This is a genomic window from Pseudomonas sp. FA-1 (genome assembly GCF_056856075.1).
Genome location: NZ_JBWXTH010000004.1, coordinates 283,006 through 394,373 on the forward strand (window position 1 = coordinate 283,006; position 111,368 = coordinate 394,373).

Annotated in this window: 104 protein-coding genes, 4 tRNA genes and 1 pseudogene (2 of these 109 only partly in view); 50 read left to right on the forward strand and 59 right to left on the reverse strand. The window is 63.5% G+C overall.

The window, feature by feature from the left end; translation table 11 throughout:
* Positions 1 to 179: the 3' portion of a GlxA family transcriptional regulator gene (locus AC1MHZ_RS10085; protein WP_172403018.1), read on the forward strand. 718 nt of this gene lie to the left of the window's left edge; the window shows 179 of its 897 coding nt (coding positions 719–897); its start codon lies beyond the left edge, outside the window; it ends in the stop codon at positions 177 to 179.
* A 119-nt stretch (positions 180 to 298) separates the two neighbouring features.
* Here AC1MHZ_RS10085 and zapE read toward each other — a convergent pair whose 3' ends face one another.
* The 3 genes from zapE to AC1MHZ_RS10100 form a co-directional block, all read right to left on the reverse strand.
* Positions 299 to 1,393, reverse strand: a complete 1,095-nt coding sequence (gene zapE / locus AC1MHZ_RS10090) for a cell division protein ZapE (RefSeq protein WP_084857244.1) — start codon at positions 1,391 to 1,393, stop codon at positions 299 to 301.
* An 84-nt stretch (positions 1,394 to 1,477) separates the two neighbouring features.
* The gene (locus AC1MHZ_RS10095) at positions 1,478 to 2,827 is read right to left on the reverse strand and encodes a tryptophan--tRNA ligase (protein ID WP_084857242.1); all 1,350 of its coding nucleotides are present in this window, start codon (positions 2,825 to 2,827) and stop codon (positions 1,478 to 1,480) included.
* 25 nt (positions 2,828 to 2,852) lie between these two features.
* Positions 2,853 to 3,488: an alpha/beta hydrolase gene (locus AC1MHZ_RS10100; protein ID WP_084857239.1), complete on the reverse strand. Its 636-nt coding sequence runs from the start codon at positions 3,486 to 3,488 to the stop codon at positions 2,853 to 2,855.
* A 135-nt stretch (positions 3,489 to 3,623) separates the two neighbouring features.
* On the opposite strand from AC1MHZ_RS10100, the gene AC1MHZ_RS10105 reads away from it, so the two are divergent.
* Positions 3,624 to 4,061 (forward strand): Z-ring associated ZapG family protein, encoded by a 438-nt coding sequence (locus AC1MHZ_RS10105; RefSeq protein WP_084857237.1) that lies wholly within the window; start codon positions 3,624 to 3,626, stop codon positions 4,059 to 4,061.
* Positions 4,062 to 4,125: 64 nt separating this feature from the next.
* Here the strand turns inward: AC1MHZ_RS10105 and mdeB are convergent, their stop codons facing one another.
* Together mdeB and AC1MHZ_RS10115 are read right to left on the reverse strand one after the other, a co-directional pair.
* Positions 4,126 to 6,822: an alpha-ketoglutarate dehydrogenase gene (gene mdeB, locus AC1MHZ_RS10110; protein ID WP_482966309.1), complete on the reverse strand. Its 2,697-nt coding sequence runs from the start codon at positions 6,820 to 6,822 to the stop codon at positions 4,126 to 4,128.
* A 58-nt stretch (positions 6,823 to 6,880) separates the two neighbouring features.
* Positions 6,881 to 8,092, reverse strand: a complete 1,212-nt coding sequence (locus tag AC1MHZ_RS10115; RefSeq protein ID WP_084857233.1) for a methionine gamma-lyase — start codon at positions 8,090 to 8,092, stop codon at positions 6,881 to 6,883.
* Between the two features lie 127 nt (positions 8,093 to 8,219).
* On the opposite strand from AC1MHZ_RS10115, the gene AC1MHZ_RS10120 reads away from it, so the two are divergent.
* Positions 8,220 to 8,699, forward strand: coding sequence for an Lrp/AsnC family transcriptional regulator (locus AC1MHZ_RS10120; RefSeq protein ID WP_465001743.1), 480 nt, complete (start codon positions 8,220 to 8,222; stop codon positions 8,697 to 8,699).
* A gap of 820 nt (positions 8,700 to 9,519) precedes the next feature.
* Here AC1MHZ_RS10120 and AC1MHZ_RS10125 read toward each other — a convergent pair.
* The 4 genes from AC1MHZ_RS10125 to AC1MHZ_RS10140 form a co-directional block, all read right to left on the reverse strand.
* Entirely contained in the window at positions 9,520 to 9,897 is a 378-nt protein-coding gene (locus AC1MHZ_RS10125; RefSeq protein WP_084857229.1) for a tail fiber domain-containing protein, read from the reverse strand.
* Between the two features lie 154 nt (positions 9,898 to 10,051).
* Positions 10,052 to 11,953: a sulfate adenylyltransferase subunit CysN gene (cysN, locus tag AC1MHZ_RS10130; protein ID WP_480462297.1), complete on the reverse strand. Its 1,902-nt coding sequence runs from the start codon at positions 11,951 to 11,953 to the stop codon at positions 10,052 to 10,054.
* A gap of 16 nt (positions 11,954 to 11,969) precedes the next feature.
* Positions 11,970 to 12,887: a sulfate adenylyltransferase subunit CysD gene (gene cysD / locus AC1MHZ_RS10135; protein ID WP_084857225.1), complete on the reverse strand. Its 918-nt coding sequence runs from the start codon at positions 12,885 to 12,887 to the stop codon at positions 11,970 to 11,972.
* Positions 12,888 to 13,134: 247 nt separating this feature from the next.
* A complete protein-coding gene (locus AC1MHZ_RS10140) occupies positions 13,135 to 13,893 on the reverse strand; it encodes a Nif3-like dinuclear metal center hexameric protein (protein ID WP_084857223.1) in 759 nt (252 codons plus the stop codon).
* Positions 13,894 to 14,150: 257 nt separating this feature from the next.
* On the opposite strand from AC1MHZ_RS10140, the gene algW reads away from it, so the two are divergent.
* Complete coding sequence (algW, locus tag AC1MHZ_RS10145; RefSeq protein ID WP_482966310.1) at positions 14,151 to 15,311, forward strand: Do family serine endopeptidase AlgW; 1,161 nt, start codon at positions 14,151 to 14,153, stop codon at positions 15,309 to 15,311.
* Between the two features lie 115 nt (positions 15,312 to 15,426).
* Here algW and AC1MHZ_RS10150 read toward each other — a convergent pair whose 3' ends face one another.
* The 4 genes from AC1MHZ_RS10150 to AC1MHZ_RS10165 all read right to left on the reverse strand — a co-directional run bounded on the left by AC1MHZ_RS10150 (position 15,427) and on the right by AC1MHZ_RS10165 (position 19,583).
* Positions 15,427 to 16,191 (reverse strand): amino acid ABC transporter ATP-binding protein, encoded by a 765-nt coding sequence (locus tag AC1MHZ_RS10150; protein ID WP_084857219.1) that lies wholly within the window; start codon positions 16,189 to 16,191, stop codon positions 15,427 to 15,429.
* Positions 16,192 to 16,201: 10 nt separating this feature from the next.
* The gene (locus AC1MHZ_RS10155) at positions 16,202 to 17,299 is read right to left on the reverse strand and encodes an amino acid ABC transporter permease (protein WP_084857217.1); all 1,098 of its coding nucleotides are present in this window, start codon (positions 17,297 to 17,299) and stop codon (positions 16,202 to 16,204) included.
* A 10-nt stretch (positions 17,300 to 17,309) separates the two neighbouring features.
* Complete coding sequence (locus AC1MHZ_RS10160; RefSeq protein ID WP_368829348.1) at positions 17,310 to 18,488, reverse strand: amino acid ABC transporter permease; 1,179 nt, start codon at positions 18,486 to 18,488, stop codon at positions 17,310 to 17,312.
* 66 nt (positions 18,489 to 18,554) lie between these two features.
* Entirely contained in the window at positions 18,555 to 19,583 is a 1,029-nt protein-coding gene (locus AC1MHZ_RS10165) for an amino acid ABC transporter substrate-binding protein (RefSeq protein ID WP_084857213.1), read from the reverse strand.
* A gap of 336 nt (positions 19,584 to 19,919) precedes the next feature.
* Here AC1MHZ_RS10165 and AC1MHZ_RS10170 point away from each other — a divergent pair, with 336 nt between their 5' ends.
* From AC1MHZ_RS10170 to AC1MHZ_RS10190, 5 genes are all read left to right on the forward strand, one after another.
* A complete protein-coding gene (locus AC1MHZ_RS10170) occupies positions 19,920 to 20,576 on the forward strand; it encodes an alpha/beta hydrolase (RefSeq protein WP_084857211.1) in 657 nt (218 codons plus the stop codon).
* A gap of 101 nt (positions 20,577 to 20,677) precedes the next feature.
* Positions 20,678 to 22,114, forward strand: coding sequence for an ATP-dependent RNA helicase RhlB (gene rhlB / locus AC1MHZ_RS10175; protein WP_084857210.1), 1,437 nt, complete (start codon positions 20,678 to 20,680; stop codon positions 22,112 to 22,114).
* A gap of 234 nt (positions 22,115 to 22,348) precedes the next feature.
* On the forward strand, positions 22,349 to 23,299 hold the full coding sequence (locus AC1MHZ_RS10180) for an ornithine cyclodeaminase family protein (protein WP_482966311.1): 951 nt from the start codon (positions 22,349 to 22,351) through the stop codon (positions 23,297 to 23,299).
* A 10-nt stretch (positions 23,300 to 23,309) separates the two neighbouring features.
* Complete coding sequence (locus tag AC1MHZ_RS10185; protein ID WP_482966312.1) at positions 23,310 to 24,440, forward strand: NAD(P)/FAD-dependent oxidoreductase; 1,131 nt, start codon at positions 23,310 to 23,312, stop codon at positions 24,438 to 24,440.
* Positions 24,441 to 24,513: 73 nt separating this feature from the next.
* Positions 24,514 to 25,140 carry a helix-turn-helix transcriptional regulator gene (locus AC1MHZ_RS10190; RefSeq protein WP_084857203.1) on the forward strand — a complete coding sequence of 209 codons (627 nt, stop codon included), beginning with the start codon at positions 24,514 to 24,516 and terminating at the stop codon, positions 25,138 to 25,140.
* Between the two features lie 115 nt (positions 25,141 to 25,255).
* On the opposite strand, the gene AC1MHZ_RS10195 is transcribed toward AC1MHZ_RS10190, so the two are convergent.
* From AC1MHZ_RS10195 to AC1MHZ_RS10220, 6 genes are all read right to left on the reverse strand, one after another.
* Positions 25,256 to 26,032, reverse strand: coding sequence for an ABC transporter substrate-binding protein (locus tag AC1MHZ_RS10195; RefSeq protein ID WP_084857201.1), 777 nt, complete (start codon positions 26,030 to 26,032; stop codon positions 25,256 to 25,258).
* Between the two features lie 185 nt (positions 26,033 to 26,217).
* Positions 26,218 to 26,664 (reverse strand): molybdopterin synthase catalytic subunit MoaE, encoded by a 447-nt coding sequence (moaE, locus tag AC1MHZ_RS10200; RefSeq protein WP_084857199.1) that lies wholly within the window; start codon positions 26,662 to 26,664, stop codon positions 26,218 to 26,220.
* Positions 26,665 to 26,666: 2 nt separating this feature from the next.
* Complete coding sequence (locus AC1MHZ_RS10205; RefSeq protein ID WP_368829392.1) at positions 26,667 to 26,912, reverse strand: MoaD/ThiS family protein; 246 nt, start codon at positions 26,910 to 26,912, stop codon at positions 26,667 to 26,669.
* Positions 26,912 to 27,382, reverse strand: a complete 471-nt coding sequence (moaC, locus tag AC1MHZ_RS10210; protein WP_084857194.1) for a cyclic pyranopterin monophosphate synthase MoaC — start codon at positions 27,380 to 27,382, stop codon at positions 26,912 to 26,914. The genes AC1MHZ_RS10205 and moaC overlap by 1 nt, the downstream gene beginning before the upstream one ends.
* A 145-nt stretch (positions 27,383 to 27,527) precedes the next feature.
* Positions 27,528 to 28,922: a PhoH family protein gene (locus AC1MHZ_RS10215; RefSeq protein ID WP_084857192.1), complete on the reverse strand. Its 1,395-nt coding sequence runs from the start codon at positions 28,920 to 28,922 to the stop codon at positions 27,528 to 27,530.
* 321 nt (positions 28,923 to 29,243) lie between these two features.
* Positions 29,244 to 30,371, reverse strand: coding sequence for a polysaccharide deacetylase family protein (locus AC1MHZ_RS10220; protein WP_324816695.1), 1,128 nt, complete (start codon positions 30,369 to 30,371; stop codon positions 29,244 to 29,246).
* 137 nt (positions 30,372 to 30,508) lie between these two features.
* Here AC1MHZ_RS10220 and yaaA point away from each other — a divergent pair, with 137 nt between their 5' ends.
* Positions 30,509 to 31,288, forward strand: a complete 780-nt coding sequence (yaaA, locus tag AC1MHZ_RS10225; RefSeq protein ID WP_084857188.1) for a peroxide stress protein YaaA — start codon at positions 30,509 to 30,511, stop codon at positions 31,286 to 31,288.
* 51 nt (positions 31,289 to 31,339) lie between these two features.
* Here the strand turns inward: yaaA and AC1MHZ_RS10230 are convergent, their stop codons facing one another.
* Entirely contained in the window at positions 31,340 to 34,189 is a 2,850-nt protein-coding gene (locus tag AC1MHZ_RS10230) for an RHS repeat-associated core domain-containing protein (RefSeq protein WP_482966313.1), read from the reverse strand.
* An 851-nt stretch (positions 34,190 to 35,040) separates the two neighbouring features.
* On the opposite strand from AC1MHZ_RS10230, the gene AC1MHZ_RS10235 reads away from it, so the two are divergent.
* The 14 genes from AC1MHZ_RS10235 (at position 35,041) to AC1MHZ_RS10300 (ending at position 52,739) form a co-directional block, all read left to right on the forward strand.
* Positions 35,041 to 36,357, forward strand: a complete 1,317-nt coding sequence (locus AC1MHZ_RS10235) for a nucleotide sugar dehydrogenase (RefSeq protein ID WP_084857183.1) — start codon at positions 35,041 to 35,043, stop codon at positions 36,355 to 36,357.
* A 59-nt stretch (positions 36,358 to 36,416) separates the two neighbouring features.
* The gene (alg8, locus tag AC1MHZ_RS10240) at positions 36,417 to 37,898 is read left to right on the forward strand and encodes a mannuronan synthase (RefSeq protein ID WP_216356236.1); all 1,482 of its coding nucleotides are present in this window, start codon (positions 36,417 to 36,419) and stop codon (positions 37,896 to 37,898) included.
* Between the two features lie 37 nt (positions 37,899 to 37,935).
* Positions 37,936 to 39,099 (forward strand): alginate biosynthesis protein Alg44, encoded by a 1,164-nt coding sequence (locus AC1MHZ_RS10245; RefSeq protein ID WP_084857172.1) that lies wholly within the window; start codon positions 37,936 to 37,938, stop codon positions 39,097 to 39,099.
* 13 nt (positions 39,100 to 39,112) lie between these two features.
* Entirely contained in the window at positions 39,113 to 40,636 is a 1,524-nt protein-coding gene (gene algK, locus AC1MHZ_RS10250) for an alginate biosynthesis TPR repeat lipoprotein AlgK (protein WP_482966314.1), read from the forward strand.
* A complete protein-coding gene (locus AC1MHZ_RS10255) occupies positions 40,633 to 42,111 on the forward strand; it encodes an alginate export family protein (protein WP_084857168.1) in 1,479 nt (492 codons plus the stop codon). The genes algK and AC1MHZ_RS10255 overlap by 4 nt, the downstream gene beginning before the upstream one ends.
* A gap of 19 nt (positions 42,112 to 42,130) precedes the next feature.
* Entirely contained in the window at positions 42,131 to 43,693 is a 1,563-nt protein-coding gene (algG, locus tag AC1MHZ_RS10260) for a mannuronan 5-epimerase AlgG (protein WP_084857166.1), read from the forward strand.
* Between the two features lie 13 nt (positions 43,694 to 43,706).
* Entirely contained in the window at positions 43,707 to 45,152 is a 1,446-nt protein-coding gene (locus AC1MHZ_RS10265) for an alginate O-acetyltransferase (RefSeq protein WP_084857164.1), read from the forward strand.
* 7 nt (positions 45,153 to 45,159) lie between these two features.
* On the forward strand, positions 45,160 to 46,266 hold the full coding sequence (locus AC1MHZ_RS10270) for a mannuronate-specific alginate lyase (RefSeq protein WP_482966315.1): 1,107 nt from the start codon (positions 45,160 to 45,162) through the stop codon (positions 46,264 to 46,266).
* A 189-nt stretch (positions 46,267 to 46,455) separates the two neighbouring features.
* Positions 46,456 to 47,913, forward strand: coding sequence for an MBOAT family O-acyltransferase (locus tag AC1MHZ_RS10275; protein WP_084857160.1), 1,458 nt, complete (start codon positions 46,456 to 46,458; stop codon positions 47,911 to 47,913).
* Positions 47,914 to 47,923: 10 nt separating this feature from the next.
* Positions 47,924 to 49,081, forward strand: a complete 1,158-nt coding sequence (locus AC1MHZ_RS10280; RefSeq protein ID WP_482966316.1) for an alginate O-acetyltransferase — start codon at positions 47,924 to 47,926, stop codon at positions 49,079 to 49,081.
* A gap of 7 nt (positions 49,082 to 49,088) precedes the next feature.
* A complete protein-coding gene (locus AC1MHZ_RS10285; protein ID WP_253249338.1) occupies positions 49,089 to 49,742 on the forward strand; it encodes an alginate O-acetyltransferase AlgF in 654 nt (217 codons plus the stop codon).
* A 33-nt stretch (positions 49,743 to 49,775) separates the two neighbouring features.
* Positions 49,776 to 51,230: a mannose-1-phosphate guanylyltransferase/mannose-6-phosphate isomerase gene (locus AC1MHZ_RS10290; protein WP_084857154.1), complete on the forward strand. Its 1,455-nt coding sequence runs from the start codon at positions 49,776 to 49,778 to the stop codon at positions 51,228 to 51,230.
* Between the two features lie 177 nt (positions 51,231 to 51,407).
* Positions 51,408 to 51,872 carry a multidrug transporter gene (locus AC1MHZ_RS10295; protein ID WP_368829358.1) on the forward strand — a complete coding sequence of 155 codons (465 nt, stop codon included), beginning with the start codon at positions 51,408 to 51,410 and terminating at the stop codon, positions 51,870 to 51,872.
* Positions 51,873 to 51,914: 42 nt separating this feature from the next.
* Complete coding sequence (locus AC1MHZ_RS10300; RefSeq protein WP_482966317.1) at positions 51,915 to 52,739, forward strand: SDR family oxidoreductase; 825 nt, start codon at positions 51,915 to 51,917, stop codon at positions 52,737 to 52,739.
* Positions 52,740 to 52,832: 93 nt separating this feature from the next.
* Here the strand turns inward: AC1MHZ_RS10300 and AC1MHZ_RS10305 are convergent, their stop codons facing one another.
* The 4 genes from AC1MHZ_RS10305 to AC1MHZ_RS10320 form a co-directional block, all read right to left on the reverse strand.
* The gene (locus AC1MHZ_RS10305) at positions 52,833 to 54,272 is read right to left on the reverse strand and encodes an efflux transporter outer membrane subunit (protein ID WP_465001733.1); all 1,440 of its coding nucleotides are present in this window, start codon (positions 54,270 to 54,272) and stop codon (positions 52,833 to 52,835) included.
* Positions 54,269 to 55,330, reverse strand: a complete 1,062-nt coding sequence (locus tag AC1MHZ_RS10310; RefSeq protein WP_482966318.1) for an HlyD family secretion protein — start codon at positions 55,328 to 55,330, stop codon at positions 54,269 to 54,271. The genes AC1MHZ_RS10305 and AC1MHZ_RS10310 overlap by 4 nt, the downstream gene beginning before the upstream one ends.
* Before the next feature lie 28 nt (positions 55,331 to 55,358).
* Positions 55,359 to 56,900: an MFS transporter gene (locus tag AC1MHZ_RS10315; protein WP_084857147.1), complete on the reverse strand. Its 1,542-nt coding sequence runs from the start codon at positions 56,898 to 56,900 to the stop codon at positions 55,359 to 55,361.
* 232 nt (positions 56,901 to 57,132) lie between these two features.
* Positions 57,133 to 58,041 carry a LysR family transcriptional regulator gene (locus AC1MHZ_RS10320; RefSeq protein WP_084857144.1) on the reverse strand — a complete coding sequence of 303 codons (909 nt, stop codon included), beginning with the start codon at positions 58,039 to 58,041 and terminating at the stop codon, positions 57,133 to 57,135.
* A gap of 248 nt (positions 58,042 to 58,289) precedes the next feature.
* Here AC1MHZ_RS10320 and AC1MHZ_RS10325 point away from each other — a divergent pair, with 248 nt between their 5' ends.
* Positions 58,290 to 58,736, forward strand: coding sequence for a universal stress protein (locus tag AC1MHZ_RS10325; protein ID WP_084857142.1), 447 nt, complete (start codon positions 58,290 to 58,292; stop codon positions 58,734 to 58,736).
* A 44-nt stretch (positions 58,737 to 58,780) separates the two neighbouring features.
* Here AC1MHZ_RS10325 and AC1MHZ_RS10330 read toward each other — a convergent pair whose 3' ends face one another.
* From AC1MHZ_RS10330 to AC1MHZ_RS10345, 4 genes are read right to left on the reverse strand one after another with little or no spacing between them, the layout of a single operon-like run.
* Positions 58,781 to 59,641, reverse strand: a complete 861-nt coding sequence (locus AC1MHZ_RS10330; RefSeq protein ID WP_084857140.1) for an efflux RND transporter periplasmic adaptor subunit — start codon at positions 59,639 to 59,641, stop codon at positions 58,781 to 58,783.
* Between the two features lie 10 nt (positions 59,642 to 59,651).
* The gene (locus AC1MHZ_RS10335; RefSeq protein ID WP_084857307.1) at positions 59,652 to 59,852 is read right to left on the reverse strand and encodes a DUF1656 domain-containing protein; all 201 of its coding nucleotides are present in this window, start codon (positions 59,850 to 59,852) and stop codon (positions 59,652 to 59,654) included.
* 4 nt (positions 59,853 to 59,856) lie between these two features.
* Positions 59,857 to 62,034: an FUSC family protein gene (locus tag AC1MHZ_RS10340; RefSeq protein WP_482966319.1), complete on the reverse strand. Its 2,178-nt coding sequence runs from the start codon at positions 62,032 to 62,034 to the stop codon at positions 59,857 to 59,859.
* Complete coding sequence (locus AC1MHZ_RS10345; RefSeq protein WP_482966320.1) at positions 62,031 to 63,557, reverse strand: efflux transporter outer membrane subunit; 1,527 nt, start codon at positions 63,555 to 63,557, stop codon at positions 62,031 to 62,033. The genes AC1MHZ_RS10340 and AC1MHZ_RS10345 overlap by 4 nt, the downstream gene beginning before the upstream one ends.
* A gap of 181 nt (positions 63,558 to 63,738) precedes the next feature.
* Between AC1MHZ_RS10345 and AC1MHZ_RS10350 the strand changes: the two genes are divergently transcribed.
* Both AC1MHZ_RS10350 and AC1MHZ_RS10355 read left to right on the forward strand, forming a co-directional pair.
* The gene (locus AC1MHZ_RS10350; protein WP_084857133.1) at positions 63,739 to 64,686 is read left to right on the forward strand and encodes a LysR family transcriptional regulator; all 948 of its coding nucleotides are present in this window, start codon (positions 63,739 to 63,741) and stop codon (positions 64,684 to 64,686) included.
* Between the two features lie 215 nt (positions 64,687 to 64,901).
* Entirely contained in the window at positions 64,902 to 65,876 is a 975-nt protein-coding gene (locus tag AC1MHZ_RS10355) for a 2-hydroxyacid dehydrogenase (RefSeq protein WP_368829361.1), read from the forward strand.
* Between the two features lie 132 nt (positions 65,877 to 66,008).
* Here the strand turns inward: AC1MHZ_RS10355 and AC1MHZ_RS10360 are convergent, their stop codons facing one another.
* Complete coding sequence (locus tag AC1MHZ_RS10360; protein WP_084857130.1) at positions 66,009 to 66,911, reverse strand: DMT family transporter; 903 nt, start codon at positions 66,909 to 66,911, stop codon at positions 66,009 to 66,011.
* 164 nt (positions 66,912 to 67,075) lie between these two features.
* On the opposite strand from AC1MHZ_RS10360, the gene AC1MHZ_RS10365 reads away from it, so the two are divergent.
* The 3 genes from AC1MHZ_RS10365 (at position 67,076) to AC1MHZ_RS10375 (ending at position 68,925) form a co-directional block, all read left to right on the forward strand.
* Positions 67,076 to 67,951 (forward strand): helix-turn-helix domain-containing protein, encoded by an 876-nt coding sequence (locus AC1MHZ_RS10365; protein WP_084857128.1) that lies wholly within the window; start codon positions 67,076 to 67,078, stop codon positions 67,949 to 67,951.
* Positions 67,952 to 68,163: 212 nt separating this feature from the next.
* Positions 68,164 to 68,511, forward strand: a complete 348-nt coding sequence (locus AC1MHZ_RS10370; protein WP_084857125.1) for an HPF/RaiA family ribosome-associated protein — start codon at positions 68,164 to 68,166, stop codon at positions 68,509 to 68,511.
* A 126-nt stretch (positions 68,512 to 68,637) separates the two neighbouring features.
* On the forward strand, positions 68,638 to 68,925 hold the full coding sequence (locus AC1MHZ_RS10375) for a DUF3509 domain-containing protein (RefSeq protein ID WP_084857123.1): 288 nt from the start codon (positions 68,638 to 68,640) through the stop codon (positions 68,923 to 68,925).
* Here the strand turns inward: AC1MHZ_RS10375 and AC1MHZ_RS10380 are convergent.
* The gene (locus tag AC1MHZ_RS10380; RefSeq protein WP_143515213.1) at positions 68,914 to 69,228 is read right to left on the reverse strand and encodes a hypothetical protein; all 315 of its coding nucleotides are present in this window, start codon (positions 69,226 to 69,228) and stop codon (positions 68,914 to 68,916) included. The genes AC1MHZ_RS10375 and AC1MHZ_RS10380 overlap by 12 nt on opposite strands.
* Before the next feature lie 117 nt (positions 69,229 to 69,345).
* Positions 69,346 to 69,816 carry a phosphate-starvation-inducible protein PsiE gene (locus AC1MHZ_RS10385; RefSeq protein ID WP_084857119.1) on the reverse strand — a complete coding sequence of 157 codons (471 nt, stop codon included), beginning with the start codon at positions 69,814 to 69,816 and terminating at the stop codon, positions 69,346 to 69,348.
* Between the two features lie 223 nt (positions 69,817 to 70,039).
* On the opposite strand from AC1MHZ_RS10385, the gene AC1MHZ_RS10390 reads away from it, so the two are divergent.
* Positions 70,040 to 70,300 (forward strand): YebG family protein, encoded by a 261-nt coding sequence (locus AC1MHZ_RS10390; RefSeq protein ID WP_224457978.1) that lies wholly within the window; start codon positions 70,040 to 70,042, stop codon positions 70,298 to 70,300.
* Between the two features lie 41 nt (positions 70,301 to 70,341).
* Here AC1MHZ_RS10390 and AC1MHZ_RS10395 read toward each other — a convergent pair whose 3' ends face one another.
* Positions 70,342 to 71,361, reverse strand: a complete 1,020-nt coding sequence (locus AC1MHZ_RS10395) for a Leu/Phe/Val dehydrogenase (protein ID WP_084857114.1) — start codon at positions 71,359 to 71,361, stop codon at positions 70,342 to 70,344.
* A gap of 123 nt (positions 71,362 to 71,484) precedes the next feature.
* On the opposite strand from AC1MHZ_RS10395, the gene AC1MHZ_RS10400 reads away from it, so the two are divergent.
* Complete coding sequence (locus AC1MHZ_RS10400) at positions 71,485 to 72,291, forward strand: SirB1 family protein (protein ID WP_084857113.1); 807 nt, start codon at positions 71,485 to 71,487, stop codon at positions 72,289 to 72,291.
* On the opposite strand, the gene maiA is transcribed toward AC1MHZ_RS10400, so the two are convergent.
* The 3 genes from maiA to hmgA are packed head-to-tail and all read right to left on the reverse strand — an operon-like array spanning position 72,285 to position 75,527.
* Positions 72,285 to 72,917 (reverse strand): maleylacetoacetate isomerase, encoded by a 633-nt coding sequence (gene maiA / locus AC1MHZ_RS10405; RefSeq protein WP_482966321.1) that lies wholly within the window; start codon positions 72,915 to 72,917, stop codon positions 72,285 to 72,287. The two genes, AC1MHZ_RS10400 and maiA, sit on opposite strands and share 7 nt — an antisense overlap.
* Positions 72,918 to 72,929: 12 nt before the next feature.
* Complete coding sequence (gene fahA, locus AC1MHZ_RS10410; RefSeq protein WP_324816119.1) at positions 72,930 to 74,222, reverse strand: fumarylacetoacetase; 1,293 nt, start codon at positions 74,220 to 74,222, stop codon at positions 72,930 to 72,932.
* 3 nt (positions 74,223 to 74,225) lie between these two features.
* On the reverse strand, positions 74,226 to 75,527 hold the full coding sequence (gene hmgA / locus AC1MHZ_RS10415) for a homogentisate 1,2-dioxygenase (RefSeq protein WP_324816122.1): 1,302 nt from the start codon (positions 75,525 to 75,527) through the stop codon (positions 74,226 to 74,228).
* Positions 75,528 to 75,721: 194 nt separating this feature from the next.
* Here hmgA and AC1MHZ_RS10420 point away from each other — a divergent pair, with 194 nt between their 5' ends.
* Entirely contained in the window at positions 75,722 to 76,531 is an 810-nt protein-coding gene (locus AC1MHZ_RS10420; RefSeq protein ID WP_084857105.1) for an IclR family transcriptional regulator, read from the forward strand.
* A 350-nt stretch (positions 76,532 to 76,881) separates the two neighbouring features.
* On the opposite strand, the gene AC1MHZ_RS10425 is transcribed toward AC1MHZ_RS10420, so the two are convergent.
* The 3 genes from AC1MHZ_RS10425 to AC1MHZ_RS10435 form a co-directional block, all read right to left on the reverse strand.
* Positions 76,882 to 77,787, reverse strand: a complete 906-nt coding sequence (locus AC1MHZ_RS10425; protein WP_084857103.1) for an alpha/beta fold hydrolase — start codon at positions 77,785 to 77,787, stop codon at positions 76,882 to 76,884.
* Between the two features lie 172 nt (positions 77,788 to 77,959).
* Complete coding sequence (locus tag AC1MHZ_RS10430; protein WP_480462256.1) at positions 77,960 to 78,646, reverse strand: LrgB family protein; 687 nt, start codon at positions 78,644 to 78,646, stop codon at positions 77,960 to 77,962.
* The gene (locus tag AC1MHZ_RS10435; RefSeq protein WP_084857097.1) at positions 78,636 to 79,022 is read right to left on the reverse strand and encodes a CidA/LrgA family protein; all 387 of its coding nucleotides are present in this window, start codon (positions 79,020 to 79,022) and stop codon (positions 78,636 to 78,638) included. The genes AC1MHZ_RS10430 and AC1MHZ_RS10435 overlap by 11 nt, the downstream gene beginning before the upstream one ends.
* A 96-nt stretch (positions 79,023 to 79,118) precedes the next feature.
* Between AC1MHZ_RS10435 and AC1MHZ_RS10440 the strand changes: the two genes are divergently transcribed.
* Positions 79,119 to 80,009 (forward strand): LysR family transcriptional regulator, encoded by an 891-nt coding sequence (locus tag AC1MHZ_RS10440; RefSeq protein ID WP_084857094.1) that lies wholly within the window; start codon positions 79,119 to 79,121, stop codon positions 80,007 to 80,009.
* A 67-nt stretch (positions 80,010 to 80,076) separates the two neighbouring features.
* On the opposite strand, the gene AC1MHZ_RS10445 is transcribed toward AC1MHZ_RS10440, so the two are convergent.
* On the reverse strand, positions 80,077 to 80,532 hold the full coding sequence (locus AC1MHZ_RS10445) for a flavodoxin (protein ID WP_084857092.1): 456 nt from the start codon (positions 80,530 to 80,532) through the stop codon (positions 80,077 to 80,079).
* Between the two features lie 103 nt (positions 80,533 to 80,635).
* On the opposite strand from AC1MHZ_RS10445, the gene AC1MHZ_RS10450 reads away from it, so the two are divergent.
* Both AC1MHZ_RS10450 and AC1MHZ_RS10455 read left to right on the forward strand, forming a co-directional pair.
* Complete coding sequence (locus AC1MHZ_RS10450; RefSeq protein ID WP_482966322.1) at positions 80,636 to 81,073, forward strand: PAS domain S-box protein; 438 nt, start codon at positions 80,636 to 80,638, stop codon at positions 81,071 to 81,073.
* A gap of 59 nt (positions 81,074 to 81,132) precedes the next feature.
* Entirely contained in the window at positions 81,133 to 81,750 is a 618-nt protein-coding gene (locus tag AC1MHZ_RS10455; protein WP_084857088.1) for a hypothetical protein, read from the forward strand.
* Here AC1MHZ_RS10455 and AC1MHZ_RS10460 read toward each other — a convergent pair.
* Positions 81,735 to 82,676, reverse strand: a complete 942-nt coding sequence (locus tag AC1MHZ_RS10460; RefSeq protein ID WP_084857085.1) for a MerR family transcriptional regulator — start codon at positions 82,674 to 82,676, stop codon at positions 81,735 to 81,737. The two genes, AC1MHZ_RS10455 and AC1MHZ_RS10460, sit on opposite strands and share 16 nt — an antisense overlap.
* A 251-nt stretch (positions 82,677 to 82,927) precedes the next feature.
* On the opposite strand from AC1MHZ_RS10460, the gene folM reads away from it, so the two are divergent.
* The 4 genes from folM (at position 82,928) to chrA (ending at position 85,687) form a co-directional block, all read left to right on the forward strand.
* Positions 82,928 to 83,620 (forward strand): dihydromonapterin reductase, encoded by a 693-nt coding sequence (gene folM, locus AC1MHZ_RS10465; RefSeq protein ID WP_084857082.1) that lies wholly within the window; start codon positions 82,928 to 82,930, stop codon positions 83,618 to 83,620.
* A 10-nt stretch (positions 83,621 to 83,630) separates the two neighbouring features.
* Complete coding sequence (locus tag AC1MHZ_RS10470) at positions 83,631 to 83,927, forward strand: DUF1244 domain-containing protein (RefSeq protein WP_084857080.1); 297 nt, start codon at positions 83,631 to 83,633, stop codon at positions 83,925 to 83,927.
* Complete coding sequence (locus AC1MHZ_RS10475; RefSeq protein ID WP_084857078.1) at positions 83,920 to 84,261, forward strand: HopJ type III effector protein; 342 nt, start codon at positions 83,920 to 83,922, stop codon at positions 84,259 to 84,261. The genes AC1MHZ_RS10470 and AC1MHZ_RS10475 overlap by 8 nt, the downstream gene beginning before the upstream one ends.
* Before the next feature lie 106 nt (positions 84,262 to 84,367).
* On the forward strand, positions 84,368 to 85,687 hold the full coding sequence (chrA, locus tag AC1MHZ_RS10480) for a chromate efflux transporter (protein WP_482966323.1): 1,320 nt from the start codon (positions 84,368 to 84,370) through the stop codon (positions 85,685 to 85,687).
* Between the two features lie 151 nt (positions 85,688 to 85,838).
* On the opposite strand, the gene AC1MHZ_RS10485 is transcribed toward chrA, so the two are convergent.
* The 4 genes from AC1MHZ_RS10485 to AC1MHZ_RS10500 form a co-directional block, all read right to left on the reverse strand.
* Complete coding sequence (locus tag AC1MHZ_RS10485; protein ID WP_324816144.1) at positions 85,839 to 86,747, reverse strand: alpha/beta hydrolase family protein; 909 nt, start codon at positions 86,745 to 86,747, stop codon at positions 85,839 to 85,841.
* A gap of 218 nt (positions 86,748 to 86,965) precedes the next feature.
* Complete coding sequence (gene fabV, locus AC1MHZ_RS10490) at positions 86,966 to 88,177, reverse strand: enoyl-ACP reductase FabV (RefSeq protein WP_084857073.1); 1,212 nt, start codon at positions 88,175 to 88,177, stop codon at positions 86,966 to 86,968.
* 139 nt (positions 88,178 to 88,316) lie between these two features.
* On the reverse strand, positions 88,317 to 88,850 hold the full coding sequence (locus AC1MHZ_RS10495; protein WP_465001724.1) for a cytochrome b/b6 domain-containing protein: 534 nt from the start codon (positions 88,848 to 88,850) through the stop codon (positions 88,317 to 88,319).
* The gene (locus AC1MHZ_RS10500; RefSeq protein WP_324816153.1) at positions 88,850 to 89,116 is read right to left on the reverse strand and encodes a PepSY domain-containing protein; all 267 of its coding nucleotides are present in this window, start codon (positions 89,114 to 89,116) and stop codon (positions 88,850 to 88,852) included. The genes AC1MHZ_RS10495 and AC1MHZ_RS10500 overlap by 1 nt, the downstream gene beginning before the upstream one ends.
* Positions 89,117 to 89,330: 214 nt before the next feature.
* On the opposite strand from AC1MHZ_RS10500, the gene AC1MHZ_RS10505 reads away from it, so the two are divergent.
* Positions 89,331 to 90,509: an acetyl-CoA C-acetyltransferase gene (locus tag AC1MHZ_RS10505; protein WP_482966324.1), complete on the forward strand. Its 1,179-nt coding sequence runs from the start codon at positions 89,331 to 89,333 to the stop codon at positions 90,507 to 90,509.
* Between the two features lie 71 nt (positions 90,510 to 90,580).
* Here AC1MHZ_RS10505 and metE read toward each other — a convergent pair whose 3' ends face one another.
* Positions 90,581 to 92,887, reverse strand: a complete 2,307-nt coding sequence (gene metE / locus AC1MHZ_RS10510) for a 5-methyltetrahydropteroyltriglutamate--homocysteine S-methyltransferase (RefSeq protein ID WP_482966325.1) — start codon at positions 92,885 to 92,887, stop codon at positions 90,581 to 90,583.
* A gap of 262 nt (positions 92,888 to 93,149) precedes the next feature.
* Here metE and AC1MHZ_RS10515 point away from each other — a divergent pair.
* Positions 93,150 to 94,637: pseudogene (locus AC1MHZ_RS10515) on the forward strand (methylenetetrahydrofolate reductase C-terminal domain-containing protein); the annotation flags it as partial.
* A 153-nt stretch (positions 94,638 to 94,790) separates the two neighbouring features.
* On the opposite strand, the gene AC1MHZ_RS10520 reads toward AC1MHZ_RS10515, so the two are convergent.
* The gene (locus tag AC1MHZ_RS10520; protein WP_482966326.1) at positions 94,791 to 95,015 is read right to left on the reverse strand and encodes a hypothetical protein; all 225 of its coding nucleotides are present in this window, start codon (positions 95,013 to 95,015) and stop codon (positions 94,791 to 94,793) included.
* A 1,204-nt stretch (positions 95,016 to 96,219) separates the two neighbouring features.
* Here AC1MHZ_RS10520 and AC1MHZ_RS10525 point away from each other — a divergent pair.
* Positions 96,220 to 96,456 (forward strand): type II toxin-antitoxin system RelB/DinJ family antitoxin, encoded by a 237-nt coding sequence (locus tag AC1MHZ_RS10525; protein ID WP_084857060.1) that lies wholly within the window; start codon positions 96,220 to 96,222, stop codon positions 96,454 to 96,456.
* A gap of 100 nt (positions 96,457 to 96,556) precedes the next feature.
* Here AC1MHZ_RS10525 and AC1MHZ_RS10530 read toward each other — a convergent pair.
* A tRNA-Thr gene (locus AC1MHZ_RS10530) sits at positions 96,557 to 96,632 on the reverse strand.
* Between the two features lie 82 nt (positions 96,633 to 96,714).
* Complete coding sequence (locus tag AC1MHZ_RS10535) at positions 96,715 to 97,125, reverse strand: pilin (protein ID WP_224457936.1); 411 nt, start codon at positions 97,123 to 97,125, stop codon at positions 96,715 to 96,717.
* A gap of 220 nt (positions 97,126 to 97,345) precedes the next feature.
* On the opposite strand from AC1MHZ_RS10535, the gene AC1MHZ_RS10540 reads away from it, so the two are divergent.
* The 4 genes from AC1MHZ_RS10540 to yacG are packed head-to-tail and all read left to right on the forward strand — an operon-like array spanning position 97,346 to position 100,242.
* Positions 97,346 to 98,554 (forward strand): type II secretion system F family protein, encoded by a 1,209-nt coding sequence (locus AC1MHZ_RS10540; RefSeq protein ID WP_480462200.1) that lies wholly within the window; start codon positions 97,346 to 97,348, stop codon positions 98,552 to 98,554.
* A gap of 1 nt (position 98,555) precedes the next feature.
* On the forward strand, positions 98,556 to 99,422 hold the full coding sequence (locus AC1MHZ_RS10545; RefSeq protein WP_324817631.1) for a prepilin peptidase: 867 nt from the start codon (positions 98,556 to 98,558) through the stop codon (positions 99,420 to 99,422).
* A complete protein-coding gene (coaE, locus tag AC1MHZ_RS10550; RefSeq protein WP_084857051.1) occupies positions 99,422 to 100,045 on the forward strand; it encodes a dephospho-CoA kinase in 624 nt (207 codons plus the stop codon). Before AC1MHZ_RS10545 ends, coaE begins: the two co-directional genes overlap by 1 nt.
* Complete coding sequence (gene yacG / locus AC1MHZ_RS10555) at positions 100,042 to 100,242, forward strand: DNA gyrase inhibitor YacG (protein WP_084857049.1); 201 nt, start codon at positions 100,042 to 100,044, stop codon at positions 100,240 to 100,242. The genes coaE and yacG overlap by 4 nt, the downstream gene beginning before the upstream one ends.
* A gap of 576 nt (positions 100,243 to 100,818) precedes the next feature.
* Here yacG and AC1MHZ_RS10560 read toward each other — a convergent pair.
* From AC1MHZ_RS10560 to AC1MHZ_RS10585, 6 genes are all read right to left on the reverse strand, one after another.
* Entirely contained in the window at positions 100,819 to 101,211 is a 393-nt protein-coding gene (locus AC1MHZ_RS10560) for a hypothetical protein (protein WP_482966327.1), read from the reverse strand.
* 167 nt (positions 101,212 to 101,378) lie between these two features.
* Positions 101,379 to 101,738 carry a hypothetical protein gene (locus AC1MHZ_RS10565; protein WP_482966328.1) on the reverse strand — a complete coding sequence of 120 codons (360 nt, stop codon included), beginning with the start codon at positions 101,736 to 101,738 and terminating at the stop codon, positions 101,379 to 101,381.
* A 112-nt stretch (positions 101,739 to 101,850) separates the two neighbouring features.
* Positions 101,851 to 102,216 (reverse strand): hypothetical protein, encoded by a 366-nt coding sequence (locus AC1MHZ_RS10570; protein ID WP_482966329.1) that lies wholly within the window; start codon positions 102,214 to 102,216, stop codon positions 101,851 to 101,853.
* A complete protein-coding gene (locus AC1MHZ_RS10575; RefSeq protein ID WP_480462194.1) occupies positions 102,216 to 103,190 on the reverse strand; it encodes a hypothetical protein in 975 nt (324 codons plus the stop codon). The genes AC1MHZ_RS10570 and AC1MHZ_RS10575 overlap by 1 nt, the downstream gene beginning before the upstream one ends.
* A 9-nt stretch (positions 103,191 to 103,199) precedes the next feature.
* Entirely contained in the window at positions 103,200 to 103,688 is a 489-nt protein-coding gene (locus AC1MHZ_RS10580) for an Hcp family type VI secretion system effector (protein WP_084857041.1), read from the reverse strand.
* Positions 103,689 to 104,083: 395 nt separating this feature from the next.
* Complete coding sequence (locus AC1MHZ_RS10585) at positions 104,084 to 104,764, reverse strand: energy-coupling factor ABC transporter permease (RefSeq protein WP_084857039.1); 681 nt, start codon at positions 104,762 to 104,764, stop codon at positions 104,084 to 104,086.
* Positions 104,765 to 104,905: 141 nt separating this feature from the next.
* Here AC1MHZ_RS10585 and AC1MHZ_RS10590 point away from each other — a divergent pair, with 141 nt between their 5' ends.
* The 3 genes from AC1MHZ_RS10590 (at position 104,906) to AC1MHZ_RS10600 (ending at position 107,221) form a co-directional block, all read left to right on the forward strand.
* Positions 104,906 to 105,535 (forward strand): DUF1780 domain-containing protein, encoded by a 630-nt coding sequence (locus tag AC1MHZ_RS10590; protein ID WP_084857037.1) that lies wholly within the window; start codon positions 104,906 to 104,908, stop codon positions 105,533 to 105,535.
* Positions 105,536 to 105,667: 132 nt separating this feature from the next.
* Entirely contained in the window at positions 105,668 to 105,841 is a 174-nt protein-coding gene (locus tag AC1MHZ_RS10595; RefSeq protein WP_084857035.1) for a DUF3094 family protein, read from the forward strand.
* Between the two features lie 84 nt (positions 105,842 to 105,925).
* Positions 105,926 to 107,221 carry an NAD(P)/FAD-dependent oxidoreductase gene (locus tag AC1MHZ_RS10600; RefSeq protein ID WP_482966330.1) on the forward strand — a complete coding sequence of 432 codons (1,296 nt, stop codon included), beginning with the start codon at positions 105,926 to 105,928 and terminating at the stop codon, positions 107,219 to 107,221.
* Positions 107,222 to 107,400: 179 nt separating this feature from the next.
* Here the strand turns inward: AC1MHZ_RS10600 and AC1MHZ_RS10605 are convergent.
* The 5 genes from AC1MHZ_RS10605 to pgeF form a co-directional block, all read right to left on the reverse strand.
* Positions 107,401 to 107,476: transfer RNA gene (locus AC1MHZ_RS10605), tRNA-Lys, on the reverse strand.
* Positions 107,477 to 107,482: 6 nt separating this feature from the next.
* Positions 107,483 to 107,559: transfer RNA gene (locus tag AC1MHZ_RS10610), tRNA-Pro, on the reverse strand.
* A gap of 4 nt (positions 107,560 to 107,563) precedes the next feature.
* Positions 107,564 to 107,639 (reverse strand) — tRNA-Asn (locus tag AC1MHZ_RS10615).
* A gap of 368 nt (positions 107,640 to 108,007) precedes the next feature.
* Entirely contained in the window at positions 108,008 to 110,572 is a 2,565-nt protein-coding gene (gene clpB, locus AC1MHZ_RS10620) for an ATP-dependent chaperone ClpB (protein ID WP_084857031.1), read from the reverse strand.
* 256 nt (positions 110,573 to 110,828) lie between these two features.
* Positions 110,829 to 111,368: the 3' portion of a peptidoglycan editing factor PgeF gene (gene pgeF / locus AC1MHZ_RS10625; protein WP_482966331.1), read on the reverse strand. Its footprint extends 198 nt past the window's final position; only the last 540 of its 738 coding nucleotides appear in the window; its start codon lies off the right edge, out of view; the stop codon is at positions 110,829 to 110,831.

Below are 111,368 nucleotides of genomic sequence, written 5' to 3' on the forward strand. Positions count from 1 at the left end.
ACCTGCAGCGCCTGCGCATCGAGACGGCCAAGGGCTTGCTCTCGAGCACCCGCAAGAGCATCAAGACCATCAGCTACGAAGTGGGCTATGACGATGCCAGCTTCTTTGCGCGGTTGTTCCGCCAGCATACCGAACTGTCGCCGAACCAGTATCGGCAGCAGTTCATGCAGGAAGCCTGAAACAAAAAAGGCCGCTTCGCCCCCCAATCGCCGGCCAGCCGGCTCGCACAAGTCCAGCGCAGAACTTGTGGGAGCCGGCTTGCCGGCGATTGGCCGCGAAGCGACCCCTTTTCACCCAATCAAGGCTTGTGCGCGCGGGACAGGAACTCGTGGGACTGCATCTCCAGCAGGCGGCTCAAGGTGCGCTGGAACTCGAAGCTCAGACGCCCGCCCGTGTACAGGTCCTTGAGCTCCACCTCTGCCGAGATGATCAGCTTCACGTTCCGGTCGTAGAACTCGTCGACCATGTTGATGAAACGGCGGGCGATATCGTCGGTGGTCACCCCCATCTGCTCGACATTGCTCAGCAGCACGGCATGGAAGATCTTGCCCAGCTCGATGTAGTCGTTCTGGCTGCGCGGGCCGTCGCACAGGGCGCGGAAGTCGAACCAGGCAACGTCGTCGCAGGTGCGGATGGCCTGGATCTCGCGGTTCTCGATCACCAGCACGTCGTTCTCGACCGCCTGGGTGCACTCGGGTGTCAATGCCCGGAAGCTCTGGCGCAGGCTCTCGTGAGCGGCATCGTCGAGCGGGTAGTGATACAGCTCGGCCTGCTCCAGGTGGCGCAAGCGATAGTCGACGCCGCTGTCGACGTTGACAACTTCGGTGTTCTGCTTGATCAGGGCGATGGCCGGCAGGAAGCGCGCGCGTTGCAGGCCGTCCTTGTACAGGCCATCGGGGACGATGTTGGACGTCGCCACCAGGGTCACGCCGTTCTTGAACAGCTCTTCCATCAAGGTGCCGAGGATCATGGCATCGGTGATGTCGGAAACGAAGAACTCGTCGAAGCAGATCACCTTGGCTTCCTCGGAGAAGCGCTTGGCGATAATGGTCAGCGGGTTCTTCTCGCCCTTGAGGGTCTTCATTTCTTCGTGCACACGCTTCATGAAGCGGTGGAAGTGCGTACGCATCTTCTGCTTGAAGGGCAACGCCTCGAAGAAGGTGTCGACCAGGTAGGTCTTGCCTCGCCCTACCCCACCCCAGAAGTACAGGCCCTTGACCGGCGCCTGTTCCTTCCTGCCGAACAGCTTGCCGAACACGCCCGGCTTGTTGTTCTGCGCCGCCAGCAGGTCGTCGTACAGGCGCTGCAGATGACGCACCGCAGTTTCCTGCGCCGCATCATGGAAGAAGTCGGGACGTTTCAGATCTGCTTGATATCGTTCGAGGGGCGTCATGATTCGTTAGCGAGGCAACAAAAAACGGGCCGTCACTGTAGCGACAGGCCCGCATAATGGCAATTGGCGTTGCGGCGAATTGCCTCAGCCCTGCTGCGGCGCCAAGGCCTCGTGCAGGCTCTGGATGGCCGAATCACGGGCCTCGACGCTATCGAACTGCGGCCCGTCGGCAACCTGCTCGCCGTTCAGCCAGAGCGAGAAACCCAGGCCTTCGACGCGCACATCGGCGTCACCGCCCTGCTGCAGCTGCTTGCTCACGGCGCCGGCGCTCTTGCCATCGGCGAAGCGGCGCGAAAGCAGCAATTGCTCGCCATCGGCGGCCAGCAGGCGGAAGCGGAAGCTGCCGTCTTCATCACGGAAGCTGACGAAGCGGGCGCTCTTGGCAGCCTTCTTCTTCACTTCGGTGGACACCTGCACGGCGGTGCGGAAGGAACGCAGGCCAACAGCTTCGCGCAGCTGCTCGAGGAACGGCGTGGCGATCTTGCGGGCCTTGGCGGCACCAGCCAGGAGAATGTCTTCCAGGTCCGAAGGGCGAGCGATCAGCTGGTGGTACTGCTCGCGAGGCCCGGCCAGCTGGCCGTCGAGCAACTGGAACAGGCGCTGCTTGGCCTCGCCCCAACCCAGGCCCTGCAGCAGCTCTTCGCGGAACTCGGCCGACTGCGCCGGGGTGGAGAAGGCCTGGAATAGGGTGAACAGGTGGGAGGTGTCCGGATCCTTCGGCTCGCCCGGGGCACGGGAATCGGTGACGATGCGCGAGATCGCATCCTTCATGTCCTTGGCGCTGGTGAACAACGGGATGGTGTTGTCATAGCTTTTGGACATCTTGCGGCCATCCAGGCCCGGCAGGGTGGCCACGCTTTCCTCGATCACAGCCTCCGGCAGGGCGAAGAAGTCCTTGCCCTGGCCGAACAGGTGGTTGAAGCGCTGGCCGATGTCGCGGGCCATCTCCACGTGCTGAATCTGGTCGCGGCCAACCGGCACCTTGTGGGCATTGAACATCAGGATGTCGGCGGCCATCAGCACCGGGTAGCTGAACAGCCCCATGGTCACGCCGGCGTCCGGGTCTTCGCCGGCCTCGACGTTCTTGTCCACGGAGGCCTTGTAGGCATGGGCGCGGTTGAGCAGGCCCTTGGCGGCCACGCAGGTCAGGAGCCAGGTCAGCTCGGGGATCTCGGGGATATCGGACTGGCGGTAGAAGGTGACCTTGGCTGGGTCCAGGCCGCCGGCCAGCCAGGTGGCGGCGATTTCCAGGCGCGAGCGCTGGATACGCAGCGGGTCGTCGCACTTGATCAGGGCGTGGTAGTCGGCCAGGAAGTAGAACGAGTCGGCGCCGGGCTGCTGGCTGGCGAGGATCGCCGGGCGGATGGCGCCGGCGTAGTTGCCCAGGTGCGGGGTGCCGGTGGTGGTGATACCGGTGAGGATGCGCGTAGTCATGGGTTATCGCTTGATCAGGCTTGGCTCAGTTCGAAAGACGCGGCAGCACCAGATCCTTCAGATCGGTCAGCTTGCCATGGAAGAAGTGTCCGCATTCTGCCACTTTCAGCAGCTCATGGGGGCGCGGCAGCTTGTCGGACCAGTCGTATACCAGCTGTGGGTCGACGACTTCGTCGGTTTCCGGCTGCACCACGGTCAGCGGGCAACGCTGGGGCAGCGGGAACTGCTCGCTCAGGCGCATCACGGCCGGGGCAATCATGAACAGATGCTGCAGCTCGACGGCATCGACCTCCAGGCGACCGGCCAGGCTGGCGGCGACGAAACCGCCGAACGAGAAGCCCATCAGCACCAGCGGCAGGCCAGGATGCTTGGCACGCAACCAGGTGGCGGCGGCCTCGGCATCGGCGACTTCGCCGGCGCCCATGTCATGGCTGCCAGCACTCTGGCCCACGCCACGGTAGTTGAAGCGCAAGGTGATGTAGCCGGCATCGCGGGCAGTGCGCTGCAGGGTCGAGACCACCTTGTTGAGCATGGTACCGCCCTGCACCGGGTTCGGGTGGCAGATCAGCACCGCACCGCGGGCATCGGCCACATCCAGGTACAAGGCTTCCAGCTGGCCGCAGGGACCATCGATGAACAAGGGGGTTTCGCGGATAAGCAAGGCACAACTCCGTGACCTCGGGAAGGGTCGACTCGTCTAGCTGAAGAATTCTGTTCTGATTTGCGATCGCTCGCGGTATACAGCGCAGGTCTGAGCCGTTAACGTAAAGCAAAGCCGTTTATAGAGGAAGGACTCGTGGAACTCTCGCTCCTTGTTTGGTTGTTGCCGACCCTGGCCCTCGTCGTCGGCGTGGTGGTCGGCTTCGTCGTGGCCCGCCTGCTGCCCAACGCAGCGCCCAGCAATACCCAGCGCCAGCTGGATGATATCCAGCAGCGTTTCGACAATTACCAGAATGAAGTGGTCACCCACTTCAACAGCACTGCAGCCCTGGTCAAGAAACTGACCCAGAGCTACCAGGACGTACAGGACCACCTGGCCGACGGTGCCAACCGCCTGGCCCTGGATGACCTGACCCGCCAGCGCCTGCTGGCCGCGCTGCACTCTGAAGCCGCGCAGGGCCCACGTGACCGCCTGACCCCGCCGAAGGACACCGCCGAGGTACCACGCGACTACGCGCCCAAGGCACCGAACTCGCCGGGCATGCTCGACGAGAGCTACGGGCTCAAGCGCTGAACATCGAAAAGGCCTCGCAAGAGGCCTTTTTCATTGATGCCGCCGGGCGGGCTACGCCCTCGCCTCAGCAATACCAGGGCGCCATACGCTCGCCCACTCCATACCGCTCCCTCGCCTGCGCCAGCACCTCCTCACTCAACCGCCCCTGCCCGACCAGGCTGTACAACGCTCCCATCACCACGCTGTACCGGTCCACCTCAAAGAAGCGCCGCAATTGCGGGCGGGTGTCGCTACGCCCGAAGCCGTCGGTGCCGAGGGTCATATAGGGCGCCTGTACATATTCGGCAATCAACTGCGGCCAGGCCCGCGCATAGTCGCTGGCCGCGACCACGGGCGCATCACCGGCCAGGCAACGGCTTACATGGCTTTCCTGCCCACCGCCGTGCCCACGTACCGACGCACGCTGCGCATCCCGCGCCTCGCGGGCCAGTTCGCTGTAGCTGGTCACGCTGAACACCTCGCTGTCGACCTGCCATTCGGTGGCCAACAGCTCACTGGCGGCGACGACCTCGCGCAGGATTGCACCCGAGCCCAGCAGCCGCACCGTGCCACGCGACTGCAGCGCGTGCTGGCTGGCGAACAGGTACATGCCGCGCAACACATCCGCATGCTTGCCCTCGGGGAGCGAAGGCTGTGGGTAGTTTTCGTTCATCACCGCCACGTAATGGAACTCGTCCTGCTGTTCCACCAGCATGCGCCGGGCGGCATGGTCGAGGATCACCGCCAGCTCACCGGCAAAGCAGGGGTCCCAGGCTCTGCAATTGGGGACCAGCGCCGCCATCACCAGGCTCGAACCGTCTTGGTGCTGCAGCCCTTCGCCACCCAAGGTGGTACGCCCGGCCGTGGCGCCCAGCAACAGGCCGCGAGCACGCTGGTCCGCGGCCGCCCAGATCAGGTCGCCGACCCGCTGGAAGCCGAACATCGAATAGTAGATGTACACCGGCAGCATGGGCTCACCATGCACCGCATAGGACGTTGCCGCAGCCACCCACGAGGAAATCGCCCCAGCTTCGGTGATGCCCTCCTCCAACAACTGACCGTCCCTGGCTTCCCGGTAGGTCAGCAGAGAACCTGCATCCTCCGGCTCATAACGTTGCCCGCAGGACGAGTAGATGCCGATCTGCCGGAACAGGCTGGCCATGCCGAAGGTACGCGCCTCGTCCGCGACGATGGGCACTACCCGCGGCCCCAACCCTGGCGCCTTCAGCCAATGCCCAAGCAGGCGCACCGCCGCCATGGTGGTGGACATCTCCTTGCCCTGGGCCTGCAGGGCGAAGTCGCCGAAGGTTGCCAGGTCAGGCACCGGCAGTCGGGGGCAATCGCTGCGCCGTACAGGCAAAGGCCCACCGAGAGCCGCACGGCGCTGGTGCAGGTACAGCATTTCCGGGCTGTCGTCTGCCGGGCGATAGAAGCGCAACTGCGCCACCGCTTCGTCCGATAACGGCAGGTGGAAGCGATCACGAAACGCCAGCAGCGCCTGGACATCCAGCTTCTTGGCCTGGTGCGCGGTCATCCTTGATTCGCCGGCACTGCTCATGCCGTAGCCCTTCTTGGTCTTGGCCAGGATCACCGTTGGCCGGCCCTTGCAGGCCTTGGCCGCAGCGTAGGCCGCATGCAACTTGCGAAAATCGTGGCCACCCCGTTTGAGGGCGTTGATCTGCTCGGCGCTCATGTGCGCCACCAGCCGCTGCAGGGCCGGGTGCTGGTTGAAGAAGTGCTCGAGGTTGTAGGTGCCGTCCTTGGCGCCGAGGGTCTGATACTGCCCATCCGGCGTCGCGGCCAGCTGGCGCAGCAGCACGTGCTCATGGTCGCGGGCGAACAGCGGGTCCCATTCCGAGCCCCAGAGCACCTTGATCACATTCCAGCCGGCGCCACTGAACAGTGCCTCGAGTTCCTGGATGATCTGGCCGTTGCCGCGTACCGGGCCATCCAGCCGCTGCAGGTTGCAGTTGACGATGAAGGTCAGGTTGTCCAGCCCCTCACGCACCGCCAGGGTCAAGCCGGCGATGGATTCCGGCTCGTCCATCTCGCCGTCTCCGAACACGCCCCAGACATGCCGCGAGTCTGTGTCGGCCAGGCCGCGATGCTGCAGGTAGCGCATGAAGCGCGCCTGGTAGATTGCATTGAGCGGGCCGATGCCCATGGAGCCGGTGGGAAATTGCCAGAAATCGGGCATCAGCCAGGGGTGTGGATAGGAGCACAGGCCATTGCCAGTGACCTCCTGGCGATAGTTGGCCAGTTGCGCCTCGCTCAGGCGCCCTTCGAGAAAGGCACGCGCATAGATGCCCGGTGCCGAATGGGGCTGGAAGAACACCAGATCGCCGGTGCGCTGTTCTCCACCGCCTTCGCCGCGGAAGAAATGCTGGAAGCCGACCTCGAAGATCTCCGCAGCCGAAGCGTAGCTGGCGATATGCCCACCCAGGTCCCCATAGGCGTGATTGGCTCGCACCACCATGGCCAGGGCGTTCCAGCGCAGGATGCCGGTGATGCGTTCGTCCAGTTCCAGATCACCGGGATAGGCGCCCTGCTGCTCCACCGGCAAGGTGTTGCGGTAGGCGGAAAACGGCAGGGCATCGCGCGCCAGGCCCAGCGCCAGGGCATGGCTCTGCAGGCGCTGCAACAGGTAGCGTGCCCGCGCCGGGCCGCAATGGGCCAGCGTGGATTCGAGTGCATCGCACCATTCAGCCGTTTCGGCCGGGTCGCTGTCCAGGTCGACATCTTGAGCCGAGGATGGCTCGTTCGGGTTGATCATTGCCACCATCGGGTGTCCCCTTCGCAGAACAAACGCATCACTGTCTGATTTCGCGGTCCCACAGCGTTCAGCGTTGCCCCGAGAAAGCACAGGCCTTCAACGCCTGGGCGATATCGGCGACCAGGTCCTCGATGTCCTCCAGGCCCACCGACAGGCGCACCAGGCCCTCGGAAATGCCATGGTGGGCACGCTCCTGCGGCGTATAGCTGGAATGGGTCATGCTCGCCGGGTGCTGGGCCAACGACTCGGCGTCGCCCAGGCTCACGGCGCGGCTGAACAGTTGCAGCGCATTCATGAACCGCCGCCCCGCCTCGATGCCGCCTTTGAGTTCGAAGGCGATCATCCCACCGGGCAGGCGCATCTGCCGCTGGGCCAGCGCATGCTGAGGGAAGCTAGGCAAGCCTGGATAGTGGATCAGTTCCACCTGGGGCTGGCGCGCCAGGTACTCGGCCAGTTGCTGGGCATTGCTGCAATGGCGCTCCATGCGCAGGGTCAGGGTCTTCATGCCACGCATCAGCAGCGAGGCATCATGGGGTGAGAGCACCGCACCGGTCATGTCCTTGAGCCCTTCCAGCCGGATTCGGTCGATCAACGCCTTGCGCCCCACCACCAGGCCTGCCGTGATATCGCCATGGCCGCTCAGGTACTTGGTGGCCGAATGCACCACCAGATCGGCGCCGAGCTCCAGCGGGCGCTGCAGGTAGGGCGTGCAATAGGTGTTGTCGACCACGATAGGGATGTCATGCCCGCGCACCGCGTCGGCCACGGCTGCGATATCGACCAACTGCATGTTGGGGTTGGCCGGGCTTTCGAAATAGATCATCCGTGTTTTCGCCGTGATGGCCGCCTTCAGGGCGCTTTCGTCGTTGAGGTCGATGTGGCGGATCTTCACGCCGAACTCGCCGATGCCGTGGTGCAGGTAGGCGAAGGTGCAGCCATACAAGGTGCGCCCGACAATCAGCTCGTCGCCCGGGCGCAGCAAGGTCCATAGGGTCGAGGTGATGGCGCCCATCCCCGACGCCAGCGCCAAGCCCGCCTCGCCGCCCTCCAACGACGCCATGCGCTGCTCGAGCAGGGCCAGGGTCGGGTTGGAGATGCGGCTGTAGAAATGCCCGCTCTCCTCCCCGGCGAAACAGGCAGCACCGTATTCGACGGTCGGGAAGGCGTAGGTCGCGGTCTGGTATACCGGCGGCACCAGTGCGCCGCCATGGGACAACGGGTCGTAACCATGGTGGATGGCCCGCGTGGAAAAACCGGTCTTGTTATCGCAGTCGCGCATGGCAACAGCCTCTGGTGGTTTGTTATAAGCTTATGCCACCAGGCGGCGGGTATTTTTCCAAAATCGCCCACGCACCCACAGGTTTTTTGGAATAAAAACAACAATCACAACAATAGGAGGGCAAGACATGCCTTCGACCCTGGACCGCACCGACCGCGCCCTGCTCGCGGCCCTGCAAGACAACGCCCGCCTCACCGTCGCCGAACTGGCCGACCAGGTTTCCCTGACCACCTCGCCCTGCTGGCGGCGCGTCAAGTTGCTTGAGGACAACGGCTATATCACCGGCTACCAGGCCATCCTTTCGCCCAAGTCACTGGGCTTCGGCGTCACGGCCTTCGTCAGCATCATGATGGATTCGCACACCAAGGAAATGGCCCTGGCATTCGAAAAGCGATTGCTGGAGATCCCGGAGATCGTGTCTTGCCACAACATTTCTGGGCGGTATGACTTTCTCCTGGAGATATTGGCGCGGGACTTGGAGTCGTTTGGGGAGTTCACCCGGGAAGTCTTGCAGCGGTTGCCGGGTGTGAAGGAGATCTATTCGAGTTTTTCGTACAAGGCGGTGAAGGAAAAGCGGGTCATACCGGTGACGGAAGCCCATATCTAATCCCCTATAACGACCGCCAAGCTACAAAGAACTTATAGCTTGGGGGCTACGCCACATGGCCATCATTTGTTGGTCATGGAAAGTCATGCGGTATATTAATGAGCGGCTTAGGGACAGGAGGGTAAATTTCTGGGTATATCTTTATCCTTCTACATCTCTTACATGCCTCACCCTCCTGAAAACCGAGTCAATTTCCGCCCTAATCAATGAAAAACGTCCTACATCACAGAAGGATTTTTCCCACATAGAATAATCAGATCTGGGCGCCCTTAATCGACAATAATTCATCGAGCACAAACGGCCAGTCAAAAAAAATAGATTACGGGCTCCCCATGAAGCAATTAGCAGTGATGACCATGTTCTTGTTATGTGGATGCAGCGCGAAATGCCCATGATTCTCCCAGACAAGCAAGATATCCATTTCCAGTGCAATATGGACCCCTACAAGCAAGGCTGCGAGCGGCAGATGGATTATCAAGAGCATTTTCGATGGATCAAAGACCCTACAGCTTGAAGCGGGTAACACGGCCTGGAAAGCAGAAAGGTGGCTGAAATTCAGCCCATAAGAAAAGAACACCCGCCTTGGCTCAAGGGCGCACATTCAAGCAGTTGGCCCGCTACGCCTCCCATCGCGGGACAAGCCCGCTCCTACAAGGAGCTCGCTCACCTTGAGGGTTGTGTGATCCTGTCGATGGGCTGCATAGCAGCCCCTTGGCGGGGTGCTATGCATGAGCGGAACAACAGGATCATTGCCCGCCCCCACAAGATCGGCGCTACGCGCCTGCTCTCGCTCTAACAGCGCAGCCCGGCTCGCGGGACGTCAATGATGAGCGGCCTGGGCCTTTTCCAGCACTTCGATACGCTGGTTCAGCTCACGTACCGACTCGATCAGCGGGCCCACCAGCTTCTCGTAATCGACCGTCAGCAGGCCATCCTTCTCATGCACCAGCTCGGGGTATACCTCTTTCACATTCTGCGCAACGACACCGATGTCCTCGCGCCCCGACGCCTTCCACTTGAAGCGCACACCATGGATCTTGGTCAAGGTGTTGGTCGAGTCCAGCAGGGTCTCGACATTGGTCTTCAAGCGCTCATCGCTGAACGGGCAGCACTTGGCGCCGAGGTCGGCGTAGGCAGTGCTTGCAACGGTACCGGAAAGAGCGAGTAGCGCAATGGAGACGACTTTCTTGAGGGACATGAATTTTCCTACACGGATTGTTTATTTGCCGCGCAACGATGTCGCAGCGAGGCAACGCGCAAAAGCTGGCTTTTCAACAGCACCCTGGGGAAAACAGCCAAATGCAAAAAAGAAAACCCCGCCGAAGCGGGGTTTTCCATTGACGCATCGCAGATCAGATCGCGCCGCGTTTGCGCAGCACATCCAGCACCTGCTTGACGCCTTCTTCGACGCTGGTGACCTGGGTGTCGATCACCAGGTCCGCGTCCAGCGGCACATCGTACGGGAAGCTTTCGCCCGGGATGTTGTCGCCACCAGCAGCATAGAGGCCTTGCGGGTCGCGCTCACGGCAGGCGATCGGCGATGCCTGCACGTAGACGGTGACCAGGCGCTCCTTGCCGATCAGTGCCTTGGCCTGCTCGCGGCCTTCGGCGTCCGGCGCCACGAAGGCGGCCAGGGTCAGCATGCCGGCTTCGTTGAACTGGCGTGCCACATGGGCGGCACGACGCCAGTTCTCGGTACGACCGGCGCGGTCCTGCGGCAGGCCCTTGTTCAGGTCATGGCGCAGGTTCTGGCCGTCGAGCACGTATACCGCACGGCCCATGTCGAACAACTTGCGTTCGACGGCATAGGCCAGGGTGCTCTTGCCCGCGCCGGACAGGCCGCTGAACAGCACGGTGGCCGGCTGCTGGCCGAAGCGCAGGGCACGTTCCTCGGTGGAGACGTGAGCCAGCTTGCCATGGTGGCCGGTGCTGCCGTGCGGCAATACGGGCGGCGCGATGATCATGCCGGCGCCGACGGTGCCGTTGGTCAGGCGGTCGATGACGATAAACGCGCCGGTGGTGCGGTTGCTGTCGTAACCGTCCAGGGCGATCGCGGCGTCCAGGCTGACCTTGACGCGGCCGATCTCGTTCAGTTGCAGCGCACTGGCAGCGCCCTGCTCCAGGGTATTCACATCCACCTTGTGGGTGATGCTGGCGATAGAGCCCGGCACGTAGCTGGTGGCGCGCTTGATGTCGTACTTCTTGCCCGGCAGCATCGGCTCCTCGGCCATCCACACCAGCATGGCGTCGAACTGGTCGGTCACCGGTGGGACGTTGTCAGCATGCACCAGCAGGTCGCCACGGGAAATGTCGATCTCGTCTTCCATGGTCAGGGTCACGGCCTGGCCTGGCCCTGCGTTTTCCAGCTCGCCTTCGAAGGTAACGATGGACTTGACCCGGCTGCTCTTGCCCGACGGCAGCACGACCACTTCGTCACCCTTGTGCACGATGCCGCTGGCGATGGTGCCGGCGAAACCGCGGAAGTTCAGGTTCGGGCGGTTGACGTACTGCACCGGGAAGCGCAGGTCGGTGAAGTTGCGATCGGCCGCCACTTCCACGGTCTCGAGGATTTCCATCAGCGCAGGGCCGGTGTACCACGGCGAACGCTCGCTGCGGTTGACCACGTTGTCACCCTTGAGCGCCGACATCGGCACGAAGTGCAGGCTCGATGGCTTGAGGTTGATGCCCTCGGCGAACTTCAGGTAGTCGGCCTTGATCGACTCGAAGACCTGCTCGTCGAAGTTCTTCAGGTCCATCTTGTTGACCGCGACCACGATGTGCTTGATGCCCAGCAACGAGGCGATGAAGCTGTGCCGGCGGGTCTGGGTCTGCACGCCGTAGCGGGCATCGACCAGGATGATCGCCAGGTCGCAGGTCGATGCACCGGTGGCCATGTTGCGGGTGTACTGCTCATGGCCTGGGGTGTCGGCGATGATGAACTTGCGCTTGGCGGTGGAGAAATAGCGGTAGGCGACATCGATGGTGATGCCCTGCTCGCGCTCTGCCTGAAGGCCATCGACCAGCAGCGCCAGGTCCACGTCCTCGCCGGTGGTGCCGACTTTCTTGGAGTCGCGGGTGATGGCCTCGAGGTGGTCCTCGTAGATCATCTTGGAGTCGTGCAGCAGGCGCCCGATCAGGGTGCTCTTACCGTCATCCACGTTGCCGCAGGTGAGGAACCGCAGCAGTTCTTTGCGCTCGTGCTGAGCCAGATAAGCGACGATGTCTTCGCTGATCAAATCGGATTGGTGCGACATGGAGTAACCCTGAGAATTAGAAATAGCCCTGACGTTTCTTGTCTTCCATGGAGCCTGCGCCATCGTGGTCGATGACACGGCCCTGGCGCTCGGAAGTGCGCGTCAGGAGCATTTCCTGAATGATGTCGGTGAGGCTGTCGGCCTCCGACTCCACCGCGCCCGTCAACGGGTAGCAGCCGAGGGTACGGAAACGCACCTTCTTCTTGACGATACGTGCCTTCTCCTCATCGGTAAGGTGCTCGAGGATGCGCTCGTCGTCGATCATGATCAGGGTGCCGTTCTTCTCGATGACCTCGCGCTCGGCGGCGAAGTACAGCGGCACGATCGGGATGCCTTCGAGATAGATGTACTGCCAGATGTCCAGCTCGGTCCAGTTCGACAGCGGGAAGACGCGGATCGACTCGCCCTTGTTGACCTTGCCGTTGTAGATGTTCCACAGCTCCGGGCGCTGGTTCTTCGGGTCCCAGCGGTGCTTGCTGTCGCGGAAGGAGTACACGCGCTCCTTGGCCCGGGACTTCTCCTCGTCGCGGCGGGCGCCGCCGAACGCGGCATCGAAGCCGTACTTGTCCAGCGCCTGCTTCAGGCCCTGGGTCTTCATGATGTCGGTGTGCTTGGAGCTGCCATGAGTGAACGGGTTGATGCCCTGGGCCACGCCTTCGGGGTTGACGTGAGTGATCAGTTCCAGGCCCATCTCCTCGACCATCTTGTCGCGGAAGCGGTACATCTCCTGGAATTTCCACTGGGTGTCGACGTGCATCACCGGGAACGGCAGCTTGCCCGGGAAGAAGGCCTTGCGCGCCAGGTGCAGCATCACGGCGGAGTCCTTGCCGATCGAGTACAGCATCACCGGGTTGTCGAACTCGGCGGCCACCTCGCGGATGATGTGGATGCTCTCCGCCTCCAGCTGTTTCAAGTGCGTCAGTTTGTCGACCATGGCTACTCACGAAAAACGATCTTATGGACGGCCAGCGGGCCGTGTTCGAGGCTGGCACTGTATCACAGCACTTGATTCTATTTAGGAGGCTGGATAGACCGAAAGAATCTAACGATATGACTGGGGGTTTGGGGGGGAATCGAGGCCCGCCAATCGCCGGCAAGCCGGCTCCCACCGGTCCTGCGCTGGTTTCAGCGGCACCGCCGTATCTGTGGGAGCCGGCTTGCCGGCGATTGGGCCGATGAAATCAGATCGGGTTCGGGCAGTCGATGAACAGGTGCTCCAGCGCAAAGCGCCGAGCCAGGTAGTCGCCCAGCGCCTGGACGCCATAACGCTCGGTCGCGTGGTGGCCAGCGGCGATGAAGCTGATGCCGTTCTCGCGGGCGCTGTGGAAGGTCTGCTCGGACGCCTCGCCGCTCAAGAACAGGTCGACCCCTGCAGCAATGGCGGTGTCGATGTACCCCTGCCCACCGCCGGTGCACCAGCCCACCCGACGGATCATCTGCTCGCCCTCGATCACCAGCGGTTCGCGCCCCATGACCTCCTGCACCCGCCGAGCGAAATCACGCGCCGACACCGGCTCGGCGAGCGACCCCACCAGGCCGACCACCTTGGGGTTGTCCGGGTCCAGCAGCCCCTCGACAGTGATATCCAGCTGGCGAGCCAGCTGCACGTTGTTGCCCACCTCCGGGTGCAGGTCCAGCGGCAGGTGATAAGCCAGCAGGCTGATGTCATGCTTGAGCAGGGTCTTGAGGCGGCGCTGCTTCATGCCGGTGATGCAGGGATTCTCGCCTTTCCAGAAGTAACCGTGATGCACCAGCACCAGGTCGGCCTCGGCCTCGACCGCGGCGTCGAGCAAGGCCTGGCTGGCGGTGACACCACTGACGATGCGGCTGACCTGCGGCCGGCCCTCGACCTGCAGGCCGTTGGGGCAGTAATCCTGGATCTTGGCGCTGGCCAGGTAGCGCTCGGCTTCCTCCACCAGGGTGCTCAGGGCGACGGCCATGGAAAATCTCCTCGAAATCTGCACGTTCGGTGGGCGCAACGCCCGTATAATGGCCGCCATTATGGGCCGTCGCCGGCTTCGGGGAAACCGGCTGCAATCGCCTGGGGATCCGTGCGTGGCATCGTCAGTCGCGGGTAAATCCGCTCCCACAGGGTCGATACACCCCGTGTAGGAGCGCTGCTACCAGTGTATGATCGCGCGCGCTCGCTCCCCGCTGCGTAGCCACCGGCCCCTGCCCTACTCCCAGGATTCATTCGATGCTCAAGGCTTTGCGTTTTTTTGGATGGCCCCTGCTTACCGGCGTGCTGATCGCCATGCTGATCATCCAGCGTTTTCCCGAATGGGTCGGCCTGCCCAGCCAGGACGTCAACCTGCAGCAGGCCCCCCAGACCTCGCGCATCGTGCAGGGGCCGGTGTCCTATGCCGACGCCGTGACCCTGGCCGCCCCGGCCGTGGCCAACCTGTACACCACCAAGGTGGTGAACAAGAGTTCGCACCCGCTGTTCGAAGACCCGCAGTTCCGCCGCTTCTTCGGCGACAACCTGCCCAAGCAACGGCGCTGGGAGTCGAGCCTGGGTTCGGCGGTGATCATGAGCCCCGAAGGCTACCTGCTGACTAACAACCACGTGACCAGCGGCGCCGACCAGATCGTGGTGGCGCTCAAGGACGGCCGTGAAACCCTTGCGCGGGTGATCGGCAGCGACCCGGAAACCGACCTCGCGGTCTTGAAGATCGACCTGAAGAAACTGCCGGCCATCACCATCGGCCGCTCCGACACCATCCACATCGGCGACGTATCCCTGGCTATCGGCAACCCCTTCGGCGTCGGCCAGACCGTGACCATGGGCATCATCAGCGCCACCGGCCGCAACCAGCTGGGCCTGAACAACTACGAAGACTTCATCCAGACGGACGCGGCGATCAACCCGGGCAACTCGGGCGGGGCGCTGATCGATGCCAACGGCAACCTGATCGGCATCAACACTGCGATCTTCTCCAAGTCCGGTGGTTCCCAAGGCATCGGTTTCGCCATCCCGGTCAAGCTGGCGTTGGAGGTCATGAAGTCGATCGTCGAACATGGCCAGGTGATCCGTGGCTGGCTGGGCATCGAGGTGCAGCCGCTGAGCCAGGAACTGGCCGAGTCCTATGGCATGAAGGACCGCCCGGGCATCGTGGTGGCAGGCATCTTCCGCGACGGCCCGGCGCAACGTGCAGGCCTGCAGCTGGGTGACGTGATCCTGAGCATCAACGGCGAACCGGCCGGCGACGGACGCAAGTCGATGAACCAGGTGGCGCGGATCAAGCCCAACGAGAAGATTTCCATCGAAGTGATGCGCAATGGCGAACAGCTCAAGCTGATCGCCGAAGTGGGGTTGCGGCCGCCACCGGCGCCGGTTGCGTCGCAGGAACAGAAGTAAACCAGGGGCTGCTTTGCAGCCCTTTCGCGGCACAAGGCCGCGCCTGCAGGAAATCGCGTGTCTCCCGTAGGAGCGGCCTTGTGCCGCGAAAGGGCCGCAACGCGGCCCCAACACATCAATGCAGGATCTGGCTGAGGAACAACTTGGTCCGGTCACTGCGCGGCCGGTCGAAGAAGTCATCCGGCGCCGCCTGTTCCACGATCTCGCCCTTGTCCATGAAGATCACCCGGTTCGCCACCGTCCGGGCAAAGCCCATCTCGTGGGTCACACAGAGCATGGTCATGCCGTCCTCGGCCAGGCCCACCATGGTATCGAGCACCTCTTTGACCATCTCCGGATCCAGGGCCGAGGTCGGTTCATCGAACAGCATGATCTTGGGCTTCATGCACAGCGCCCGGGCGATCGCCACGCGCTGTTGCTGGCCACCGGACAACTGCCCCGGATACTTGTGCGCCTGTTCGGGAATGCGCACCCGCTCCAGGTAGTGCATGGCGATTTCCTCGGCCTTGCGCCGGGGCATCTTGCGTACCCACATCGGCGCCAGGGTGCAGTTCTCCAGGATGCTCAGGTGCGGGAACAGGTTGAAGTGCTGGAACACCATGCCCACCTCACGGCGGATCGCCTCGATCTGCTTGAGGTCATTGGTCAGCTCCACGCCATCGACCACGATACGGCCCTGCTGGTGCTCTTCCAGGCGGTTGAGGCAGCGGATGGTGGTCGACTTACCCGAGCCCGACGGCCCGCACAGCACGATACGTTCACCCTGGCGCACGTTCAGGTTGATGTCCTTGAGCACGTGGAACTGCCCATACCACTTGTTCACACCCTGCATCTGGATGATGCCTTCGGGGCCGACAGGCTGCTTGCTCGCTTCACTCATTTCGAAACTCCTAACGCTTGTGGCCAGTGTCCAGCTTGCGCTCCAGGTGCATGGAGTAGCGGGACATACCGAAACAGAAAACCCAGAACACCAGGGCAGCGAACACGTAGCCCTCGGTGGCCATGCCCAGCCAGGCCGGGTCGGCGGCGGCCTGCTTGACGCTGTTGAGCAGGTCGAACAGGCCGATGATGATCACCAGGCTGGTGTCCTTGAACAGGGCGATGAAGGTGTTGACGATGCCGGGGATCACCAGCTTCAGCGCCTGGGGCAGGATCACCAGCCCCATCGCCCGCCAGTAACCCAGGCCCATGGCCGCAGCCGCCTCGTACTGGCCCTTGGGAATGGCCTGCAGGCCACCGCGAACCACCTCGGCGATGTAGGCCGACTGGAACAGGATCACCCCGATCATCGCCCGCAGCAGCTTGTCGAAGCTCATGCCCTCGGGCAGGAACAACGGCAGCATCACCGAAGACATGAACAGCACGGTGATCAGCGGCACACCACGCCAGAACTCGATGAAGGTCACGCACACCACCTTCACCGCCGGCAGGTTGGAGCGCCGCCCCAGCGCCAGCAGGATGCCCAGCGGCAAGGCACCGACGATACCGACGGTGGCGATCACCAGGGTCAGCATCAGGCCACCCCATTGGCTGGTGGAGACTGTGGCAAGGCCCAGGTAACCACCATGCAGCAATGTGTAGGCCAGCACCGGGTACGACACCAAGAAGCCCAGGCCGTAGGCCACCTTGCGCGGGAAGCGCTTGATGAACAGCGGCGCGGCGCCGAGCACGGCGAGCCAGACGGTCAGATCGACCCGCCAGCGCAGCTCCACCGGGTAGTAGCCATACATGAACTGGCCGAAGCGCTGCTGGATGAACACCCAGCAGGCGCCCTCCTGGGTGCAGTCGGCACGGGTGGTACCGACCCAGTTGGCATCGATGAACGCCCACTGCACCAGCGGTGGCACGATGAGCCAGACCAGGTACAGGGCGAACAGGGTCAACAAGGTGTTGAGCCAGTTGGAGAACAGGTTGGCACGCATCCATGCGAGCGCGCCGACGGTCTTCACCGGTGGCGGCATGTCGGGTTTGAAAACATGGGCTGTCACAGGCGTACCCTCACCGCTCGATCAGCGCGATGCGCTTGTTGTACCAGTTCATCAGCAGCGAAATGCTGAGGCTGATGGCGAGATAGACACTCATGGTGATGGCGATCACCTCGATGGCCTGGCCGGTCTGGTTGAGCACGGTACCGGCGAACAGCGAGACCATCTCCGGGTAGCCGATGCCGGCCGCCAGAGATGAGTTCTTCGCCAGGTTCAGGTACTGGCTGGTCAGCGGCGGCACGATCACCCGCAAGGCCTGGGGGATGATCACCTTGCGCAGGGTCGGCCCCTCGCGCAGGCCCAGCGAACGCGCGGCCTCGGTCTGGCCATGGCTGACCGAGCGGATGCCCGAGCGCACGATCTCGGCGATGAACGCTGCGGTGTAGATGGTCAGCGCCAGGGTCAATGCCAGCAGCTCGGGGATCAGCACCCAGCCGCCGACGAAATTGAAGCCTTTGAGCTGTGGCACCTCCCAGTGCACCGGGCTGCCGAACAGCAGCACGCAGATCCCAGGGATGCCGATGAACATCAAAAGCCCCACCCAGAACTTGTGGAACGGCTCGCCAGTCTCGTCGAACCGCTTGTTGGCCAGGCGCACCATGAGCACGATGGCGAGCACCGCCAGCACCAGCGCCAGCACGAACGGCCAGAAGCCTTCGGCCAAGGTCGCACCGGGCATGTTCAGGCCACGGTTGCTGATGAAGAAGGTGTCGTCGAGGTTGATGCTGCCCCGCGGCCCCGGCAGGGTGAGGAACACGGCGAAATACCAGAACAGGATCTGCAGCAGCGGCGGGATGTTGCGGAAGGTTTCCACGTACACGGTCGCCAGCTTGCTGATCATCCAGTTCGGCGACAGCCGCGCCACGCCGATGACGAAGCCCAGCACCGTGGCCAGGATGATGCCGATGAAGGTCACCAGCAGGGTGTTGAGCAGGCCGATGACGAATACCCGGGCATAGCTGTCCGACTCCACGTAGGGAATCAGGTGCTGGGCGATGCCGAAGCCCGCACTGCGCTCGAGGAAGTCGAAGCCCGAGGTGATGCCCCGGTGTTGCAGGTTGGCCTGGGTGTTATGGAACAGGTACCAGCCCAGGCCGACCACGAACACCACCGTGACCACCTGGAACAGCCACGCGCGCACACGTGGATCGCTCAGGGAAAACCCCTTCTGCGCGCCGATTCGATTTTGCATGAAATGCCCCGCAAGGATGGGATCGAACAACCTGCGGCGGCGGGATGCCGCCGCAGGGTGCAGCCATCAGCGCACTGGAGGCGCGTACTGGATGCCGCCGTTGTTCCACAGAGCGTTCATGCCACGGTCGATCTTCAGGTCGGTGCTCTGGCCCAGGTTCTTCTCGAACACTTCGCCATAGTTGCCTACCTGCTTGACGATCTGCACCACCCAGTCCTTGGGCAGCTTCAGGTCCTTGCCATATTCGCCGTCGGTGCCCAGCAGGCGGGCGACGTCGGGGTTCTTGGTGGACTTGGCCTCGGCTTCGACGTTCTTCGAGGTGATGCCCGCCTCCTCGGCGTTGAGCATGGCGAAGAGCGTCCACTTGACGATGCTGAACCACTCCTCGTCGCCCTTGCGCACCACCGGGCCCAGCGGCTCCTTGGAGATGGTTTCCGGCAGGACCACGTATTCGCTCGGTGCGGCCAGCTTCGAGCGCTGGGCGAACAGCTGCGACTTGTCCGATGTCAGCACGTCGCAACGGCCGGACTCCAGCGACTTGGCGCTTTCGTCGGAGGTGTCGAAGGTGATGGGGGTGTACTTCAGGCCATTGGCGCGGAAAAAGTCCGAGACGTTCAGCTCGGTGGTGGTACCGGCCTGGATGCAGATGGTCGCGCCGTCGAGCTCCTTGGCGCTGGAGACGCCCAGTTTCTTGTTGACCAGGAAACCGACGCCGTCGTAGTAGGTGACACCGGCGAACACCAGGCCCATGCCGGCATCGCGCGAACTGGTCCAGGTGGTGTTGCGCGACAGCACGTCGACTTCGCCCGACTGCAGCGCGGTGAAGCGTTCCTTGGCGTTGAGCTGGCTGAACTTGACCTTGGTGGCGTCACCGAACACCGCCGCCGCCACGGCGCGGCATACATCGGCGTCGATACCGACGATCTTGCCGGTGCTATCCGGTACCGAGAAGCCCGGGAGGCCGTCACTCACGCCACACTGGACGAAGCCCTTCTTCTTGACCGCATCGAGGGTGGCGCCGGCCTGGGCGAAACTGGTGGCGCCCAGCGCAGCGGCAGCGGTCAGGACTGCCAGGGTGGTTTTCAACATCTTCATTCACAACCTCCAATCGCTCTTGTTGTATCGAGCCGGAATTGCACCGCACCCTTATGAGGCGCATCCGACCCTGGTTGGCTTGTTATTGGGTCAATGGCGCAATGAGCTGTTCTGATGACAGCCTTACTCTCCGCACAGGGGTGTTACCGTCGCCGGCCTCTCCCCTCGCATCGGTTGATCCGTAGCAAAGGGCGTACCACAGTCGCGCGCTTAAGCGTTTAAGCGGTCGTCAAGCCGGAAAAGTTGTAGAGTTGCGACATCTTCTTGTGGCATTACCCATGCACGCCTTCTTTTCACGCACAAGAACCTGCGCGTGCGCACACTTTCGGAGCAGCCATGACCAACCCGTTGATCCTCGAACCCCAGAACACCGCCGACGCCTGTGTGATCTGGTTGCACGGCCTGGGGGCCGATCGTTACGACTTCCTACCTGTGGCCGAATTCATGCAGGAGCGCCTGCTCAGCACCCGCTTCGTCATGCCCCAGGCACCCACCCGGCCGGTGACCATCAATGGCGGCTACGCCATGCCCAGTTGGTACGACATCAAGGCCATGACCCCGGCACGCGCGATCGACGAGGTGCAACTGGAGGAGTCGGCCGAGCAGATCATCGGCCTGATCGAAGCGGAACGGGCCAAGGGCATCGACCTGACCCGAATCTTCCTGGCCGGTTTTTCCCAAGGCGGCGCCGTGGTCCTGCACACAGCCTATATAAAGTGGCAAGAGGCGCTGGGTGGCGTGATCGCGCTGTCTACCTACGCCCCGACCTTCAGTGACACCCACCAGCTGAGCGCCTGCCAGCAACGTACCCCAGCCCTGTGCCTGCATGGTGTGCACGACCCGGTGGTGATCCCCTCCATGGGCCGTACCGCCTTCGAATACCTGAACAGCTGGGGTGTCGCCGCCCGCTGGCATGAATACCCGATGGAACACGAAGTGGTGGTCGAGGAACTCGGCGATATCCACGACTGGCTGGGCAAGCAGCTGCAATAAGCAGGGTTCGCCTGTAGTTGTCAGCGCACTCCACTACGCCGCGCCCGGTTCTTGCATTACACTGCCCGGCGTACACTCCTTAACCAGTTGACGAGACGATCGTGCTCAAGGCACTCAAGAAAATATTCGGCAAGCCCGACGCTGCCCCGCAGGCCGTCGCGCCCGTTGCCAACGTGATTACCCCTCCGCCCGCGGCAGAGCCGCCGACAGCGGCCGTGCAACCTGTCGAAACGCCAGCACCGGCAGCCGCCCCGCGCGCAGACAAACCCGCAGCCAAGGACAAGCCGCGCCGCGAGCGCAAGCCAAAGCCCCAGGCCAGCCTGTGGAAGCCGGAAGACTTCGTGGTCGAGCCCCAGGAAGGCAAGACCCGCTTCCATGACTTCAAGCTGTCCAACGAGCTGATGCATGCCATCCACGACCTGGGCTTCCCCTACTGCACACCGATCCAGGCCCAGGTACTGGGCCATACCCTGCGTGGCAAGGACGCTATCGGCCGGGCCCAGACAGGCACCGGCAAGACCGCGGCGTTCCTGATCTCGATCATCTCTCAGCTGCAGCAGACCCCACCGCCCAAAGAGCGCTACATGGGTGAGCCGCGTGCGCTGATCATCGCGCCGACCCGAGAGCTGGTGGTGCAGATCGCCAAGGACGCCATGGCCTTGACCAAGTACAGCGGCCTGAACGTGATGACGTTCGTGGGCGGCATGGACTTCGACAAGCAGCTCAAGGCACTGGAAGCGCGCCATTGCGACATCCTGGTGGCCACCCCGGGCCGCCTGCTGGACTTCCACCAGCGCGGCGAGGTGCACCTGGACATGGTCGAGGTACTGGTGCTGGACGAAGCCGACCGCATGCTCGACATGGGCTTCATCCCGCAGGTGCGCCAGATCATCCGCCAGACCCCACCCAAGAGCGAACGCCAGACGCTGCTGTTTTCGGCCACCTTCACCGATGATGTAATGAACCTGGCCAAGCAGTGGACCACCAACCCGGCCATCGTCGAGATCGAGCCGGAGAACGTGGCCAGCGAAACGGTCGAGCAACACGTCTATGCCGTGGCCTCGAGTGACAAGTACAAGCTGCTGTACAACCTGGTGACCCAGAACAAGTGGGAACGGGTGATGGTCTTCGCCAACCGCAAGGACGAAGTGCGGCGGGTCGAGGAGCGCCTGGTGCGCGACGGCATCAACGCCGCCCAGCTGTCAGGCGACGTGCCGCAGCACAAGCGCATCCGCACCCTGGAAAGCTTCCGTGAAGGCCGCATCGCCGTGCTGGTGGCCACCGACGTGGCCGGCCGCGGCATTCACATCGATGGCATCAGCCACGTGATCAACTTCACCCTGCCGGAAGACCCGGACGACTACGTGCACCGCATCGGCCGCACGGGCCGGGCCGGCACCAATGGCGTGTCGATCAGTTTCGCGGGCGAGGACGACGCCTACCAGCTGCCGGCCATCGAGGAGCTGCTGGGGCGCAAGATCAAGTGCGAAATGCCGCCGGACGAGCTGCTGAAGGCGGTACCGCGCAAGCATCACTGATGCCATACCTTGGGGCACCTTGTGCCCCTTCCCGAACGGTCCGCCCCCCGGCAAGACCGCTCCCACAGGCACTGCGCCGAGCCGCAGTGCCTGTTCTCTGGGCAACGCCTCGCCCCTCCTCTTTTGCCCCTCCCTTTCTGGTGCTGCGCTGCATCCCAACCTTTTTGCGCCCGCGATATTGTCCAAATAAACAAAAAGTCCATAATGGAAAAAATAGTTTATCTGGAGCTTCGCATGACCGCGCCCCTCGTCGTCGATCAACAACACGCCCGCCAGTTGCTCGCCCAGGTGGATGTCCCGCACATCCTGCGTAACCTGTTCCGAGACCTGGCCAGCGGCCAGGCGGTACAGCCACCCCAACAACTGGTGGAGTTTCCGGCTGGCCGGGGCGACTTCATCAACTATGGCGGCGTGTTGGCCACCGAGGGGGTCTATGGGGTAAAAACCTCGCCCTACATCGTCCGTGACCAAGGCCCCCTGGTCACCGCCTGGACCCTGCTGATGTCCATGGACAACGGTCAACCTCTGATGCTCTGCGACGCCGGTGAACTGACCACCGCACGCACTGCCGCCACCACTGCCGTGGCCATCGACGCGCTGGCCCCAGGCCATGCCCGTCGCCTGACGATAATCGGCAGCGGCCCGATCGCCCGCGCTCACCTGCACTACGTACGCGGCCTGCGCGACTGGCAGGACATTCGCCTGTATTCCCCCAGCCTGCGCCAGCAGAGCGCGGGGCAACGCGAACAACTGGCCGGCCTCGACAGCCGCCTGCAACTGATGGAAAACCTGGAGCAGGCCCTGGACGATGCCGACGTGATCATGCTCTGCACCTCCTCGGCCGTGCCAGTCATCGACCCACGCACGCTGAGCAAACCTGCGCTGATCACCTCGATCAGCACCAATGCCGTGCGCGCCCATGAAATCCCGCCAGCCTGCCTGGCCGAGATGGATATCTACTGCGATTACCGGGTAACCACCCCCGCCAGCGCGGGCGAAATGCGCATCGCCGCCGAGCAGTTGGGGTGGCAGGCAGACGCGATCGTCGGCGACCTGCCGCAACTGCTCAGTGGCAAGGCCCCCGTACCCGCCTACCAACGCCATGCCTTCTTCCGCTCCATCGGACTGGGCCTGGAGGACATTGCCCTGGCCAATGCCCTGTACCAGCTGCTGCGCGAAGCCTGAGGAGAACAGCATGCAGACTGCCGACTACATCATCGTGGGCGCGGGTATCGCCGGTGCCTCCACCGGCTACTGGCTCGCGGCCCATGGCCGCGTGCTTGTGCTCGAGCGCGAATCCCAGCCCGGCTATCACTCCACCGGCCGTTCGGCGGCGCTCTACACTGCCGCCTATGGCACGCCGCAGGTACGTGCCCTGACCCTCGCCAGCCGCGCCTTCTTCGATCATCCGCCCAGTGGCTTCGCCGAGCACCCACTGCTCACCCCGCGCGGTGAGATGACCGTGGACTTCAACGGCGACCCCACCGAACTGCAACGCCAGTACCTCAGCGCCAAGGCCTGCGTGCCCGAGTTCGAGCTGCTCGATGCCGACCAGGCCTGCGCCCGTCTGCCAGTGCTGCGTTGGGACAGGGTCCATGGCGCCCTCTACGACCCGAGCGCCAGCGACATCGACACCGATGCCCTGCACCAAGGCTACCTGCGGGGCATTCGCCGGCAGCAGGGCGAGGTGCGCAGCGATTGCGAGGTACGACGTGTAGAGCGTGACGCCCAAGGGCTGTGGCAGGTGCATACCAACCACGGCAATTTCAGCGCGCCCGTGCTGATCAACGCCGCGGGCGCCTGGGCGGACCACATCGGGATGTTGGCCGGCGCTCGCCCCCTCGGCCTGCAACCCAAGCGCCGCGCTGCCTTCATCTTCGCTGCCCCCGAGGGCGTCGACTGCCGCCACTGGCCGATGCTGGTCAGCCTCGATGAGTCCTTCTACATGAAGCCGGATGCCGGCATGCTCCTTGGCTCTCCCGCCAATGCCGACCCAGTGGAACCGCACGATGTACAGCCCGAAGAGCTCGACATCGCCCTGGGTATCTACCAGATCGAGGAAGCCACCACCCTGCGCATCCGCCGCCCTACCCGCACCTGGGCCGGGCTGCGCAGTTTCGTTGCCGACGGCGACCTGGTCGCCGGCTTCGACCCGCAGGTACCTGGGCTGTTCTGGGTCGCGGGCCAGGGCGGCTACGGCATCCAGACCTCACCCGCCATGGGCCAGGCCAGCGCGGCTCTGGTGCGTGGCGAGGCGCTACCGGAACACCTGCATGGCTTTGGCCTGACGGCCGCCATGCTGTCCCCGGCGCGCCTGTCGGGATGACGCGCCGCCGCGATTGCGGCACACTCGCTGCGCCCTGGCCGTAGGGCGCTGACACAACCTGGAGCCTGCCTCAATGCCATCCCCTCGCCCTGACCCGGCCCTGGACAACTACCGGGCCATCGCCGATGCCATCGCCACTCTGTTCTTCCCCCATGCCGAAGTGGTGCTGCACGACCTGCGCACACAGAAGATCGATTACATCGCCAACAACCTGTCCAAGCGCGAGATTGGCGACGATGCGGCCCTGGAAGACATGCTCGAACACGGCACCGATGAAACCAACATCGGCCCCTACGAAAAACTCAACTGGGACGGGCAGAAGATCCGCTCGTTGAGCACCGTATTGCGCGATGCCACAGGCACGCCCCTGGCAATGCTGTGCATCAACCTGAATATCTCGTTGTTCGAGAACGCCAAGGCGGCGTTGGACCTGTTCCTTTCGCCCAGCCGATTGATTCCCCAGCCCGACGCGCTGTTTCGCGACGACTGGCAGGAACGCATCAACACCTTCCTCAACGGCTGGCTGCGCCAACGTCAGTTGAGCCTCAACCTGCTGACCCGCGATCACAAGCGCGAGCTGGTCCTGGCCCTGCATGCCGAGGGCGCCTTCAAGGGCAAGAGCGCGGCCAACTACGTGGCCAACGTGCTGGGAATGGGACGGGCGACGGTGTACAAGCACCTGAAGGAACTCAAGGCCTGAGCGGTTCAGGCGTCCCTTGACGATTGCCTAAGCCCCTACGCGAATGCCTGTCAGTTAAGGCCCCAAATGCAGCCGATAAGGCTTAACTGACTGGCATTACCCCCTACGCACTGTTTCAGTCGCCGTAGATATCCGATTTGAAGTACTTGGCCTGGATCTTCTGGTATTCGCCGTTGGCACGAATGGCATCGATGGCGCTATTGAGCTGGCTCACCAATTCGGTGTTGCCTTTGCGCACTGCGATCCCGGCACCTTCACCGACGTACTTGGGGTCCTTCAGCTCCGGCCCTACGAAGGCAAAGTCGGCGCCACGAGGCATCGACAGGAAGTCCTCCAGGGGAATGGTATCGGCAAAAATGGCATCCACACGCCCGGACGCCAGGTCCATATAGATCTCCTCGTTGTTGCTGTAGCGGTTGACCTTCACCCCCATCGGCTCGAGCACTTCGGTGGCATAGCGGTCGGTGGTGGTGGCACGCTGCACGCCGATGGTCTTGCCCTTGAGGCTCTGGTATTGGTCATCGACCACTGCCCCTTTCTTCATCACCAGACGCGATGACGTGAAGTAGTACTTGTGGGTGAAGTCCACCGATTGCTTGCGCTCTTTGGTGATGGTCATCGACGACAAGGCCGCATCGATCTTCCTGACCTTCAACGAGGGGATCAGCCCGTCGAACTCGACTTCGTGCCAGACACACTTGACCTTCATCTGCGCGCACAGGGCATTGCCGATCTCGTAGTCGAAGCCCACGATTTCGCCCTTGTCGTTTTTCGAGGCAAACGGCGGGTAGGCGGCCTCGATACCGATACGCAGGACGTTCTCGGCAGCGTACAGGTTGCTGCCGGCCAACAGGCCCAGGGCCAGACCACTGATCAGGGTGAGCTTTCTCATGGGGATCTCTCTCGCTCGTTATTGGAGGTGTGGTGCAAGACAGAGGAAAAGTGACAGGCGCAAGGCTGCCTGGAATCATTTTGTACTTATGATTCCATACTGGACTTTTTTGTATAGAAACTCAACTACCCACTACAACGTGCGGCGAGGGCGAACGCATCCGGCCCGCCCGTGCCTCGGCAGGTTTACCAGCGGCCGGCGGCGTCCTGATCGCTTTGTCGGCCTTCGACCCAACGCGGCCCATCCTGGGTGCTCTCTTTCTTCCAGAACGGCGCCCGGGTCTTGAGGTAGTCCATGATGAAATTGCAGGCATCAAACGCCGCCTGACGGTGGGCGCTGGCCACGCCGACAAAGACGATCGGTTCACCCGGCTCCAGCGCACCGATGCGGTGCAGCACCTCGACCTTGAGCAGCGGCCAGCGCTGCTCGGCCTCGACGACGATCTTGGCCAACGCTTTCTCGGTCATGCCTGGGTAATGCTCGAGGAACATCCCCGCCACTTCCCGGCCGTCGTTGAAATCCCGCACATAGCCGACAAACCCCACCACCGCGCCCACACCGACGTTGGCCGCGTGCATCGCATTGACCTCAAGGCCCGGATCGAAGGCCTGCTCCTGTACTCGAACGCCCATGCTCAACCTCCCGTGACCGGCGGGAAGAACGCCACTTCGTCACCCTCCTCCACCGGCTCGGCCAGCTTGCACAGATCCTGGTTGCGTGCACACATCAGGTTCTGCTCGGCCAGCACCTCGTATTGCCCGCCCTTGGCCACCAAGGCCTGGCGCACGTCGTCAAGGGTCGCGAAGGCCCCTTCGAGCGGCTCGCCATCGACCCCCAGCAATTCACGATAACGGGCGAAATACACCACCTGGACCTTCATCACGCCTCCACCTGGTAATGGCCGCTCTTGCCGCCGAGCTTCTCCAGCAGGCGTACCTGCTCGATCACCATGCCTTTGTCCACGGCCTTGCACATGTCATAGATCGTCAGCGCCGCAACGCTGGCGGCGGTCAGCGCTTCCATTTCCACACCGGTCTGCCCGGCCAGCTTGCAACGGGCAACGATGCGCACCGCATCAGCGCCTTCGGCGGTGAGCTCGACCTTGACACTGGTGAGCATCAAGGGATGGCACAGCGGGATCAGGTCGCTGGTCTTCTTCGCCGCCTGGATACCGGCGATGCGCGCCACGGCGAACACGTCGCCCTTGGGGTGTTCGCCATCGACGATCATCTGCAAGGTCTGCGGCAACATGCGCACCCGCGCCTCGGCCACGGCCTCGCGCGCCGTCACGGCTTTTTCAGTGACGTCGACCATGTTGGCGCGCCCCTGGGAATCGAGATGAGTCAGCACTGCTCTGCTCCTGTGAAGGGAACAAAGAGTGTAAACCTGTAGGTCAGGTTTGAGCAGGGGAATGTGTCGGGCCAGTACGCTTGGCACCTATAGGAGCACACAATGAACAGGCAAAGGCCGGGCGGCGAACCGCCCGGCGGTGGGGTTACAGATGCGACTCGGCGTACTCGGCCAGCACCGAGCGTGGCACGCCCTGCAGGGTGATGTGAACGCCGTGGGGGAAGTCCTTGAAGCGTTCGGTGAGGTACGTAAGGCCAGAGCTGGTGGCCGACAGATAAGGGGTGTCGATCTGCGCCAGGTTGCCCAGGCAGACCACCTTCGACCCGGCCCCGGCACGGGTGATGATGGTTTTCATCTGGTGCGGGGTAAGGTTCTGGCACTCGTCGATCAGGATCAGGCTCTGCTGGAAGCTGCGGCCGCGAATGTAGTTCAGTGACTTGAACTGCAGCGGTACCCGCTCGAGGATGTATTCCACGCTGCCGTGGGTGCTCTCGTCATCCATGTGCAGGGCTTCGAGGTTGTCGGTGATGGCGCCCAGCCAGGGTTCCATCTTCTCGGCCTCGGTGCCCGGCAGGAAGCCGATTTCCTGGTCCAGCCCCTGCACGCTGCGCGTGGCGATGATGCGCCGGTAGCGCTTGCTGACCATGGTCTGTTCGATGGCTGCAGCGAGTGCCAGGATGGTCTTGCCGGAGCCTGCGGCGCCGGTGAGGTTGACCAGGTGGATATCCGGGTCGAGCAGTGCGAACAATGCCAGGCTCTGGTGGATGTCGCGCGGTTTCAGGCCCCAGGCTTCCTGGTGCAGCAAAGGCTCCTGGTGCAGGTCAAGCAACAGCAGCTCGTCTTCACGGATGCCCTTGATCCAGCCGACGAAGCCCTGTTCATCGATGATGAACTCGTTGACGTGCACCGCCGGCAGGTTGTCGGTCAGCTGCACCCGATGCCAGGTACGGCCGCGCTCCTGGCGGGTCTCGACCTTGCTGACCCGGTCCCAGAACGAACCCGTCACCGAGTGGTAGCCCTTGGACAGCAAGGACACGTCATCGACCAGTTGGTCGGTGCTGTAGTCCTCGGCAGCGATGCCACAGGCACGCGCCTTCAGGCGCATGTTGATGTCCTTGGTTACCAGCACGACGTCAAGGTCGGCACGCCGGCTGCGCAGTTCCAGGAGCTGGTTGATGATGATGTTGTCGTTGAGGTTTTCCGGCAGCAGCCGGTTCGGTTCGTTGCGCGGGCTCATCAGGATCGACAGGAAGCCTTTCGGCCCGCCCTTGCCACGCTGGATCGGCACGCCCTGTTCGACATCGCTGGGCGAGGCATCACCGAGGGTCTGGTCGATCAGGCGGATGGCCTGGCGGCATTCGGCGGCGATGGTGTGCTTGCCGGTCTTGAGTTTGTCGAGTTCCTCCAGCACCGTCATCGGAATGGCGACATGGTGCTCCTCGAAGTTGAGCAATGCGTTTGGATCGTGAATCAGGACATTGGTATCGAGCACATACAGGATTGGCTGGGTGGAGGAAGGGTTGCGTCCTTGGTCATCCATACTCGGTCACCTTATGTGAAAGCCACACGGCGCGTAATGCTGCGCCGCAGAGTGACCGCCGTTCTCCCCGTATCCGCGTCGTTACGGGCGGGGAGCGCACCTGGCAAGGAGGGCCTGGATGACGCCACCTGTGCTGCAGGATTCGGCTGTCTGGTTCCTACATACCGCATAAATGATGACCAGAAAAAGTCTTTTTACGTTCAGTTGAAGTTTATTTTTCCGATTGATGTTCGGGGCTTGGCTTGAGGCCGGGACGGGTCTAGAGTCAAAGATCAAGCACGGCGTCAGTGCGCGATATACACCGTGCCTACAGTGGCCCTCTTACTCGCGCCGCCCGTATTCCAGGCAATCCTCCCAGCCGATGCCGCTCTGCGCCGTATTGCGCAACAACCACTCCACTGCCGGCTGCGCCTTGGGTTGGCTGTCGTGCAGCTGGATCACGCCCTTGCGCCACAACAACATCAAGGTCAGCACCCGCTGGGCCGAGGCCTGGGCGCTCAAGGCGCTGTCATCCTGGGCATCGATGTCCCATAACGATACTTGCAGTTTCTGACGCCTCATGAACGCCTCGCCATCGGCCCTGCGCTGCCCATAGGGCGGTCGGAACAGCGGCACGTACTGCTCCGGCAGGTCTGCCTGGACCCGCGCCTGGGCTCGGCGCAGCGAGTCCTGCCAATCCTGCCACTGGGCATGGGAGCGGTATTCCCAGCCCTGGATACCCACGCATTGGCCGTCATAGAGTGTGCCGAGCGAGCCGGCCGCACCAGCGTCACGTCGCTGTTGCAGGCGGTTGCCGATGACGAAGAACAGGCCGCCAAGCTTCTGCCGGCGCAGGTAGTCGGCCAGCACGTCGGTACTGCCGCCTGCCGGGCCAGGGCCACCGACGAAGGTCAGCAGGAACATCCGGTCGTTGAGCTCGTCGCCATTGCGCTCGCGACTGGAAACGCGGTCTATCTCGCTGCTGGTCTGGGGCGACACAGCCGCCTTGCGCAGCTGTTCGTCCAGGTAACGACTATGGAACTGCCGGCTGGGCTCGATCCATGGCACATAGAACTCCCCCACGTCGGCGGCGAAATTGGCAGCCAGGGTGCGCAACTCGGCCATCGAGTCCAGGGGGTAGCAAAACGAGGCATCCTGTTCACAGCTTCGCTGGGCCTGTTGGTAGTTTTCCCACAGCCTCTGCCACATGCGCGCACGCACCGCACGCACCGACGCCAGGTTGACCTGACGCAGCTGCAAACGCGCCGCCAGGGCCGGCTCGTCAAGCAACTCGCTTTCCTGCAGCACTTGGGCGAATGACAGGATCTCGGCACGGGAGGCGACATCGAACAGCGCCGGGCTGTCCAGCTGCTCCGGCCACGAGCTGCGGTCCAGGCTGGCCACAGGTAACGGGGCGGCCTGGGCAGCCAGGCTCAGCAGGGCCGTCAACAGGACGAAGGCAATACGCACGATCGGACTCTCCGCAGCATCATCACGCGCACTATAACGTGGCGTCCGTCGATGGTCCGCGACTATCGGCGCTATAGTTTGGCCTCGCTCTCGCCAACCCCGTAGAATCGGCGCCGACGATTCCAGGAGCCGACCCGATGCTGACGGTGATTTCCCCCGCCAAGACCCTCGACTACGACACCCCGCCGGTGACCCAGCGCTTCACCCTGCCCCAGTACCTGGACGACTCCCAGGAGCTGATTACCCAGCTGCGCGAATTCACGCCCGCCCAGATCGCTGAACTGATGCATCTGTCCGACAAGCTCGCCGGCCTCAACGCCGCCCGCTTCGGCAGCTGGACGCCGGATTTCACGCCCGCCAATGCCAAGCAGGCCCTGCTGGCCTTCAAAGGTGACGTGTACACGGGGCTCGATGCCGAAAGCCTCGGCGAAGACGATTTCACCTACGCCCAGGACCACCTTCGCATGCTCTCGGGCCTGTATGGTCTGCTGCGGCCATTGGACCTGATGCAGCCTTACCGCCTGGAAATGGGCACCAAGCTGGCCAACGCCCGCGGCAAGGACCTCTACGCCTTCTGGGGCACGCGTATCAGCGAATGGTTGAACCAGGCCTTGGCCGACCAAGGCGATGACGTGCTGCTGAACCTGGCGAGCAATGAGTACTTCAGCGCAGTCAAGCGCAGCGCATTGAAGGCGCGGGTGGTCGATGTCGACTTCAAGGACCTGAAAAACGGCCAGTACAAGATCATCAGCTTCTATGCCAAGAAGGCCCGCGGGATGATGAGCCGCTTCGTGATCCAGGAACGGATCGACACCCCCGAGCAACTCAAGCTGTTCGATGTGCAGGGGTATTACTACAGTGCCGAGCAGTCGAAGCCGGATCATTTGGTGTTCCTGCGGGATCATCCCTCCGACTGAAATATGCAGGGGCGGATCGAACACCCGCCCCTGGTTCCGTCAGGGTATTGCCTACCTTCCGATACAACTGCGAAGAAGCGATTTGAAACCGTTTCGTCTGGCAGGGACCGAAGTCGCAACCTCCGCCCTGTTGCCCTCCGCTGCAATACGTTTGGGTCTGGCGTCTCGTTGTGCCTCTCGCATTTTCAAAGTTAAATCTCGCACTTGCGAGATACCTTTCTTTCCTACAACCTCACCATAATGAGTCCGAAGCGCTTCAAGTTTATCGATTTCCTTATTCCTCTCGCTGCCTGCCTTACTGTATGCAGCCTTCAAATTGGTTAGGTGTTCGTCGATGCTGAGCTCAAGGTCTTCTCCAGCATCTCTCAGCAAACGTGAGAATATATATTCTTCATAGGCCCGCCCCTGCGCCTCGACCTTTCCGCGCAGGCCATGTTTGCCCAGGAATTCCAGCACGCTCTGAGCCCGCTCGGTAGGGTCCTTTATCTCGTGAAACCTACGGACTTCGTTCACATAATCTTCCGGCGACGACAACATCGTCATACGCAGCATGGGCGGCATGGGCGGCATGGACGGGGAGAGGTCTTTTTGCTCATATTTGAAGTTGTGCGGAATGGCACCTTCATGGCCCCCGGGCGTCTTATAATGACCGGTCTCGTTGGTCACTTTCTGATCAGGGTACAGAACGCCGACAAAATGAGGAAACCCCTTTTCTGCGGGACGTATACTCAAATGCCGATTTGCTGTGCTTGCATAAATATTGCCATTCCAGATGGCGATGGCCAAACCATCCCCCGGTATGGCATCGCCCTCGCGGTACAGGAAAAAGCCGCTGTCCAGGCTCGTGAGACCGGTAAATATATCGTTCACGAATACGCTGACGGGCGGAATGACCGGCTCGAGGCCTTGCTCATCAATGAATGACAGTGGGTTGTTCCTACACATCCTGAACAAATTGATACTGTCCACCAGCCCCCCGGGATCCGCACTCAGCCAGCGCCCCAATTTTGGCTGGTAATAGCGCCAGCCGTAGTAATACAACCCCGTCGCATCCTGCTCCTTGCCTGAATAGCGCATCGTCCGTTGGGTCAGGTTACTGGCTTCCTCGGCGGCCTCGTCACGCCCCACCGTACCGCCATAGGGCGCGTATTCCTCTCGGGAAATGAGTGTGCCCGACTCGTCTGTCTCCCCTCCCACGCTGGTCAAATGATCGGTGAAGCGATAGCGCAGATGGACCGTGCCTGTGAGCCGATTCTCCACGACCCGTACGCCGCCCGCTTCGGTGATGACGATGTGCTTCTGCGGCGCATCCTGCCCTGCCAGCCATCGCTGGCGAACCTCGCACCCGCCTGCATAGGTCGTGATCGTGGTCTGCATACCTGCACTGGCCTGCGCTGTATGGACCTTACGAGTGCGGGTGCCGCCGTCGGCGTAGTGGTAGCGCTCGCTGTCGTCATCGCCATCACCACGGCTGACGGCGGTGACCTTGCCGAGCTGGTTGTCGGCCAGCCACTGCAACGCCCTGCCGTCGGCCAGTTGCTTCTGCAGACCTCCCGCCAGGAAGCCCGTCTCCGGTGTCAGGCTGTGGCCCTTCACCATCGCCCGGTTGCTGCCTTCGGACACCTGCAGCTTCCGGGTCCGGTTGCCCGCGACACTGACGTGGCGGATCGTCGTCAGGTTGTTGCCGTCGTCGTAGGTGTAGTGCTCGCTGTAAGGCGCCCAGGCGCTGCCCGACGAGGCCTCGGCGCCGTAGTAGCGGGCCACCGGCGTGCGCTCCCGGCCCGTGGCGCTGGCGAGGCGATAGAGGGTGTCGTAGGTGTATTCGCGCAGCCCGGTGGCCTGTTGGTTGGCGTGCCATGCGGGGTCGGCCCCCTGGTCTTCCAGGCTGATGATGTTGCCCACCGGGTCATAGCGGTAGTGCAGGTCGCTGATGACCAGTGGCCCTTTGCGGTGCCCCTCGGGGCGCTCGGTCAGGTGCCGGCTCAGAAGCTGGGTTTTGGGGTCGTATTCATAGCGGTCGATGACGCCATTGCCCGCCGTTTGCGACAACACCACGCCGTCGGCCCGGTACTGGATGGCCGTCAGGGTGACAGTTTCCTTGGTGCTGCCCTGCTCCATGTACACCAGGCGCGTCTGGGCCACCGCGCCGTTGATGGCATAGTCGGTGAGCGAGGTGACGCCGGCCGCATTGGTCGTCGCCAGCGGCGCGCCAGTCGCATCGTGGGTGCCAGTGATGGACAACGGTGCTTCGGTGTCATCCGCAGTGGTCGTCGCCCAGTCCGGCGTCTCGATCTCAACCTTGAGCAAGCGCTGCTCGGCGGCCAGGGACTGGCCTGTCAGCGAAATGCTCAGCGGTCGGCTGATGCCGGCATTGTTGCGCAGTTCCACCTGGCTCCCGGCCAGGTTCAGCGCCTGCCATTTCGCCTCGGCCAACGGCGCATACGTGTACTGCTCACGCACGCGCCCAGCCCGCGCGCCAAGCGCTGTTTCGCTCAGCGACAATGGCCGGCCGCCGGCATTGGCCGCCTCGTAGGCAGCCGTGGACACAGTGCCCTGGGCATTGCGCGACCACAAGGGCCGGCCTGCCACGTCGGGCAGCGTGAAGGCGGCATCGCCATCGGCGGTATGCAGGCACAGCGGTTGGCCGGCCAACCCTGAAACGGTGACCGCATCGGCATTGCCGGTGGCGGTATTGTTCAAGGCGCGAGCACCGAACAGCCGCGTGGTGCGGCTGAACGGGCAAACGACCGTGCGGCTGACCAGCACGCGGGCAGGTGCCCGCCCAGCCTGGGGAGTACGCAACAACGATAAGGTGCGGAACGCGCCCGACACAGCAGGGGTGCCCGCGTGCAAGGTATCGGATTGACGACCGACCCAGCCGGTCGAACGGCTATTCAACATATAACGGCGATTCCACTAAGCCTCATTGCAGGCTTGAAGATAGCAACGAAGAACACACCGCCAAACTGTGAGAACACCGAGGTCCTCACCCGCCAGGGTGAGCATCGATCGAGGCGTACAACAGGCCCTGCTTCAAAACGCCACCACGTCATTCGCTCGACGCCAAAATCCTGGCGTCCAAGCCCTTATCGCAAAATGCCATAAGACCGTTCGTAGTTTTTTGACGTTTTTTGAAAAAATTTTTCACATGCTGGCATATAACCATCCCGCACCAATTCGGCCCTTTATATATAGGGGTTAAACCGGACCGTGCTATCAGTTTGAAAGTATTTTCGATTGAGAAAATATTTAGAAATCTTTCGCCGGTGCGAAACCGACCTTGGAACTTCTGCTACCGACGATGGCTCATAGGACCCGTAACGCATTTCCTGCGGCAGACGTGAGAAATGACTTACAGATGACAACCGGCCGGTATCCACTACCGGCTCCGATAACTTCGACAGGCGCAACGGTACCGACCGAGGGCCCTGTCCACGAAGGAGAGACGCGCCCCTACTAATCGTCCTAGTGGTTGATTTCATAGGATTTTTCCAATTGAAAGAACAAGCACAGCAGTATGCGAACTAGCACACTGCAATAAAGACGGCTGCATTTCAGGGCACGCCTTTTAATTACTGGCCTTTGACTGCCAATAGTGAGTGCACAACTTTGCGCGCTCCGGATTTATTCATGCCTGCGTTCGGCGAACTGTCCATTCGCCAGGGAGCCGTGCGCCCGAAAACTGCTGGTCAATCAACCCGGTTCGGTTCTTCCCGGAGGAACCGACGTGATAAACACACGAGGTGAATACGATGCGTATCAGCATCTTTGGTTTGGGTTATGTGGGTGCCGTCTGTGCAGGTTGCCTGTCGGCACGGGGCCATGAAGTGATTGGTGTGGACGTGTCCAAGACCAAGATCGACCTGATCAACCAGGGCAAGTCGCCCATCGTCGAGCCGGGTCTGGAACCGCTCCTGCAGCAAGGCATCGCCAATGGCCGCCTGCGTGGCACCACCGACTTCGCCGAAGCCATTCGTGCCAGTGACGTGTCGATGATCTGCGTCGGCACCCCGAGCAAGAAGAACGGCGACCTGGGCCTTGAGTACATCGAATCGGTGTGCCGCGAGATCGGTTACGTGCTGCGCGATACCGAGCGCCGCCACACCATCGTGGTCCGCAGTACCGTACTGCCGGGCACCGTCAAGAACGTGGTGATCCCGATCCTCGAAGACTGCTCCGGCAAGAAGGCCGGCATCGACTTCGGCGTCGCGGTCAACCCTGAGTTCCTGCGCGAAAGCACCGCCATCGCCGACTACGACCGCCCACCGATGACCGTCATCGGTGAGCTGGACAAAGCCAGCGGCGACGTGCTCCAGGCCATCTACGAGGAGCTGGATGCGCCAATCATCCGCAAGCCGGTCGAAGTGGCCGAGATGATCAAGTACACCTGCAACGTCTGGCACGCCACCAAGGTCACCTTCGCCAACGAGATCGGCAACATCGCCAAGGCCGTGGGTGTCGATGGCCGCGACGTGATGGACGTGGTCTGCCAGGACAAGGTGCTGAACCTGTCCCAGTACTACATGCGCCCAGGCTTCGCCTTTGGCGGCTCGTGCCTGCCCAAGGACGTGCGCGCCCTCACCTACCGCGCCTCGAGCCTGGACGTGAAGGCACCGCTGCTCGACTCGCTGATGCGCAGCAACGAGTCCCAGGTGCAGAACGCCTTCGACATCATCGAAAGCCACGACAAGCGCAAGGTCGCCCTGCTGGGCCTGTCGTTCAAGGCCGGCACCGACGACCTGCGTGAAAGCCCGCTGGTGGAACTGGCCGAGCGCCTGATCGGCAAGGGCTACGAGCTGAACATCTACGACCAGAACGTCCAGTACGCCCGCGTCCACGGCGCCAACAAGGACTACATCGAGTCGAAGATCCCCCACGTGTCCTCGCTGCTCAACGATGACCTGCAGCACGTCATCGACAACGCCGACGTGATCGTCCTGGGCAACCGCGACGAGAAGTTCCGCGCCCTCGCCCAGCAGGCACCGGAAGGCAAGCAGGTGATCGACCTGGTCGGCTTCATGACCAAGCCGACCTGCACCACCAGCCGTACCGAAGGCATCTGCTGGTAACCGGCCGGGCAGCGGGCAACCGCTGCCCTTCCCCCTGATTCTCGCGACGGATGCTGAACATGCAAAGGCTCCAGACAGTGCTGTTGCAGTGCGCCGGGTGGCTGCTCTACGTGAGCCTGCTCATGCTGATCGCCCTGGCCCTGCCCAGCGACATCTTCGACTCGCAGTCGAAGCACTTCATCTTCCTGGTCGGCGCTGTCGGCATCTGGCGCTATTCCATGGGCGCCACCCATTTCATCCGTGGCATGGTCTTCCTCTACGGCGTCTACCCGTACCTGCGCCGCAAAGTGCGCAAGCTGGGCAAGGCGGCCGACCCGTCCCACGTGTACCTGATGGTCACCAGCTTCCGCATCGACGCCCATACCACCGCGCAGGTCTACAGCTCGGTGATCCGCGAGGCGATCGATTGTGGCTACCCCACCACCGTGGTCTGCTCGCTGGTGGAGATGTCCGATGAGCTGCTGGTCAAGAGCCTGTGGGCCCGCTACAACCCGCCCGCCCACGTCAAGCTGGACTTCGTGCGCATCGCCGGTACCGGCAAGCGCGACGGCCTGGCTTTCGGCTTCCGCGCCATCTCGCGGATGATGCCCGACGAGCATGCGGTGGTCGCGGTGATCGACGGCGACACCGTGCTCGGCGAAGGCGTGGTCCGCAAGACCGTACCTTGGTTCAAGCTGTTCCCCAATGTCGGTGGCCTGACCACCAACGAATTCTGCGAAGTGCGCGGCGGCTACATCATGAGCGAGTGGCACAAGCTGCGCTTCGCCCAGCGCCACATCAACATGTGCTCGATGGCCTTGTCCAAGCGCGTGCTGACCATGACCGGGCGCATGTCGATGTTCCGCGCAAGCGTGGTGACCAACCCCGAGTTCATCGCCGACGTGGAAAGCGACTCGCTGCACCACTGGCGCCTGGGCCGCTTCAAGTTCCTTACCGGTGACGACAAGTCCAGCTGGTTCAGCCTCATGCGCCTGGGCTACGACACCTTCTACGTGCCGGACGCGGCGATCAACACGGTCGAGCACCCGCCGGAGAAGAGCTTCCTCAAGGCCAGCCGCAAGCTGATGTACCGCTGGTACGGCAACAACCTGCGGCAGAACTCCCGCGCACTGGGCCTGGGCCTCAAGCGCCTGGGGCTGTTCACCAGCATCGTCCTGTTCGACCAGCGCGTGTCCATGTGGACCAGCCTGCTGGGCCTGACCGTGGCGGTGATCGCCAGCCTCAAGTTCGGCCTGGGCTTCTTGCTGGTGTACCTGCTGTGGATCGGCATCACCCGCCTGATCCTCACCATCATGCTGCTGTGCTCGGGCCACAACGTAGGGCCGGCCTACCCGCTGATCCTTTATTACAACCAGATCGTCGGCGCGATCATGAAGATCTACGTGTTCTTCCGCCTCGACAAACAGTCGTGGACCCGCCAACCGACTGCGCTCAAGCGTGACCTCGCAAGTTTTCAACAATGGTTCAACACCTGGTCCTCGCGGACCATGACCTTCTCGGCGGCCAGCATCTTCGTCGCTGTGCTGTTCATGATCGTGTGAGCCCCCCCGGAACGGAACTAACAGGAAAGAAATCGCCATGAATACCGCCGTGAACGCCAATGTCGTGCATGAGTCCGAAGCCCAGCGCCAGCATGTACGGGTACGCATCCCCGCCAAGCTGCGCTACCTGGACCGCAATCGCGAGACGCACGATGTGAAGGTGGACGATCTCTCCGCCGGGGGCCTGTCCTTCCATACCAACAAACCGCTGAATGTCGGGGACGTGCTGCGTGGCCGCCTGCAGTTCACGGTCGACAACCTGGGCCTGTCCATGGACGTCGAGTTCCAGGTCCGCTCCTACCAGAGCACCGGCCGCACCGGCGTGCAGTTCCAGAACCTGGAGCCGCGCGACGTGGCGACCCTGCGTCACATCATCACCACCTTCCTGTCCGGCGAGATGATCGACGTGGGCGGCGTGCTCAGCACCCTGCAGCGCGACAACTTCACCAAGGCGCGCAAGCAGAAGGACAACGGCTCGGGCCTGTCGGCCTTCGGCCGCCTGCGCGCGGTCACCGTCAGCCTCGGCGTGTTCGTGGTCGGCGTGGCCGCCTTCGGCTTCATCGCCAAGTCGCTGTATGGCATGTACTTCGTCAGCCACGCCGAGGCCGGTGTGGTCGCCGTACCCACCACCAACGTCACCATGCCCCGCGACGGCACCGTGCAGAGCCTGGTGGAAAGTGGCGGCCAGGTGGTCAAGGGCGCGCCGCTGGCGAGCTTCAGCACCAGCATGCTGGACATGCTCAAGGGCCACCTGGATGACTCGCAGCTCGAGCCGGCCAAGGTCGAGGAGCTGTTCGGCAAGCAATTGTCCGGCACCCTCACCAGCCCCTGCGACTGCGTGGTCTCGCGCCAGTTGGTGGACGACGGCCAGTATGCAGCCAAAGGCCAGCCGATCTTCCAACTGGTGCCACGTACCAGCAACCCGATGATCGAGGCACGCTTCAGCTACCGCCAGTTCGACCAGGTCAAGCCCGGCACCCGCGTGCAGTTCCAGATCGCCGGCGAAGACGACGTACGTACCGGCCAGATCGTCAGCAGCGCCAACCTCAACAGTGAAGATCTGGCTTCGGACATCCGCGTGCAGATCAAGCCCGACGGCGCCCTGCCTGCCGAACTGGCTGGCCGCCCTGCCTCCGTCAATGCCGACCGTGGCCCGTCGTTGGACTGGCTGATCGACAAGGCCGTGGCTCGCGGGCTGTAAGAGGGAGCGAACGATGACTAGCGGACTTCGCCCCCCCTGTGGGAGCCGGCTTACCGGCGATCGAGCGCGCAGCGCACGCCCAGCCGCGGCATTGGCCAATCGCTGGCAAGCCAGCTCTCACTGGGCCCGGGAAAACCTGGGGCTCTGTGGCCTGGCCCTGGCCGTCGCCCTGGCCGGCTGTGCCGGCCTGCCCGACCAGCGCCTGGCCAACGAGGCCATGAAGCGCGGCGATACCGCCCTGGCCGAGCGCAACTACAAGGCCCTGGCCGACCTGGGCTACAGCGATGCCCAGGTCGGCCTGGCCGATATCCAGGTCGCCACCCGCGACCCGGCCCAGCTCAAGCAGGCCGAGGCCACCTACCGCGCCGCTGCGGCCACTTCGCCGCGTGCCCAGGCCCGCCTCGGCCGCCTGCTGGTGGCCAAGCCCGACGCCACCCAGGCCGAGCGCCAGGAGGCCGAGACCCTGCTCAAGCTCGCGGCACAACAAGGTGAGAGCAACACACTGATCCCCCTGGCGATGCTCTACCTGCAGTATCCGCAGAGCTTCCCCAACGTCAACGCCCAACAGCAGATCGACCAGTGGCGCGACGCCGGCAACCCCGAGGCGGGCCTGGCCCAGGTGCTGCTCTATCGCACCCAGGGCACCTACGACCAGCATCTGGGCGATGTGGAGAAGATCTGCAAGGCCGCGCTGAGCACCACCGACATCTGCTACGTGGAACTGGCCACCGTCTATCAGAAGCGTGCCCAGCCCGACCAGCAGGCCGCGCTGATCCAGCAGCTCAAGGCCGCCTACGACAGCGGCGCGGTACCGGCCACCCGGGTCGACAGCGTCGCCCGCGTCCTGGCCGACCGCAGCCTGGGCCAGACCGACGAGAAGACCGCCAAGGAACTGCTCGAACACGTGGCCCCGGTCAACCCAGCCTCCTGGGTGAGCCTGGCGCAGCTGGTGTACGACTTCCCCGAGCTCGGCGACACCGATCAACTGCTGGCCTACATCGACAAAGGCCGCAAGGCCGAACAGCCTCGCGCCGAACTGCTGCTGGGCCGCCTCTACTACGAAGGCAAGGCCCTGCCGGCCGATGCCAAGAAGGCCGAGCAGCACCTGCAGGCCGCCGCCGATGCCGGCGAGATCAGCGCCCACTACTACCTCGGCCAGCTGTACCGCCGCGGCTACCTGGGCCACGTCGAGCCGCAGAAGGCCGTCGATCACCTGCTCAGCGCTGCCCGTGGCGGCCAGCTGAGCGCTGACTACGCCCTGGCCCAGCTGTTCAGCGAAGGCCGTGGCATCCGCCCGGCGCCGACCAACGCGTGGGTATTCGCCCAACTGGCCCAGGCCAACCCGACGCCCCAGTCGGCCGAGCTGCTGCAAAAGCTCGACCAGCAATTGACCCCCGAGCAACGCAACCAGGCCCAGCAACTGCTGGATCAGGAAAAGCAGGCGCGCGGCAGCATGGCCCAGGTCGGCAACAGCACCCTGGCCCAGGAAGCCCTGCAAGACGAAGAAAAAGAAGTAGACGGTGAGGACTCGCTATGACGCTCAATCCATTCGTGAAAGCCGGCATTGGCCTGAGCTTCGCCCTGCTGTGGTCCTGCCCGACCCTGGCGGAAATGACAGCCGACAAGAACTTCGGCCTGGACATCAAGATCACCGGCCAGTCCGAGGACGACCGCGACCTGGGCACCCGCTCCGGCGGCGACGTCAACGGCCTTGGCCTTGACCTGCGCCCCTGGGTGTACGGCGAGCGTGGCAACTGGAGCGCCTTCGCCATGGGCCAGGCGGTGGCCGCCACCGACATCATCGAGACCGACACCCTGCGCCAGTCCGACGACGGCAGCACAGTGGACAACGCCGACGATGGCCGCAAGCCCGACAAGAGCTACCTGGCGATGCGCGAATTCTGGGTCGGCTACAGCGGCTTCACCCCGTACCCGGGCGAGCAGCTGCGCTTCGGTCGCCAGCGCCTGCGCAGCGACGACGGCATGTGGCGCGACACCAACATCGAGGCGCTGAACTGGACCTTCGACACCACCCTGCTCAAGGCTGACCTGGGCGTAGCCCAGCGCTTCAGCGAATACCGCACCGACCTCACCGAGCTCGCCCCCGAGGACAAGGACCGCACCCACGTCTACGGTAACGTCGCCACCCAATGGACGCCGGGGCACTGGGTTGGCGTGCGTGCCCACCACACCCACGACAGCGGCAGCCTGAAAGACCCGGGCGAAACCGTCGATGCGCTGGACAAGACCCGCACCGGCGATCTCACCTGGCTGGGCCTGGAAGCCAACAGCGACGCCTACAACTGGCGCAACGACCACACCGTCAACTACTGGGGCAGCGTCACCTGGCTGACCGGCGATCGCGACACCCTCAGCAGCCAGACCGTGGGCAACGAGCAGGTCGCCACCGGCAAGCAGAGCGGTGACGTCAATGCCTGGGCCACCGACCTGGGCGTGCGCCTGCGCCTGAACCCCAACTGGCAGGTCGGTGCAGCCTACGCCCGCGGCAGCGGCGGTGGCGGCAGCGACGGCTCGAGCAACTACGAGCAGACCGGCCTCGAGAGCAACCGCTCCAACTACACCGGCACCCGCTCGCGCGTACACCGCTTCGGCGAAGCCTTCCGTGGCGAGCTGGGCAACCTGCAGGCAGCCACCCTGTTCGCCTCCTGGCAGCTGCGCGACGACTATGACGCAAGCTTCATCTACCACAAGTTCTGGCGCGTCGATGACCAGCAGAACATCGGTTCCAGCGGCATCAACGCCGTGGTCGAGGACAACGGCGTGAACCGTCCGCTGATCAACGGCGAGAAGGACCTGGGCCAGGAGATGGACGTGGTGGTCACCAAGTACTTCAAGCAGGGCCTGCTGCCAGCTTCGCTGAGCCAGTCGATCGACGAGCCGTCGGCCCTGGTGCGCCTGCGTGCCGGCGTGTTCAAGCCGGGCGACGCCTACGGCAGCGAGACCGACTCCTACATGCACCGCGCCTTCGTCGACGTGATCTGGCGCTACTGAGGCCCGGGAGAGGACACTCATGAACCTTCACCCGAATTTCCGCCACGGCCTGCTGGCCAGCGCCCTGCTGCTCGCCAGCAGCGGCCTGGCCCTGGCCGAGCCGGCCAAGCCGGTGGTCAAGGAGTTGCAGCAGGTCAAGACCTACACGGTCTCCAGCGCACCGGTCGAACCGCTGCACATGGACCCGCCCAAGCTGCCCGACCTCACCGGCTATACCGCTGAGGCGGTGCAAAAGAAGCTCGATCGCAGCCGCAAGGGCAAGGTCAGCGTGCGCCGCATGCTCCAGGAGGAGTCGCTCAAGGAATTCATCGGCGGCGACAACAAGGGCGCCGAATGGGTTCGACGCCAGCACGGCATTCCCCAGGCGATCTTCGTCGATGACGGGCATGTCGACCTGGTACAACTGAGCAAGCAGGTGCCCAAGCAGTACCTGCGCGAGACCGAACCGGGGGTGTACCTGGCGCGTCTGCCGATCGTGGTCGGCCGCAACGGCGTGCTGGAAATCAACGACAAGGTCAAGGAGCTGCGCCTGTCCCAGGAGGGCGGTTCGTTCATCGTCAACGACGGCAAACTGTTCGTCACCGACACCAAGGTCACCGGCTGGCGCGAGCAGGCCAACGGCCCGGCCACCTTCCGCAAGCCGGACGAGTTCCGCCCGTTCCTGCTGTCCTGGGGCGGCACCGAGACCTACATCGTCAACACCAAGATGGCCAGCTTCGGCTACGCCAAGAGTAAGTCGTACGGGGTGAGTATCTCCCAGTACACGCCGAACATGGCCAAGCGCATGGGCCGCCCGGAACCCACCGGCTGGATCATCGGCTCGGAATTCAGCGACATGTGGTACGGCTTCTACTGCTACGAGACCCAGGACTTCGTGGTCAAGGACAACACCTACCGCGACAACATCGTCTATGGCATCGACCCCCACGACCGCTCGCACCGCCTGATCATCGCCGGCAATACCGTGTACGGCACCAAGAAGAAGCACGGGATCATCATTTCCCGTGAGGTCAATGACAGCTGGATCATTAACAACAAGAGCTACGACAACAAGCTCTCCGGTGTGGTCCTGGACCGTAACAGCGTCAACAACCTGGTCGCCTACAACGAGATCTACCGCAATCACACCGACGGCATCACGTTGTACGAGAGCGGCGACAACCTGATCTGGGGCAACAAGCTGATCAACAACCGCCGCCACGGCATCCGCGTGCGTAACAGCGTGAACATCCGCCTGTACGAGAACGTCGCCATGGCCAACGGCCTGGTCGGTGTGTACGGGCACATCAAGGACCTTTCCGACACCGACCGCGACATCGCCCTCGATCCGTTCGACACCAAGGTCTCGCTGATCGTCGTCGGTGGCGAACTGGCGGCCAACGGCTCCGGCCCGCTGTCGATCGACTCGCCGCTGTCGGTGGAGCTGTACAAGGTCTCCATGCTGGCGCCACGCAAGGCCAACGGCATCAGCCTCAACGGCGTGCTGGGCGAGCGCCAGGACGAAATCCTCGACCTGCTGGTGCGCCAGCAGAAGGCTGTGCTGATCGACCCGGTCGAACGCCAGGCCGAAATGATCGACTAAGGAAGCCCAGACCATGACCCCACACCTGATGAAACTGCTCGGCCTGTCCGCCGCCCTCCTGGCCATCAGCCAGGGCGTGCGCGCCGCCGACGTGCAGGCCCCGAGCTTCACTGCCGAGCCTTGCTGCCAGCTGTGCCCCGAAGCCCACGACGCCAGCCGCTACGTGACCCGCTACCAGCAGAACTTCACCACCCTGGTCCAGGCCCAGGGCGACTGGCTGTTCCGTACCCGCGAAGACCTGCGCACCGAGTTCAGCACCACCCCGGCCGGCTACAAACGCCTGCAGCAGGTCCACGATGCCTTCAAGAAACGCGGCATCGAACTGGTGCTGGTGTACCAGCCGACCCGTGGCCTGGTGAACCGCAACATGCTCAACCCGGCCGAGAAAGCCGCCTTCGACTATCAGAAGGCCTTGGGCAACTACCGCGCCATGCTCCAACGCTTCGCCAAGATGGGCTACAACGTGCCCGACCTGTCGCCGTTGACCAACGAGCAACTGGCCGCGGCCGACCAAGGCAAGGACTTCTACTTCCGCGGCGACCAGCACTGGACACCGTACGGCGCCGAGCGCGCGGCCAAGATCGTGGCCGACACCGTGCATGACATGCCAGCCTTCGAAGGCATCCCGCGCAAGGAATTCGAGACCCACAAGTCCGGGCGCATGGGCAAGACCGGCACCCTGCACAACGTTGCCGGCCAGCTGTGCGGTACCAGCTACGCGGTGCAGTACATGGACCAGTTCGCCACCGAGCCCAAGGGTGGTGCGAGCGGTGGTGATGATCTGTTCGGCGACTCGGGCAACGCCCAGATCACCCTGGTCGGCACCAGCCACAGTGGCAAGAACTACAACTTCTCCGGTTTCCTGCAGCAGTACATCGGTGCCGACGTGCTCAACGTCGCCTTCCCCGGCGGCGGCCTGGAAGGTTCGATGATCCAGTACCTGGGCAGCGAGGAGTTCCGCAAGAACCCACCCAAGATCCTGATCTGGGAATTCTCCCCACTCTATCGCCTGGACCAGGAAACCATCTGGCGGCAGATCCTCGCGCTGCTCGACGACGGCTGTGATGGCCGCCCTGCGCAGATGAGCGCCAGTGCCACCCTCAAGCCCGGCAAGAACGAGCTGATGGTCAATGGCAAGAACGGCGTGATCAAGGACCTGATCAACCGCAACCTGCAGATGGACATCAAGTTCGAAGACCCCTCGGTCAAGGTGCTGCAGGCCACCCTCTGGTACCTCAACGGTCGCCACGAGGACATCAAGATCGAAAAACCGGAGACCTCCGACACCGATGGCCGCTTCGTCTTCCAGATGCGCGAGGACGAGGACTGGGCTGACCAGAACCTGCTCGCCCTCGAAGTCCAGGGGCCGGAAAACGGTACCCAGAAGGTCGAGGCCAAGCTGTGCAAACGCAACAACTTCGCCGGCCATGCGCAGAACACCGCGCAGGCTGGCCAGTGAGGCGACCATGACTCCATTGCGCAAGATCACCGCACCCGCCCTGCTCGCCCTGGCCCTGTTCGGCCCGGCCGCGCAGGCCGGCGGCTTGGTGCCCCCACAGGGGTACTACGCCGGGATCGAAAAGCTCAAGACCAAGGACGGCAACTTCCGCTGCGAACCCGCGCCCAGGCCCTACACAGGCGCCTTGCAGTTTCGCAGCAAATACGAAGGCTCCGACAAGGCCCGAGCAACGTTCAATGCCGCCTCCGACAAGGCCTTCCGCGAGTCCACCGAAGACATCACCACCCTCGAACGTGGCGTGAGCAAGATGGTCGGCCAGTACATGCGCGACGGCCGCCCGGCGCAGCTGGACTGCACCCTGACCTGGCTCGGCACCTGGGCCCGGGCCGGGGCGCTGGAGTCCACCGACTACAACCACACCGGCAAGTCCATGCGCAAATGGGCGCTGGGCAGCATGAGCGGTTCGTGGCTGCGCCTGAAGTTCTCCAACTCCCAGCCGCTGGCCGCGCACCAGGCCGAGGCCGAGCTGATCGAGAAATGGCTGGCGCGCCTGGCCGAACAGACCGTGCGCGACTGGAGCGACCTGCCGCTGGAGAAGATCAACAACCATAGCTACTGGGCGGCTTGGGCGGTCATGGCCACCGCCGTGGCCACCGACCGGCGCGACCTGTTCGACTGGGCGGTGAAGGAATACAAGGTCGGCGCCAACCAGGTCGATGAGCAGGGCTTCTTGCCCAACGAGCTCAAGCGCAAGCAGCGCGCCCTGGCCTACCACAACTATGCCCTGCCGCCGCTGGCGATGATCGCAAGCTTCGCCCAAGCCAACGATGTGGACCTGCGCGGCGAGAACAACAACGCCCTGCATCGCCTGGGCCAGAAGGTGCTCTACGGCGCCCGCGACCCGAGCGCGTTCAAGAAGCGCAACGGTGAGAAACAGGACATGAAGGACCTGAAGGTCGACAGCAAGTACGCCTGGCTCGAACCGTGGTGCAGCTTGTACCAGTGCAGCGGCGACACCCTCAAGCGCAAGCGCGACATGCAGCCGTTCAACAACTTCCGCCTGGGTGGCGACCTGACGCGGGTCTATGACCCGAGCGCGCAAAGCAAGAAGTAACACAAACCCTGTGGGAGCCGGCTTGCCGGCGATGGGCCGCACTGCGGCCCCGGACTACCGCTGAGCAAGGCTTCGCCTTGCATCGCCGGCAAGCCGGCTCCCACCGAATACTTGGTTGCTCCCCGTCTTCGGGCTGGGGGGTTTGGGGGGCCTTTGCCCCGGTTGATGTGAACGACAAGGAGAACCCGGATGGTCTTTTCGTCCAACGTGTTCCTGTTCCTGTTCCTGCCGATATTCCTCGGCCTGTACTACTTGAGCGGGCAACGCTATCGAAACCTGCTGCTGCTGATCGCCAGCTATATCTTCTATGCCTGGTGGCGGGTGGATTTCCTTGCCCTGTTCGCCGGCGTCACACTGTGGAACTACTGGATCGGCCTGAGAGTCGGCGCCGCGGGTGTGCGCACCAAGCCGGCGCAGCGCTGGCTGCTGCTGGGCGTGGGCGTCGACCTGGCGATCCTGGGCTATTTCAAGTACGCCAACTTCGGCGTCGACAGCCTCAACGCGATCATCACCTCGTTCGGCATGCAGCCGTTCATCCTCACCCATGTGCTGCTGCCGATCGGTATCTCGTTCTACATCTTCGAGTCGATCAGCTACATCATCGACGTGTACCGGGGCGACACCCCGGCCACGCGCAACCTGATCGACTTCGCGGCCTTCGTGGCGATCTTCCCGCACCTGATCGCCGGCCCCGTGCTGCGTTTCAAGGACCTGGTCGACCAGTTCAACAACCGCACCCATACCCTGGACAAGTTCTCCGAAGGCTGCACCCGTTTCATGCAGGGCTTCATCAAGAAAGTGTTCATCGCCGACACCCTGGCAGTGGTGGCGGACCATTGCTTCGCCTTGCAGAACCCCACCACTGGTGATGCCTGGCTCGGCGCGCTGGCCTACACCGCTCAGCTGTATTTCGACTTCTCCGGCTACAGCGACATGGCCATCGGCCTGGGCCTGATGATGGGCTTCCGCTTCATGGAGAACTTCAAGCAGCCGTACATCAGCCAGTCGATCACCGAGTTCTGGCGGCGTTGGCACATCAGCCTCTCCACCTGGCTGCGCGACTACCTGTACATCACCCTGGGCGGTAACCGCAAAGGCACCTTCAACACCTACCGCAACCTGTTCCTGACCATGCTGCTCGGTGGCCTTTGGCACGGCGCCAATTTCACCTACATCATCTGGGGCGCCTGGCACGGCACCTGGCTCGCCATCGAGCGCGCCCTGGGCCTGGACACCAACCCGCAACGCTTCAACCCGGTCAAGTGGGCCTTCACCTTCCTGCTGGTGGTGATCGGCTGGGTGATCTTCCGCGCCGAGAACCTGCACGTGGCCGGCCGTATGTACGGCGCCATGTTCAGTTTCGGCGACTGGCAGCTCTCGGAGCTCAACCGCGCCCAGCTCACCGGCCTTCAGGTCGCGACCCTGGTGCTGGCCTACGTCACCCTGGCGGTGTTCGGCCTGCGCGACTTCTACCGCAACGCCAAGCCCACGCCCAAGGCGGCCCCGGTGCAAATCAACGCCGACGGTTCCATCGGCCTGGACTGGACTCGCGTCATGACCCGCGCCCTGGTCCTGCTGCTGTTCGTTGCCTCGGTGCTCAAGCTCTCGGCACAGAGCTACTCACCGTTCCTCTACTTCCAGTTCTGAGGCCTGAATCATGAACCGGACACTACGCATCACCTATTCGCTGTCGTTCCTGGGCTTGCTGACCGGGCTCGGTGCCTGGTCGGTGGGTGGCCTGGAGAGCTTCAACCGTACCGAGCAGATGACCCTGCTCAACGGCAAGCTGGCCAAGGCCGCCGAGACCCACTACGACGAGCAGTTCCCGATCAAGCGCATCGGCACCAACCTGTGGGCAGCCCTGGACTTCAAGCTGTTCAACGAAGGCCGCCCGGGCGTCGTGCTGGGCCGCGACCAGTGGCTGTTCACCGACGAGGAGTTCAAGCCCACCGCCGGCGCCGAGCAACTGATGCAGGAGAACCTGGCACTGATCCGCGGCGTGCGTGACACCCTGCAGCGCCACGGCACCCAGTTGGTACTGGCGATCGTCCCCGCCAAGGCGCGGGTCTACTCGGAGTACCTGGGCAAGGCCCTGCCGGCCAGCCTGCACAACGACCTGTACAACCAGTTCCACGCCCAGGCCCGCCAAGCCGGCGTATTCGCCCCGGACCTGATGGCACCGCTGGAGCAGGCCAAGGCCCGCGGCCAGGTGTTCCTGCGCACCGACACCCACTGGACGCCCATGGGCGCCGAAGTTGCGGCCCAGGCCCTGGCCGAGGCGGTATCGCGCCAGAACCTGCTCAATGGCGACCCGCAACAGTTCATCACCGAGGCCGGTGGCACCAGCCCGTACAAGGGCGACCTGACCAACTTCCTGCCGCTCGACCCGCTGTTCAGCAACCTGTTGCCGAGCCCGGACAGCCTGCAGCAACGCACCACCCGGCCGGCCGAGGCCGCGGCTGAATCAGGCGATGCCCTGTTCGCCGAAACCCAGATCCCGGTGGCGCTGGTGGGCACCAGCTACAGCGCCAACCCGCACTGGAACTTCCTCGGCGCCCTGCAACAGGCATTGCGCAGCGATGTGGCCAACTACGCCGAAGACGGCCATGGCCCGCTGCTGCCGATGCTCAAGTACCTGCAGAGCGACGCCTTCAAGGACAACGCCCCGCAAGTGGTGGTGTGGGAATTCCCGGAACGTTATCTGCCAATGAAGAACGACCTCAGCGCATTCGATCCGCAGTGGATCGCGCAGCTGAAGAACACCCGCAAGACCGAAGAAAACCTGGCCCTGTCGTCCAATCGGACGGTTCACTGAAGAGGACATGCACATGACCAACAAACCTTCCTTCGCCAAAGCGTTCACCCTCGCGGCAGGCCTGTCCCTGCTCTCCCTGCAGGCCCTCGCCGGCGCCGATGCCGCGCTGTATGGCCCGAGCGCACCGAAGGGCTCGACCTTCGTGCGCCTGTACAACGCCGCAAGTGCCCCGGCCGCCGCGTCTGTGGGCAACACCCAGATCAAGCAGGTCGGCGCCCAGGCCAGCAGCGACTTCAGCTTCCTGCCAGGCGGTGACTACACCGCCCAGGTCGGCGGCAAGAGCGTCCCGGTCAAGCTGGCCGCGGACAAGTACTACACCCTGGTCAACAACGCCAGCGGCACCCCGCAGTTGATTGAGGAGCCACCGTTCAAGAACAAGCAGAAGGCCCTGGTGCGGGTACAGAACCTCACCGACCAGCCGCTGACCCTCAAGACCGCCGACGGCAAGACCGAAGTGGTCAAGACCGTGGCCGCCAACGGCCGCGGCGAGCGCGAGATCAACCCGGTCAAGGTCAACCTGGCCCTGTACGAAGGCGACAAGAAGGTCAGCGACCTCAAGCCTGTCGCCCTCGAGCGCGGCGAAGCGGCGGTGCTTTATGTCACCGGTTCCGGCAGCAGCCTGTCGCCGGTCTGGGTCACCCGCCCAGTCGCCAGCAACTGATCCAAGCCCCTATCGACCTTTTGGAGAAACATCATGATTCCGGTAATTCTTTCTGGTGGTAGCGGTTCGCGTCTGTGGCCTCTGTCGCGCAAGCAGTTCCCCAAGCAGTTCCTGGCCCTGACCGGTGAACACACCCTGTTCCAACAGACCCTCCAGCGCCTGGTGTTCGAAGGCATGGACACCCCCATCGTGGTGTGCAACAAGGACCACAAGTTCATCGTCCAGGAGCAGTTGGCCGGCCTGAACCTCCAGACCCAGGGCCTGCTGATGGAACCCTTCGGCCGCAACACCGCCCCGGCGGTGGCCATGACTGCCATGAAACTGGTCAACGAAGGCCGTGACGAGCTGATGCTGGTACTGCCGGCCGACCACGTGATCGAGGACCAGAAAGCCCTGCAGCGTGCCCTGGCCCTGGCCACCGTGGCGGCCGAGCGCGGCGAGATGGTGCTGTTCGGCGTGCCGGCGACCAAGCCCGAGACCGGCTATGGCTACATCCGCTCCAGCCAGGACGCCCTGCTGCCCGAAGGCGTGGCGCGGGTGGCGCAGTTCGTCGAGAAGCCTGACGAGAAGCGTGCCAACGAGTTCGTCCGTGCCGGTGGCTACTTCTGGAATAGCGGCATGTTCCTGTTCCGCGCCAGCCGCTTCCTCGAAGAGCTGAAGAAGCATGACCCGGATATCTATGACACCTGCCTGCTGGCCCTGGAGCGCAGCGAGGAAGACGGCGACGCCCTGAGCATCGATGCCGCCACCTTCGCCTGCTGCCCGGACAATTCCATCGACTACGCGGTGATGGAGAAGACCCAGCGTGCCTGCGTGGTGCCGCTGTCGGCCGGCTGGAGCGACGTGGGTTGCTGGTCGTCGCTGTGGGAAGTGCACGACAAGGACGCCGACGGCAACGTCACCAAGGGCGACGTGGTGGTGCAGGACAGCCGCAACTGCATGATCCATGGCAACGGCAAGCTGGTGTCGGTGATCGGCCTGGAGAACATCGTCGTGGTCGAGACCAAGGACGCCATGATGATCGCCCACAAGGACAAGGTCCAAGGCGTCAAACAGCTGGTCAACACCCTCGACCAGCAGGGCCGCAGCGAAACCCAGAACCACCTGGAGGTGTACCGCCCGTGGGGCTCGTACGACTCGGTGGACATGGGTGGCCGCTTCCAGGTCAAGCACATCACCGTCAAACCGGGCGCGAGCCTGTCGCTGCAGATGCACCACCACCGCGCCGAGCACTGGATCGTGGTATCGGGTACGGCCGAGGTGACCTGCGACGAGAACGTGTTCCTGCTCACCGAGAACCAGTCGACCTACATCCCCATCGCATCGATCCACCGCCTGCGCAACCCGGGCAAGATCCCGCTGGAGATCATCGAAGTGCAGTCCGGCAGCTACCTGGGCGAGGACGACATCGAGCGCTTCGAGGATGTCTACGGGCGTACTTCCACGCCCATGGAGCGTGGGGTGTCGGTGAAGACCATCGCGCAGTGAAGCAAGACCCTGGGGCCGCACTGCGGCCCTTTCGCGGCACAAGGCCGCTCCTACGGAATGCGAACGATGTAGGAGCGGCCTTGTGCCGCGAAAGGAGGGTAATGCCCTCCCGCTTTTGAGCCCTCCCCGTTTTCCAGCTAGGATGACCTGACCCGCTGCAACAAGGTCTACCTCGCGATGCTCATCGGCGCCCTGCTCATCCTCACCTGGTTGGTACTGCTGCTGCGCTACCCGGCCAAGGCCTTGCCGATTTCCCTGGCCGCCGTGCTCGGCCTAGGAGTGGTGGCGCTGTGGGTGGTCTGGCAGGACACCCGCGAAGCCTCCCAGCTGGCACGCCTGGACCTGCGCCTGGCCTACGCCCCCGACCAGTGCCCCGCCGATCGCGCCCTACAGGTGCGCATGAAGAACGGCAACGATGTTCCCCTGGTCGAGTTGCGCTGGCGCGTCGCTGCCTATACCCCGGGCGATACCGTCAACCTGGCCGAGAACACCTACAACGCCCCGCGCTACCGCGGCCCCGGCGAACTGCAGCCCGGCGCCACGTGGACCGACTGCCTGCCCCTGCCACCGCTGCGCGCCGGGTATCGCCCGCAGACACTGGAGTTCCGGGCCGAGCATCTGCAAGGTACATTCGCCAATTGATCCGCCGCCAATACCTCCCTTCCTTGATGACAGGCCTTCCCCATGCCCACTGTCCTGATCACCGGTTGTTCCAGCGGCATCGGCCGCGCACTGGCCGAAGCCTTCCGCGACGCCGGCCACGAAGTCTGGGCCACCGCCCGCAAACCCGAAGATGTCGAACAACTGGCCGCCGCCGGCTTCGCCGCCCGGCAACTGGACGTGAACGACGCCGAGGCCCTGGCACGCCTGGCCGAGGAGCTGGAAGATCGCCACGGCAGCCTCGATATCCTGGTCAACAATGCCGGCTATGGCGCCATGGGCCCTTTGCTCGATGGTGGTGTCGAAGCCATGCGCCAGCAGTTCGAAACCAACGTCTTCGCCGTGGTCGGCGTGACCGGCGCGCTGTTCCCGCTGTTACGCCGCGCCCGGGGCCTGGTGGTGAACATCGGGAGCGTTTCGGGCGTGCTGGTCACTCCGTTCGCCGGTGCCTATTGCGCCTCCAAGGCAGCCGTGAACGCGCTCAGCGATGCCCTGCGCCTGGAGCTGGCACCGTTCGGCATCCGGGTGATGGAGGTGCAGCCGGGGGCGATCGCCTCGCAGTTCGCCAGTAACGCCCAGCGCCGGGCGGATGAGGTACTGGCCGCAGACTCGCCGTGGTGGCCGTTGCGTGAGTACGTCCAGGCGCGGGCCCGGGCTTCGCAGGACAAGCCCACGCCAGCTGCGGTGTTCGCCCAAGGGGTACTGGCGGCTACCGGCAAGACCCCGACGCCCGCACTGGTGCGCCTGGGCAATGGCAGCACGGCCCTGCCGCTGCTGGCCCGGGTGGTGCCGCGGCGGTTGCTGGACAAGGTGCTGCGCAAGCGGTTCGGGTTGCTGCGCCCTCTGTGACATTTTTAGGGGCGCTTTGCGCCCTTTCGCGGCAGCTCCCACGCGAACCTGTAGGAGCGGGCTTGTCCCGCGATAGGGCCGCGCAGCGGCCCCCTACACCGGCTCGTCGAACGCCTGCCACCCACCGCCCAACGCCTTGTACAGCCCCACCAATGCCTGGGACACGGCCGCCGAACTGTCGATCCACTGCTCTTCGCTGGCCAGCAGCGCGCCTTGCACACTCAACACATTGAGGAAGTCCACCGCCCCTTCCACATATTGACGCTGCGCGGTCTCCAGCGCGATGCGGTTCTGCGCCACCGCTTCGGCCAGATGATCACGACGCAACTGGCTGGCGTTGTACAAACGCAGCACATCGTCGATCTCGTGCCACGCCGCCAACACCACCTTGCGGTAGTTCAGCGCCGCCTCCTGCTGCTGGGCCTCGCGCAATTGCAGGGTGCCTTTCAAACGCCCACCTTCGAAGATCGGTAACGACAGCTGCGGCCCGAAAGCGAAACGCCGAGCATCCCAGGCGCCGAAATCGGAGAGCTGCATGGCCTGGAACCCGACACTGCCCGACAACCGGATACTGGGGTAGAAATCGGCCTTGGCCACGCCGATGCTGGCGGTGGCCGCATGCAGGCGCGCCTCGGCCTGACGGATGTCCGGGCGACGCTCGGCCAGCTCCGAAGGCAGGCCGATGGCGAACGACTGGCGCGGCGCCGGCAGCTCGCCAGTGGCCAGCAACTGGCGTTGCAGACTGCGCGGCGGCTCGGCGGCGAGCAGGCTCAGGGCGTTGATCAGGTCGTCACGCCGGGCTTCCAAGGTGGGCAGACGGGCCTCGATGGAGGCCACCTGGGCGCTGGCCTGGGCCACGTCCAGGCGCGTGGCGACGCCTTCGGCCTGGCGATCCTGGGAAAGCTTGAGGCTATGCCGGGCGACCTTGAGGTTGTCGTGGGTGATCTGCAAGGTGTGTTGCACCGCACGCAGCTGGATATAGTCACCAGCCGTTTCGGCCAGCAGCGCCAGCAGCACGCCACGACGATCGTTCTCGGCCACTTCCACCGTGGCATCGGCGGCCTCCACCTGTCGGCGCACCCGTCCCCAGAGGTCCAGCTCCCAGCCTGCCACCAGGTCGCCCTGCCACAGATTGAAGGCCGACTTGCCCGCCTTGCCGGACGGGTCGTTCAGGCCTTCGGCACTGTTGCGCGCACGGCTGTAGCCGGCATTCATGTCCACCGAGGGCACCTCGTCGGCAGCCACGGTACTGCGCAAGGCACGGCTTTGCAGCAGGCGTGCGCTGGCCATCTGCAGGTCGAGATTGCGCTCGGCCACGCGCTGGATCAGCGCGCTCAGCGGGGCATCGTGGAAGCTGTCCCACCAGCGCAGCTGCAGAGGGTCGCCAGTGGGCTGGCTGGCAGCGGCCTCGCCCTGCACCGGCGACCACGCCTGCGGTGCCTGACTGTCAGGGCGCTGGAAGTCCGGGCCCAGGGTGCAGCCGGCCAGCAGCACCGCCAGCAACAAGGGGCTCAAGCGGGATGCAGGTTTCATCGCGCGCTCACCTCTTTGCCTTCGAGCGTGTCGCCGTGGGTGTCGATGGTCGCTACCACCGACATGCCGACCCGCAGGCGTTCGAGCAGCGGCTGGCCGTCATCGAAGACGATCTTCACCGGAATGCGCTGGACCACCTTGGTGAAGTTGCCGGTGGCGTTGTCCGGCTTCACCGCAGCGAAGGTCACGCCGGTGGCTGGGGCAATGCTCTGGACGTGACCACGCAGTGTTTCGCCGGAGAAGGTATCGACACTGATGCTCACCGGCTGACCGGGTTGCACGTGGGTCAGCTGGGTTTCCTGGAAGTTGCCGACCACATAGGCCTGTTGCAGCGGCACCACCGACAGCAGGCGCGCGCCCGGGTTGACGTAGGCGCCCACGCGCAGGGCGCGCTCGCCGACCATGCCGTCCACCGGGGCGGTGATCTGGGTGTAGGAGAGGTCCAACTGGGCTTTCTCGAGCCCTGCCTCGGCACGCTTGAGCTGGCCGTCGGCACTGGCCACCTGGGCGCTGAGGATATCCACCTGTTTGCGCGTGGCCACCAGCGCCGCCTGGGCATTGGCCAGGCGTGCACGGGCCTGGTCGACCCGGCTGCGCGCCTGCTGGGCATTCTGCACGGTGCCGGCGCCCTGCTCGGCCAGACGGCTGTAGCGCTTGACCTCATGCTCGGCGAAGGCCATCTCGGCCTGCGCCGCCTTCACCGCAGCCTCGGCCTGGGCGATCAGCGAGCCCTGACGCTCCAGGGTGGCGCGAGCATCGGCGCTCTGCGCCTTGGCCACCAGCAGCTGGGCCTGGGCGGCATCCAGGGCGGCCTGGTAGTCACGGGCATCGATGGTCGCCAGCAACTGCCCGGCCTTGACCTGCTGGTTGTCCTCGACCAGCACTTGCTTGATGAAACCGGCAACCTTGGGCGCGACCACGGTGTAGTCGGCGGTCACGTAGGCGTCGTTGGTGCTCTGCTCGTGGTCGCTGCCCAGCATCCAGGGCATCACCAGGGCAGCGAGCAGGGCCACGGCCAGTGCCGAGCCGATCACGAGGGTCTTGCGATTGTTCGTCATTTCAGTGGTCTCGAATTTCATCCAGGGCTCAGGCCACCGCACGCGGTGGATAGACCCGGGTAGGCACGAAAGGAATCAGGCAGATCAGGGCCACGGCGATGCCGGCAAGGACCAGGTACAGGTCGGCCGAGGTCAGTACCAGGGCCTGTTCATGGATGCGCTTGGCCAGGCCGGCAGCGTTGTCGTCGACCAGCGGGGCGTTGCCCAGGCTGTCCACCAGGTGGTTGGAATGAAAATGTCGGCGCAGGGTGCCGAGGGCGTCCAGCAGGCCGGCAGCGACCACCGAGGCCAGGCCCTTGACGGTGTTGAACCAGCTCGAGGCGAACGGGCCTTCCTGCGGCGTCATGCCATTGGTGGACAGCATCAGCAGCGGCAGCACGGCCATCGGCTGGCCGAACACCTGCAGCAGGTAGAACGGATAGAAGTCGCCCCGGATCCATTGCGAGGTCAAAAGGCTGCTGCCCACGCAGCTCAGCGCCAGCATGCCCAGGCCCACGGCCAGTACCCAGCGGCAGTCCACCGCGCGGATGTTGCACAGCGCGGCCGTCAGCGGCAGGGCGATCAACTGCGGCATGGCCACCAGCAGCATCAATGGGCTGGTCTGCGCCGGGCGGTAACCCTGGATCTGCGCCAGGTACGCCGAAGGGATGCTGCCTACGCCCGACAGCACGATCAACACGCCGGCCAACGTGACCAAGGCAAAGCTCAGGTTGCGGCGCGACAACAGGCGCAGCTGGAAGAACGGCAGCGGCTCGGACCATTCGTTGTACATGAACAGCACCAGCAACAGCAGGCCACCGCCCAACAACCAGCAGATCAGCAGCGAGTCGAACCAGCCCCAGCGGTCACCCAGCGACAGGCCCAAGACGATGCAACTGATGGCCGGCAGGCCAAGCACCACGCCACGCCAGTCGAACTGCTTGAAACGCTCCAGGCGCAGGGGGTCCTGGGGCAGGCCCCAGCCGACGCAGAACATGGCCAGGCCCGACGGCAGGATGATCTGCCAGAAGGCCCACTGCCAACCGACGTACTCGGTCCACAGGCCCGCCAAGGGCGTGCCCAGGTTGGGGCCGAAGGTGGCCGTCAGGGCGTAGCAGGCCAGGCCGTAGACTTTGATGCCCGGCGGCAGAAAACGCAGCGCCACGGTCATCAGCATCGGCGGCAGGGCGCCAGAGGCCAGGCCCTGGACGATACGCAGCAGCATCAGGCTATGCAGGTTGGGAGCGAAAGGTTGTACCAGGCCAAGCACGGCGAACACGCCGATGGCGCACAAAGTGAAGCGACGCAGGGAAAACGTGCCGGCCATCCACGGCGCGAAGGCCATGGCCGAGACCGAGGCCGCCGAATACACCGCCAGCAGCCAGGCTCCCTCGTCGGCGCCGATGCCCATGGCACCGCGGATATCGGCCAGGGAAATCTTCGTCACCGCCTCGTTGAGGCCGGCACAGAGCACCGCCAGCAGCACGCCGAACAGCCCGACCACCACCCGTAGGCCGAACGCCGTTTGCGCCGGGGCGGCTGGCGCAGGGGCAGCGGCGACCGCAGAAACAGGCGCGGACAGGGAACTCATGGGCAGACATCTCCAGCAACAATTTAGAGCAGAGGAGAAGTCTAAAAAGGTCGAATGCTGACGAAAACTGACTTATTGGCAGTTTTAAGTTGCGTCAGGCGCAATCCATGCCAAGAGCTTACCGCCCCCATCGCGGGACAAGCCCGCTCCCACAGGTACCGTGCCGTTTTAGAAAGCCGTAGAGAATATGTAGGAGCGGGCTTGTCCCGCGATGGGCGCACAGCGCCCCTCTTCACGGATCGACGCTGCAACAGGCCTTCAGCGTCTGGCGCAACCAGCGATGCGCCGGGTCGTTCTGAAAGCGCGGGTGCCATGCCTGCATGACGGTCACCTGCTCGAGCGGCAATGGGATCTGGAACGAGCGCAGCGGCAGCCCCAGCTTGTTCACGCTATTGAGGATGTTGGCCGGCATCGGCAGGAGCAGGTCCGAATCGGGTAGCGAAAACATCGCCGAGTGGAAACTTGGGGTGATCAACGCCACGCGCCGCTGCACCTTGTGGTTGGCAAGCTCCATATCGATCGGCCCGTTGGCCCGGCCACGTCGCGAAACGCTGATTTGCGGGTAGGCGGCGAAGCGTTCAGGCGTGATTTCGGCGTCGAAGATCGGGTGGTCGCGCCGGGCCAGGCCGATGTAGACGGTCTGGAACAAGCTCTGCACCTTGATCTCCGGCCCCAGGTCGATGGTCGAGCTGATGATCAGGTCGGTGCGCCCATCCCGCAGTACGCTGTCGTCATCCCCGCCTGGGCTCTCCGGGACGAACCGGAGCACGGTACGCGGCGCCTGCTCGTGCATCATGCGCAGCAACTGCGCGCCATACAGTGCGATGAACAGGTCGTTGGTGCGGATGTTGAAGGCCCGCTCCAGATTCGGCAGGTCGACGTCGTCACCACTGCGAAATACCTGACCGGCCTGCTCCACCAGGGCCGAGACCTGCTCGCGCAAGGCCTGCGCCCGGGGTGTGGGCACCAGGCCGCGACCGGCGCGGACCAGGATCGGGTCGCCCAGGGCATCGCGGATCCGGCCCAGGGTACGGCTCATCGCCGCCGGGCTCAGGTTCATGCGCCGGGCCGCACCGACCACACTGCCCTCGTCGAGCAGCGCATCGAGGGCGACGAGCAGGTTCATGTCTGGCAGTTGCATGGCCGTTTTCCGTGACAGCTGTAGGAAATGCGATGTTAGCAGGTTGGTGGATTGCGTCTGACGCAACGACGCCGTGCGTGGCAGGCCATTTATTCCCTGGCGCAAAGCTTGAACAATGGCCTGGCCCTCATCGCCGGCAAGCCGGCTCCCACAGGTGCTGCCCATGCAACGCAGGGCCGCTGGGAGCTGGCTTGCCAGCGGTTGGGCCGGAACTGCCAACCCAGCCTTTGCAGCCTGAAGGAACCCCCATGCCCCGCCCGGTCCTGATCGCCATCGACGCCTCCCCCGCCAGCCACACCCTGCTCGACCTCGCCCACCGCTACTGCCGCCCCGGCGAGCATGAACTGCATGTGCTGTTGGCCATCGACACGACCTTCGCCGTGCATGAGCGCCCGGCGAGCTACACCGAGCAGGAACAGGCGGAATACCCCGCCGCCTGCGAGGAGCAGCGCCTGGCCGAACAGGCCGTGGCCGGTGCCGTGCGCACCTTGCGCGAGGCAGGCTTCGATTGCCATGGCAGCGTGGTCGCCGCGGAGCCGGTCGATGCCATCGTCGAAAAAGCCCAGGCGCTGGCGTGCGAGTTGATCGTCATGGGCCACCGGCACCTGTCCAGGCTGGGGCGGTTGCTGGACCCTTCGGTCAGTGCGAAGGTGATCGATCGGGTGCAGGTGCCGGTGTTGGTGGGGGTGGTCTAGCGATTGGGGACGCGTTGCGCCCCTTTCGCGGCGCAAGGCCGCTCCTACAGAACGCTCGGCTTGACCACCACCGTGCAGGTCGTGCCCGCAGCCAGCAGGAAGCCGTCGGGCACTTCGTCGATGTGAATCCGCACCGGCACCCGCTGGGCCAGACGCACCCAGTTGAAGGTCGGGTTCACATCGGCAACCAGTTCGCGACTCTGCGGGTTGTCACGGTCGTAGATGCCCCGGGCGATACTCTCCACATGGCCCTTGATGCGCTCGCCGCTCATCATCTGCAGTTCGGCCTGGTCGCCCACCTTCACATGGGGCAGCTTGGTTTCCTCGAAGAAGCCGTACACCCAGAACGAGTGCTCGTCGACCACCGCCATCACCGCCTCGCCGGTGCGGGCGTAGTCCCCTTTGTGAACGTTCAGGTTGGTGACGTAGCCATCGACCGTGGCAATGATCCGCGTGCGCTTGAGGTTCAGCTCGGCGGCAGCCAGCTGGGCCTGGGCCTGCTGGTAGTCGGCCAGGGCGGCGCTGGCGATGTTGCTGGCGTCGTCGCGGTTTTCCTTGGAGATCACCAGGTTGTCCAGGTCGGCGCGGCGCTTGGCGTTGACCTTGCGCATCTCCCAGGTGGCCTTGCGCGAGGCGACCAGGGCCTTGGCCTGGTTCACCGCCAGCTGGTAATGCTCGGGGTCGATCTGAATCAGCAGGTCGCCCTTCTTCACCCGCTGGTTGTCCCGCACCGGCACGTCCACCACATAGCCCGGCACATCGGCGGCGACGTTGATGATGTCAGCGCGCACCCGGCCGTCACGGGTCCAGGGCGTGGTCATGTAATGCAGCCACAACTGGCGGCCGATCACCACGGCGCCCGCCAGCACCAGTAAGGTGGCGATCAGGCTGAAGAACTTTTTCATCGAAGGTTTCTCACCAATACAAGGACAGCGCCATGGCGCCGAAGAGGCAGATGAACAGGCACAGGCGCAGCAACGCCGGGTGCCAGAAGAAGCGGTAGCCGTCGATGCTCGCGATGAAGCGATCCAGGCCCCAGGCCAGGCCCGCGGCGAACAGGAACATCAAGGTCATGGAGGGCATGTACACGCCATGGAAGGCGATTTCGCGGGGCATGATTTCACGGAGCACGGTGCAGTCCTTTCGCCGGGGCCAACGGCGACTGTGGGTCGAGCAGGGAGGTACGGATGAAATGCAGGTAGCTCTGCACCCGGCGCAACACCGAGGTATCGAAGTGCCGGGCGAAGGGTTCGTCGGTGGCTTGCACGCGGCTGATGGCGTGGTCCACGGCCACCAGGGCGCGTTCGTGGTTGCTGGCGTTGGGCTGCAGGAACAACCGCGCCAGGGCCCGGCCCATGACGCGGATGGCCTGGCGCCAGGGTTGCGACTCGGCATAGGCCGGATGCACCGGCGCGCGCACCTGTTCCTTGCGCAACTCGATGATCGCGTGGCCGATCTCCAGCACGGTGAACATCCAGCGCATCAGTTCGCTCTGTACCTGGGGCTTGCCGGCGGCCAAGCCATAGGCCTGGTGCAGCAGATCTCGGGTGCGGCTTTCGAAGGCCGAGCCGAGCCCGCGCAGGCGCCCGGTGATGGCGAACAGCACCTGCTCGCGCAGGTCCTGCTCCAGGCGGCTCCAGAGCCAGCGGCTGTTGGGCGGCAGGATGATCGCCCCGGCGGCGGCGCAGACCAGCATGCCGATGACCATGCCGATGTAGTCGTTGATGAAGGTGTACGGGTTGTAGATCGTCAAGTTGTTGGGCACCGAGCCGATGGCGAAGAACACCAGCAGGCCGATGCCATAGCCTGCGTAGGCCGGGCGTGAGGACAGGAACGCGCCCAACACGAACACCGGCGCCAGCACAGCGCACAGCAGCGGGAAGCCGTCGATCCAGGGAAACACGAAGAAGGTTTCGAAAAAGCCGACGAAGGCGCCGATCATCGTCCCGCAGGCCATCTGGAACGACATGCGCTTGGGATTCGGCGAGGCGGCCGACAGGCCCACGGTCACTGTGGCGATCAGGGTCATCATGGCGCCGCTGGGCCAGTCGCTGAGCAACCAGTAGCTGCCCAGCAGCAACAGCACCGCCGAGGCCCGCACGCCGGCAGCCAGGGACACCAGCCAGTTGGTCTGGGCCACGTAGGGTTCGTCCCAGTGTTCGCGCTCATGGTTGTGCGCAGACAGCGAGGCGTGGGTCTGGGCGTAGCTGTACATCTCGTCGACGAAGCGGTACAGCAGCTCGAAGGCGGTGTGGAAGTCGAGCAGGTCGGCCTCGCTGGGGGCGGTCTGGACATACTCGGCGCGCAGCGTACGCACCTGGGCTTGCAAGCCCTCCTTGTAGGCGGCCAGTTCCAGGGTCAGGCGCAGTGCATCGGCATCGGTCAGTGCCCGCCCGACATAGGGCTCGAGCAGTTCGGCGAGCGTCGCCAGGCCCGGCTCGATGGCGCCGACGATCTGCAGCGTGCCGCGGGCGCGCAGGCGCTCGAGCAGGCGGTGCAAGGCATTGAAGCGCGTGGTGATGGCCATGAACTCGCTGTTCATGCGCACCAGCCGGCCCGAACGCCTGCGCATGTGCGGGTCTTCGAACGCGGTGACGTTACGCAGGCTTTCAAGGCCCACGGCCTCGGCGATGAAGCGTACATTGCTGGTCTCGAAGCGATCACGCTGGCTGTCGCCGCGCAGCGCTTCGACCACCACCCCGGCGAACACGCCAAAGCGCTGGTACAGCGCGTTACGCATGGCGGCGCTGGCCGACTGCGGCAGGATCGCGGCACTGACAGCGGTCGACACCAGAATCCCCAGGGAGATCTCCAGCACCCGCCATACCGCCGCCATGAACGCCTGGTCCGGGTGCTCGAGCACCGGCAGGCCGATCATCGCCGCGGTGTAGCCGGCCAGCACGAAGCCATAGGCGCGGAAGGTGCGATAGCGCATGGCACCAGCCGAACACAGGCCGACCCACAGGGCCAGGCTGGGCAGGAACAGCTCGGTGTTCTGCGGGAAGATCGCGATCAGCGCGACCATCATCGCCGAGCCGGCCAGGGTGCCGAGCACCCGGTAGAAACTCTTGGCGAACACATGCCCGCTTTGCGGCTGCATGACGATGAACACCGTGATCATCGCCGTACGCGGTTGCGGCAGCTCCAGGCGCATGGCCAGCCACAAGGTGACGAAGGCGGCGACCAGGATCTTGAAGATGTAGACCCAGGTCACGCCGTCGGTGCGCGCCCAGGCGAAGAAGCCCCGGCGCCACTCCAGGCTTTGCAGCCAGCGCAGGGGTAGGCTCGAGGTACTCATTCGGCGTGGCCTGGCGTGTCGAAGATGGCCAGCGTGGCAGGCGTTTTCGGGGCCGCCTGGCGCTGTTCGTCGGGCACGTCCCGACCGGCCTCCAGGCCCCCGCCCAGCGCGGTGACCAGCTCGGCATGGGCGGCCAGTTGCGCGGCCTGGACCTGCTGCTCGATCTGCTGCTGGCGGAACAGCAAGGTCTGGGCGTTGAGCACATTGAGGTAGTCGGTCAGGCCACGCTGAAAAGCGACCATGGCGATGTCGTAGGTCTTCCGCGCAGCGGCCACCGACTCGGCGGCGAAATGCGCCTGCTCCTTCATCGACTCGCGGCGGATCAGTTGGTCGGAGATGTTCTTCAGTGCACCGATCACGGTCTGGTTGTAACGGGCCACGGCGATGTCATAGCCCGCCGAGGCCGCGCCCAATTGCGAGCGCAGGCGGCCGCCATCGAAGATCGGCAAGCTGATTGCCGGGCCTACGTTGTAGTTGAACTTGCGCCCGGTGAGAAACTCCAGCGGGCCGCCACCAGTGGCCATGAAGCCCAGGCTGCCGACCAGGTCGACGTTGGGGAAGAAACCAGCATGGGCGACATCGATGCCACGGGCCTGTGCGGCCACCTGCCAGCGGCTGGCGACCACGTCGGGGCGCTGGCCGACCAGTTCGGCGGGCAGGTTCGAGGGCAGCTTCAGCGGTACGCCCAAGGCCAAGGTCGGGCGCTGGAGCTGCGCCCCCTCCCCTGGCCCTTTACCGGCCAAGGCGGCCAGCTGGTTGCGGGTCAGGGCGATTTCTTCGTTGAGGCTGTCGAGCTGGCGATGGGTCTCGGGCAGCGGCGCCTCGGCCTGGCTGACTTCGAAATGGGTGCCCAGGCCGCTGTCCAGGCGACGCTGGGCCAGCGCCAGGATCTGCTCCTGCTGCTCCAGTTCGGCCTTGACGATATCGCGCTGGGCGAAATGCAGGCTCAGCTGGATATAGGCGCGCACCACGTTGTTCACCAGCTCGAGCTGGGCCTGGCGGGCCTCGGCGACGCTCATGTGCGCTTGGTCCACGGCCTGTTCGCTGGCATTGCGCTCGCGGCCCCAGAGGTCCAGGGCGTAGCTGAAGCCGATGGCGGCGTTGTTATCCCAGGTGTTGGCCCCAGAGAGCGCGCCAGGGCCGTAGAACGGGTCCTCAGGCCAGTTATGGCGCTTGAGCGTGGCCTGGCCATCGGCCTGGAGCTTTTCCGCCGCTTCCACCACACCCGCCATGGCCTTGGCCTCGCGTACTCGCGCCGCAGCCATGGCCAGGCTCGGGCTGCCGGCCAGGGCCAGCGTGACCCAGCGGTCCAGCTGCGGGTCGCCGTAGGCGCGCCACCACTGCCGGGCCGGCCAATGGGCGTCGGTGGCCGCTTCGCGGATCGCATCGTCGGTGGTCAGGGTGTTGGCTTGCAGCGTCTTGCTTTGCGGGGCGATGCCCCAGGTTCCGATACAGCCGCTCAAGGTGAGGCTAAGGGCACAGGCACTGAGCGCATTCAGCGCTCTGATGATGCGACGCGGCACAGCTGCGATTTCCCGAGGAAGAGGTGGATGAGGCCGGGCAATTCTAGGGGGCGGTCGCACTGGCGATAAGCGTATATTCCTGCGAATCTTTGTTACCAAAACAGCGATAATCCGGCTTTAGTCTGAAGACCGCTTCGGTTACTTCATGTCACAATTTTGTCCTCTACCTTGAGAGTGACCCATGGACACCCTGCAAAACATGCGTGCTTTCAGTTGCGTGGCCCAGCTCGGCAGCTTCACTGCCGCCGCGGCGCAACTGGATACGACCACCGCGAACGTCTCGCGGGCGGTCTCCAACCTGGAAGCCCATCTGCAAACCCGGCTGCTCAACCGCACCACCCGGCGTATCGCCCTGACCGAGGCCGGCAAGCGCTACCTGATGCGCTGCGAACAGATCCTGACCTACGTCGAAGAGGCCGAGGCCGAGGCCAGCGACGCCCATGCCCGCCCCGCCGGCCAGTTGAAAGTGCACTCGATGACCGGCGTGGGCCAGCACTTCGTGGTCGATGCCATCGCCCGCTACCGCGACTCGCACCCGGACGTGACCTTCGACCTGACCATGGCCAACCGCGTGCCGGACCTGCTCGACGAAGGCTATGACGTGTCCATCGTGCTGGCCAGCGAACTGCCGGACTCCGGCTTCGTCTCCCAGCGCCTGGGCATTACCTACAGCATCGTCTGCGCATCGCCCGACTACGTGGCCAAGCATGGCACCGCGCACAAGCCCGCCGACCTGCTCAAGCATTCGTGTCTGCGCATGGTCAGCCCGGTGATTCCGCTGGAGAAATGGCTGTTCGACGGCCCGGAAGGCCAGGAAGTGGTCAACATCACCAGCTCGCCGTTCCAGGTGAACTCGGCCGATGCCATGAAGACCGCCATCCGCAGTGGCATGGGCGTGGGCGTGCTGCCGATCTATTCGGCCATCGACGGCCTGCGTGACGGCAGCATCGTACGGATCATGCCCGACTACCGCCTGCAGGAACTGAACCTGTATGCGATCTACCCGTCGCGCCAGTACCTGGATGCGAAGATCAAGACCTGGGTCGAGTACCTGCGCAACTCGCTGCCGGAGATCCTCGCGGCGCACGAGGCGGACCTCAAGACCCACGAGCTGTTGATCGCCAACTGAGAAAGCTGCTGCACGAGGACCAGAGACAATGGTAGGTTGCCGGTCACTCGTTCCAGGCAGTTGAACCTGGGGGGCTTTGCCCCCCATCGCGGCACAAGGCCGCTCCTACAGCTACAGCGCCCCCCTGTAGGAGCGGCCTTGTGCCGCGAAAGGGCCGCAATGCGGCCCCGTCTTCCTGCCTGACTCCGTTCCCCTGCCTTGCAGAGAAGTTGCCGATGAAAAAGACCGTCCTGGCCTTCAGCCGCATCACCCCGGCCATGGCCGAACGCCTGCAGCAAGACTTCAACGTGATCGTGCCCAACCCCAAGCTCGGTGACGTTGCCGCCCAGTTCAACGAAGCCCTGCCCGAGGCCCACGGCCTGATCGGCGTCGGTCGCAAGCTCGGCCGCGCGCAACTTGAGGGCGCGGCCAAGCTGGAGGTGGTGTCCAGCGTCTCGGTCGGCTACGACAACTACGACCTGGACTACTTCAACGAACGCGGCATCGCCCTGACCAACACCCCGGACGTACTCACCGAGAGCACCGCGGACCTTGCCTTCGCCCTGGTCATGGGGTGTGCTCGCCGGGTCGCCGAGCTGGACGCCTGGACCAAGGCCGGCCAGTGGCAGGCCACCGTCGGGTCGGCCCATTTCGGCAGCGATGTGCACGGCAAGACCCTGGGCATCGTCGGCCTGGGCAACATTGGTGCGGCCATTGCGCGCCGCGGCCGCTTCGGCTTCAACATGCAGGTGCTGTACAGCGGCAACAACCGCAAGCCGGCGTTGGAGCAGGAGCTGGGTGCCCAATACCGTAGCCTGGAGCAACTGCTGGCTGAAGCCGACTTCGTGTGCCTGGTGGTGCCGCTGTCACAGGCCACGCGCAAATTGATCGGCGCTCGCGAGCTGAAGCTGATGAAGCCCAGTGCGTTCCTGGTCAATGTGTCCCGTGGGCCGGTGGTGGACGAGGTGGCGTTGGTCGAGGCGTTGCAGAGCGGCACGATTCGCGGCGCCGGGTTGGACGTGTACGAGAAGGAGCCGCTGGCAGACTCGCCGCTGTTCAAGCTGCCCAACGCCCTGACCCTGCCTCACGTAGGCTCGGCCACCGCCGAAACCCGCGAGGCCATGGCCAACCGGGCGATCGACAACCTGCGGGCGGCGCTGCTGGGGGATCGGCCGCGTGACCTGGTGAACCCGCAGGTCTGGAAGGGCTGAGGCCTCGCAGATCCTGTGGGAGCGGGCTTGTCCCGCGATCAAGGGCGAAGCCCTTGCCATGCCACCCCGATGGCAGGGCCGGCCCAATCGCGGGACAAGCCCGCTCCCACCGGCTCCCGCTGTACCCTGCCCTCACCTGACAGCAACCGCATCGCCCACCTTGCTTGTCCTGGGCTTGCGAAACACCAGCACATTCCCCGCCATCACCGCCACCAGCCCCAACAGCGCCGACGCCGTCCACTGGTACCCTTCGGCCACCGCCGACACGTTCAACGCCACCAGCGGGAACAGCACCGTGCAATATGCCGCCCGCTCCGGCCCCATACGCCCCACCAACGTCAGGTAGGCGGTAAAACCGATCACCGAGCCCGGGATCACCAGGTACAGCAGCGAGCCGATATAGCGCGTGTTCCATTCCATGTCGAAGGGAATGCCGCTCGACAGGCAATAGACCGCCAGCATCGACGCACCGTATACCATGCCCCAGGCATTGGTGGTCATCGGCCTGAGGCCGGCCTTCTGCTGCAGGCTGGACAGCATGTTGCCTGCCGAGAAGCACAAGGTGCCAAGCAACGCCAAGCCCAGGCCATAGAGCGTCTGGCGGCTGGCGCCATGGCTGGCCAGCTCCGGCCAGAACAGCAACCCCAGGCCCAGCAACCCCAGCGCGCCACCGCCCACTACGTTGGCGGCGATGCGCTGGCCGAAGAAAATTCGCGCATTCAGGGCATTCCACAGGGTGGCGGTGGAAAACACCACGGCGATCAGCCCGCTGGCGATCCATTGGCTGGCGGTGAGGAAACACATGAAGTTGACGCAGAACAGGCACAGCCCCTGCGCCAGGCAGACCAGGTGCCCACGCCTGCCCATCGGCTGCAGGCGGCGGCTGAGCACAAGGACGGCGAACAGGATCAGGCCGGCCAGGGCGAAGCGGTAGACGATCGACACCGGGATGGCGACCACGCCCAACTGCAGTTTCAGGGCGATCCAGGTGGTGCCCCAGATCAGGACGGTGAGCAAATACAGCGACAGGTTCATGAGGTTTCTCCAGGCTACCTGAACGGGGCCGCGGTGCGGCCCTCGCCGGGTACCAGTCTCTGCTCGCTTTCGATTGCCCCGCTTGCACAAACTTGCGCTTTTCCCGCCACGGGGGCTGCCAGCCACCCAGCGCCGCAGTAGGATGGCGTCGAGAGGAATCGCCCATGACGCCACTGACCCAGCTGCAAGTCTTCAATGCCATGCACGCCTCGCCCCATGCCCGCCTGGAACTGAGCGCGCAGCTGGGTGACGGCCTGGCTGCAGCCTTGTGGAGCAACCGCAACGACGCCCGCGACTACCAGTCGCCCAGCCACCATACCCTGTCCTGCTACATCGCCGACGGCACTGGAATCTTCCGTCGCCAGCGCCCGGCGGACAAAGGCGCACCGGACAAGCTGTGCATCATGCCCGCCGGCCACGAATCCAACTGGGTAGTCAACGGTGCGGTCCGCCTGGCCCACCTGTACGTCAGCGAGGCACAGTTCGCCCTCGGCTGCATCCGCCTGCTCGACCGAGAACCCCGGGAGATGCAGTTGCAGGAGGCGACATTCCTCGACGACCCGCTACAGGCCCGACGCTTCCGCCAACTGGTAGCCATGGACTGGGACGAACCTGGCGAACGCCTGCTGGCCAGCAGCCTGGCCCATGAAATCATCGACCATGCCGTGCTCTGCCAGGCCGGGTTGCGCCAGGGGCTGCGCTTGAAAGGCGGGCTGGCGCCGCATCAACGTCGGCAACTGGTCGATTACATCGAAGCGCACCTGGAGCAGCCCATCACCCTGGGGGAGTTGGCCCTGCGCTGCAACCTGTCCGAATACCATTTCGCCCGCATGTTCCGCGCAAGCTTCGGCCTGCCGCCGCACCAGTACCTGCTGGCGCGGCGCCTGCACCGGGCCTGCGGGCTGCTGCGCCTGGGCCCGTTGCCGCTGGGCGAAGTGGCGCTGCTGTGTGGGTTCGCCAGTGCCAGCCATTTCAGCAACCGGTTTCGCCAGGCACTGGGGGCGACGCCTGGGGAATACAGGGCGGCGTTCAGTCGCTAAAGGTGCGATCGCGGGGCAAGTCGGACCGCCGCTCCCACAAGGGATGCGTATCACCGGCTCGCGGGCTGGATTTGCAACAGGAAATTTATTTTCCGGAGGGGGTTGATTTCGCTTCGCCGTTGCCTGACTTTAGAGTCAAGAGGCGAAGAAATTCCAAAGGCCTCAGTGGCCTAGGCGCGCCTCTTGCGAGCAAGCTGAATAAGGATTGAATCATGCAAATCCAGGTCAACAGCAGCAACCACATCGAAAGCAACATCCGGCTCAATGAGTGGGTCCGCAGTACGCTGGAAAGCAGCCTCGAACGCTACGAGGACGACCTTACCCGCATCGAGGTCCACCTGCGCGACGAGAACGGCACCAAGCCCGGCCCGCATGACAAACGCTGCCAGATGGAGGCTCGCCCGAAAGGCCATCAACCGATTTCCGTGACCCATACCGCCACTTCGTTGGACCAGGCGGTCGATGGCGCCGCCAGCAAGCTGAACAATGCGCTGGAACACTTCTACGGCAAGTTGCGCAGCAAACGTGGCGTGCTGCAGCTGAGTGACCCCGAAGCCTGACCCCCTGTAGGGCACGGCAACGCCCGGCTACATGCCGGGCGTTTTCGTTTCCGCTGGTCAGCCTTCCTGAACCAACCTGGCGTTCACCCGGTCAACCCCTGCAGTCATTCTTCGCAGACAACGACCATGCACAATCCATTCGACCAGATCAGCGACGCCTTCGCCCCCGACTATCGGGTCAACCTGAGTATCGAAAGCCTGGATGGCAGCATCATGCTCACGCTCTCGGACGACAATGGGGTAGCGGCCAAGCGGTTGATCACCCCCGCCCAGCGCAACGACCCGCAGCGCCTGCAGCGTGTCATCGACAGCATCCGCCTGGGCCTGGCCACGGACCACCACGGCAGCGCGGTTAAAATCCTGGCCAGCCTGCCACGCACACAGTCGCAGGCTGCCACGCATTCAGCGCGATAGCAGCAGGCTGTCTATGGCTCGCTCGAAGTCGGACAAGCGCAAGCCACGTACACGCGATGCCGGGTCGAAGGTGGCCGGTGCGTGGAAAAAGCCGACCAGCCCTTGGTCGTAGGTTGGGACTTCCTCGCGCTCGACCCAGTATTCAGCCTCCTCGACCAAGGTGCGGACACTCACCACTTCTTCGTCGATGACATCGGCGATTTCGTTGAGGTAGGTGGCGTCCGGATCAATGCCCAGGGGGAGAAAGAACGCGCTCAGGTATTGGCGGATCTCGTCGGTCAGCAGGTAGTCGTCAAAGCTCATGTTGATATCCAGGGCGGCGCGCAAACCTCACGCCCCCTTGGCGTGATCCCAGGCCGCGGCCACGCCCCGGATTTCACAACCCTGCCCGCCCCGACCGGCGTTAGCGGCATACCACCCTTACTTGCCGTCTTCCACTTCCTTGCCGTTGGCATCGAGCACCTTGGTGGAGGGATAGCGGTACGAGGCGTAACGCACCACCAGGATGGAAAACGCCAGCAACAGGATGCCACCGCACAGGTACAGCAGCCCAACGTCGGGTGCCTTGTGGTGCGAGACGTCGCCGATCAGCAGGCGGGTCAAGGCGGTGATCGCCACGTACAGCAGGAAGCGGATCGGCATGTGGTTGGTCTTGAAGTAGATCCCGACCATCGCCCCCAGCTCCAGGTAGATGAACAGCAGCAGGATGTCATCGACGCTGACCCCACCCTTGCCCAGCATGTCCAGGAAGGTCATCACCGCCGCGTAGGCCGTGATGGCACCGATGCCGAACAACGCCAGGTAGTGGAAACCCTCGACACACAGGTTGCCCAGCGAGTCGGCGGAGCCGTGCAGGCCCTTGCGCAGTTTTTCTGCCCATTTGATGTTCACGATGTTCGATTCCCCGATACGAGCTGAAGGATGATGCGTCACGCCTGTGACGCTTTTGCATGCAGTTAAAAGGCCAGGCCCTTGGCTTGGAAGGCGACCGATTGCCGCAAGGCACGCTAGTGGAAAAAAGGCCATCACCGTGGTTGCATCTGCATGGCCTGACCGGATACTGTATATGCATACAGCAAACCGCAACCCACAGCAAAAGGCACAGAGGTGATGAATGGCCGTCGAAGTGGTGTACCGCAGCAGCCGCGACCCGGAGCGCTTGTTCATGGATAAGGCCGAGGCAGACCGTCACGATAAAATGCTCGAACTGGCCGAGCGCCTGGCCGACGTGTTGCACAAGGCGGTGCCGTCGCTGACCGAGCAGCAGGTCGAGGAGGCCGGTATCTATATGGCCAAGAACCGCGATGTATTCGCCCGGGCGTTCAAGAACCAGCCGGATGCGTTGGCGGAACTGCTTGAGGGCGGTACGGAGTAGGGACTGGAGTGTGCAATTGCGCCCGTACAGGCAACACCGGCTCACCCATACAGCAACCGCTCCGCCAGCATCTGCGCCACCCTGGCCGGCGAGCGTTTTTCCGCCTGGGCATGGGCGAACACTTCGGTCAGCCGCGTGGGGATGCGCGCCAGGTGCGAGGTGATCGTCCCCAGGTTCTCGCCTCGGTGGGTCAGCGCCACGTAGATCAGGCCTCCGGCATTGATCACATAGTCCGGGGCATAGAGGATGCCACGTTTTTCCAGTTGGTCGGCCACCTGCAGCGTGGTCAGCTGGTTGTTCGCTGCCCCGGCCACCGCCGCACAGCGCAACTGCATCACGCTCTGGCCGTTGAGCACCGGACCCACGCCGCACGGCGCGAAGATATCGCAAGGGGTGTTGACCAACGCTTCGCTGGCGACCGGGTGGGCCCCCAACTGCTCCACTGCCAGGCGCACGCGCCCTGGGTCCAGGTCGCTGACCAGCAACTCCGCACCCGCCGCATGCAGTTGTTCGGCCAGGGCATAGCCGACATTGCCCAATCCCTGCACCGCTATCCGCAACCCTTCGAGGTTGTCGCTGCCCAGGCGTGCCATGGACGTGGCACGGATGCCGGCGAACACGCCCATGGCCGCGTGCGGTGAAGGGTCGCCCGAGGCGGTGGTACTGGTGACGTGGGGGGTGCTCTGGGCGATACAGTCCATGTCCAGGGTCGAGGTGCCGCTGTCCACGGCCGTGATGAAACGCCCTTGCAGGCTGTCGACGAAACGACCGAACGCCTCGAACAGCGCCGCACGGTTTTCCACATGGGGGTTACGCACGATCACCGCCTTGCCGCCCCCCAACGGCAGGCCGGCCAATGCCGCCTTGTAGCTCATGCCCTGGGCCAGGCGGATGGCATCGGTCATGGCACTTTCGTCATCGGCGTATGGCAAGTAGCGGCAGCCGCCCATGGCAGGCCCCAGTTGCTCACTGTGAATCACCACCACGGCCTTCAGGCCCGTGGGCGGATCGATGCACAGGTGCAGCGACTGGGTACGGGTGCTTTGCATGAGCGCGAACATCAACGGGCTCCCCAGAGAGGTGCTCCTACCAGTATAGGCAGCCCGCCAAGGCCTGATCCCCCGGCGGACCACTGGACGAAAGCACCCGCCAGGGCTAAAAGATAAGCGTATGTGGAGATGCCCATGAACCCACGCCAAGCCTGCCTGGCCTGCCTGGATCGCGAACCTGTCGCCCTGCTGGAAGCCACGCTGTGGATAGCTGCCGAACACGACCGGTCGCTGGACCCGGCGCCGAGCCTCGCCCATCTGCAGGACCTGCAACGGGAGATCAGCACGCAGTTGCCGCTCCTGCCCCTGCACGAGCTGGCCCAGCCGCTGCTGCGTCAACTCAGCGCCCTGGGCTTCCAACAGGACGAGTACCACCCCTTGCGGCCTCAGGTGGCGTTGATGGACAAGGTCCTGCAACGTCGTCGCGGCCAGCCGCTGACCCTGGCCATCCTCGCCTTGGAGCTGGCGCGACGCCTGTCGATACCGCTGGAAGGGGTGAACTTCCCAGGCCATTTCCTGCTCCGGGTGCCCGGTGCCGATCACCTGCTCGACCCCTGCGGCGGCCGGCGCCTGTACCCGGCGGACTGCCGTGAGCTGCTGGCCCGCCAGTTCGGCCCGCACATGCCGCTGACCGCCGAACACATGCGCAGCGCCACCCCCGCGCAGATGCTCCAACGCCTGTCGCGCAACCTGCGCCACCTGCACGGTAGCAACGACAATGCCCTGGCCGCGCTGGTCGACGCCGAACGGGTGATGCAGCTGGGCCCTGTGCTGGTCAGCGACTATTTGGCCCGGGCCACGCTCTATCAGCAACTGGACTGCCCCCAGGCCGAACGCTACGACCTGGAGCATGCCCTGCTACTGACCGACGACCCGGTACAGCGCCTGAAACTGAGTGAACGCCTTGGCCAACTGCCGTCGGCCAAGCGTTCGATTCACTGAACCGGCGTGTCCGGTTGGCGGGAAGGATGCGCCTTGGCAAAGGCCGGGTGCGCCTCGGCCAAGGCCTTCACGCGGCAAATCCGCGGGTAGCCCGCGAGGTCGACGTTGAAGCGCTCGGCAGCGTACAGCTGCGGGATCAGGTACACATCCGCCAGGCCCGGCTGGTCGCCGAAGCAGAAGCCCTCGTCACCGATCAGTTGCTCCACCGCGGCAAGGCCCTGGCCGACCCAATGGGCGATCCATTGGTTGACCTGGGTTTCGTCATGCCCCAGCTGGCGTAGCTGGTTGAGCACGCTGACGTTGTGCAGCGGGTGGACATCGCAACCGATGATCGCCGCCACGCCACGCACCTTGGCCCGCGCCTCGGCCGCCGTGGGCAACAACGGCACCTGTGGATAAGCCTCCTCCAGGTACTCGATGATGGCCGGCGACTGCACCAGCAGCTCGCCGCCGTCGGTGCGCAGGGCCGGCACGCGCCCTTGCGGGTTGAGTGCCAGGTAGCCTGCGCCACGCTGTTCGCCCTTGAGCAGGTTGACTGGCAGGGCCTGGTAGTCCAGGCCTTTGAGCGCCAGGGCGATGCGTACCCGGTACGACGACGTGGAACGGAAATAGGTGAACAGCTCCATGCGCCCTGCCCCTCAGTTGGCCGAGATGACTTTGCCGCGGCACTCGCCGAAGCCGATGCTCGCCACACCGTCACGGGTGCAGCGAGCGCGCAGGATGACTTCGTCGCCGTCCTCGAGGAACTTGCGCACCTCGCCGCTGGCCAGCTCCACCGGGTGCTTGCCGCCCTCGGTGATCTCCAGCAGGCTGCCGAACGAACCCGGCGCCGAGCCGGACAAGGTGCCCGAGCCGAGCAGGTCGCCTGGCTGCAGCTGGCAGCCGTTGACGCTGTGGTGGGCGACCATCTGCGCCACGGTCCAGTACATGCTGCGGGTGTTGCTCAGGGTCAGGCGATGGGCCGGCAGGCCCTGCTCGCGCATGCGCTCGGTGAGCAGCAGCACTTCCAGTTCGATGTCGAAGGCGCCAGCGGCCTGGTCACGCTCGTCCAGCAGGTAGGGCAGCGGCTGCGGGTCGCCTTCCGGACGCTTGGCCTGGGCACAGCGGAACGGCTCCAGCGCCTCGGCGGTGACCACCCACGGCGAGATGGTGGTGATGAAGCTCTTGGACAGGAACGGGCCCAGCGGCTGGTATTCCCAGGCCTGGATGTCGCGCGCCGACCAGTCGTTGAGCAGGCAGTAGCCGGCCACGTGCTCGGCGGCGTCGCCTACCGGAATGGACTGGCCCATGTCGTTGCCCTGGCCGATCCAGATACCCAGCTCCAGTTCGTAGTCCAGACGCGCGCAGGGGCCGAAGTTCGGCTCGGCCTGCCCGGCCGGCAAGGTCTGGCCCTTGGGCCGGCGCACGTCGGCGCCGCTGGGGCGGATGGTCGAGGCGCGGCCGTGATAGCCGATAGGCACGTACTTGTAGTTGGGCAGCAGCGGGTTGTCGGGGCGGAACAACTTGCCGACGTTCTTGGCGTGCTCGATGCCCACGTAGAAGTCGGTGTAGTCGCCGATCTTCGCCGGCAGGTGCAGTTGGCACTCGCTGGCCGGATGCAGCGCAGCCTTCAGCGCGTCCTGGTGTTCGCTGTGCTCGCCGAGCAGGGCCAGCAGGCGTTCGCGCAGGGCGACACGGGCTGGGCGGCCGAGGGCGAAGAAGGCGTTCAGCGCACCGCCACGGGTGGCCTCCACGGCAGCCTTGGCCTGGCCATCGAACAGGCCGGCAGCCAGCACCGCTTCCAGGTCGAGAATGGCGTCGCCGATGGCCACACCGCAACGCGGTGCCTGGCCAGGGCGGCTGAAGATGCCCAGGGGCAGGTTCTGCAGCGGGAAGTCGCTGTGCCCATTGGCGTGCTCGACCCAGCTACGGGCGATGGCGGTCTGGTTCATGGGTTATCTCCGATTCGGGTTGAAGGTGCTCGGCAAGGTGGCCCAGCAACTATCGTAGTCGGCCTGCAACTGCGGGCACTCGAGGGCGTGCAGACTCGGACGCAGCACCTGGCTGGTCTCGAACATGAAGGCCATGGTGTTGTCGATCTTGTGCGGCGCCAGGTCGGCGGCGATGGCCTTCTCACAGGTTTCCGCATCCGGCCCGTGGGCGCTCATCACGCCGTGCAGCGAGGCACCACCGGGCAGGAAACCTTCTGCCTTGGCATCGTAGGCACCCTGGATCAGGCCCATGAACTCGTTCATCAGATTGCGGTGGAACCACGGTGGACGGAAGGTGTTCTCGGCCACCATCCAGCGTGGCGGGAAGATCACGAAGTCCATGTTGGCCAGGCCGTGGACGCTGGTCGGCGAGGTCAGCACGGTGAAAATGGACGGGTCCGGGTGGTCGAAGCTGACCGTGCCGATGGTGTTGAAGCGGCGCAGGTCGTACTTGTAGGGCACGTTGTTGCCATGCCAGGCGACCACGTCCAGCGGCGAATGCTGCAGCTCACAGGCCCAGTGCTCGCCAAGGAACTTCTGCACCAGCTGCACGGGCCCTGTGGCCTCTTCGTAGTGCGCTGCCGGGGTGAGGAAGTCGCGCGGGTTGGCCAGGCCGTTGCTGCCGATCGGGCCCAGATCCGGGAGGCGCAGCGGTGCGCCATGGTTCTCGGCGATGTAGCCGCGGGCCTGGCCGTCGAGCAGCTCGACCCGGAACTTCATGCCACGCGGGATCACTGCGATCTCCAGCGGCTCGACCTGCATCACGCCAAGCTCGGTGGCGATGCGCAGGCGGCCGTGCTCCGGTACCAGCAACAGCTCGCCGTCGGCGTTGAAGAACACCCGCTCCATGGAGCGGTTGGCGCGATAGATGTAAATGCTCACGCCGGCCGGCTTCTCGGCGACCGAGTTGGCCACCATGGGCAGCCAGCCGTCGATGAAATCGGTGGGCTCGGCCGGGATCGGCTGCGGGCTCCAGCGCAGGCGGTTGGGCGTGGAGGCGCCCAACGGGCCGGCCAGCGGCTGGCGCTCGAGGCGCTCGAAGCGCGGGTGCAGCGCAGAGGGGCGGATGCGGTACAGCCAGGTACGACGCTGTTCGCTGCGGGCCATGGTGAACGCTGTGCCCGAAAGCAGTTCGGCGTACAGGCCGTAGGGCGCTTTCTGCGGAGAGTTCTGCCCGACCGGCAGTGCGCCGGGCAGCGCTTCACTGGCGAATTCGTTGCCGAAGCCGCTCAGGTACTGAAGGTCTGGGGAAGAGTCGCGGGTCATCGGTGCCTCCGGGCTCGATGGGAGCCGTTGTGGGCAGCTGGCTGTGGGCCTGCTGCTGCATTCGAGCGAGCGATCCAGGCATGGCAGCACGTCTGCGTTGTTTTTATCGTAATCAGATTACGAATAACGTAATTTGATTGCCGAAAGGCGTCAAGCTATAAAGACGCCCACCTGTCTCCCTGGATACCCGCACCATGACCAAAGCCAGCTCCCCTGCCGACAACGGCAAGCAGAAGGTTCGCTCGGCGGAAGTCGGCACCGACATACTCAAGGCGCTTGCCGAGCTCTCCCCGTCCACCTCGCTGTCACGCCTGGCCGAACATGTGGGGATGCCGGCGAGCAAGGTGCACCGCTACCTGCAGGCCTTGATCGCCAGCGGCTTCGCCGAGCAGGACCCGGCAACCAACCACTACGGCCTGGGCCGTGAGGCGCTGCGGGTGGGCATGGCGGCGCTGGGCAGCATCGACGTACTGAAGGTGGCGGCACTGCCGCTGTCGCAACTGCGCGACGAGCTCAACGAAAGCTGCTTCATCGCCGTGTGGGGTAACCAGGGGGCGACGGTCGTGACCATCGAACCTGCAGTGCGGGCGGTGACGGTGGTGACCCAGATCGGCTCGGTGCTGCCGTTGCTGAGCTCCTCCACCGGCCTGGTATTCGCGGCCCACTTGCCGGAGCGGGAGACGGTGGAGCTGCGCGAGCAGGAGTTGGCGGCGATGAACCAGGTGTATGGCGACTACGAGCCGTTGCTGGCGCAGATTCGCGAGCGCGGCCTGCACCACGTGCATGGCCTGCTGATGCCGGGCGTGGACGCCCTGTCGGCGCCGGTGTTCAACGCCATGGGGCAGATTGCAGCGGTGATGACCGTGGTCGGCCCGACCTCGATCTTCCATGCCGATGAACACGGCCCGGCGGCCAAGCGGCTGCTGGCGGCGACCCAGGCCACCAGCTGGCGGATGGGTTATGCGCCCTGCCCTGTTAAACCGGCCAGCACTGCGTCCCTGTAGGAGCGGGCTCGCCCCGCGATCGGCTGCGCAGCAGCCGTAAAATCAGACATCCCGATATAACAGGCCGACCGAGCCCGGCGGAGTTTGCGGCTGCTTTGCAGCCGATCGCGGGACAAGCCCGCTCAGGTAATCACTTTTACCCAAAACGTAAAGGTGAATGTCCGAAGCAGCTATTTTTCCTACGCCATCAAGCGCTTATTCTGATCTCACTGGCTGGCACGAAGGGCTCTACCCCCTGCCTTTCGCGCCTGCAAGGTTCACCGACGTTGATTTTGAAGCTCCTTGATCTAACGTCTCGATTGGCCGCTGCGTCTGCAGCGGCCTTTTTTATGCCCGCAAGAATCACCCCGCTACGACCAGGCGACCTTCTGCGGGGCATAACTCACAGGCTGCTCGCGAAACGCCAGGTAGTGCCGCAACACCTGGTGTGGTGCCTCGGTATGCGGGTAATGCCCGATACCCGGCAACGCTACGGTGTCCGCCGCCGGCACCAATTGCCGGTAGCGCTCGAGCATGCGCGCGCCGGAGATCGGGTCGGCCACACCGTTGATGAAGCGCAGCGGCACACAGCGGCGCAGCAACGCGCCGACCCAACGCTCGCGGTGCTGCCTGCGCTCGGGCAGATAGCCGATCAGCTTGTGCAGGATGCGCGTGCCCTGGTTGGCGACGATCAGGCTCCAGTAATCGTCCAAGGCACTTTCGCTGGGGTGGGTGCACGGGCCATAGATATGGCTGACATTGCGCACCAGGTCGTCGCGCCCGAAGCTGCGGCCCACCAGCCAGCCCAACGGGCTGAGCAGCAGTTTCTGCACCAGCAGCACCTGGTAGCACTCCGGGAACAGGCCGCTGTTGAGGAACGCGCAACTGGCGATTTCGATGCGCAGCTCGCAGTGCCGCGCCAGCAGCTCCTGGGCGACGCTGCCGCCATAATCATGGGCCAGCAGGTGCACGGGCTGGTCGACGTCCAGGTAGGCGAGCAGTGCCTGTTGCAGGTCGGCCTGCTCCATGAGGCTGTAGTCATGGTCCAGAGGCTTGGCTGAATCGCCGAAGCCGAGCATGTCGCAGGCGATCACGCGAAAACGTTGGGTCAAGGGCGTCCACAGGTAATGCCAATCCCAGCTGGCCGTGGGGAAACCGTGTAGCAGCAGCAGTGGCTCTCCTTGCCCTGCGGTCCAATAGCGGATGGTCTGGCCCCGAAAGGCAAAATTCTGGGCTCGGGTACGCCAGACGCACAAAGGTATCTCTGCCAGTGGCATCAGAATTGTCCCGGTGGTTACGTGTTGGCGAAAAGGCAGGCGGCGTTCGCGGCCCGCCCTTGGGCACTTGGATGTGCGCTCTATGTAGAGCCTCAGTCTAGTCAGCCCACCGGGTGGCGGAACTTGCGTTGGCAGCCAGCTTGCTGGCTTTGCGGGTCAGGGGTACGAACGGTCAGAGCAGCATGGCCAACAATGGGGCGGCGAACAGGTTGAGCAGGCCGGTCAGGACCATGACCAGGCCGGCGACCGAGCCTTCCTCGCGCCCTACCTCCTGGGCCCGGCTGACGCCGGCGCCATGGGCCCCCACGCCAAACAGCGCACCGCGGGCCAGGGGCGTGCGCAGCGGCAGCACACGCAGCAGGATGCCGCCGAACATCGCGCCCAGCACGCCGGTGAACATGACGAACACGGCCGTCAGTTCCGGCACACCGCCCAGGTCCTGGGCCAGCGGCATGGCGAAAGGCGTGGTGATCGAGCGCGGCACCAACGACAGGCTGACCGCATCATCCAGCGCCAACAAGTGCGCCAGGCTCCAGGAGCTGCCGATCGAGGCCAGGCTGCCGGCGAGCATACCGACCAGCAAAGCTGGCCAATGGCGCGCCAGCATTGCCCGTTGCTGCCAGATCGGCACGGCGAAGGCCACGGTCGCCGGGCCCAGCACCCCCATCAGCCAGTGGGTGTTGCGGGCGTACTCGGCGTAGGCGGTGTGCAACGGCACAGCGACGGCCAACAGCACCGCCGGCACCAGGATCAGCGGTGACAATACGTAGCTCCCGCTGCGGCGGTACAACCAACGGCTGCCGAAGTAGGCAAGCACTGTCAGGGCAAGCCAGAACAGCGGCATGGGTTCAAGGCTCATGACGCAACCTCCAGCGGCATACCAGCTCCACCGTGACGGCCGTGACCACCATCACCAGCACGGTGCTCATGGCGATCACCAGCAGGATGCGCCAGCCCTCGCTGCGCAGCAGGCTGCCATAGTCGAGCAGGCTCATCAGGGCGGGAATGAAGAACAACAGCATCTCCGCCATCAGCCAGCCAGCACCCAGCTGGAGCATGGACGGCTTGAGCACGCCGAAGGCGAACAACAGCAACAGCAGCGCCAGCCCCATCACCCCACCGGGAATGGGCCAGCCAAGCCAGGTGGACAGCTGGCCGCCGAGCAGGAACAAGGCCAGTAACACCGCCAGTTCGGCGAGCAGGCGCAGGCTTTTTTTCAGTAACGCAGGGTTCATCAGACAGGTCCTCGAGAGGCTCCCATTCTAGATTTGCGCTGCCCAGGCCAGAAGCGAATTGTTAGACTTGCATCCATTCCAAAATGGAATTCGATCATGGAATTCAAACAGCTGCGTAGTTTCATCGAAGTGGTCCACCGCGGCGGCTTCACCCAGGCGGCAACGACCCTGCACATCAGCCAGTCTGCCGTGAGCAAGCAGGTCGCCCAGCTCGAACAGGACATCGGCCAGCCCTTGCTGGAACGCCAGGGCTCGCAATTGCACCTGACCGCGGCCGGGCGCATTGTCCTGGAGCGGGGGGAGGCCTTGTTACGCCAGCGTCAGGAACTGCAGAACGAACTCGACGACCTCAGCCACATGGCCCGCGGCGAGCTGCGCCTGGGCCTGCCCTTGCTGGGCAGCGATGCGTTGTTCGCAGGGCTGTTCGCCGAGTACCGCCGCCGGCACCCGAATATTGCGATCCAGCTGCTCGAAGGCGGCAGCCGTACCGTGGAACAGGCGGTGAAAAGCGGGGAACTGGAGCTGGGCGGCAGCCTTACGCCCAGCGACACGGCGTTCGACTACCAGCCGTTCTGCAACGAGCCGCTGGATGCGCTGCTGCCCCAGGGGCATGCCTTGGCAGGGGCTGCGCAGGTCGAGCTGCAGCAACTGGCCGATACGCCGTTTCTGCTGTACCAGCGCAGCTTCGTGCTCAATGATCGGCTGCTGAGCGCGTGCCAGCAGTTGGGGTTCACCCCGAAGGAAGGGGGGCGCAGTGGGCAGGCGGACTTCCTGGCGGCGCTGGTGGCCGCCGGGCAAGGGGTGGTGCTGTTGCCCAGGGTGGTGGCCCGGGCGCTGGAGCGGCCTGGGGTGGTGCGGGTGCCATTGGGCGCGCCGCGCCATTTGCGCTGGGACATTGCTTTCATCTGGCGGCGCGGGGCGTACCTGTCACGAGCGGCACAGGCGTGGTTGCAGTTGGTGCGCGAGCATCCGGCGATCAGTGACTAGCCTGGGCTTTGGAACATCGCCGCTCCTACAGGGAAGGCGGTGTAGGCCAGGCGTGCGATGGCTGGGGTCAGGCTCTGAGCGCGGCCATGAAATCCGCCAGCCAAGGCTCGGCATCGGCCTCGGGGGTCACGGTCTCGCTGGCATCCAGGCGCAGCATCGGCTGCACTTCCCGTACGCCCAACTCAGCGAACAGCTCGCGCATCTGCTCGCCGCCGCCGCAGAAGGTGTCGCCATAGCTGGAATCGCCCAGCCCGATCACCGCCCCCGGCAAGCCACGCCAGGCGGCCGGCAGGGTATCGCGAATGCTGCAGTACAGCGGCATCAGGTTGTCGGGCAGCTCGCCCATGCCGGTGGTCGAGGTCACGGCCAACAATGCCTCCGGGGCGAAGCCCTGCAGATCCTGCAAGGTGGCGCGGGCAGCATGCCAGGCTTGGAAACCGGCAGCCTTGAGCAGCGACTCGGCGTGACGGGCGACTTCTTCGGCGGTGCCGTACACGGAGCCGGAAATAATGGCGATTTTCATCGGGCAGAGGATTCCGAAACTGAGTGAAAACGTAGGATACTAGCATTCACCAGTGGCAAAAGGCCGCCTTCCACCAAAGTCCCCTCACGCCAATGGCCCGGACATGATCAACGCGCAACTGCTGCAATCGATGGTCGATGCCTCGAACGACGGTATCGTGGTCACCGAACGGGAAGGCGACGACACCATCCTGATCTACGTGAACGCAGCCTTCGAACGGCTGACCGGCTACCCCCGCGACGACATCCTCTACCAGGACTGCCGCTTCCTCCAGGGCGACGACCGCGACCAGCTCAGCCGCGCTCGGATCCGCCGGGCCCTGGCCGAAGGGCTGCCGTGCCGGGAAGTGCTGCGCAACTACCGAAAAGATGGCAGCGCGTTCTGGAACGAGCTGTCGATCACCCCGGTTTACAACGCCGCCGACCAACGCACCTATTTCATCGGGATCCAGAAGGACGTCAGCCGCCAGGTCGAGCTGGAACGGGAACTGGCCGAGGCCCGGGCGCGCCTGGGCCGGCAGGAACCCGACGAACGTAGCTGAACGAAGCGCCTTGAACGCTGTCCATCATCTTGAAGAAATCATCGCCTTCGAGCCCGATCATGCAAGCCGACGCCCTCCTGACCCAGGACGAACTGGACTTCATCCAGAACATGCAACATTCGCCCCAGTTGAACCTGGCCGACTCCATGTCGAGCCTGCTGGTCAATGGCGACCGTCGAATCCAGGAATTGCTGACCCGCCTGGTGGCCAACGAGCAGGTCCAGCTCCAGGCACAATTCAACAACCAGCAGATCAGCTTCCCGCTGCAATTGGTCGAAGATGAATTCCATGCCCTGCACCTGCAGCTGGGCTCACCGGAAATCTATGAGAACGGCCCCAAGCCACGCCCATGGCGCCTGACCTTGGAACAACCGGCAGCCCTGCTGGATGCACAAGACCAGGCCAGCGGCCTGTGGGTACGGGAAATTTCCTCAAAGGGCGTGCTGGTACAGATCCGCGACCTGCCCACGACCCCCGCTGATTTCGACTTGCGCTTCGCCCCCGAGGGCATCCCGGCCATTCACCTGCATGGCACGTTGCGCCGTCGCATCGGCCCGGATCTGGCAGCCTACGACCTGGGCAACAGCCCACAGGAAGAGATCGAACGCCTGCGCGAATACATTCTCCAGGCACACCGCCAGGCGCACCCGGAACTACACGTTCACGTATCCAACTGACCGGCCAGGTACTGTCGCAGGCGCCTGCGCATAAGGCTACCCTCCGCCCCCAGGCAGGCCACCGGGCTGCCCGCCAGGCTGTCCTGGGCCAGTTCCGCCGCCTCCCCCGCCAACATCACCGGGCACCCAACGCCTTGGTTCAGCTTTGCCAGGCACTTGCCCAGCTGTGCCGTGGGCTGCTGGTTGGAAAATATCACCAAGGCGTGGGGCCCCAGGCGCTCGCAAACCAACATCAGCTCCTCCAGGGGCTGCCCGGCCGGCAACACCGTGACGCCCACTTCCTCGCTGCCCAGCAGCAGCCCAGCCACCAACAGCTCCAATTCCTGGCATTGGCCTGACAAGGGCGCCAGCACCACGCGTCGACTCCAGGGCTCCCGGGCCAGTTGCAGGCGCAACAGCACCCGGGCCCGCAGGAACTGGTCGAGGAACAGCCACTGGCTGGCGCGCCCGAAACCGTTCTGCCCCGCGCGCAAGGCCTGCCAGGCCGGCATGAACACCTCACCGAACACCTGGTCCAGGGCGTAATTGGCGAATACCTGAGCGAACAATCGCTCCAGCGCTGCGCCATCGAAGCGCTGGGCGGCCTCTTGCACCTGCATGCGCCAGCGCGCCCGCTCATGTTCACTGCCGGAGCCCTGGGCCTCCTGCGCCAACGCCTGGTCGCGCGCCAGGATGCTGCCGACCTTGCTCACCGCCACGCCGCGCTCCAACCAGCCAAGGATGCTGCGGATATTGTCGATGTCCGCCTGGGAATACAGCCGATGGCCGCTGTCGGTGCGCGTCGGCTGGATCAGGCCGTAGCGACGCTCCCATGCGCGCAAGGTCACGGGGTTGACGCCCGTCAGGCGGGCCACCTCGCGAATTGGAAACAGCTCCTGGTGCTCCAGGCTCGCGACGCCCAGGGGCGTTTGAAGCTGACTGATCATGTGCACGGGCACCCTGTATCCTGATGATTGAACGCATTCTACGATGGCTTGGGTCGAGGTCCAGCACAGCCCGCCCACCGGTGGGCGGTCAGCGGCCCACGCCCAGAGGCAAGCGCTACCCGATTCGTTCATGAAAGTTGCACGCACATGACGCGGCCGCCCTGGTTCCGGGGTGCGAGCGCACAAGAGGGAAGCAGTTCGGGTATGCTGGGGCCATCAATGCACGGACAGACAAGTTGACTGCCTCGAACATGAACAGCCCAATCCTCGTTACCGGCGCCAGCCAGCGCGTCGGGCTGGCCCTGGCCCTCGAACTGGCACAGGCCGGCCATACGGTGGTCAGTGCCAGCCGCAGCATCCACCCGCACACGCCACACCCGAACATCGTCCAGTTCCAGGCCGACCTCTGCCAGGAGGCCGACCGCCAGGCCCTGATCGACTACCTGCAGGACAACCACGACGGCCTGCGGGCGATCATCCACAACGCGTCGCTGTGGCTCGACGATGGCCTGGACAACCTGCAGACCATGTTCCGCCTGCACGTCGAGGCGCCTTACCACCTCAACCTGGCCCTCGGCGAGCTGCTGGCCAAGGTGGAAAAGGCCGATATCATCCACATTTGCGACGAGACCTCCTCGCGAGGCAGCAAGAGCCATATCGGCTACGCCGCGACCAAGGCCGCGCTGCAGAACATGGTGCTCTCGTTCGCTGAAAAATACGCGCCGAAGGTGCGCGTCAACGGTATTCTTCCTGGCCTGCTGATCCTCAAGGAGGGCGGCGACGACGCCTACCGCCAGCAGACCCTGAAGAAAGCCTTGCTGGAATTCGAGCCCGGCGCCCGCCCGCTGATCGAGGCGGTGATGTTCCTGCTCGAAAGCCAGTACAGCACCGGCAGCCAGGTGGTCATCAACGGTGGCCGCCACCTGAAGAACCGTATGACCTGAGGGAAGCCCCATGACCCCGCAACAACAGCTCGAACTCGAGGCCGCCGCGTTCCGGCGCCTGGTCGAACACCTGCAAAAACGCACCGATGTGCAGAACATCGACCTGATGAACCTCTCCGGTTTCTGCCGCAACTGCCTGTCCAAGTGGTACAAGGCCGCCGCCGACGAACGCCAGATCGAGGTGAGCCTGGATGACGCCCGCGAGCGCGTGTATGGCATGCCCTATGCCGATTGGAAGGCCCAGTACCAGAAAGAAGCCAGCGCCGAGCAACAAGCTACGTTCGAAAAAGGAAAGCCCCGTGACTGATCTGACCAGCCTGCGCGCCAGCCTCGCCAGCGGTGAGCATGTATTTGCCGATACCCTGGCGTTCGTTGCCACCCACTACAGCTACCAGCCACAGGCATTCGACAATGGCGGTGTGGCCAACGCCGCCGGGCAGAACGAAGGGTCGTGCAAGACCCTGGGCCTGGCCTTGCTCGAAGGGTTGAGCGACCAGGAAGCGTTGCTGGCGTTTGGCGAGCACTACCGCAGTGTGCTGGCCACCCCTGAAGGGAGCGACCATGCCAATATCCGTGCGCTGATCAAGCATGGGCTGGCCGGGGTGAAGTTCGCGGCGCAGCCACTGACCCGTAACGCCTGACATCACCGCCCGATCGCCGGCAAGCCGGCTCCCACTGGCCATGAGGGAGCCAGCTTGCCGGCGATCGGGAGGGCACAGCCCTCCCCTGCCCCCTGGATAGACCTGCATGCAGACCGAGCCCCCTATCCCCTTCCGCCAGGCCATGCTGTTCTGGCTCAAGCTGGGCTTCATCGGCTTCGGTGGCCCCGCCGGGCAGATCGCCCTGATGCATCGCGAGATCGTCGAGCGACGCCGCTGGCTCAGCGAGTCGCGCTTTCTCCACGCCCTCAACTACTGCATGTTGCTGCCCGGCCCCGAAGCCCAGCAGTTGGCGACCTACCTGGGCTGGCTGATGCACCGCACCTGGGGCGGTATCGTCGCCGGCGGGTTGTTCGTCCTGCCGTCGCTGTTCATCCTCATCGGCCTGTCATGGATCTATGTCGTCCACGGCCAGCAGCCGGTGGTGGCCGGCCTGTTCTACGGGCTCAAGCCGGCGATCACCGCCATCGTACTGCAGGCCGCGTGGCGCATCGGCTCGCGTGTGCTGCACAACGCCGCGCTGTGGGCTATCGCCCTGGCGGCGTTCGTGGCCTTGTTCGGCCTGGGCCTGCCGTTTCCGGTGATCGTCATCGGTGCCGGGGTGCTCGGCTACCTGGGTGGGCGCTGGCAACCCCAGCTGTTCCAGACCGTCCGCACCAGCGCCGGGCAGCAACCGGTGGCCGAAGAGCCTTCGCCGCAGCCGGAGCACACCCGCTTCCACTGGCCACGCCTGCTGTGGCTGGTGGCCTGTGGCGCTGCACTGTGGTGCCTGCCGATGGCCGCACTGACGTTGCTGTTCGGCTGGGAGGGTACCTTCACGCAGATGGCCTGGTTCTTCACCAAGGCCGCCTTGCTGACCTTTGGTGGCGCCTATGCGGTGTTGCCGTATGTGTATCAGGGAGCGGTGACCTACTACGGCTGGCTGACGCCGACGCAGATGATCGATGGACTGGCCTTGGGCGAAAGCACACCGGGACCTTTGATCATGCTGGTGGCCTTCGTCGGCTTCGTGGGCGGCTACGTACAGGCGCAGTTCGGCGCCGACCAGGCGTTCCTCGCCGGCGCCCTGGCGGCGTGCCTGGTGACCTGGTTCACCTTCCTGCCTTCGTTCCTGTTCATCCTGATCGGCGCGCCGCTGGTGGAAAGCACACGGCGGCAGCTGCGTTTCACCGCGCCGCTGACGGCGATCAGCGCGGCGGTGGTGGGGGTGATCCTCAACCTGGCGCTGTTCTTCGGCTACCACGTGTTCTGGCCCCATGGGTTCGGCGCGGGGGTCGATTGGCTGGCGTTGCTGATTGCGGTGCTGGCGGCGGTGGGTTTGCTGCTGTTCCGCCGCGGGGTGCTGGAGGTATTGATTGCCTGTGCGTTGGCGGGGTTGCTGGCGACGCTGTATGGGTATCACGTTTGAAGTCAGCAGGGCCGGCCCAATCGCGGGGCAAGCCCGCTCCCACAGGGGCCGCAGCAACTCCGAAAATGTCGCAAGACAGTTGCACGGCAAGTTGCAACCACGGGTCTCGTGGGAGCGGGCTTGTCCCGCGATTGGGCCGGATCAGGCCACCTCAACCGATGACTCGTCCCGGCACCTGATCGGGCAGCCCGCCCTGCTGCAACCAGGCCAAGGCAATCGGCCACAGGCTTTCGCGGAAACGGTCGTGGAAGAAGGCGAAATGGCCGATCTCACCCGCCGAGATATCCCCAGGCGCCAGGCGCAGGTGCCGACGCTCGGCGCCTTGCAGGTACCCCAATAGACGCTCGGTGGCGGCCACGGTGCCGAACGGGTCGTCGGTCAGGCTGATCGCCAGGGTCGCCGCGCGCACCCTGGCGAACGGCAGCTCGGCCAACGCCCGGCCACTGGGGCGATGCTCGTAGCGCGGCGTGCGGGTGGTCCAGTCGTGCACCACCCCGGCCGGGGTGTCTTCCATCCAGCCCAGGCGCTTGCCGGGAAAGTAGCCGCACAAGCGGGTCAGCAGCGGCATCACCAGGTGCCATTTGCCGAGCAGACGCCAACGCTGGTCGGCTGCGTAGTCGCGCCAATAGGCGAACTGCGCGCCCACCATCACCACCCGCCGCAACCGGCTGCCGGACGGCGCCAGGCCCACCGCACAGCCGCCGAAACTGTGGCCTACCACATCCACCGGCTGGCCTGGGAAGGCTTCAGCGGCCAGGTGCAGCATGGCCTCGAAATCCAGCCGCCCCCAGTCGCTCCAGGACGCCTGGAAACCGCGCAACGATACCGGGCGTGACTCGCCGATGCCCCGGTAGTCATAGGTCAGCACATCGAAGCCCTGGGCGAAGAGGTAGTCGGCAAAGCGCGCGTAGTAGCGGCAACGCACCGAGGTGGCGGCGTTGATGATCACCAGCGGGCGCTGGGCGTCGGGTTCGGCATGGCGCCAGCAGAAACCGCCGAGGGTGTAGCCGTCGGCAGCGGTGTGGCGAAAGGCGGTGGCGGGTTGGATGAGGCTGCTCATGGCGCGCTTCCTGTGCTGGTGCGCCAACGCTAGCAAAAACAAGCGGCTCGTGTGGGGCTTTTCGGACCGCTCCACACGATCAAGGGTACGGTTGCACTTCACCTGTGGGAGCGGGCTTGCCCCGCGATCAAGGGCGAAGCCCTTGCCATGCAATCGCGTGGGCAGGGTCGGCCCAATCGCGGGACAAGCCCGCTCCTACAGGGACAGTGCGACCGGCGTCACAGCTCGATGCAGTCGAACTTCACGTCGGTGGCCACGTCTTCGTCGTAGTTGACGTCAGCACGCTCGAAGCCGAACAGGTTGAGGAACTGCTTCTTGTAACCGGCATAGTCGGTCAGCTGGAACAGGTTCTCGGTGGTCACCTGCGGCCACAGGGCCTTGCAGGCGTCCTGTACGTCATCGCGCAGCTCCCAGTCGTCCAGGCGCAGGCGGGCCTTCTCGTCCACCGGCATCGCAGCGCCATCGGCGCGGTACATGCGGTCGCGGAACATGCGGTCCAGCTGGTCCTGGGTGCCTTCGTGCACGCCCTTCTCCTGCATGATCTTGAAGACCATCGACAGGTACAGCGGCATCACCGGGATGGCCGAGCTGGCCTGGGTAACGACCGACTTGAGCACCGCCACGTTGGCGCCGCCCTTGACCTCAGCGGCCAGTTTCTTGTCCAGGCGCAGGGCGGTTTCGTCCAGGTCCTGCTTGGCCTGACCCAGGGCACCGTGCCAGTAGATCGGCCAGGTGATTTCCGTGCCGATGTAGCTGAAGGCCACGGTACGTGCGCCTTCGGCCAGCACACCGGCGCCGGCCAGGGCGTCGATCCACAGCTGCCAGTCCTGGCCACCCATGACGGTAACGGTGTCCTGGATTTCCTGCTCGGTGGCCGGCTCGATGCTGGCCTCGATGATGGTGTCCTTGTTGGTGTCGATGGCGGTCGACTTGTACGGCTGGCCGATCGGCTTGAGCGCCGAGCGCACCAGTTCGCCGGTCTGCGGCAGCTTGCGCACCGGCGAGGCCAGGGAGTAGACGACCAGGTCGACCTTGCCGCCCATTTCGTTCTTGATCAGCTCGATGACCTTGGCGCGGGCTTCGTCGGAGAAGGCGTCACCATTGATCGACTTGCTGTACAGGCCTTCGGCCTTGGCGAACTTGTCGAAGGCGGCAGCGTTGTACCAGCCGGCGGTACCGGCCTTGGTCTCGGTGCCGGGCTTTTCGAAGAATACGCCCAGGGTGTCGGCCTTGAAGCCGAACGCTGCGGTAATACGTGCAGCCAGGCCGTAGCCGCTGGATGCACCGATCACCAGGACTTTCTTCGGACCATCTTCGCGCACACCCTGCTTGCGGGTGGCTTCGATCTGGTCACGGACGTTGAGCTCGCAGCCCTTCGGGTGAGTCGTGGTGCAGATGAAACCGCGAACCTTGGGATGAATGATGGCCAATGTCTGTACCTCTTCAGGTTTGTGCCGAGGAAGCGCGCCGCAGGGGACGATTCCGTTTGATCAGAGGGTGAGACTACCCCCGCAGGTTATCCGACACATATTACGGAGGTGATTGGCGCGATTCAAAACAACCTGGGGGTCAGCGCTGGTCGTCCGGCAGGCGGCGACGGCCCGTAAGCATCGACAGCGGCAGGTTCTCCCGCAGACGCACGCTCTCCACCACCGCGGCCAGCAGGTGCACGCAGACCAGCGCCAGCAAAGTATTGGCCAGCACGCTGTGCACGTCCGTAGGCCAATCGACGCCCCACAGGGCATCGACCTCCTGGGACAGCCAGCCGGTCACGCCCAGCCCGACGACGCAGGCAAGCATCAACAGCATCACCAGCGCGCCGATCGGCGAATGGCCGAGGCGATGATAAGGCGCGCCCGTCATCAACGCCCTGGCGTGTGCCGCCAGCCGCGACGGCGTCGGCCAGAAGTCCGCCCAGCGCGCGCTGGGCGGCCCTACGAAGCCCCAGACCAGGCGCACGGCCACGCAGGCCAGGGCGTAGTAGCCCAGCCATTGGTGCCAGTCGTCACCCTCTTCGTTGAAGAACGAGTTGGCGAAGAACACCAAGGCCAGGGACCAGTGGCAGCACCTGAGCAACGGGTCCCAGAGCCGCACGCTGGCCATCAGTCATCGATCTCGGTCTTGACCGCCTTGCCGGTCACCGGGTCGTGGTAGATCTCGACCTTGCGGCCGTCCTTGTCGAAGCCGTAGATCTCGTAGCAGTTGCCCTTGGTAACCTTGAACTTGTTGATGCGATAGCCCTGCTCCTTGAGCTGGGCCTGGAATTTCTCCTGGTCTTGCCAGGTGCTTTTGTCGGCAGTGGTGCATTCGGTGGTGGCGAAGGCGGCGCTGCTTGCGAGCAACAGGCCGACGGCGATCAGGGTCCGCATGGTGGTTGGCTCCAGTGGAAAGAAATGAACAGAACAAGCTTAGCCAGCCGCGGCGCATTTGCCCGAGGGCCTGGGCATTCTCCACGCCCGCCGGCCATTCATTTGCTTTTCGGATCAATCGTAAAGAAAAACAAACTTAACAAATGAACCCAACCCGCCGATGCTGGTGCAATCCGCCGACCTGGCGCCCACCCCTTGCACGGAGAACAATAAGATGAACGACGTGGTCATCGTCGCCGCAACCCGTACCGCCATCGGCAGCTTCCAGGGGGCCCTGGCCACTGTGCCGGCCGTGGACCTGGGCGCTGCGGTCATCAAGCGCCTGCTGGAACAGACCCAGCTGGACCCGGCCCAGGTCGACGAAGTGATCCTCGGCCAGGTGCTGACCGCAGGTGCCGGCCAGAACCCGGCGCGCCAGGCCGCGATCAAGGCCGGCCTGCCCTACAGCGTGCCCGCCCTGACCCTGAACAAAGTGTGCGGCTCGGGCCTGAAGGCCTTGCACCTGGCGGCCCAGGCCATCCGCTGCGGCGACGCCGAGGTGGTGATCGCCGGCGGCCAGGAGAACATGAGCCTGGCGCCCTATGTGCTGCCCTCGGCCCGCACCGGCCAGCGCATGGGGCATGGCCAGATGGTCGACACCATGATCAGCGACGGCCTGTGGGACGCCTTCAACGACTACCACATGGGCATCACCGCCGAGAACCTGGTGGAAAAATACGCCCTCACCCGCGAACAGCAGGATGCCTTCGCCGCCGAATCCCAGCGCAAGGCCGTGGCCGCCATCGAGGCCGGCCGCTTCAAGGATGAAATCACCCCGATCGTGATGCCACAGAAAAAAGGCGAGCCGCTGGTGTTCGACACCGACGAACAGCCACGCCCCGGCACCACCGCCGAGGCCCTGGGCAAGCTGCGTGCGGCCTTCAAGAAAGACGGCAGCGTCACCGCCGGCAACGCCTCGAGCCTGAACGACGGCGCCGCCGCCGTGCTGCTGATGAGCGCCACCAAGGCCAAGGCCCTGGGCCTGCCGGTACTGGCAAAGGTCGCGTCCTATGCCAGCGCGGGCGTGGACCCGGCGATCATGGGCATCGGCCCGGTGTCCGCTACCCAGCGCTGCCTGGACAAGGCCGGCTGGCAACTGGCGGACGTGGACCTGATCGAAGCCAACGAGGCCTTCGCCGCCCAGGCCCTGGCAGTGGGCCAGGCGCTAGAGTGGGATGCTGCGCGCGTCAACGTCAACGGCGGCGCCATCGCCCTCGGCCACCCTATCGGCGCCTCCGGCTGCCGCGTGCTGGTGACCCTGCTGCACGAGATGATCAAACGCGATGCCAAGAAAGGGTTGGCGACCCTGTGCATTGGCGGTGGGCAGGGCGTAGCGCTGGCGATCGAGCGCTGATCTCAAGGCCCAATCGCGATCCGGCTTGTAGCGCGATTGGGCCAGCACAGGCAACACCGGCCCTCGGCGCCTTACACCTTCGCCCCACCAACCAAGCCAGCACCACGCAACTCCCGGGCGGCCGCCACCATGTTCACCAACGCCGCCTCGGTCTCCGGCCACCCGCGGGTCTTCAACCCGCAATCCGGGTTGACCCACAGCCGCTCGGCCGGAATACGCTGGGCCGCTTTGCGCAACAGCTGGACCATCGCCTCCTTGCCTGGCACCCGTGGCGAGTGGATGTCATACACCCCAGGGCCGATCTCGTTGGGGTAGTTGTAGCGTTCGAAGGCCGCCAACAGCTCCATGTCCGAACGCGAAGTCTCGAGGGTGATCACATCAGCGTCCATCGCCGCGATCGACTCGATCACATCGTTGAACTCGCTGTAGCACATATGGGTGTGTACCTGGGTTTCATCGCGCACACCCGAGGCGCACAGGCGGAAGGCCTCGGTGGCCCAGTCCAGGTAGTGCGGCCAGCCGCTGCGACGCAAGGGCAGGCCTTCGCGGAACGCGGCTTCGTCGATCTGCACGATGCGGATACCCGCCGCCTCGAGGTCCAGCACTTCGTCACGAATGGCCAACGCCAGTTGCCGGGCCTGGGCCTCGCGGCTCACGTCCTCACGCGGGAAGGACCACATCAGCATGGTCACCGGGCCCGTCAGCATGCCCTTCATCGGTTTGTCGGTCAGGCCCTGGGCATAGGTGCTCCAGCCTACGGTCATGGCCTTCGGGCGGCTCAGGTCACCGACGATCACCGCCGGCTTCACGCAGCGCGAACCGTAGCTCTGCACCCAACCAAAACGCGTGAAGGCATAGCCGTCGAGCTGCTCGGCGAAGTACTCGACCATGTCGTTGCGCTCGGCCTCACCATGCACCAGCACATCCAGGCCCAGCTGCTCCTGGATCTGCACCGCCTGGCGGATTTCGTTCTGCATCGCCTCGATGTAGTCGGCCTCGGCCAGCGTGCCTTGCTTGAACGCCTGCCGCGCCAGGCGGATCGCCGGGGTTTGTGGGAACGAGCCGATCGTCGTGGTCGGAAACGCGGGCAAATTCAGCCCAGCACGCTGCTTGACGATGCGCTGGGCAAAAGGCGACAGGCGCTGGCTGTCCGCCGGCTGGATCGCCGCCACCCGGGCCTGCACGGCCGGCTTGTGGATACGTGGCGAGGCGGCGCGGCTGACCTGCACGGCGCGGCTCTGCGCCAGGGCCACGAGCACCTCCGGGGCCTGCGGCGCATCGATGGCCTTGGCCAACACAGCCACTTCCTGGCATTTCTGCACAGCGAAGGCCAGCCAGCCTTGCAGCTCGGCGTCGAGCTGGTCTTCACGGGCCACGTCCACCGGGCTGTGCAGCAGCGAGCAGGACGGCGCGACCCACAGCCGGTCGCCCAGGCGCTCAGCCGCGTGACGCAACACGTCCAGGGCCTTTTCCAGGTCGCAGCGCCACACGTTGCGGCCATTGACCACGCCCAGGGACAGGACTTTGTAGGCCGGCAGGCGATCGAGAATCGTCGGAAACTGCTCCGGCGCACGCACCAGGTCGATGTGCAGGCCATCGACCGGCAGGTTGGCGGCCAAGCCCAGGTTGTCTTCCAGGCCGCCGAAATAGGTAGCGACCAGCTTCTTCAGCGGCGCGCGCTGTAGGATGTTGTAGACGCGCTCGTAGGCATTCTTCCAATCCTGAGGCAGGTCCAGCGCCAGGATCGGTTCGTCGATCTGCACCCATTCCACGCCTTGGGCGGCCAAGCGGTTGAAGATGGTGTCGTACAGCGGCAGCAGGCGCTCGACCAGCTCCAGCTTGTCGAAGTCGCCGCCCTTGGCCTTGCCCAGCCATAGGTAGGTCAGCGGGCCGATCACCACCGGCTTGACCGCATGGCCCAGGGCCTTGGCCTCGTCCACTTCCTCGAACAGCTGTTCCCAGCTCAGGGTGAAGGCCTGGTCAGCGGTGAATTCCGGGACCAGGTAATGGTAGTTGGTGTCGAACCACTTGGTCATTTCCTGGGCATGCGCACCGCAACAAGTATCGCTGACGCCTCGGGCCATGGCGAAGAGGGTGTGCAGGGTGGGCTTGGCATCCTGTTCTGCGCGAAAACGTGCCGGGATCACGCCGAAAGTCAGCGAATGGGTGAGCACTTGGTCGTACCAGGCGAAGTCGCCGACCGGCAGCAGCTCGATACCCGCGTCCTTCTGCACCTGCCAGTGCGCGGCGCGCAGCTCGCGGCCCACCGCGCGCAGGCCGGCTTCGTCCAGCTCGCCCTTCCAGAAGGCCTCCAGGGCCTTCTTCAGCTCGCGGTCCCGGCCGATACGCGGAAAGCCCAGGTTGTGCGCCAGTGCCATGTCTTGTCCCTCAGAAACGTAAAAATGAATGAGGGGATTTTCCTGGGCACGCATCCGTGAGACAAACTCATTTAATTTAAGGAAAACTCAAGATTTTCTCATGATGACCACCCACCCTATAGGCGCAGGCTTGCCCCCGCGATAGGGCCCTCAAGACCAACCCCATGTCTCATTCAAAGCAATTCCCTACGCATCCGGACATCCCCCAACCTTCGTCCTACCCCACAATGCCACGGTGCCCAAACCAGATACCCGACCGCCCATGAGCCAGCTGAAAACGGCGCTGCACGACAAAACCTTCGTCTGCGTCATGGAGTTCGTCCCTAAGTCCTCCAGCGAGCGCTTCGCCAGCATCGAAGCCCTCATGGCGCGCAAACACCTGTGCGGCTGGCCCATGACCGTGGCCATCGCCGACCGCGTCGGCAGCCCCTTCGAAATGTCGCCCTTGGACGCCTACAGCAGCTTCCGACAGCCCCATCCCACCCTGCTGCACTTCTCCGGCAAGGACCGCGAACGCCATCATCTGCTCGACCAACTGCAGCAGATGGACGCCGCCGGCCTCGACCAGCTCTTGCTGCTGACCGGCGACCGCCTGCCCGGGCACGTCCCCGGCCAGCGCCCGGTGCGCTACCTCGAGTCGGTTTCCGCCCTGCAGATCGTCCGCCAGGCTCGCCCCGACTGGCTGCTGGGCGCTGGCATGCACCCGTTCAAGTACCGCGAGGAAGAAGGCGGCGCCCAGTACTTCAAGGCCGAAAAGAAACTCGCTGCCGGCGCGGACTTTCTCGCCCTGCAGCTAGGCTTCGACGCCAGCAAGCACCTTGAAGCCCTCCAGTGGATGCAGCGCCAGCCCAACCCCAAGCCCCTGATGGCCTGCGTGATGGGCCTGACCTTGGGCCGCGCGAAGATCTTCGAGCACGTCGCCGGCATCGTCGTCACCCCCTCCATGCACGACCTGCTCGCCGCCGAAGCCGCCGTCTCCAAGGCCCACGCCCAGGCCCGCAGTCTCGAGCGCCTGGCCCTGCAGATCATCGGCCTGCGCCTGATGGGCTATGCCGGCATCCACCTCTCCGGCATCCACGACCTGGAGCAACTGCAGGCCCTGGAAAACGCCATCAACGACTGGCAGGCCCGCCTCCAGTCACTCGAACAATGGGCCCCCGCCTGGCACGCCTGCTGGCAAATGCCCGGCCTGCCCGCCGTCACCTTCCACCCACCCGGCGCCAACTGGCGCCTGGGTGAGTCCCAGGTCACCGCCTCGCCCAAGGAAACAGCGCGTTACCACCTGCTGCACGGCGCGCATTCATTGCTGTTCAGCCGCACCAACTGGCTGAGCCAGGCCTTCGGCTGGGCCGTGCAACGCCCCCTCTGGGCAACGCCCACCGGCGCCCGCGTGCTCCATCGCCTGGAGCGCAGCGTGAAAAGGCCATTGCTGGGCTGCGACACCTGCGGCCGCTGCCGCCTGGAAGACACCCTCTACATCTGCCCCGAAAGCTGCCCCAAAGGCCTGGCCAACGGCCCCTGCGGCGGGACCACGCTCAACCGTTGCGAGTTCGGCGACCGCGAGTGCGTGCACAGCGTGAAATACCGCACCGCTAAAGCCGTGCAACAAACCGCCGTGCTGACCGAACGCCTCATCCCCTGCGTCGAAGAAGGCACCCGCCATCGCAGCTCATGGCCAACCTGGTTCGAAGCTCCGGCCGCTGCGCCCCTATGCGGGAGCGCGCTGGCCCCACGATCAGGCCCTCAGGCCGAACCCAAATCGCCAACCCAGCCGGCCAGCGACCGAGCAGGAACACTACCCCCTCCCCAAAAACAACGCTGCCCCCTGTAGGAGCGGGCTTGTCCCGCGATGGGCCGCACAGCGGCCCCATTTCCGCCAAACCCACTATTTCAGCGCCAACACCTATACCCCGCCCCCTACCTGCTCCTCACCCAGCAGCTTCCCGCACTGCTCACCCGCCAAACGGCTAATGATCTTGATCGCCTGATGAATCCCCGCCGTGGCACGGAAACTCAGTGGCGGCTGGTGATCACATTCCAATCGCTCGTGATGCACCAGCGATTCGCCGAGCAGTTCGAGGGTCCAGACATAGCTCTGGAGGGTGGCAATGCGTTCGTGCTCAGTCATGGGACACCTGCCTTCGCGCAGGCGTTGGGTTGCCCTGGGTATGGATGGGATAGAAACGGTGGGGTTCAGGCGCCGGCGAGGTTAGGCGGCGGAGAGCGGATGCGAGGATCCTAGTGGGCCCAACGTAAGCATGCATGAGACTCCAAGTTAGGTTGGAGCTGCCACGCACCGTCGCCAAACAATGGGTGGCAGCTGTACGCAGGTTGGCGAACCGGGAACTTGGAACCCGGCAGACCCCAGGGTCTCCCACGCACAGCCGCCATAGCACGAAGCCGCAAGCATAAAAAAGCGCCTGCGGTCGTGTGGGGCGCTGATGCGCCAAGTTTATCCGGGTCGCCAAACCCAGTCGCGGAACTTGCCGCAACTGGGGGCAATTTATCCCTGCGGTCTGCTAGTGCAAGGTCGAGGCTGCCTGAAAAGGCCGTGATCTGCCGTAGGAAAAGGCTTGATATCGCGTGGCTCGGAGGCATCACCAGATTGAAGCTCCACCTCTCCCCGTACGGAGAGCAACCTATTGCACTTGTATAACAAGGATCAACAGCGTTGGTTGCTGTGCAGCCACTGCTACTGAGAGCAACACGGACAGCATCAAGCCGCTAATGAATCGACTAACGATGGCCACAGTGAGGTCATAAAGAAATTTACGCATGGGGGAAGTCCCGTTTCGTTAAGGGACTCCCATTAAATTGTCACGCCCCACGTGCCAGAACCACCTGGGCGCATTTTTTTCGCCGTTCTGAAGGCCGCCAATGCAGATACCCTCGCGTGCCACCAGCGGGTTGTTCTAGGAGGCTTGTTACCCTTCATGACCAAGCAAGTCAGGGTGGAAGCAATACGCGGGTTGGCCGACCGGGACGAAAGGGGCCCGGCACACCGAAGGTGTCCCGCGTACCACCGCCATGACACGACCTTAGAGGCAGCGAAAGCGTCTGCCGGGACGGGTTATACGATTTTGCAGGTCCATCGAAATGTATCGCCGAGGCGTAGGACGATCAAACAATAGGGTGACAGCCGGACGCAGATTGGCGAACCGAGGAAAAGAACCCGGCAGACTCAGTCTCCCGCGCCTGGCCGTCATCAACAGTCCCCAGCAGGCTATCGCGAGCAAATTGGGGTAGCGGTTCAATGGCAAAATAACAGGCTTGCCCGCCGGGCCGCTTTGAATCAATGTAAAAAGCAATGTATTTGCAGCGAGGCCTATTCCGTGGCGTCAATCAAGGTTCATATCGACGAGGATCTGATAAAGCTTGCCTATCCGAAGCTTCAAACGCTAGGGGTGACGCCATCTGAACTGATGCGTCAGGCGTTGCGATATGTGGCCGAGCATGGGCAATTGCCTTTCGAGCTAGCTCAATCAACAAAGGAAGAAATTCAGCTTGCTAAGATCCGCCACCGCATCGCAAGTCCTCAGCGAATAAAGGTTTCACTGAAGGACTTATAAGGTACGTAGGCCTGCAGCGGAAAAACAGGCAAAAAAACCCGCACTAGGCGGGTTTCTTTCTTGGCGCCAGATAACAAAAGTTGTCACTGGCCAATCTGTATGGTGCCGGAGACAGGAATCGAACCTGCGACCTTCGCGTTACGAGTGCGCTGCTCTACCGACTGAGCTACACCGGCGTGAGCGCAACGCTACCACTGCCGCGGGCGTTACGCAAACCCCTGTTTCCCCTCGCTTATTCCTCCTCCCCTGGCGCCAGCCTCAGGCGCCCTTGCAGCCGTTCGGCGCGAGGTCTTCTTCCACCGTGGTGGTGCAGCGCCAGCCGGTGGTGGTGCGGGTCAAGGTCAGGGTCTTGCCGAGTACGTTGGCCGGTGCATCGGCGAGGGTACAGGTGATTGCCGCGGTGCCGTCGGCTGCGGTACCACGGGCGGTGATGGCGCAGTGGGCGGTGGTGGGCTGGCCGCCGAGGGCGGTGACGTCGGCGACGTCCTTGCCTTCGTTCAGGCGCAGTTCCATGGCGGTCTTGAGTGCGGAGATTTCCGCAAGGCCGGCGCTGGCTTTGGCGCGGGCTTGCTGGTTGGTGTACATGGGAATGGCGATGGTCGCCACGATGCCGATGATCGCCACGACGATCATCAGCTCGATCAGGGTGATGCCCCGTTGCCCTTTCATGAACGCTTTTCCTTGTTGATACGGCTATGTCTTGGATCCAATCTCGGACACCTAGGACAGACAGGCGCGCAGTAGAGCCGAACCGACACCTTTTGTCACCCCTGCCCGCCTGGATGCCGGGCTCGCTGGACTACTCTAGTGACCAACAGGGAAACCCGCCCGGCCATGGGCACGGCAAGCTGTTACGAGGCTTGTCGGCATTGCAACAAAGGACTTTTGCATGAGCCATTCGACACGCGTGTACGCCTGGGAAGGCACCACCATCAACGGCAACAGAATCAACGGCCGCACCGAGGGGCGCAGCCTGGCATACGTGCGGGCCGACCTGCAGCGCCAGGGTATCCGCGTGGGGCGGGTGCGGCCTGCGAGCCGCGTGCAATGGCGCTGGCCAGCAGGGCGTGGCAAGGCGGATGCGGCGGGGTTCAGCCGGCAGCTGGCGACCTTGCTCAAGGCGGGCGTGCCGCTGCTGCAGGCATTCGAGGTGATGGGGCGCAGCGGGGGCGATGAGCACCTGGGTCGGTTGCTGGCGCAATTGCAACAGGATGTTGGCGCGGGGCTGGGCCTGGCCGAGGCGCTGCAACGCCACCCGGCGTGGTTCGACCGGCTGTACTGCAACCTGGTGCGGATGGGTGAGCAGTCCGGCACGCTGGATGGGCAGCTCGAGCAACTGGCGGGCATGCTGGAGCAGCGCCAGGCGCTGCAGCGGCGGGTACGCAAGGCGATGCTCTATCCGTTGCTGCTGTTGCTGACCGGGCTGGGGGTGTCGGCGCTGTTGCTGCTGGAGGTGGTGCCGCGATTCCAGGGGTTGTTCGCCAGCTTCGATTCGGCGCTGCCGGCGTTCACGCAGTGGGTGATCGACTTGTCCACAGGGCTTGGCCGTTATGCGCCTTGGTTGGTGGCGGTGGTTGTGTTGTTGATGGTGGGCGTGCGCGAGCTTCACCGGCGTCATGCGCCGGCTCGCCTGTGGATAACACGCCAGGCGTTGCGGGTGCCGGTGCTGGGCAAGCTGCTGGGGCAGGCGGCGTTGGCACGCTTTGCGCGGGGCCTGGCCACGGCCTATGGGGCTGGGGTGCCATTGCTCGATGCGCTGGGTACGGTGGCGACGGTATGTGGTGGGCAGGTGCATGAGCAGGCGGTCTTGCGCCTGCGCCAGGCCATGGGCAACGGCCAGGGGTTGCACCAGGCGATGGGGGCGGACCCGCTGTTTCCGCCCTTGCTGGTGCAACTGGCGGCGATCGGCGAATCCAGCGGCACGCTCGACCAGATGCTGAAAAAAGCCGCCACACACTACGAAGAACAGGTCAGCCAGGCTCTCGACCAGTTGACCAGCCTGCTGGAGCCCGCCATCGTGCTGGTCCTCGGCGTGGTGGTGGGTGGCCTGGTGGTCGCCATGTACTTGCCGATCTTCCAGTTGGGTAACTTGGTCTGACATGAATCTCTGGACTTTTCTCGCCGGCCAGCCGGCACTGTTTTTGACTTTTGCAGGCCTGCTGGGCCTGCTGGTCGGGAGCTTCATCAATGTGGTGGCGTATCGGCTGCCGATCATGCTCGAGCGCCAATGGCAGCGGGAGGCGCAGGAGGTGCTTGGCCTGCCCGTGCAAGAGCACGAGCGCTTCGACCTGTGCCTGCCGGCATCGCATTGTTCCCATTGCGGGCACCGTATTCGTGCCTGGGAGAATATCCCGGTGCTCAGTTACCTGGCCCTGCGTGGGCGGTGCTCGGCGTGCAAGGCCTCCATCGGCATCCGCTACCCGCTGGTGGAGCTGGGGTGCGCTGTGCTTTCGGTGGTTGTGGCTTGGCAATTCGGGCCGACGCTGCAGACGCTGCTTGGTCTGGTGCTGACCTGGAGCCTGCTGAGCCTGAGCCTGATCGACAGCGATCACCAGCTGCTGCCCGATGCGCTGGTCAAGCCGGTGCTTTGGCTGGGGCTGGCCTGCAACACCTTCGGCGTGTTCGTGCCGCTGCCTGAAGCCGTGTGGGGGGCGATCATCGGTTACCTAAGCCTTTGGGCGGTGTACTGGCTGTTCAAGCTGGTCACCGGCAAGGAAGGGCTGGGCTACGGCGATTTCAAACTGCTGGCACTGATCGGCGCCTGGGGCGGCTGGCACGTGTTGCCGCTGACGCTGCTGTTGTCATCGGTGGTGGGGGCGGTGATCGGCGTGTGCCTGTTGCGCCTGCGCAAGGCATCGATGGGCTCGACCATGCCTTTTGGGCCGTACCTGGCCATTGCGGGCTGGATCGCGATGCTCTGGGGTGATGAAATATACGTCTCTTACATGCAACTGCTTGGAAACTGATGACCACTGCGGCATTTACCCCCTGGATTCTCGGGCTCACCGGCGGCATCGGCAGCGGCAAGAGCGCCGCGGCAGCGCGTTTCGTGGAGCTGGGTGTGCACCTGGTCGATGCCGACCAGGCGGCACGTTGGGTCGTGGAGCCTGGCCGGCCGGCATTGGCGAGCATCGTCGAGCGCTTCGGGCCTGGCGTGCTGCAGGATGACGGGCAGCTTGACCGCGCGGCCCTGCGCCAGCTGATCTTTGCCGACCCCACCCAACGCCGCTGGCTGGAAGAACTGCTGCATCCGTTGATCGGGCAGGAGATCTTCAGCTACCTGGCCAAGGCCGAGTCGCCCTATGCGATCTATGTCTCGCCGCTGTTGGTGGAGTCTGGCCAGATCGAGAAGACCCAGCGGGTGCTGGTGATCGATGCACCGCAGGCGCTACAGATCCAGCGCACCCTGGCGCGGGACAACACCAGCCCCGAGCAGGTGCAGGCGATCCTCAAGGCCCAGGCGGCCCGCGAGGAACGGTTGCGCCATGCCGATGACGTGGTGGTCAATGACCGTGACCTTGGCTGGTTGCATGAGCAGATCGACCGTCTGCACCACTTTTACCTGACGTTACGAGGAGGCCAGCCATGAGCCAGCCGATGACTGTGGACTGCCCGACATGCGGTGCACCTGTGGAATGGAGCGAGAAGAGCCCGTTTCGGCCGTTTTGTTCTGACCGTTGCAAACTGATCGACCTGGGGGCCTGGGCGGCTGAGGAACATAAGATTCCGGGGGCGGATGAGTCGGAGGATGAGCTTTATTCTGGGGATCTTGAGCCTCGGCATTGAACTGTGGACAAGCGTCCCGAGTGCTCTGGGGCGCTTTCCGTAAATTGTTGCCAGCCTATTTAAAGCATTGACCTCACGCCTTACATACCGCTAGCCCCCTTTGGATCACAGACCATCATCGCCCCTATTACAAAAACGCTAAAATAAAAATTGAATGCGAGCCACAATCTTGCAGGAGTAGGGAAATGTTCAAAATCATTAGAATCGAGCAACCCTCTCCATATAAAAAACCTAGGAAATGCCAGCAACAACGCGATTGAGTAAAGACGCGTCATCCTGCTCCGCACGCCACCATCCAGAGCAACTCGATTCGCGATGATAAAAGTGCTATTTGACAACAGCGCCTCTACATAGCCCAAGTACCGGCCCGACATACAAAACAAAGAGCACGGAATCAAAATCATCGCTAAAAATAAAAAAAGCTCTATCAAGCCAAGATCACCACACATTTAAAAAATCAACCAGATACATTTATATCTTTACGCCTCGCAACCAAACGAAGACTAACAACACCTCATAACCCCCAAGACCACACTGCCTTTTTATTTGCTCAGACGCTTATATTCCAGCAATATCTCAAAAAGGGGCCAATATAAATAACAGCACACAGAGTATTGAATTAAGGTTCCACGTCGAGACTAAAGCCCACCTCATGCCAGCAGGGAACTTTTTTAGCGCAGCCATATCAATAGCCCCTCTAAGCGCGTAAAGTTTAGGAACAGTCAACACCCCGGCAACCACGCCCGTATACATAACTTTACCTACAAGCCCAAACCCCAAAAAAAGATTCTCCCCCTGATTCAGAAATACATTCCCCATTAATGACTCTATATATTCAGCATGGCGATGAGCGATATACACCAAGACTGAAAAATTAAGAATCATTATTACAAATAGACACAAGAGAGCCAAACGTAAATCAATATCCTCCACGCTGCCCCCCAAAACGCTTAACTCATCGCCATCCACATACGGAAATAACCGCCCGCTTCGACAGGTACAGCCAAAGTTTCCTATAACCAAGTGTCCCTACGACAAAAGCATGGCAGCTCGGAAAAGATAACGCGGCCCGTCGCTGGGCAAGCCCGCTCAAAAGTGCATGACAAGCACCTATCGATTACCGGCATAAACTTAAATCAGGCATCTATCGAATAAGCAAAAAACATCGCAGCCGCAATTAAAAAAACCATAAGAAACCAAATGCCAACCAGCAAAAACCTTACACCAATTGGAACATCATAAACTTCCCTTATATCAATCAAGCTCTTGCTAGAAGCAGACTTAGGAACGCTCAAAATTAGTGCAATCGTGCAAGTACGCACCACCTTTCCCGGCAATCCTGCGTAAGCAAAGTTCCTCTTATTCAAGCGTACCAATGCACTACCAGGCAATAGACCCTCAAAATACTCAACATAGCGATACGATATATAAATCAACACACAAAAAACCAGAACGAGCGCCAAAAACACCCCCAACCAAAATCCATCAACTTCCATTTCATCACCATTCTATTTCGTCATAGATACACACCTATCTTTTTCCCCAACGTACCCACGCCATTCCCTCCCCGACAGCACTACACTTAGCTAAAACAAAACCCGAGCCTCGTTATATTCCAATGAAAAAACCAACCCCCAACAATATAAACAATAGAGCCACCCACCCATTCCATAGAAATATTAGAAACCACTTCATTCGCAAAGGAAAATTTTCTATCTCTTTAAGATTTACCGCCCCCTTACGAGCAAATATTTTGGGTGCCGTTAAAGCCACTGCTATCGCACCCGCACGCAAAACCTTACCAAGCAGCCCCATCTCTGAGAAATACAACTTATTACCCCTCATATAATGACTGGTAGGTAGATATGACTCCATATAGTCCACATAACGGGCTGCTACGTAACAAAACATTAAAAAACCACTAACAGCCAATAAAAATAATAACAACATCAACAGTGCCGGATGAATACTCATCAATCACCTACACGTTCGTACAAGTATTTCCCAACAAATTCCCCATGGTTACTTCCTAATGCTCCTCCAACCATTCCCCCTACAGCCCCACCTGCAATTCCACAAAAAAAAGTCCCCAATCCATATGTCGAAAAACCCAGCGCCACGCACAATGAGCTCGCAGCTGTAGAGCCTACAGCCCCCAACAAAAATCCTTCCCCAACTCCCCCTACGAGCGCTCCCCATTCGACATATTTTGCTTCCCGACATTCCTCCTCACGCCCCAACGTACAAGCCTTATAAATAGACACTCCCGTCATCGTAACATCAAGCGAAATACCAATAGGCGTCCCCATTTTTAACAACTTGCTGGCCTTGGCAACTCCGGAGAGCTTTTCTGCATACTCAGCTATCTCTCCGGTATGCAGATAGCTCTTGGTCGAGATATTCAGCGTTCTTTTAACCGAACTTTCTCGACGCAAGCGTGAGCCATATGAGGCCATATTGTCCAGTTGCTCCCCCAGTTTCAAAAACAAGGCACTGCGCTTGGCGTAGAACTCATCCCGTGCCTTCAGGGTACCTTTCCCCAAATATTCCCGATAAAGACTCTCGATCTCCAGAAGCGTAGCGTGAATTCTGTCCAGGTGTTTACTCCAAGCCCCGCTGACTACACCAATGCCCAACGATGCATTGGGGAGTAGACTCTTCAGCAGATCGAAATTCTCTAGAAGAAAATCATCCGCGCCAGGGCCACGTAGTAATACGTCCCTATGCACACTAATAGCCAGATTCATCAGATAGGCTTCGTGACTAGTACAGCCGGGGGTGATCGGGTCACCTAAGATGACGAGCTCCCCCGGCAGCACTACACTATCGACAATATGCGCATTCAGAACATCGAATTTCGCTCGCTCATTTCTTGAGAGTACCAAACCGGCCTTGAGCGATTCGTAAGTTTGTGTCTTGGCATTAATGAAGGATCGAGCGCTGGACATCTCAATACCTCATGCGTATTTTTTGTTGCCGATCCGATCCCAGCCCCCTGCTACGCTACCGCCACCGGTACCGTCCTGCCGTTTCTGCTGGATATACGTCGTTTTGATTCGCCCGTAATTCAACTGCACTATCTCGACAGGCACGCCACCACCCACTTCTTGCGTATAGTCGGCGATGATCACTTCTTCGAGAATGACTTCATAATATTTGAGCTTCTCGCCGCCCGCTCTGCAGAGTGCAAGCTTCACCTCCTTCAGATGCTGCCCGGCGCAACTGGCTTCCATCAGTTTGCAACTGGCACTGTCCAAGAACTTAGTGAAAGTAAAATTCGTCAGGTTGGTACGCCCCGACGCTGCACCGCCTGCAGAGCTTGCTGTCGCAGATGTGCTTTGATTCACGCCAAAACTATAACCGGTGATTTCAATCCACTTGTTGTACTTCTCATCCAGCGCTTCGCCTGGAATTCCATCGATTTGAATGAATGCGTCGAACGACATACGTACCTTCTCCTTGGTCATTATTAAAAGAAACAGACCTCGCAATGGGTCGTGCAGAGCGAGGCTAGGCGCTGGAGAACGACGCTGCAATGGAGAGAAGGCGGTAAAATGGCAAATCGGAAATGGACTACGAACAATAAGGAAAAACTGATTTATATAGTTAGGAAATTGTTTCTGGGAATGCCAAAGGAGCGCGGCCCATCGCGGGGCAAGCCCGCTCCTACAGGAAGGGGTTCGGAGTTTTGAAGTTAGCCTGGCTCGGTGGGTGAGGCGGCCCGACTGGCCCTGCGATTAGACCGGCCCAGCCCTCCGCGGCGGCATAGCAAGGGCTTCGCCCTCGATCGCGGGACAAGCCCGCTCCCACAGGGGCGCGCCTTATTGGCTGCGACACGGCCTCAGCGATCTTCGTCGTTCCAAGGTGCCTGCAGGTATCGGGTGCGGTTGAACGTTTCCAGCCATTCTGGGCAGAACACTACCAGCGCGCTGATCACCGTGCCGTTGATGAAGGCCTCGGGGAAAATGATCAGCCATAGGTAACCGATGAAGTCCGACAGCCATTCTGGCATGGCGAAACGCCCATCGAGCCATAGCAGGCCCAGCGCAGCGAGCAAGCAGAGCAGCGCCGACAACGCCGCAGCGAAGAACCCCGAGAAGATATAGACGAACAGGTTACGCGGCTGGGCGCGTTCGACCAGGATGGCGCACACCTCCGTCACCAGCACTGGCAGGCCGATGATCAACAGGCCGTTGACGCCCAGCGCGGCCAGCTCCAGGCGTCCGAGGGCGAGCAGGCCGAGTTGGGCCAAGGCGCCACCGACAATCGCCAATGGCCAGTCGAGCAGAAGGGTCACGGCGGTCATGCCGATGAAGTGGTAGGACACGCCCGTGTCGAAGTCGCGTCGCACCAACCACAGGATGAACAGGCCGAACACGGTGCCGAACAACAGGTGCTGGCGGCGGCTGTCGCTGAACAGCTCCACCCAGCGTGTGCGGGCCAGGGCCCAGATGAGCAGGGGCACGTAGCCGAGCCAACCCAGGGTGAGGCTGGTGGTGGACAGGACCTGCGCGCTGATCACCGGTTCGCTCCTTCTGCCGTGCCGAATAGGTCGAGTCTACACCCTATCGTTGCCAGCGCCGGCCGGGCCGGGTTGGGCGAAGGGCGATTCTTGCGCACAAACAGCATCTTACCGTCATCGATAGCGACTAAGCTTGTTCCCATGGATGACTCAGACTATCTGCGCCTGCTTACCATACAGGCCGAACAAGCGAATGCGTTTCTGTCCAATGCCCGCAAATGGGAACGCGAGCGTTGGGTGTGTCAACGCCTGCTGCAAGGGCTGAATATTCCCTACCGCAGCGAGGATTTCACCCCGGCCGGCCAGGAGCCGCCAGACGTATTGTTTCGCGATGCGGCGTTCGAGGTGTTCTTCGTGCTCGATGAAGGGCGCCGGCTCAATGACGAGTGGCGCGAGGAGTTGCAGCGCCGACGCAGCGCGTTTTCCCTGAGCCAGCTGGTGCGCCGCGAGGCCAGGCCACGGCGGATCAGTGCCCAGGAACTGCTCGGACGCCTGGCGCCGACCCTGCGCAAGAAGGCGCACAACTACCAGGAACGCGGGCTGGACCTGGGCGAGCTGGACATCATCGCCTTCGCCAGCCTCAAGCGCGAAGTACTGGACCTCAACAGCCATTTCCCGCCGCCCACCGAGTACCTGCGCCAGGGTTGGCGGTCACTGTCGCTGGTGGGGCCGACATTTGCCCGAGTGCTGTTCGCCCACCCCGACGCGCCGGATTTCCTACGCGGCAACCTGGGGCGCAGCATTGTCTTCGACGTGGGCATCAGTCTTTGATCCAGTGCCGAGAGTCTTTGCGATGGCGTACACTCGGCGCCAGCGATATAACGCATTATCATTTGTTTCAAGCGCTTGCGTGAACGCTGTGGCGTGCACGCAGTCACAAACGTCTATCTGACGAGGCCCACCATGACCAGCCGCCTGAATCCTGAAGATCAGCGTCGCGTCGATGAGTATCTGCGTGCCCCCCAGCATCGAGTCGAGCGCAGGCCCTTCCGGCCTTTGCTGCTCCTTGTGCTGGTGGTCGCGGTGACCATCGGTCTGGGCCTGTTGAGCCGCCTGCTGAGTGGACTGGTGCTATGAGCTGCCTCGCGCTCGCCCTCCCCTTCTGCAAGCCGCGGCCGGCCGACATGGCCACGAATTCCGTAAAACTTGTGAGATATCCCAATGACTCATCGCATCGTGATTGTCGGCGGCGGCGCCGGCGGCCTGGAACTGGCGACCCGCCTGGGTAAAAGCCTGGGCAAGCGCAAGCAGGCCGAGATCACCCTGGTCGACGCCAACCTGACGCACATCTGGAAACCTTTGCTGCACGAAGTGGCCGCAGGCTCGCTGAACTCCTCGGAAGACGAACTGAACTACGTGGCCCAGGCCAAGTGGAACCACTTCAATTTCCAGCTGGGACGCATGAGCGGGCTGGACCGGGCAACCAAGCAGATCCAACTGGCCGCGACCCTCGATGAAGAGGGCCGCGAGCTGTTGCCTGCGCGCACCCTGGGCTACGACACGCTGGTGATCGCCGTCGGCAGCAACACCAACGACTTCGGCACTCTAGGTGCGGCGCAGCACTGCTTGTTCCTGGACACCCGCAAGCAGGCCGAGCGCTTCCATCAGCAGCTGCTCAACCATTACCTGCGCGCCCATGCCGGTGATGTGGCCAGCGAGAAGATCAGCGTAGCCATCGTCGGCGCCGGCGCAACAGGCGTAGAACTGGCGGCCGAGCTGCACCATGCCGCCCATGAACTGGCGGCCTATGGCCTGGACCGCATCCAGCCCAAGGACATGCACATCACCCTGATCGAGGCCGGCCCCCGCGTGCTGCCCGCCTTGCCCGAGCGCATCAGCGTGCCGGTGCACAAGACCCTGGAAAAGCTCGGGGTGACGGTGATGACCAATGCGGCGGTCAGTGAGGTGACCGAGGATGGGCTGAAGACGGCTTCCGGCGAAGTGATCCAGGCCAGCCTGAAGGTGTGGGCGGCCGGTATCCGTGCGCCGGGCTTCCTCAAGGACATCGACGGGCTGGAGACCAACCGTATCAACCAGTTGGTGGTGCGCCCTACCCTGCAGACCACCCGCGACGATGACATCTTCGCCTTCGGCGACTGCGCCGCCTGCCCGCAACCGGGCAGCGACCGCAATGTGCCGCCACGGGCACAGGCGGCACACCAGCAGGCTTCGATGCTGGCCAAGAGCCTCAAGGCGCGCCTGGAGAACAAGCCGCTGCCGAGCTACGAATACAAGGACTATGGCTCGCTGGTTTCGCTGTCGCGCTTCTCGGCGGTGGGCAACCTGATGGGTAACCTGATGGGCAGCGTGAAGCTGGAGGGCTGGCTGGCGCGGATGTTCTATGTATCGCTGTACCGGATGCACCAGATGGCGCTGTACGGGTTCTTCCGCACGGCGATGATGATGCTCGGGAGCAAGATTGGACGGGGTACAGAGCCGCGGTTGAAGTTGCACTGACGATCGCTGGGGGCGCTTGACGCCCCTTTCGCGGCGCAAGGCCGCTCCTACACAGGATCGCGTTTTCCTGTAGGAGCGGCCTTGTGCCGCGAAGGCCTGCAAGGCAGGCCCCAAAATCGCAGGCGTATCAAATTCGAGGCAAAGAAAAAGGGCATCTCATTCGAGATGCCCTTTTTACATGGTGGGTCGTGTAGGATTCGAACCTACGACCAATTGGTTAAAAGCCAACTGCTCTACCAACTGAGCTAACGACCCGGAAAATGGTCGGGGTGAGGGGATTCGAACTCCTGACATCCTGCTCCCAAAGCAGGCGCGCTACCGGACTGCGCTACACCCCGAAATTGGCTCCGCGACCTGGACTCGAACCAGGGACCCAATGATTAACAGTCATTTGCTCTACCGACTGAGCTATCGCGGAACTGAACTTCGTACAACTTCGAAGGCTGTGTTAGCTTCGAACTCCTCAGCGTTGTCGCTGCTGAGGCCGGCTATTCTACATTCTTCGTTTTGCTTGTCAACCCCCAATTTGCTTTCAAGTTACTGATTTGCAAATTGTTTTCAGATCCCTTGTACCGCCGGTGATCTGTGTAGTGCCTGACAGCGGGGCGTATATTAGGGGCACTCGATTTTCTGTGCAAGTATTTTTTTCAAAATTTTCAGCAAGTTAGATCGGGTCCAGAAAAATCAGGGGGTTGCGTTGTCCCGCAACTGGGTCGGTAGGCCCAACACCAGGAAGCCGATACGAAAGAGCCCCGCCAATGCGGGGCTCTTTCTTTACTGCCGGGCTCAAGCGAAGACGATTTCGTCGCCTTCGACCTTGGCGGTGATCGCCGCGCCAGGCAGGAACTGCCCGCTGAGGATCAACTGCGCCAGCGGGTTTTCGATCCAGCGCTGGATCGCACGCTTGAGCGGACGTGCGCCATACACCGGGTCGTAGCCGACGGCGATCAGCTTGTCCAAGGCCTCCGGGCTCAGGCTCAGCGACAGCTCGCGCTCGGCCAGGCGGCTGCGCAGGCGGCCGAGCTGGATCTCGGTGATGCCGGCGATCTGGTCGCGGCCCAAGGGCTCGAACACCACCACTTCGTCGATCCGGTTGATGAACTCCGGACGGAAGTGCGAGCTCACTGCATCCATCACCGCCGCCCGCTGGGCCTCGCGATCACCGGCCAGTTCCTGGATCTGCGCCGAGCCCAGGTTGGAGGTCATCACGATCACCGTGTTGCGGAAGTCCACCGTACGGCCATGGCTGTCGGTCAGGCGGCCATCCTCGAGCACCTGCAGCAACACGTTGAATACATCCGGGTGCGCCTTCTCCACTTCGTCGAGCAGCACCACCGAGTAGGGTTTGCGCCGCACAGCCTCGGTCAGGTAGCCGCCCTCCTCGTAGCCCACGTACCCGGGCGGGGCACCGATCAACCGAGCCACGGAGTGTTTCTCCATGAATTCGGACATGTCGATACGCACCATGGCCTCTTCGGTGTCGAACAGGAATTCGGCCAACGCCTTGCACAGCTCGGTCTTGCCCACGCCGGTAGGGCCAAGGAACAGGAACGAGCCACTCGGCCGGTTCGGGTCGGCCAGGCCAGCCCGGGAGCGGCGCACGGCGTTGGCCACGGCGGTAACGGCTTCGTTCTGGCCGATGACGCGCTGGTGCAGCAGCTCTTCCATCTTCAGCAGCTTCTCACGCTCGCCTTCGAGCATCTTGGCCACTGGGATGCCGGTCCACTTGGACACCACTTCGGCGATCTCTTCCTCGGTCACCTTGTTGCGCAGCAGCTGGTTCTCGCTCTTGCCATGCTGATCGACCATCTGCAGGCTGCGCTCCAGGTCCGGGATCACCCCGTACTGCAGCTCGGCCATGCGGCTCAGGTCGCCCTTGCGGCGGGCGGCCTCGAGTTCCTGACGCGCCTGCTCGATCTTTTGCTGGATCTGTGCCGACCCCTGCACCTCGGCTTTTTCCGACGCCCAGATTTCCTCGAGGTCGGAATATTCGCGCTCAAGGCGCTGGATTTCCTCGGTGAGTTTCTCCAGGCGCTTCTTGGCCGCTTCGTCCTCTTCCTTCTTCAGGGCCTGGGATTCCACCTTCAGCTGGATCAGGCGACGGTCGAGACGGTCGAGCACTTCCGGCTTGGAGTCGATCTCCATACGAATGCGGCTGGCCGCTTCGTCGATCAGGTCGATGGCCTTATCCGGCAGCTGACGGTCGGTGATGTAGCGGTGGCTGAGCTTGGCCGCTGCGATGATCGCACCGTCGGTGATGGCCACCTTGTGGTGTACCTCATAGCGCTCTTTCAGGCCGCGCAGGATGGCAATGGTGTCTTCCTCGCTCGGCTCGTCGACCAGCACCTTCTGGAACCGGCGCTCGAGGGCGGCGTCCTTCTCGATGAACTGGCGGTACTCGTTCAGCGTGGTGGCACCGACGCAGTGCAGCTCACCACGGGCCAGGGCCGGCTTGAGCATATTGCCGGCGTCCATGGCGCCCTCGCCTTTACCAGCGCCGACCATAGTGTGCAGTTCGTCGATGAACAGGATGATCTGCCCTTCCTGCTTGGACAGCTCGTTGAGCAGGGCCTTCAGGCGCTCCTCGAACTCGCCGCGGTACTTGGCGCCGGCGATCAGTGCGCCCATGTCCAGCGCCAGCAGGCGCTTGCCCTTGAGGCCGTCGGGTACTTCACCGTTGATGATGCGCTGGGCCAGGCCTTCGGCGATGGCGGTCTTGCCGACGCCAGGCTCGCCGATCAGCACGGGGTTGTTCTTGGTACGGCGCTGCAGCACCTGCACGGTACGACGGATCTCGTCGTCACGGCCGATGACCGGGTCGAGCTTGCCTTCCTCGGCACGCTTGGTCAGGTCGACAGTGTACTTGTCCAGGGCCTGGCGCGACTCCTCGGCGTTGGGGTCGTTGACCGCCGCGCCGCCGCGCAGGTTGTTGATGGCGTTCTCCAGGGCTTTCTTGCTCACGCCCTGGCTGAGCAGCAGCTTGCCAAGCTTGCTGTTCTCGTCCATGGCAGCCAGCAGCACCAGCTCGCTGGAAATGAACTGGTCGCCCTTCTGCTGGGCCAGGCGGTCAGCTTGGTTGAGCAGGCGCGCCAGGTCCTGGGACATGTTCACATCGCCGGTAGGGTTCTGGATCTTCGGCAGATGGTCCATCTCCTTCGCCAAGGCCTGGCGCAGGCCATTGACATCGAAGCCGACCTGCATCAGCAGGGGTTTGATGGAGCCGCCCTGCTGGTCGATAAGCGCCTGCATCAGGTGCACGGGCTCGATGGCCGGGTGGTCCATGCCCACGGCCAGGGATTGGGAATCGGATAACGCCAGTTGCAGCTTACTGGTCAAACGGTCTATTCGCATGGGGGATACCTTCCTATAAGGGCAGGCGGAGCGATGGATAGCACCTGTAATGAAGAAACCTGCCTGAGATGACCAATAGATAAGGGTGATTCTGAAAGATTCAAGCGTAGCGGGGTTGACACGGGTCAGCAGGTTGAGTTGTGACTGGGCTGCTTTGCAGCCCAATCGCCGGCAAGCCGGCCCCCACAGGGATCGGGCCAATTCTCAGAAACTTTGCAGAACAGTTGCTCCCACCGTTCCTACAAGGAAATGTGGCTCAGGCTTGCAGCCAGACCAGGGAGGCGAAGCGCCCGCCGTGCGGCGTGCGGCGATAGGAGAAGAAGCGTGGGTCGTTGACCGTGCACAGGCCGCCGCCATATACGGCGGTGACGCCACGAGCCGCCAGGCGGATGCGGGCGAGCTGGTAGATATCGGCCATCAGCTTGCCCGGGCGCTCCCCTGGCACGAAGGCTTGGGCCGCTTCAGGATGTTGGGCGGTGAAGGCATCGCGCACTTCCACGCCGACTTCGAAGGCCTGGGGGCCAATGGCCGGGCCAAGCCATACCAGTACATCCTCGGCAGGCACGCCAAGGCGGTCGAGGGTGGCCTCGAGCACACCGCCCGCCAGCCCGCGCCAGCCGGCATGGGCCGCTGCCACGCGAGTGCCGGCGCGGTCGCAGAACAGCACGGGCAGACAGTCGGCGGTCATCACGGTGCAGGCGATGTTGGGCTGGTCGGTGAAGCTGGCGTCGGCCTCGGCCACACATGCCGGGTCGGCGTCGGCCACCACCACGCCATGGACCTGCTTGAGCCAAGC

What these genes read in the sequence shown, in the direction of transcription:
- zapE (WP_084857244.1), bottom strand. Translation starts at nt 1,393, where the DNA reads ATGACGCCCCTCGAACGATATCAAGCAGATCTGAAACGTCCCGACTTC.
- AC1MHZ_RS10095 (WP_084857242.1), bottom strand. Translation starts at nt 2,827, where the DNA reads ATGACTACGCGCATCCTCACCGGTATCACCACCACCGGCACCCCGCAC.
- mdeB (WP_482966309.1), bottom strand. Translation starts at nt 6,822, where the DNA reads ATGGTGGCAATGATCAACCCGAACGAGCCATCCTCGGCTCAAGATGTC.
- AC1MHZ_RS10115 (WP_084857233.1), bottom strand. Translation starts at nt 8,092, where the DNA reads ATGCGCGACTGCGATAACAAGACCGGTTTTTCCACGCGGGCCATCCAC.
- AC1MHZ_RS10120 (WP_465001743.1), top strand. Translation starts at nt 8,220, where the DNA reads ATGCCTTCGACCCTGGACCGCACCGACCGCGCCCTGCTCGCGGCCCTG.
- AC1MHZ_RS10125 (WP_084857229.1), bottom strand. Translation starts at nt 9,897, where the DNA reads ATGTCCCTCAAGAAAGTCGTCTCCATTGCGCTACTCGCTCTTTCCGGT.
- cysN (WP_480462297.1), bottom strand. Translation starts at nt 11,953, where the DNA reads ATGTCGCACCAATCCGATTTGATCAGCGAAGACATCGTCGCTTATCTG.
- cysD (WP_084857225.1), bottom strand. Translation starts at nt 12,887, where the DNA reads ATGGTCGACAAACTGACGCACTTGAAACAGCTGGAGGCGGAGAGCATC.
- AC1MHZ_RS10140 (WP_084857223.1), bottom strand. Translation starts at nt 13,893, where the DNA reads ATGGCCGTCGCCCTGAGCACCCTGGTGGAGGAAGCCGAGCGCTACCTG.
- algW (WP_482966310.1), top strand. Translation starts at nt 14,151, where the DNA reads ATGCTCAAGGCTTTGCGTTTTTTTGGATGGCCCCTGCTTACCGGCGTG.
- AC1MHZ_RS10150 (WP_084857219.1), bottom strand. Translation starts at nt 16,191, where the DNA reads ATGAGTGAAGCGAGCAAGCAGCCTGTCGGCCCCGAAGGCATCATCCAG.
- AC1MHZ_RS10160 (WP_368829348.1), bottom strand. Translation starts at nt 18,488, where the DNA reads ATGCAAAATCGAATCGGCGCGCAGAAGGGGTTTTCCCTGAGCGATCCA.
- AC1MHZ_RS10165 (WP_084857213.1), bottom strand. Translation starts at nt 19,583, where the DNA reads ATGAAGATGTTGAAAACCACCCTGGCAGTCCTGACCGCTGCCGCTGCG.
- AC1MHZ_RS10170 (WP_084857211.1), top strand. Translation starts at nt 19,920, where the DNA reads ATGACCAACCCGTTGATCCTCGAACCCCAGAACACCGCCGACGCCTGT.
- AC1MHZ_RS10180 (WP_482966311.1), top strand. Translation starts at nt 22,349, where the DNA reads ATGACCGCGCCCCTCGTCGTCGATCAACAACACGCCCGCCAGTTGCTC.
- AC1MHZ_RS10185 (WP_482966312.1), top strand. Translation starts at nt 23,310, where the DNA reads ATGCAGACTGCCGACTACATCATCGTGGGCGCGGGTATCGCCGGTGCC.
- AC1MHZ_RS10190 (WP_084857203.1), top strand. Translation starts at nt 24,514, where the DNA reads ATGCCATCCCCTCGCCCTGACCCGGCCCTGGACAACTACCGGGCCATC.
- AC1MHZ_RS10195 (WP_084857201.1), bottom strand. Translation starts at nt 26,032, where the DNA reads ATGAGAAAGCTCACCCTGATCAGTGGTCTGGCCCTGGGCCTGTTGGCC.
- moaE (WP_084857199.1), bottom strand. Translation starts at nt 26,664, where the DNA reads ATGGGCGTTCGAGTACAGGAGCAGGCCTTCGATCCGGGCCTTGAGGTC.
- AC1MHZ_RS10205 (WP_368829392.1), bottom strand. Translation starts at nt 26,912, where the DNA reads ATGAAGGTCCAGGTGGTGTATTTCGCCCGTTATCGTGAATTGCTGGGG.
- AC1MHZ_RS10215 (WP_084857192.1), bottom strand. Translation starts at nt 28,922, where the DNA reads ATGGATGACCAAGGACGCAACCCTTCCTCCACCCAGCCAATCCTGTAT.
- yaaA (WP_084857188.1), top strand. Translation starts at nt 30,509, where the DNA reads ATGCTGACGGTGATTTCCCCCGCCAAGACCCTCGACTACGACACCCCG.
- AC1MHZ_RS10230 (WP_482966313.1), bottom strand. Translation starts at nt 34,189, where the DNA reads ATGTTGAATAGCCGTTCGACCGGCTGGGTCGGTCGTCAATCCGATACC.
- AC1MHZ_RS10235 (WP_084857183.1), top strand. Translation starts at nt 35,041, where the DNA reads ATGCGTATCAGCATCTTTGGTTTGGGTTATGTGGGTGCCGTCTGTGCA.
- alg8 (WP_216356236.1), top strand. Translation starts at nt 36,417, where the DNA reads ATGCAAAGGCTCCAGACAGTGCTGTTGCAGTGCGCCGGGTGGCTGCTC.
- AC1MHZ_RS10245 (WP_084857172.1), top strand. Translation starts at nt 37,936, where the DNA reads ATGAATACCGCCGTGAACGCCAATGTCGTGCATGAGTCCGAAGCCCAG.
- algK (WP_482966314.1), top strand. Translation starts at nt 39,113, where the DNA reads ATGACTAGCGGACTTCGCCCCCCCTGTGGGAGCCGGCTTACCGGCGAT.
- AC1MHZ_RS10255 (WP_084857168.1), top strand. Translation starts at nt 40,633, where the DNA reads ATGACGCTCAATCCATTCGTGAAAGCCGGCATTGGCCTGAGCTTCGCC.
- algG (WP_084857166.1), top strand. Translation starts at nt 42,131, where the DNA reads ATGAACCTTCACCCGAATTTCCGCCACGGCCTGCTGGCCAGCGCCCTG.
- AC1MHZ_RS10265 (WP_084857164.1), top strand. Translation starts at nt 43,707, where the DNA reads ATGACCCCACACCTGATGAAACTGCTCGGCCTGTCCGCCGCCCTCCTG.
- AC1MHZ_RS10270 (WP_482966315.1), top strand. Translation starts at nt 45,160, where the DNA reads ATGACTCCATTGCGCAAGATCACCGCACCCGCCCTGCTCGCCCTGGCC.
- AC1MHZ_RS10275 (WP_084857160.1), top strand. Translation starts at nt 46,456, where the DNA reads ATGGTCTTTTCGTCCAACGTGTTCCTGTTCCTGTTCCTGCCGATATTC.
- AC1MHZ_RS10280 (WP_482966316.1), top strand. Translation starts at nt 47,924, where the DNA reads ATGAACCGGACACTACGCATCACCTATTCGCTGTCGTTCCTGGGCTTG.
- AC1MHZ_RS10285 (WP_253249338.1), top strand. Translation starts at nt 49,089, where the DNA reads ATGCACATGACCAACAAACCTTCCTTCGCCAAAGCGTTCACCCTCGCG.
- AC1MHZ_RS10290 (WP_084857154.1), top strand. Translation starts at nt 49,776, where the DNA reads ATGATTCCGGTAATTCTTTCTGGTGGTAGCGGTTCGCGTCTGTGGCCT.
- AC1MHZ_RS10295 (WP_368829358.1), top strand. Translation starts at nt 51,408, where the DNA reads ATGCTCATCGGCGCCCTGCTCATCCTCACCTGGTTGGTACTGCTGCTG.
- AC1MHZ_RS10300 (WP_482966317.1), top strand. Translation starts at nt 51,915, where the DNA reads ATGCCCACTGTCCTGATCACCGGTTGTTCCAGCGGCATCGGCCGCGCA.
- AC1MHZ_RS10305 (WP_465001733.1), bottom strand. Translation starts at nt 54,272, where the DNA reads ATGAAACCTGCATCCCGCTTGAGCCCCTTGTTGCTGGCGGTGCTGCTG.
- AC1MHZ_RS10310 (WP_482966318.1), bottom strand. Translation starts at nt 55,330, where the DNA reads ATGACGAACAATCGCAAGACCCTCGTGATCGGCTCGGCACTGGCCGTG.
- AC1MHZ_RS10315 (WP_084857147.1), bottom strand. Translation starts at nt 56,900, where the DNA reads ATGAGTTCCCTGTCCGCGCCTGTTTCTGCGGTCGCCGCTGCCCCTGCG.
- AC1MHZ_RS10320 (WP_084857144.1), bottom strand. Translation starts at nt 58,041, where the DNA reads ATGCAACTGCCAGACATGAACCTGCTCGTCGCCCTCGATGCGCTGCTC.
- AC1MHZ_RS10325 (WP_084857142.1), top strand. Translation starts at nt 58,290, where the DNA reads ATGCCCCGCCCGGTCCTGATCGCCATCGACGCCTCCCCCGCCAGCCAC.
- AC1MHZ_RS10330 (WP_084857140.1), bottom strand. Translation starts at nt 59,641, where the DNA reads ATGAAAAAGTTCTTCAGCCTGATCGCCACCTTACTGGTGCTGGCGGGC.
- AC1MHZ_RS10335 (WP_084857307.1), bottom strand. Translation starts at nt 59,852, where the DNA reads ATGCCCCGCGAAATCGCCTTCCATGGCGTGTACATGCCCTCCATGACC.
- AC1MHZ_RS10340 (WP_482966319.1), bottom strand. Translation starts at nt 62,034, where the DNA reads ATGAGTACCTCGAGCCTACCCCTGCGCTGGCTGCAAAGCCTGGAGTGG.
- AC1MHZ_RS10350 (WP_084857133.1), top strand. Translation starts at nt 63,739, where the DNA reads ATGGACACCCTGCAAAACATGCGTGCTTTCAGTTGCGTGGCCCAGCTC.
- AC1MHZ_RS10355 (WP_368829361.1), top strand. Translation starts at nt 64,902, where the DNA reads ATGAAAAAGACCGTCCTGGCCTTCAGCCGCATCACCCCGGCCATGGCC.
- AC1MHZ_RS10360 (WP_084857130.1), bottom strand. Translation starts at nt 66,911, where the DNA reads ATGAACCTGTCGCTGTATTTGCTCACCGTCCTGATCTGGGGCACCACC.
- AC1MHZ_RS10365 (WP_084857128.1), top strand. Translation starts at nt 67,076, where the DNA reads ATGACGCCACTGACCCAGCTGCAAGTCTTCAATGCCATGCACGCCTCG.
- AC1MHZ_RS10370 (WP_084857125.1), top strand. Translation starts at nt 68,164, where the DNA reads ATGCAAATCCAGGTCAACAGCAGCAACCACATCGAAAGCAACATCCGG.
- AC1MHZ_RS10375 (WP_084857123.1), top strand. Translation starts at nt 68,638, where the DNA reads ATGCACAATCCATTCGACCAGATCAGCGACGCCTTCGCCCCCGACTAT.
- AC1MHZ_RS10380 (WP_143515213.1), bottom strand. Translation starts at nt 69,228, where the DNA reads ATGAGCTTTGACGACTACCTGCTGACCGACGAGATCCGCCAATACCTG.
- AC1MHZ_RS10390 (WP_224457978.1), top strand. Translation starts at nt 70,040, where the DNA reads ATGGCCGTCGAAGTGGTGTACCGCAGCAGCCGCGACCCGGAGCGCTTG.
- AC1MHZ_RS10395 (WP_084857114.1), bottom strand. Translation starts at nt 71,361, where the DNA reads ATGTTCGCGCTCATGCAAAGCACCCGTACCCAGTCGCTGCACCTGTGC.
- AC1MHZ_RS10400 (WP_084857113.1), top strand. Translation starts at nt 71,485, where the DNA reads ATGAACCCACGCCAAGCCTGCCTGGCCTGCCTGGATCGCGAACCTGTC.
- maiA (WP_482966321.1), bottom strand. Translation starts at nt 72,917, where the DNA reads ATGGAGCTGTTCACCTATTTCCGTTCCACGTCGTCGTACCGGGTACGC.
- fahA (WP_324816119.1), bottom strand. Translation starts at nt 74,222, where the DNA reads ATGAACCAGACCGCCATCGCCCGTAGCTGGGTCGAGCACGCCAATGGG.
- hmgA (WP_324816122.1), bottom strand. Translation starts at nt 75,527, where the DNA reads ATGACCCGCGACTCTTCCCCAGACCTTCAGTACCTGAGCGGCTTCGGC.
- AC1MHZ_RS10420 (WP_084857105.1), top strand. Translation starts at nt 75,722, where the DNA reads ATGACCAAAGCCAGCTCCCCTGCCGACAACGGCAAGCAGAAGGTTCGC.
- AC1MHZ_RS10425 (WP_084857103.1), bottom strand. Translation starts at nt 77,787, where the DNA reads ATGCCACTGGCAGAGATACCTTTGTGCGTCTGGCGTACCCGAGCCCAG.
- AC1MHZ_RS10430 (WP_480462256.1), bottom strand. Translation starts at nt 78,646, where the DNA reads ATGAGCCTTGAACCCATGCCGCTGTTCTGGCTTGCCCTGACAGTGCTT.
- AC1MHZ_RS10435 (WP_084857097.1), bottom strand. Translation starts at nt 79,022, where the DNA reads ATGAACCCTGCGTTACTGAAAAAAAGCCTGCGCCTGCTCGCCGAACTG.
- AC1MHZ_RS10440 (WP_084857094.1), top strand. Translation starts at nt 79,119, where the DNA reads ATGGAATTCAAACAGCTGCGTAGTTTCATCGAAGTGGTCCACCGCGGC.
- AC1MHZ_RS10445 (WP_084857092.1), bottom strand. Translation starts at nt 80,532, where the DNA reads ATGAAAATCGCCATTATTTCCGGCTCCGTGTACGGCACCGCCGAAGAA.
- AC1MHZ_RS10450 (WP_482966322.1), top strand. Translation starts at nt 80,636, where the DNA reads ATGATCAACGCGCAACTGCTGCAATCGATGGTCGATGCCTCGAACGAC.
- AC1MHZ_RS10455 (WP_084857088.1), top strand. Translation starts at nt 81,133, where the DNA reads ATGCAAGCCGACGCCCTCCTGACCCAGGACGAACTGGACTTCATCCAG.
- AC1MHZ_RS10460 (WP_084857085.1), bottom strand. Translation starts at nt 82,676, where the DNA reads ATGATCAGTCAGCTTCAAACGCCCCTGGGCGTCGCGAGCCTGGAGCAC.
- folM (WP_084857082.1), top strand. Translation starts at nt 82,928, where the DNA reads ATGAACAGCCCAATCCTCGTTACCGGCGCCAGCCAGCGCGTCGGGCTG.
- AC1MHZ_RS10470 (WP_084857080.1), top strand. Translation starts at nt 83,631, where the DNA reads ATGACCCCGCAACAACAGCTCGAACTCGAGGCCGCCGCGTTCCGGCGC.
- chrA (WP_482966323.1), top strand. Translation starts at nt 84,368, where the DNA reads ATGCAGACCGAGCCCCCTATCCCCTTCCGCCAGGCCATGCTGTTCTGG.
- AC1MHZ_RS10485 (WP_324816144.1), bottom strand. Translation starts at nt 86,747, where the DNA reads ATGAGCAGCCTCATCCAACCCGCCACCGCCTTTCGCCACACCGCTGCC.
- AC1MHZ_RS10495 (WP_465001724.1), bottom strand. Translation starts at nt 88,850, where the DNA reads ATGGCCAGCGTGCGGCTCTGGGACCCGTTGCTCAGGTGCTGCCACTGG.
- AC1MHZ_RS10500 (WP_324816153.1), bottom strand. Translation starts at nt 89,116, where the DNA reads ATGCGGACCCTGATCGCCGTCGGCCTGTTGCTCGCAAGCAGCGCCGCC.
- AC1MHZ_RS10505 (WP_482966324.1), top strand. Translation starts at nt 89,331, where the DNA reads ATGAACGACGTGGTCATCGTCGCCGCAACCCGTACCGCCATCGGCAGC.
- metE (WP_482966325.1), bottom strand. Translation starts at nt 92,887, where the DNA reads ATGGCACTGGCGCACAACCTGGGCTTTCCGCGTATCGGCCGGGACCGC.
- AC1MHZ_RS10520 (WP_482966326.1), bottom strand. Translation starts at nt 95,015, where the DNA reads ATGACTGAGCACGAACGCATTGCCACCCTCCAGAGCTATGTCTGGACC.
- AC1MHZ_RS10535 (WP_224457936.1), bottom strand. Translation starts at nt 97,125, where the DNA reads ATGAAAGGGCAACGGGGCATCACCCTGATCGAGCTGATGATCGTCGTG.
- AC1MHZ_RS10540 (WP_480462200.1), top strand. Translation starts at nt 97,346, where the DNA reads ATGAGCCATTCGACACGCGTGTACGCCTGGGAAGGCACCACCATCAAC.
- AC1MHZ_RS10545 (WP_324817631.1), top strand. Translation starts at nt 98,556, where the DNA reads ATGAATCTCTGGACTTTTCTCGCCGGCCAGCCGGCACTGTTTTTGACT.
- coaE (WP_084857051.1), top strand. Translation starts at nt 99,422, where the DNA reads ATGACCACTGCGGCATTTACCCCCTGGATTCTCGGGCTCACCGGCGGC.
- yacG (WP_084857049.1), top strand. Translation starts at nt 100,042, where the DNA reads ATGAGCCAGCCGATGACTGTGGACTGCCCGACATGCGGTGCACCTGTG.
- AC1MHZ_RS10565 (WP_482966328.1), bottom strand. Translation starts at nt 101,738, where the DNA reads ATGGAAGTTGATGGATTTTGGTTGGGGGTGTTTTTGGCGCTCGTTCTG.
- AC1MHZ_RS10570 (WP_482966329.1), bottom strand. Translation starts at nt 102,216, where the DNA reads ATGAGTATTCATCCGGCACTGTTGATGTTGTTATTATTTTTATTGGCT.
- AC1MHZ_RS10575 (WP_480462194.1), bottom strand. Translation starts at nt 103,190, where the DNA reads ATGTCCAGCGCTCGATCCTTCATTAATGCCAAGACACAAACTTACGAA.
- AC1MHZ_RS10580 (WP_084857041.1), bottom strand. Translation starts at nt 103,688, where the DNA reads ATGTCGTTCGACGCATTCATTCAAATCGATGGAATTCCAGGCGAAGCG.
- AC1MHZ_RS10590 (WP_084857037.1), top strand. Translation starts at nt 104,906, where the DNA reads ATGGATGACTCAGACTATCTGCGCCTGCTTACCATACAGGCCGAACAA.
- AC1MHZ_RS10595 (WP_084857035.1), top strand. Translation starts at nt 105,668, where the DNA reads ATGACCAGCCGCCTGAATCCTGAAGATCAGCGTCGCGTCGATGAGTAT.
- AC1MHZ_RS10600 (WP_482966330.1), top strand. Translation starts at nt 105,926, where the DNA reads ATGACTCATCGCATCGTGATTGTCGGCGGCGGCGCCGGCGGCCTGGAA.
- clpB (WP_084857031.1), bottom strand. Translation starts at nt 110,572, where the DNA reads ATGCGAATAGACCGTTTGACCAGTAAGCTGCAACTGGCGTTATCCGAT.